The organism is Psychrosphaera algicola (assembly GCF_028401425.1).
Classification (GTDB): Bacteria; Pseudomonadota; Gammaproteobacteria; order Enterobacterales; family Alteromonadaceae; genus Psychrosphaera; species Psychrosphaera algicola.
Map to the genome: position 1 here is coordinate 634,387 of NZ_JAQOMS010000002.1, position 115,343 is coordinate 749,729.

Annotated in this window: 78 protein-coding genes and 38 pseudogenes (2 of these 116 only partly in view); 50 read left to right on the top strand and 66 right to left on the bottom strand. The window is 39.4% G+C overall.

Annotated features, from left to right (window positions below; genetic code table 11):
• From mfd to PN838_RS03455, 7 genes and pseudogenes are all read left to right on the top strand, one after another.
• Positions 1–2,334 (top strand): annotated as a pseudogene (gene mfd / locus PN838_RS03425) (transcription-repair coupling factor); it begins 1,191 nt to the left of the window's first position.
• Complete coding sequence (locus PN838_RS03430; RefSeq protein ID WP_272179777.1) at positions 2,331–3,272, top strand: hypothetical protein; 942 nt, start codon at positions 2,331–2,333, stop codon at positions 3,270–3,272. Before mfd ends, PN838_RS03430 begins: the two are co-directional and overlap by 4 nt.
• 32 nt (positions 3,273–3,304) lie before the next feature.
• Complete coding sequence (locus PN838_RS03435; RefSeq protein WP_334313269.1) at positions 3,305–4,000, top strand: CsiV family protein; 696 nt, start codon at positions 3,305–3,307, stop codon at positions 3,998–4,000.
• Between the two features lie 8 nt (positions 4,001–4,008).
• The gene (locus PN838_RS03440) at positions 4,009–4,422 is read left to right on the top strand and encodes a purine-nucleoside phosphorylase (RefSeq protein WP_272179778.1); all 414 of its coding nucleotides are present in this window, start codon (positions 4,009–4,011) and stop codon (positions 4,420–4,422) included.
• Between the two features lie 173 nt (positions 4,423–4,595).
• A complete protein-coding gene (locus tag PN838_RS03445) occupies positions 4,596–4,820 on the top strand; it encodes a phosphorylase family protein (RefSeq protein ID WP_272182505.1) in 225 nt (74 codons plus the stop codon).
• 10 nt (positions 4,821–4,830) lie between these two features.
• Positions 4,831–5,586, top strand: a complete 756-nt coding sequence (gene deoC / locus PN838_RS03450; protein ID WP_272179779.1) for a deoxyribose-phosphate aldolase — start codon at positions 4,831–4,833, stop codon at positions 5,584–5,586.
• Positions 5,586–6,017, top strand: coding sequence for a hypothetical protein (locus PN838_RS03455; RefSeq protein ID WP_272179780.1), 432 nt, complete (start codon positions 5,586–5,588; stop codon positions 6,015–6,017). The genes deoC and PN838_RS03455 overlap by 1 nt, the downstream gene beginning before the upstream one ends.
• A 164-nt stretch (positions 6,018–6,181) precedes the next feature.
• Here the strand turns inward: PN838_RS03455 and PN838_RS26955 are convergent.
• A pseudogene (locus PN838_RS26955) lies at positions 6,182–8,600 on the bottom strand (Lon protease family protein).
• 272 nt (positions 8,601–8,872) lie between these two features.
• Here PN838_RS26955 and leuS point away from each other — a divergent pair.
• The 4 genes and pseudogenes from leuS to nadD all read left to right on the top strand — a co-directional run.
• Positions 8,873–11,454 (top strand): annotated as a pseudogene (leuS, locus tag PN838_RS03475) (leucine--tRNA ligase).
• A 201-nt stretch (positions 11,455–11,655) separates the two neighbouring features.
• Entirely contained in the window at positions 11,656–12,036 is a 381-nt protein-coding gene (locus PN838_RS03480) for an LPS-assembly lipoprotein LptE (RefSeq protein WP_334313472.1), read from the top strand.
• Between the two features lie 4 nt (positions 12,037–12,040).
• A complete protein-coding gene (gene holA / locus PN838_RS03485) occupies positions 12,041–13,084 on the top strand; it encodes a DNA polymerase III subunit delta (RefSeq protein WP_272179783.1) in 1,044 nt (347 codons plus the stop codon).
• A gap of 91 nt (positions 13,085–13,175) precedes the next feature.
• A pseudogene (gene nadD / locus PN838_RS03490) lies at positions 13,176–13,799 on the top strand (nicotinate (nicotinamide) nucleotide adenylyltransferase); the annotation flags it as partial.
• Between the two features lie 116 nt (positions 13,800–13,915).
• Here nadD and PN838_RS03495 read toward each other — a convergent pair.
• The 8 genes and pseudogenes from PN838_RS03495 to lrp form a co-directional block, all read right to left on the bottom strand.
• Positions 13,916–14,209, bottom strand: coding sequence for a DUF3301 domain-containing protein (locus PN838_RS03495; RefSeq protein WP_215962391.1), 294 nt, complete (start codon positions 14,207–14,209; stop codon positions 13,916–13,918).
• Positions 14,210–14,220: 11 nt separating this feature from the next.
• A complete protein-coding gene (locus PN838_RS03500; RefSeq protein WP_215962390.1) occupies positions 14,221–14,454 on the bottom strand; it encodes a hypothetical protein in 234 nt (77 codons plus the stop codon).
• 81 nt (positions 14,455–14,535) lie between these two features.
• Positions 14,536–15,847 (bottom strand): annotated as a pseudogene (gene serS, locus PN838_RS03505) (serine--tRNA ligase).
• A gap of 26 nt (positions 15,848–15,873) precedes the next feature.
• Positions 15,874–16,260, bottom strand: coding sequence for a fluoride efflux transporter CrcB (crcB, locus tag PN838_RS03510; protein WP_272182507.1), 387 nt, complete (start codon positions 16,258–16,260; stop codon positions 15,874–15,876).
• A pseudogene (locus PN838_RS03515) lies at positions 16,261–17,596 on the bottom strand (replication-associated recombination protein A).
• 11 nt (positions 17,597–17,607) lie between these two features.
• Entirely contained in the window at positions 17,608–18,279 is a 672-nt protein-coding gene (gene lolA / locus PN838_RS03520; protein WP_215962388.1) for an outer membrane lipoprotein periplasmic chaperone LolA, read from the bottom strand.
• 3 nt (positions 18,280–18,282) lie between these two features.
• Positions 18,283–20,977, bottom strand: a pseudogene (locus PN838_RS03525) (DNA translocase FtsK).
• A 150-nt stretch (positions 20,978–21,127) separates the two neighbouring features.
• Positions 21,128–21,611 (bottom strand): annotated as a pseudogene (gene lrp / locus PN838_RS03530) (leucine-responsive transcriptional regulator Lrp).
• A 116-nt stretch (positions 21,612–21,727) separates the two neighbouring features.
• Between lrp and ald the strand changes: the two are divergent.
• The 9 genes and pseudogenes from ald to PN838_RS03575 all read left to right on the top strand — a co-directional run bounded on the left by ald (position 21,728) and on the right by PN838_RS03575 (position 30,397).
• Positions 21,728–22,859, top strand: a pseudogene (gene ald, locus PN838_RS03535) (alanine dehydrogenase).
• A 633-nt stretch (positions 22,860–23,492) separates the two neighbouring features.
• Positions 23,493–23,795, top strand: a complete 303-nt coding sequence (locus PN838_RS03540; RefSeq protein WP_272179784.1) for a hypothetical protein — start codon at positions 23,493–23,495, stop codon at positions 23,793–23,795.
• Between the two features lie 35 nt (positions 23,796–23,830).
• Positions 23,831–24,256: a hypothetical protein gene (locus PN838_RS03545; protein WP_272179785.1), complete on the top strand. Its 426-nt coding sequence runs from the start codon at positions 23,831–23,833 to the stop codon at positions 24,254–24,256.
• A gap of 79 nt (positions 24,257–24,335) precedes the next feature.
• Positions 24,336–25,643 (top strand): ABC transporter substrate-binding protein, encoded by a 1,308-nt coding sequence (locus PN838_RS03550; protein ID WP_272179786.1) that lies wholly within the window; start codon positions 24,336–24,338, stop codon positions 25,641–25,643.
• A gap of 74 nt (positions 25,644–25,717) precedes the next feature.
• A pseudogene (locus PN838_RS03555) lies at positions 25,718–26,588 on the top strand (carbohydrate ABC transporter permease).
• Between the two features lie 3 nt (positions 26,589–26,591).
• Positions 26,592–27,421, top strand: a pseudogene (locus PN838_RS03560) (carbohydrate ABC transporter permease).
• Positions 27,422–27,432: 11 nt separating this feature from the next.
• A pseudogene (locus PN838_RS03565) lies at positions 27,433–28,444 on the top strand (ABC transporter ATP-binding protein).
• Positions 28,445–28,724: 280 nt separating this feature from the next.
• Positions 28,725–29,435 carry an HAD family hydrolase gene (locus PN838_RS03570; protein ID WP_272179787.1) on the top strand — a complete coding sequence of 237 codons (711 nt, stop codon included), beginning with the start codon at positions 28,725–28,727 and terminating at the stop codon, positions 29,433–29,435.
• 3 nt (positions 29,436–29,438) lie between these two features.
• Positions 29,439–30,397, top strand: a pseudogene (locus PN838_RS03575) (sugar-binding transcriptional regulator).
• Between the two features lie 60 nt (positions 30,398–30,457).
• On the opposite strand, the gene PN838_RS03580 reads toward PN838_RS03575, so the two are convergent.
• The gene (locus PN838_RS03580; protein ID WP_272179788.1) at positions 30,458–31,198 is read right to left on the bottom strand and encodes a type 2 periplasmic-binding domain-containing protein; all 741 of its coding nucleotides are present in this window, start codon (positions 31,196–31,198) and stop codon (positions 30,458–30,460) included.
• Positions 31,199–31,398: 200 nt separating this feature from the next.
• On the opposite strand from PN838_RS03580, the gene trxB reads away from it, so the two are divergent.
• The 5 genes from trxB to infA all read left to right on the top strand — a co-directional run bounded on the left by trxB (position 31,399) and on the right by infA (position 34,251).
• Positions 31,399–32,349 carry a thioredoxin-disulfide reductase gene (gene trxB / locus PN838_RS03585; protein ID WP_272179789.1) on the top strand — a complete coding sequence of 317 codons (951 nt, stop codon included), beginning with the start codon at positions 31,399–31,401 and terminating at the stop codon, positions 32,347–32,349.
• Positions 32,350–32,385: 36 nt separating this feature from the next.
• Complete coding sequence (gene aat / locus PN838_RS03590) at positions 32,386–33,033, top strand: leucyl/phenylalanyl-tRNA--protein transferase (RefSeq protein ID WP_272179790.1); 648 nt, start codon at positions 32,386–32,388, stop codon at positions 33,031–33,033.
• A 108-nt stretch (positions 33,034–33,141) separates the two neighbouring features.
• Entirely contained in the window at positions 33,142–33,474 is a 333-nt protein-coding gene (locus PN838_RS03595) for a hypothetical protein (protein WP_272179791.1), read from the top strand.
• Entirely contained in the window at positions 33,474–33,827 is a 354-nt protein-coding gene (locus tag PN838_RS03600; RefSeq protein WP_272179792.1) for a GNAT family N-acetyltransferase, read from the top strand. Before PN838_RS03595 ends, PN838_RS03600 begins: the two co-directional genes overlap by 1 nt.
• A 205-nt stretch (positions 33,828–34,032) precedes the next feature.
• Positions 34,033–34,251, top strand: coding sequence for a translation initiation factor IF-1 (gene infA / locus PN838_RS03605; RefSeq protein ID WP_105053115.1), 219 nt, complete (start codon positions 34,033–34,035; stop codon positions 34,249–34,251).
• A gap of 102 nt (positions 34,252–34,353) precedes the next feature.
• Here the strand turns inward: infA and clpA are convergent.
• Positions 34,354–36,610: pseudogene (gene clpA / locus PN838_RS03610) on the bottom strand (ATP-dependent Clp protease ATP-binding subunit ClpA).
• 97 nt (positions 36,611–36,707) lie between these two features.
• Positions 36,708–36,968: an ATP-dependent Clp protease adaptor ClpS gene (locus PN838_RS03615; RefSeq protein ID WP_272179793.1), complete on the bottom strand. Its 261-nt coding sequence runs from the start codon at positions 36,966–36,968 to the stop codon at positions 36,708–36,710.
• Positions 36,969–37,152: 184 nt separating this feature from the next.
• Between PN838_RS03615 and cspD the strand changes: the two genes are divergently transcribed.
• On the top strand, positions 37,153–37,362 hold the full coding sequence (gene cspD / locus PN838_RS03620) for a cold shock domain-containing protein CspD (protein WP_215962372.1): 210 nt from the start codon (positions 37,153–37,155) through the stop codon (positions 37,360–37,362).
• A 50-nt stretch (positions 37,363–37,412) separates the two neighbouring features.
• On the opposite strand, the gene PN838_RS03625 is transcribed toward cspD, so the two are convergent.
• On the bottom strand, positions 37,413–37,676 hold the full coding sequence (locus tag PN838_RS03625) for a PilZ domain-containing protein (protein ID WP_252736614.1): 264 nt from the start codon (positions 37,674–37,676) through the stop codon (positions 37,413–37,415).
• 49 nt (positions 37,677–37,725) lie between these two features.
• A pseudogene (locus PN838_RS03630) lies at positions 37,726–38,100 on the bottom strand (response regulator).
• Between the two features lie 282 nt (positions 38,101–38,382).
• Here PN838_RS03630 and PN838_RS03635 point away from each other — a divergent pair.
• The 8 genes and pseudogenes from PN838_RS03635 to PN838_RS03670 all read left to right on the top strand — a co-directional run bounded on the left by PN838_RS03635 (position 38,383) and on the right by PN838_RS03670 (position 47,842).
• Positions 38,383–39,141, top strand: coding sequence for a TIGR04219 family outer membrane beta-barrel protein (locus PN838_RS03635; RefSeq protein ID WP_215962370.1), 759 nt, complete (start codon positions 38,383–38,385; stop codon positions 39,139–39,141).
• 518 nt (positions 39,142–39,659) lie between these two features.
• Positions 39,660–41,383, top strand: a pseudogene (locus PN838_RS03640) (purine-cytosine permease family protein).
• Positions 41,384–41,411: 28 nt separating this feature from the next.
• Positions 41,412–42,935 (top strand): annotated as a pseudogene (locus PN838_RS03645) (mannitol dehydrogenase family protein).
• 3 nt (positions 42,936–42,938) lie between these two features.
• Positions 42,939–43,856, top strand: a pseudogene (locus PN838_RS03650) (PfkB family carbohydrate kinase).
• Between the two features lie 301 nt (positions 43,857–44,157).
• Complete coding sequence (locus PN838_RS03655) at positions 44,158–45,429, top strand: tetratricopeptide repeat protein (RefSeq protein ID WP_272179794.1); 1,272 nt, start codon at positions 44,158–44,160, stop codon at positions 45,427–45,429.
• A complete protein-coding gene (locus PN838_RS03660) occupies positions 45,411–45,719 on the top strand; it encodes a hypothetical protein (protein ID WP_272179795.1) in 309 nt (102 codons plus the stop codon). Before PN838_RS03655 ends, PN838_RS03660 begins: the two co-directional genes overlap by 19 nt.
• A gap of 5 nt (positions 45,720–45,724) precedes the next feature.
• Positions 45,725–46,597 (top strand): tetratricopeptide repeat protein, encoded by an 873-nt coding sequence (locus PN838_RS03665; protein ID WP_272179796.1) that lies wholly within the window; start codon positions 45,725–45,727, stop codon positions 46,595–46,597.
• A 30-nt stretch (positions 46,598–46,627) separates the two neighbouring features.
• A complete protein-coding gene (locus PN838_RS03670; protein ID WP_272179797.1) occupies positions 46,628–47,842 on the top strand; it encodes a glycosyltransferase in 1,215 nt (404 codons plus the stop codon).
• Between the two features lie 53 nt (positions 47,843–47,895).
• Here the strand turns inward: PN838_RS03670 and PN838_RS03675 are convergent, their stop codons facing one another.
• From PN838_RS03675 to PN838_RS03705, 5 genes and pseudogenes are all read right to left on the bottom strand, one after another.
• Positions 47,896–48,093, bottom strand: a complete 198-nt coding sequence (locus PN838_RS03675; RefSeq protein WP_272179798.1) for a PEP-CTERM sorting domain-containing protein — start codon at positions 48,091–48,093, stop codon at positions 47,896–47,898.
• Positions 48,056–48,895, bottom strand: coding sequence for a hypothetical protein (locus PN838_RS03680; RefSeq protein WP_272179799.1), 840 nt, complete (start codon positions 48,893–48,895; stop codon positions 48,056–48,058). The genes PN838_RS03675 and PN838_RS03680 overlap by 38 nt, the downstream gene beginning before the upstream one ends.
• Before the next feature lie 287 nt (positions 48,896–49,182).
• A pseudogene (hrpA, locus tag PN838_RS26960) lies at positions 49,183–53,216 on the bottom strand (ATP-dependent RNA helicase HrpA).
• A 170-nt stretch (positions 53,217–53,386) separates the two neighbouring features.
• Positions 53,387–53,818: a CBS domain-containing protein gene (locus PN838_RS03700; RefSeq protein WP_215962363.1), complete on the bottom strand. Its 432-nt coding sequence runs from the start codon at positions 53,816–53,818 to the stop codon at positions 53,387–53,389.
• A 142-nt stretch (positions 53,819–53,960) separates the two neighbouring features.
• The gene (locus tag PN838_RS03705; RefSeq protein WP_272179802.1) at positions 53,961–54,956 is read right to left on the bottom strand and encodes an isoaspartyl peptidase/L-asparaginase family protein; all 996 of its coding nucleotides are present in this window, start codon (positions 54,954–54,956) and stop codon (positions 53,961–53,963) included.
• A 156-nt stretch (positions 54,957–55,112) separates the two neighbouring features.
• Here PN838_RS03705 and PN838_RS03710 point away from each other — a divergent pair, with 156 nt between their 5' ends.
• Positions 55,113–55,670, top strand: coding sequence for a LysE family translocator (locus PN838_RS03710; RefSeq protein WP_272179803.1), 558 nt, complete (start codon positions 55,113–55,115; stop codon positions 55,668–55,670).
• A gap of 73 nt (positions 55,671–55,743) precedes the next feature.
• Entirely contained in the window at positions 55,744–57,171 is a 1,428-nt protein-coding gene (sbcB, locus tag PN838_RS03715) for an exodeoxyribonuclease I (RefSeq protein WP_272179804.1), read from the top strand.
• Positions 57,172–57,388: 217 nt separating this feature from the next.
• Here sbcB and PN838_RS03720 read toward each other — a convergent pair whose 3' ends face one another.
• From PN838_RS03720 to PN838_RS03865, 30 genes and pseudogenes are all read right to left on the bottom strand, one after another.
• Positions 57,389–57,517 carry an N-acetyltransferase gene (locus tag PN838_RS03720; protein WP_272179805.1) on the bottom strand — a complete coding sequence of 43 codons (129 nt, stop codon included), beginning with the start codon at positions 57,515–57,517 and terminating at the stop codon, positions 57,389–57,391.
• A gap of 28 nt (positions 57,518–57,545) precedes the next feature.
• Complete coding sequence (locus PN838_RS03725; protein WP_272179806.1) at positions 57,546–57,947, bottom strand: hypothetical protein; 402 nt, start codon at positions 57,945–57,947, stop codon at positions 57,546–57,548.
• 59 nt (positions 57,948–58,006) lie between these two features.
• On the bottom strand, positions 58,007–58,291 hold the full coding sequence (locus tag PN838_RS03730) for a hypothetical protein (RefSeq protein WP_272179807.1): 285 nt from the start codon (positions 58,289–58,291) through the stop codon (positions 58,007–58,009).
• A 224-nt stretch (positions 58,292–58,515) separates the two neighbouring features.
• Entirely contained in the window at positions 58,516–58,821 is a 306-nt protein-coding gene (locus tag PN838_RS03735) for a hypothetical protein (RefSeq protein ID WP_272179808.1), read from the bottom strand.
• A 120-nt stretch (positions 58,822–58,941) separates the two neighbouring features.
• On the bottom strand, positions 58,942–59,178 hold the full coding sequence (locus tag PN838_RS03740) for a hypothetical protein (RefSeq protein ID WP_272179809.1): 237 nt from the start codon (positions 59,176–59,178) through the stop codon (positions 58,942–58,944).
• 22 nt (positions 59,179–59,200) lie between these two features.
• Positions 59,201–60,413: pseudogene (locus PN838_RS03745) on the bottom strand (phosphopentomutase).
• The gene (locus tag PN838_RS03750) at positions 60,410–60,946 is read right to left on the bottom strand and encodes a cell division protein ZapC domain-containing protein (protein ID WP_215962355.1); all 537 of its coding nucleotides are present in this window, start codon (positions 60,944–60,946) and stop codon (positions 60,410–60,412) included. The pseudogene PN838_RS03745 and the gene PN838_RS03750 overlap by 4 nt, the downstream one beginning before the upstream one ends.
• A gap of 73 nt (positions 60,947–61,019) precedes the next feature.
• Positions 61,020–62,027 (bottom strand): quinone-dependent dihydroorotate dehydrogenase, encoded by a 1,008-nt coding sequence (gene pyrD, locus PN838_RS03755; RefSeq protein WP_272179810.1) that lies wholly within the window; start codon positions 62,025–62,027, stop codon positions 61,020–61,022.
• A gap of 66 nt (positions 62,028–62,093) precedes the next feature.
• Positions 62,094–66,919 (bottom strand): annotated as a pseudogene (locus tag PN838_RS03760) (NAD-glutamate dehydrogenase).
• Between the two features lie 201 nt (positions 66,920–67,120).
• Positions 67,121–69,445: pseudogene (locus tag PN838_RS03765) on the bottom strand (efflux RND transporter permease subunit).
• A 10-nt stretch (positions 69,446–69,455) separates the two neighbouring features.
• Positions 69,456–69,674, bottom strand: a complete 219-nt coding sequence (locus tag PN838_RS03770) for a hypothetical protein (protein ID WP_272179811.1) — start codon at positions 69,672–69,674, stop codon at positions 69,456–69,458.
• 283 nt (positions 69,675–69,957) lie between these two features.
• Positions 69,958–70,449, bottom strand: a complete 492-nt coding sequence (locus tag PN838_RS03775) for a WD40/YVTN/BNR-like repeat-containing protein (protein ID WP_272179812.1) — start codon at positions 70,447–70,449, stop codon at positions 69,958–69,960.
• 125 nt (positions 70,450–70,574) lie between these two features.
• Positions 70,575–71,937 (bottom strand): annotated as a pseudogene (locus PN838_RS03780) (DUF1329 domain-containing protein).
• A gap of 13 nt (positions 71,938–71,950) precedes the next feature.
• Positions 71,951–74,035, bottom strand: a pseudogene (locus PN838_RS03785) (DUF1302 domain-containing protein).
• Positions 74,036–74,214: 179 nt separating this feature from the next.
• Positions 74,215–74,442: a DUF2835 family protein gene (locus tag PN838_RS03790; protein ID WP_215962348.1), complete on the bottom strand. Its 228-nt coding sequence runs from the start codon at positions 74,440–74,442 to the stop codon at positions 74,215–74,217.
• A 2-nt stretch (positions 74,443–74,444) separates the two neighbouring features.
• Positions 74,445–76,298, bottom strand: coding sequence for an aminopeptidase N (gene pepN, locus PN838_RS03795; protein ID WP_272179813.1), 1,854 nt, complete (start codon positions 76,296–76,298; stop codon positions 74,445–74,447).
• Positions 76,299–76,404: 106 nt separating this feature from the next.
• Complete coding sequence (locus PN838_RS27810; RefSeq protein WP_272179814.1) at positions 76,405–77,025, bottom strand: gluzincin family metallopeptidase; 621 nt, start codon at positions 77,023–77,025, stop codon at positions 76,405–76,407.
• Positions 77,026–77,090: 65 nt separating this feature from the next.
• Positions 77,091–78,534: pseudogene (gene nhaC / locus PN838_RS03805) on the bottom strand (Na+/H+ antiporter NhaC).
• 13 nt (positions 78,535–78,547) lie between these two features.
• Positions 78,548–79,936 carry a sodium-dependent transporter gene (locus PN838_RS03810; RefSeq protein WP_272179815.1) on the bottom strand — a complete coding sequence of 463 codons (1,389 nt, stop codon included), beginning with the start codon at positions 79,934–79,936 and terminating at the stop codon, positions 78,548–78,550.
• A gap of 87 nt (positions 79,937–80,023) precedes the next feature.
• Positions 80,024–82,064, bottom strand: a pseudogene (gene prc, locus PN838_RS26965) (carboxy terminal-processing peptidase).
• An 8-nt stretch (positions 82,065–82,072) separates the two neighbouring features.
• Positions 82,073–82,698 (bottom strand): annotated as a pseudogene (gene proQ, locus PN838_RS03820) (RNA chaperone ProQ).
• Positions 82,698–82,982: a hypothetical protein gene (locus tag PN838_RS03825; protein ID WP_215962342.1), complete on the bottom strand. Its 285-nt coding sequence runs from the start codon at positions 82,980–82,982 to the stop codon at positions 82,698–82,700. Before PN838_RS03825 ends, proQ begins: the two are co-directional and overlap by 1 nt.
• Before the next feature lie 5 nt (positions 82,983–82,987).
• Positions 82,988–83,464 (bottom strand): free L-methionine (R)-S-oxide reductase MsrC, encoded by a 477-nt coding sequence (msrC, locus tag PN838_RS03830; RefSeq protein WP_272179816.1) that lies wholly within the window; start codon positions 83,462–83,464, stop codon positions 82,988–82,990.
• Between the two features lie 169 nt (positions 83,465–83,633).
• On the bottom strand, positions 83,634–84,140 hold the full coding sequence (locus PN838_RS03835) for a hypothetical protein (protein ID WP_272179817.1): 507 nt from the start codon (positions 84,138–84,140) through the stop codon (positions 83,634–83,636).
• Between the two features lie 20 nt (positions 84,141–84,160).
• On the bottom strand, positions 84,161–84,499 hold the full coding sequence (locus tag PN838_RS03840) for a hypothetical protein (protein ID WP_272179818.1): 339 nt from the start codon (positions 84,497–84,499) through the stop codon (positions 84,161–84,163).
• 309 nt (positions 84,500–84,808) lie between these two features.
• Positions 84,809–85,171, bottom strand: coding sequence for a hypothetical protein (locus PN838_RS03845; RefSeq protein ID WP_215962339.1), 363 nt, complete (start codon positions 85,169–85,171; stop codon positions 84,809–84,811).
• A 253-nt stretch (positions 85,172–85,424) separates the two neighbouring features.
• Positions 85,425–86,249, bottom strand: a pseudogene (locus PN838_RS03850) (LytR/AlgR family response regulator transcription factor).
• Positions 86,250–86,252: 3 nt separating this feature from the next.
• The gene (locus PN838_RS03855) at positions 86,253–87,329 is read right to left on the bottom strand and encodes a sensor histidine kinase (protein WP_272179819.1); all 1,077 of its coding nucleotides are present in this window, start codon (positions 87,327–87,329) and stop codon (positions 86,253–86,255) included.
• A 125-nt stretch (positions 87,330–87,454) separates the two neighbouring features.
• Positions 87,455–87,919, bottom strand: a complete 465-nt coding sequence (locus PN838_RS03860; protein WP_215962336.1) for an Mpo1 family 2-hydroxy fatty acid dioxygenase — start codon at positions 87,917–87,919, stop codon at positions 87,455–87,457.
• A gap of 90 nt (positions 87,920–88,009) precedes the next feature.
• Positions 88,010–88,420, bottom strand: a complete 411-nt coding sequence (locus PN838_RS03865) for an acyl-CoA thioesterase (RefSeq protein WP_272179820.1) — start codon at positions 88,418–88,420, stop codon at positions 88,010–88,012.
• Between the two features lie 102 nt (positions 88,421–88,522).
• On the opposite strand from PN838_RS03865, the gene PN838_RS03870 reads away from it, so the two are divergent.
• Positions 88,523–90,313 carry a M61 family metallopeptidase gene (locus PN838_RS03870; RefSeq protein WP_272179821.1) on the top strand — a complete coding sequence of 597 codons (1,791 nt, stop codon included), beginning with the start codon at positions 88,523–88,525 and terminating at the stop codon, positions 90,311–90,313.
• Between the two features lie 81 nt (positions 90,314–90,394).
• On the opposite strand, the gene PN838_RS03875 is transcribed toward PN838_RS03870, so the two are convergent.
• Positions 90,395–91,180: a M23 family metallopeptidase gene (locus PN838_RS03875; protein ID WP_272182509.1), complete on the bottom strand. Its 786-nt coding sequence runs from the start codon at positions 91,178–91,180 to the stop codon at positions 90,395–90,397.
• A gap of 27 nt (positions 91,181–91,207) precedes the next feature.
• A pseudogene (locus PN838_RS03880) lies at positions 91,208–92,073 on the bottom strand (6-carboxytetrahydropterin synthase).
• Positions 92,074–92,202: 129 nt separating this feature from the next.
• On the opposite strand from PN838_RS03880, the gene PN838_RS03885 reads away from it, so the two are divergent.
• The gene (locus tag PN838_RS03885; RefSeq protein ID WP_272179822.1) at positions 92,203–92,481 is read left to right on the top strand and encodes a putative signal transducing protein; all 279 of its coding nucleotides are present in this window, start codon (positions 92,203–92,205) and stop codon (positions 92,479–92,481) included.
• Positions 92,482–92,582: 101 nt separating this feature from the next.
• Here PN838_RS03885 and PN838_RS03890 read toward each other — a convergent pair whose 3' ends face one another.
• Positions 92,583–93,023, bottom strand: a complete 441-nt coding sequence (locus tag PN838_RS03890) for a VOC family protein (protein ID WP_215962331.1) — start codon at positions 93,021–93,023, stop codon at positions 92,583–92,585.
• Positions 93,024–93,098: 75 nt separating this feature from the next.
• Here PN838_RS03890 and PN838_RS03895 point away from each other — a divergent pair.
• Positions 93,099–94,052: pseudogene (locus PN838_RS03895) on the top strand (tRNA-dihydrouridine synthase).
• 53 nt (positions 94,053–94,105) lie between these two features.
• Here PN838_RS03895 and PN838_RS03900 read toward each other — a convergent pair.
• The gene (locus tag PN838_RS03900; RefSeq protein ID WP_272179823.1) at positions 94,106–94,528 is read right to left on the bottom strand and encodes a rhodanese-like domain-containing protein; all 423 of its coding nucleotides are present in this window, start codon (positions 94,526–94,528) and stop codon (positions 94,106–94,108) included.
• Positions 94,525–95,154 (bottom strand): MBL fold metallo-hydrolase, encoded by a 630-nt coding sequence (locus tag PN838_RS03905; RefSeq protein WP_272179824.1) that lies wholly within the window; start codon positions 95,152–95,154, stop codon positions 94,525–94,527. Before PN838_RS03905 ends, PN838_RS03900 begins: the two co-directional genes overlap by 4 nt.
• A 209-nt stretch (positions 95,155–95,363) precedes the next feature.
• Between PN838_RS03905 and PN838_RS03910 the strand changes: the two are divergent.
• Positions 95,364–97,189 (top strand): annotated as a pseudogene (locus PN838_RS03910) (M2 family metallopeptidase).
• A 140-nt stretch (positions 97,190–97,329) separates the two neighbouring features.
• On the opposite strand, the pseudogene PN838_RS03915 reads toward PN838_RS03910, so the two are convergent.
• From PN838_RS03915 to dapA, 8 genes and pseudogenes are all read right to left on the bottom strand, one after another.
• Positions 97,330–98,165, bottom strand: a pseudogene (locus PN838_RS03915) (isopenicillin N synthase family dioxygenase).
• 22 nt (positions 98,166–98,187) lie between these two features.
• Entirely contained in the window at positions 98,188–99,102 is a 915-nt protein-coding gene (locus PN838_RS03920) for a DMT family transporter (protein WP_272179825.1), read from the bottom strand.
• Between the two features lie 159 nt (positions 99,103–99,261).
• Positions 99,262–100,479 (bottom strand): phosphoenolpyruvate carboxylase, encoded by a 1,218-nt coding sequence (locus PN838_RS03925; RefSeq protein WP_272179826.1) that lies wholly within the window; start codon positions 100,477–100,479, stop codon positions 99,262–99,264.
• A 9-nt stretch (positions 100,480–100,488) separates the two neighbouring features.
• Positions 100,489–101,123: pseudogene (locus PN838_RS03930) on the bottom strand (hypothetical protein).
• Positions 101,120–104,793, bottom strand: a pseudogene (locus tag PN838_RS03935) (ATP-binding protein). The pseudogenes PN838_RS03930 and PN838_RS03935 overlap by 4 nt, the downstream one beginning before the upstream one ends.
• Before the next feature lie 258 nt (positions 104,794–105,051).
• The gene (gene bamC / locus PN838_RS03945) at positions 105,052–105,834 is read right to left on the bottom strand and encodes an NlpB/DapX family lipoprotein (protein WP_441295796.1); all 783 of its coding nucleotides are present in this window, start codon (positions 105,832–105,834) and stop codon (positions 105,052–105,054) included.
• A 29-nt stretch (positions 105,835–105,863) separates the two neighbouring features.
• Positions 105,864–106,136, bottom strand: coding sequence for a hypothetical protein (locus PN838_RS03950; RefSeq protein WP_272179828.1), 273 nt, complete (start codon positions 106,134–106,136; stop codon positions 105,864–105,866).
• A gap of 16 nt (positions 106,137–106,152) precedes the next feature.
• Positions 106,153–106,907 (bottom strand): annotated as a pseudogene (gene dapA, locus PN838_RS03955) (4-hydroxy-tetrahydrodipicolinate synthase).
• Positions 106,908–107,179: 272 nt separating this feature from the next.
• Here dapA and PN838_RS03960 point away from each other — a divergent pair.
• Both PN838_RS03960 and bcp read left to right on the top strand, forming a co-directional pair.
• Positions 107,180–107,737 (top strand): glycine cleavage system transcriptional repressor, encoded by a 558-nt coding sequence (locus tag PN838_RS03960; RefSeq protein WP_215962321.1) that lies wholly within the window; start codon positions 107,180–107,182, stop codon positions 107,735–107,737.
• A gap of 9 nt (positions 107,738–107,746) precedes the next feature.
• Positions 107,747–108,224, top strand: a pseudogene (gene bcp, locus PN838_RS03965) (thioredoxin-dependent thiol peroxidase).
• 80 nt (positions 108,225–108,304) lie between these two features.
• Here the strand turns inward: bcp and PN838_RS03970 are convergent.
• Both PN838_RS03970 and PN838_RS03975 read right to left on the bottom strand, forming a co-directional pair.
• A complete protein-coding gene (locus PN838_RS03970; protein ID WP_215962319.1) occupies positions 108,305–109,381 on the bottom strand; it encodes an AI-2E family transporter in 1,077 nt (358 codons plus the stop codon).
• 27 nt (positions 109,382–109,408) lie between these two features.
• Positions 109,409–109,615: a sulfurtransferase TusA family protein gene (locus PN838_RS03975; protein WP_272179829.1), complete on the bottom strand. Its 207-nt coding sequence runs from the start codon at positions 109,613–109,615 to the stop codon at positions 109,409–109,411.
• 94 nt (positions 109,616–109,709) lie between these two features.
• Here PN838_RS03975 and PN838_RS03980 point away from each other — a divergent pair, with 94 nt between their 5' ends.
• From PN838_RS03980 to PN838_RS04015, 8 genes and pseudogenes are all read left to right on the top strand, one after another.
• Positions 109,710–110,384: a hypothetical protein gene (locus PN838_RS03980; RefSeq protein WP_215962318.1), complete on the top strand. Its 675-nt coding sequence runs from the start codon at positions 109,710–109,712 to the stop codon at positions 110,382–110,384.
• A 28-nt stretch (positions 110,385–110,412) separates the two neighbouring features.
• Positions 110,413–110,715, top strand: a complete 303-nt coding sequence (locus tag PN838_RS03985) for a hypothetical protein (RefSeq protein ID WP_272179830.1) — start codon at positions 110,413–110,415, stop codon at positions 110,713–110,715.
• A 32-nt stretch (positions 110,716–110,747) separates the two neighbouring features.
• The gene (locus PN838_RS03990; protein ID WP_272179831.1) at positions 110,748–111,536 is read left to right on the top strand and encodes a M48 family metalloprotease; all 789 of its coding nucleotides are present in this window, start codon (positions 110,748–110,750) and stop codon (positions 111,534–111,536) included.
• A 74-nt stretch (positions 111,537–111,610) separates the two neighbouring features.
• A complete protein-coding gene (locus tag PN838_RS03995) occupies positions 111,611–111,877 on the top strand; it encodes a hypothetical protein (RefSeq protein WP_272179832.1) in 267 nt (88 codons plus the stop codon).
• Positions 111,874–112,221, top strand: coding sequence for an arsenate reductase (glutaredoxin) (arsC, locus tag PN838_RS04000; RefSeq protein WP_215962316.1), 348 nt, complete (start codon positions 111,874–111,876; stop codon positions 112,219–112,221). The genes PN838_RS03995 and arsC overlap by 4 nt, the downstream gene beginning before the upstream one ends.
• Positions 112,222–112,279: 58 nt before the next feature.
• A pseudogene (locus tag PN838_RS04005) lies at positions 112,280–112,791 on the top strand (NADPH-dependent FMN reductase family protein).
• Between the two features lie 9 nt (positions 112,792–112,800).
• A complete protein-coding gene (locus tag PN838_RS04010) occupies positions 112,801–113,019 on the top strand; it encodes a hypothetical protein (RefSeq protein WP_272179833.1) in 219 nt (72 codons plus the stop codon).
• 9 nt (positions 113,020–113,028) lie between these two features.
• On the top strand, positions 113,029–113,268 hold the full coding sequence (locus PN838_RS04015) for a DUF2069 domain-containing protein (RefSeq protein ID WP_272182510.1): 240 nt from the start codon (positions 113,029–113,031) through the stop codon (positions 113,266–113,268).
• A gap of 84 nt (positions 113,269–113,352) precedes the next feature.
• Here the strand turns inward: PN838_RS04015 and PN838_RS04020 are convergent, their stop codons facing one another.
• The gene (locus tag PN838_RS04020) at positions 113,353–113,748 is read right to left on the bottom strand and encodes a hypothetical protein (protein ID WP_215962314.1); all 396 of its coding nucleotides are present in this window, start codon (positions 113,746–113,748) and stop codon (positions 113,353–113,355) included.
• A gap of 160 nt (positions 113,749–113,908) precedes the next feature.
• Positions 113,909–115,343: pseudogene (locus PN838_RS04025) on the bottom strand (NADP-dependent isocitrate dehydrogenase); it runs 789 nt beyond the window's last position.

The window sequence follows — 115,343 nt, forward strand, 5'->3', positions numbered from 1 at the left end:
AAAAGAACAAAATGGTCGAGTATTATTTAGCGTAGAGACCGCGGGTAGACGTGAAACGCTTTTAGAATTGTTAAAACAAGCCAATATTAAGCCTACGGTTTGTCAGTCAATATCTGATTTTGTCGATAATAAAAGCGACATCGGTATTGTTATATCGTCACTCGAACACAGTTTTACGTTATTGAGTGAGTCCTACAATGCCATTTCAATCGTCACTGAAACGGAATTGCTCGGCGGTCGCGTCACTCAACGTCGACGCCACCGCAAAGGTAAATCGATATCGACAGACGCCTTAGTTCGTAATTTAGCAGAACTAAACATAGGTCAACCTATTGTTCATATAGAGCATGGCGTTGGCCGCTATTTGGGACTTCAAACCATCGACGCTGGTGGCTTAAGCAGCGAGTTTGTAGCCATAGAATATTCAAATGCAGCAAAGTTGTATGTACCAGTGGGTAACTTGCATCTATTAAGTCGTTATTCAGGAGGCGACTCAGATACCGCACCATTAAACAAGCTTGGCAGCGACGCATGGGAAAAAGCTCGGAAAAAAGCGGCTGAAAAAATTAAAGACGTTGCCGCAGAACTGCTAGATATTTATGCCCAGCGCGCGGCAAAACCGGGTTATAAATACGATTTGGATAAAGATTCTTATCGCCAATTTAGCGCCAGTTTTCCATTTGAAGAAACAGACGATCAACAACAAGCAATTAGTGCCGTTATTAGTGATATGCGTTCACCAAACGCGATGGACCGACTTGTATGTGGTGACGTTGGGTTTGGTAAAACAGAAGTGGCCATGCGCGCAACCTTTGTCGCGGTCAATGATTCTAAACAGGTCGCAGTCTTAGTCCCTACCACGTTATTAGCGCAACAGCATTTTGAAAACTTTGTGGACCGATTTGCCGACTGGCCGATAAAAGTTGAAGTATTATCTCGTTTTAAAACAGGTAAACAACAAACAGAAATCCTCAAGCAACTGGAAAACGGCACAATAGATATTATTGTTGGTACCCATAAACTGATCCAAGAAAACATCAAGTTTAAAGACTTAGGCTTACTGGTCATCGATGAAGAACACCGTTTTGGTGTTAAGCAAAAAGACGCCATTAAAAAACTTAGAGCGAACGTCGACATATTAACGCTGACAGCAACGCCAATTCCGCGAACGCTCAATATGGCGATGAGTGGCATGCGCGATTTATCCATCATCGCAACCCCGCCTAAAAAACGTTTAGCCGTCAAAACGTTTGTACGACCATTTGATATGGAGCTAATTAAAGAATCCATATTACGTGAAACGAGCCGCGGTGGTCAGGTGTACTTTTACATAATAATGTTGAAACCATCGAACAACGTTGTCGAGAAATTGAAGCATTATTGCCAGATATTAGGATCACCTTTGCCCACGGACAAATGCGTGAACGCGAACTTGAACGGGTAATGAGTGATTTTTACCATCAACGCTACAATGTCATCGTCTGCACCACAATAATTGAAACTGGTATCGACGTACCTACTGCCAATACCATTATAATGGAACGTGCTGACCGACTTGGTTTAGCCCAACTACATCAGCTTAGAGGACGCGTTGGTCGTTCACATCACCAAGCGTATGCGTATTTGCTCACCCCACCGCCGAAGTCAATTTCAAAAGATGCGGTTAAACGTTTGGAAGCCATAGAGCAACTTGAAGATCTCGGCGCGGGCTTTGCCTTAGCAACACACGACTTAGAAATTCGTGGCGCTGGTGAGTTACTTGGCGACGACCAACACGGGCAAATTCAAACCATTGGATTCACCCTATATATGGACATGCTTGAACACGCGGTAGAAGCTTTAAAACAAGGGAAAGAGCTCAGCTTAGATGCACTAACATCTAAACAAACAGAAGTCGAACTGCGCCTTCCGTCACTGTTACCAGACAGCTATATCCCAGAAGTTAATCTACGGTTAAGTTTATATAAGCGAATTGCAACCTGTTCTGACGTACCTGAATTAGACGATATTAAAATTGAGCTCATCGACCGATTTGGTTTATTGCCCGATGCGACTAAAAACCTATTTAGGATAAGTGAGTTTAGACAGCGTGCACAAGCCATTGGCATAACGAAAATTGAAGCCGGCCCGAAAGGCGGTTCGATAGAGTTTGCGGAAAGTACGTCAGTTGATCCGATCTTTTTGATCTCACTCATTCAACAGCATCCAGACACGTATAAATTGGATGGTGGCAATAAATTAAAATTTGCTATTGAAAACAAAGATGCGGAAGATAGACTCAAATTTGTAAATTCACTTCTCAACGACTTTGAACACAAGGTAAAACCAACATGATGTTTAAGTTTCGCCGGCCGAATCTTTTACCCAAGCCCCTATTTTCAGTCGTCTGTTTAACATTCGCCTTTCAGTCTTTAGCAGTTAATGCTTTTGACATTAATAATGACGACGATGCTAAGACCGTAAATCAACGAGTGCCTACCGAAGAATTAGTCGAGGGCATAAAATCCAGTGATGGTCGTTGGTTTGAAGTTGAAATGATTGTATTTGCGCGCAAAGACGCGTCGTCGACGCGTGAACTTTTTGACAATACGATTAAAAATTTAAAACCCCGCAGAAAGTGGGATTTGTTATCGCCGATGTTTACCCCGGATTTAACTCGTTATTTGGCTAACTTAGATAATTGTTGGTCTGAACGCGACCCGTTTACTGATCCAAGCTATGTTAATCTATCTGAGTCACTGGATTTACCTGCCTATGCTGAACAAAATGAAACAGGTTTAAACGATGAAGCTATTTATGACGACATCGATGGCGAGCGCTTCGATAATGAGCCTGTAAATACCGCTGATGGCTCTTTATATAAAACAGCTGAAGGCTCTCAATATAACACCGCTGAAGGCTCTGATTTTGCTATGGTAAATGGCAACGATATTACCGAAGGTGAAGCCGGCAAAGTTGAAATTATCACTTTATCGGATGATTTGGCTGAAATTCAACAAGCTAATCGGTTTTATCAGCAGTTTACGCAATATCAACAACTAATGGACTCCAATTGGCAATTTAGCGCCAATTTATGTTTGTTGCCTAATGAATCAAAGCCGCTTGTTTGGCAGTTAATATCTGGCAACCTAACTAGCACCAACACATACAATCAAGCCCTGCCAATCACGGACATGAAAAAGCGACCTACCGGCCCAGATTTTGATGACTTACATAATGTCTATCTGTTGTCCCCTGACAACCTGCAGTTAATGGCCCATTATAAAAAATAGAAGCCCAACCAGACCTTACACCAATCATCCACATGGGGTGGCGTCAGCCTGGACTTTCAAAGCAACGCGCTGTACCTGTTTATATTGTAGCTGGTAAAAATTACACCGATGATTTCCGATACGACGGTACACCCAAATTTTCAATACAAGAAGCGCAATCAACCGATCCGGTTTTAGACCGATTAACGTCGTTGCCTGACGACAAAAACAGTCAAAACACGCTTTACAATGAACCTGTTTTTGATTTACAAAAAGCAGAAAAAACTAATGTTCAATTGTTTATGGAAAAACTTCAAAACGGCGCTGTAGTTGATTTTAAAAACAATACGTTAAAAGCACCTAAATCAAAGCATCTGCCTGATACTACATGGCAATTAGATGGCACGATTACCGTGCATTTAAATCATTACCTCTACCTCGACGCAAAATTTAATTATCGCGAACCGGTTACCCAACAGATAAATACTGATTTGTTTTTAAACGATATCGACCCACTTTTGGAGAAAAATGAAACGGATGAGGCGTCACTGTCAACTTCTGTTGTCATTTCGGCTATGAAAGAAGATCAGAACTTAATGACAAATAACATAGATGGCAGTAAATTGGATTTAACCGTGTTAAAACACTATCCATTTGAACAAACCAGACGAAGTTATTCAGGTGATCTACACTATTTAGACCACCCTAAATTTGGAGTAATTTTCCAAATTCGAAAATATCGTCATTAAGGAATTTTGTGAATAAACCATATTTAGCAAGCGCAGAGTATATTAAGCAACACATTGGCGACTTTAAACCTAAATACGCCATTATTTTAGGCAGTGGTCTCGCCGACATTGCTAATGATATTACCAATCCAATCGTGATCAAATATCAAGATATCCCAATGTTTCCGGTCAGTTCAGTCAGCGGCCACCCTGGAGAGCTAATCGCGGGATACCTCAATAATGTGCCTGTATTGTGTATGAAGGGCCGCTTTCATTATTACGAAGGGTTAAGCTTCGACCAAATTGCGATCCCAATTAGAACCCTTAAAGCTTTGGGCGCAGACGATCTCATTTTAACCAATGCCTCAGGTTCACTTAATTCGGAAATGACCCCAGAGCAGTTTGATGATCATCGAAGATCACTTAAACTTCTCTGGTGTTAACCCCTTGTTGGTATTAATGATCCTGATATAGGCCCTCGATTTGTAGACTTAACTGAAACCTATAAAAATGAACACATCAAAAATTTACGTTATGCCGGTGATAGCTTAGATATCGACTTGTTTAATGGCAATTATATTTGGGTATCAGGTCCAACATTTGAAACCCCGCAGAAATTAACGCCTATCGTATTTTAGGGGCAGATGCCGTTGGGATGTCTACTGTGCCAGAGTCAATCTTAGCGCGTCATTGCGGCATGAACGTTTGTGGAGTTGCTGCAATTACTAATTTAGCCGCAGGTTTAAGTGAACACCATTTGAGCCACGACGAAACGTTAAGCCAAGGCAAGATCGCAGGCCAGAATTTACGTCGTTTATTAACCACATTTGTCGCACTATAAACTCAATAAAATGCCAAATATGCTTCCCCATGAACTTATCGCGTTTATTGATTTAACCAGTCTAAATGACAATGACCAATGGCACGACATTGAATCTTTGGCTCATCGGGCAACCACTGACTTTGGTCCGGTTGCCGCGTTGTGCATTTGGCCAAAATTTGTTGAACAATTAGCGCAACTTAATACACACCAAGAATTAGCCATCGCCACTGTCATTAATTTTCCATTGGGCTTAGATTCACCAGACGTCTGCTTAAAACAGGCCGAACGTGCAATTATCCAAGGTGCCAATGAAATTGATTTGGTGATCCCATATTCAGATTTAATTAAGGGTGATTCAAAACGAGTGGCTGATGTGGTGCGGGCGGGTAAAGAAGCCTGTAAAAATACCGCAAAGTTAAAAGTGATCATCGAATCTGGTGAATTAGTTACTGAGCGTAATATCAAAATCGCATCCGAGATCAGCATTGAAAACGGCTGTGACTTTATCAAAACCTCCACCGGTAAAGTGCCAATTAATGCCACTCTAGATGCGGCAAGATACATGTTGGAAACCATAAAAACTTCAAATCTCGATATTGGATTTAAAGCCTCCGGCGGCATAGGCAATTACGCTCAGGCCATTGAATACGTTAATTTAGCAAAAAATATGTTTGGTCATGACTGGCTAACAAACAAGCATTTTCGATTTGGTGCCAGTAGCCTTTTAAACAGTTTATTATCGCCAAATCAAGCGGGTCAAAATGCAAAAGAAGGAGATTATTAATGCAGGAACAATTACCGATTACGATAAACTCTGTTGGCGTTTTCGAACGTGATGAGCGACAACAAGCACCGCTATTTGTTAAGTTAGAAGCATGGTTTAACTTTCAAGCATTAACGTTAAATTGGTATTCGGACGAATCAAAAATTCACAGCTTTGGTTTTGTATTTATCGCCGATAATCAAATAGACAAGTTGCAAGTTGATAGCCCAGAAGACTGGACTGTTAGCCAACTTGATCACACCCAAGTGTTAATAAAGCCATCTGGCTATCATACCGATGTGAAATTTATTCTGGCCAATGCCGATCTTAAACAAATGATGGATGGTGCGATGCCGGTAGAACGATTTTTTAGAGCTATTGCGCTTACCATCATCAATCAACAAGCGGTCATTAAACAACTAAAGTGCATTCCAAATCCCGACCTAAATTAACTCGACAAAACTCAACCTCATTAAAGTCTGCTTTTTCAGTCTCATTTGGCAACCCATTTAATCGCGGATCCCACCCAGAGGTATTCACTGCTGGGGCTTACTTATTGATGTTTATTATTCCCAATACAAAACCGATGTACTGCTATGGCATTTTGTCATGCCTGTTATTCAGAAAAGTCACTATTTACAATATCGGCTATATGACGCAATCGTTGTGACGCAATACCGTTAACGGAGTCTCGCGGGTAACGTCCGCGTGAAGACAACACTCCAGCTTGTTTGCCGGTTAATATCGTCAAGGCATCATCAACATGGTCAACCGCATATATTTGAAAACGGCCTTTTTAACCGCATCGATGACTGTTTTATTCAAAATTAAGTTTATGCAATTAGTGCGAGGAATAATAACGCCCTGCTCACCCGTTAGCCCGCGAGCGGTACATAAGTTGAAAAAGCCTTCTATCTTTTCATTCACGCCACCGATTGACTGAACTTGCCCATGTTGGTTAATACTGCCTGTGATTGCAATAGACTGGTTAAGTGGGATTTGAGTAATTGCTGATATCAGCGCGCATACTTCCCTAAACTGGCACTATCTCCGTCAATTTGCCCATAACTCTGTTCTAAGGCAATATTTGCGGAAAACGATAAGCTAAAGTCTTGAGCATATTTATTACCAAGATAACCGGTGAGTAACATGACGCCTTTAGAATGTATTGATTTGCCTAAATCGACTTCGCGTTCAATATCAACAATGCCATTTGAGCCAGCATATACAGTAGCGGATATGCGAGCCGGAGTGCCAAATGTTGTATCACCGATATGCAATACTGTTAGTCCATTAAGCTTACCGACAGAAAAGCCCGAGGTATCGATTAAAATTTGGCCCTCTTGAATATCTTCTAAAAGGATTCACTAATTTGACCAGTCCGATACTGCTTGCCTTCCAATGCCTGCATGACATTTTCCCGCTGAATTACAACTGGGCCCGCTTCGGTACTAAAGGGTTCTGCTTTGTGCGATTTTTTGCATAAAATTGTGATTCGCAGATCAATTCCAAAACGTCGGCAAATCGTGCCGATAACTTATGTTGATGCTCTGCCTGACGAAAGCTGAAATTCATCAACTGTGACACCGCATCGCTGGATAATTCAAAATTATGTGACTTCGCAAATTGTTTGGATTTTTGCACAAAACCATACATGGCTTTGTCGTTTAGCGAGATGTAATGCTCAAAATCGGCCAATACTCGAAACAATTCACTAAATTCGTTGTCATGTTCCTGCATCAAGTAATATAAGTCCCGACTTCCCATCATGATGATTTTTACATCAAGCGGGATGGGTTGCGGGGTTAAACTTGAGACGTTAACTATATTAGGTTCAAAAACCGGTGATTCCATTCTGATCTTTTGGCTTTTCAGGGCCAGTTTTAACGATTCCCAAACAGCCGCTTGTTCTATTAATTTATCCGCTTCGATTAACAGATAACCGCCGTTTGATTGATGCAAGGCTCCCGGTCGTATCATCCGATAGCTGGTATAAACCGACCCTTGTACAGAACTGTATTCAATCTTGCCAAACATATTCTGAAACGTTGGATTAGGCTCGTATATGATAGGCGCGCCATCTGTGGCGTTTTTTGAAAATAAAATATTGGGTAACAACTGTTCTTCAAGGGCCTTTCTGACGTCTATTTCTTCGCCACTTTTTTCTTCGTCCGCTTCACCAGCCATTAACTCTTGAACTAGCTCAACTAGGGTAGATTTCATATCACGAATAAATTTTATGACGCCTAAGTCTGCTGCATAGCTGTGCTCTAAGTCTTTAATTAATGGCCGTAGTGCTGTTTCTATGGTTTCAATTGTGAGATTACGTTGTTGTTCCGATGTTTCTCTTTTCCACTGAGGTAATTCTAATAACGATTCATTTAGAAAAACTTCAAGTTCTGAAATGCGCTCGTAAAAATTCTGTCGGGTTCCTTCATCTAGTTGCGTAAAATCAGCATCATTTACAGGCTTACCGTCAACGACTGGGGCAAAACTTACAGATCCCTTTTCTTCATATAGAATAATTTGGTTTTCGAGTGCTTTAGACTCAACAACTTCTAAAGCCGATTCGTACTTAAGATTAAACTCACGTTCAATAGCGCGTTTTTTCTTTGGTACGCAGGGTTGTCAAATGCCGCAGGAAACGTATCCATAAGTTCGTCAATAAACGAATCAATATCATCAACCAGCTTTTTACTTTCCACTGGCGCTAAGCGGATATAATTAGGGCACCTATTGTCGTCAAAATTGTTGACGTAGCACCATTCAAATGGCGTTTCTTTGGTTTTAGCGACTTCCTGCAATAGATTATCTATAAGGGTATGGCGACCCGTTGCAGGTTCCCCCATTACAAACAAGTTATAACCATTCATTTCCATATCTAAGCCAAATTCTAACGCACTTTGAGCACGTTCTTGGCCGATAAAATTAACAGGTGCGTCGATATTTGAATCCAATATATTGGCGATTTTTTCTTCGTCAATAATGGGTTCTAGAGTGTCAGGGGACAAAATAAACGGTTTAATTAATTCCATGATTTACAACAAAAACAATCCGGTAGAAACGCAATAGTCATAAGTCTATACGCAAAATTCCCCTAGTGCATGATTTGTTTTGAACAAGCGCTGAAAAAACCACCGGTTTAGGCTTTAAAACATGGCCTTTTTACTTGTTGCAAAGTGCCTAATTAGTTATGCTTACGCCCTATAATAACTGCCAAAAACGGTAGACACTTTCGCGACGAATACCAGCAAAATTAAATACCTTGTTCCGCGACAAAACCATATCAAAACATTGAGATCATTACATGCAAGCTGAATATAATCACTATGAAATTGAACAACGTGTTCAACAACATTGGGCAAACAATAAATCGTTCAAAGTGACGGAAGATGCGTCTAAAGAAAAATTTTACTGCTTGTCGATGCTGCCTTACCCAAGTGGCCGTTTACATATGGGTCACGTAAGAAATTATACCATTGGTGACGTGGTCTCTCGTTTTCAGCGTTTAAATGGCAAAAACGTAATGCAACCTATGGGTTGGGATGCGTTTGGTCTGCCAGCCGAAAACGCGGCAATAAATAATAATACGGCCCCTGCAAAGTGGACCTATGAAAATATCGACTACATGAAAAACCAACTTAATAGCTTAGGGTTTGGTTACGATTGGGACCGCGAAGTCGCAACGTGTACACCAGAGTATTATCGCTGGGAACAATGGTTCTTCACTAAGCTTTATGAAAAAGGGTTAGTTTATAAAAAACGGCCACGGTAAATTGGGATCCAGTTGACCAAACCGTACTTGCAAACGAGCAAGTTATTGATGGCCGCGGATGGCGTTCAGGTGCCCTTGTTGAACAAAAGAAATTCCACAATGGTTTATTAAAATTACAGATTATGCAGAAGAATTGTTAACGGATTTGGATCAATTGGAAGATTGGCCTGAGCAAGTTAAAACAATGCAAAAAACTGGATTGGTCGCTCAGAAGGTGCAGACATTCAGTTTAAGCTTGAAGGTTCTGACGAGACATTAACGGTTTACACAACTCGCCCAGATACATTAATGGGTGTTACTTATGTGGCCGTTGCAGCGCAACATCCACTCGCTTTAGAGGCTGCCAAAACCAACCCAGAGCTAGTGCAATTTATCGAAGAATGCAAAAACCAATCAGTGGCAGAAGCTGATATGGCGACGATGGCTAAAAAGGGTTTGACACAGGCTACCGTGTTTTACACCCTGTGACAGGTGAAAGCATTCCAGTTTGGTCTGCAAATTTTGTCCTTATGGGGTACGGTACAGGTGCGGTAATGTCAGTTCCTAGGCACGACCAACGTGACTGGGAATTTGCAACCCAATACCAATTACCAATTAAACAAGTTATTACCAGTTCTGACGATTCGACTGTTGATTTAAGCGTTGAAGCTTATACGGAAAAAGGCCCATTAATTAATTCTGGTCAATTTGATGGCCTTGAGTTTCAAGCTGCATTTGATGCAATCGTTACCGAATTAGAATCAAAACAATTAGGTCAACGTAAAGTAAATTACCGTTTACGTGACTGGGGCGTATCTCGTCAACGTTACTGGGGCGCACCAATTCCGATGGCGACATTAGAAGACGGCACTTCTGTTCCTATTCCAGAGCAAGACTTACCGGTTGTATTGCCAGAAGACGTAGTTATGGATGGTGCCGCGTCACCAATAAAAGCAGATCCTGAATGGGCGAAAACCACCATAAATGGTCAAGCGGCATTCAAAGAAACTGATACATTCGATACCTTTATGGAATCTTCATGGTACTACGCACGTTATTGTTCACCAGATAGCGATGACATGATGCTTGACCCGAGCAAAGCTAACTACTGGTTGCCGGTTGACCAATATATTGGTGGAATCGAACACGCGATTTTACATTTGTTGTATGCCCGCTTCTTCCACAAACTTATGCGTGATGTTGGTCTTGTAGACTCAGACGAACCGTTTAAACGGTTATTGTGCCAAGGCATGGTATTAGCGGAAACATTTTATCGTGAAGAAGACAATGGCGCCAAAACTTGGTTTGCTCCGCTTGATGTGGAAGTTGAACGTGATGAAAAAGGCCGAGTCTCTAAGTCTTGGTTAATTTCAGACGGCCAACCCGTGTTATCTGCTGGTATGTCAAAAATGTCAAAGTCGAAAAATAATGGCATCGACCCACAAAAAGTTATCGACCGATTAGGTGCCGATACCGTTCGCTTATTTATGATGTTTACCGCGCCTCCTGAACAAACGTTAGAATGGTCTGACTCGGCTGTTGAAGGTTCGCACCGCTTTATTAAACGTGTTTGGAAATTAGCTCAAGATACCATCGCAGCAGGTTTAATATCTGAGTTGGATGTAAGTGCATTAAACAGCGACCAGAAAGCTCTTCGCCGTGACTTACATAAAACCATCGACAAAGTGACAGACGATTTAGACCGTCGTAATACATTTAATACCGCTATTGCAGCGATTATGGAATTGATGAACAAACTGGTTAAATCGCCTCTGGAAACAGACGTAGATAAAGCTGTGATGTTCGAAGCTATAAAAGCTGTTGTAGTCATGCTCGCCCCTATTACTCCACATGTATGTCATGAGTTATGGGCACAGCTAGGTCAAACTGACGATATTTTGTCGACGCCTTGGCCAACTGTAGACCGCGATGCATTAGTTGAAGATGAAAAACTGATCGTAATTCAAGTTAACGGTAAAGTCCGTGGCAAGATAACCGTAGCGGCCGATGCAACTGAAGAGTTTATTAAAGAAGCCGGCGCCAATGAAAACAACGTAGCACGTTTCTTGTCTGATAAAACCGTTCGTAAAGTTATCTTTATCAAAGGTAAGTTGCTTAATATTGTTGCTAACTAATCCCTTAGATTAGCCGCAGTAGCTAAGTTTATGTGGTCAGCCTTTTCTAAGGCTGACCAAGTTTTAATGGTCAATAAAATCAACAAAGGCAGATAAAATGAAAGCGATATGGTTGTTAATAATTGTTGTCATTTGCAGCTCTCTTAATGGCTGTGGCTTTCGATTAAAGGGCCATTACTATCTACCCGACTCATTAAAAAGATCCATTTATCATCTGACAATAAATTTAGCCCTTTAGCTAAGCAGGTTGAACGACGATTAACGCAAAACCAAGTGGACTTAGTTAAGAAGAAAACAGCCAACATTGCTGAGTTACGAATATTGCCCGAGCAGTTTCAGCGTAAAACATTGTCGTTGTTCCCTAATGGTCAAGTCGCCGAGTATGAGCTAATTTATTTAGTTCGATACCAAGTGCAAAAACCAAATAAAGAACCGCTTAGTTTTAACTTTGAATTAAGTCGCGAGTTTCAGGACGATCCGAATAACGCATTAGCAAAAGAACGTGAACGTCAGCTTATATTGTCTGAGCTTCGTGTTTTAGCCAGTGACCGTATTTTGTCTCAGCTGATGATGATCCAATAACACGATGAAAATTTACGCCAATCAAATTCAGCAAAACCTATCTAAAGGCCTTTCAAATTGCTATCTATTGTTTGGTGATGAACCATTTCAAATTGATGATTGTCGTAAAAAGATCAAAGCCGCCGCCAAACAGCAAGGGTTTGACGAGTTTATTCGATTAGCTGACGACGACCAATTTGACTGGCTCGACGTAGCCCAACATTGTCAGGCGATGTCCCTATTTTCTGATAAAAAAATAGTCGAAGTTGAGCTTAACAGCAATAAAATTGGCAAAGCAGGTTCAGAGGTTTTAAAGCAAATCGCACCTGAGTTGGATGAAAATACCATTTTAGTGTTGTTCGGCCCTAAACTTGATGCCAACCAAACTAAAAGTGCTTGGTTTAAAGCCTTAGATAAAGTTGGTTTATACATTCCCGTTTATGAAATTGACGGGAATCACCTCACTCGTTGGTTACAACAGCAATTAGTCGAACATGGCTTGAGTATGGATACAAATGCCCAACAATATTTGCTTAATTTTACTTCGGGCAACTTATTGGCAACGGCGCAAGAATTACAAAAACTCAATATGGCTCTAGGGCAACAACAACACATTGATATTAGTATCATTGAACGGTTTGTGGCTGATCAGGCTAAATACAGCGTATTTCAGTTTATAGACAGCATATGGGCTGGCAATAGCCAACGCTGTATGACCATTTTGCAACGACTCAAGTTGGAAGATTTTGAACCGAATATAATTATGTGGTCATTGCAAAAAGATTTAATGTTATTAAATCAGTTACAATCTGCCATTGTGAAAGGCCAACCACCGACCCCCGTATTTGATAAACACCGAGTTTGGAAAAACAAACAAAACGTATTTCTTAATGCCGCAAACAAGCTGCCAGCGACCGCGGTTAACGAAGCTTTAAAGTTGTTGTCAGAAGTCGATTTTGCGATTAAAACATTTTCGCCCCAATGTCCTTATTCAATGTTTGCTCATATTGCCTTGTTGTTAACGGGCAATGCCAACATTAGCGGATTAAAACTTCCGCTCATCCGTTAACTTGTTTAGCCAGTGAACTTCTGAAAATGACTCAACAACCTACGATGTCAATAGATAGTAAAACCAAAGAAAAGGCGGAACCAAAAAAGTCGCCATTTTTGGTGGCAGTTTCGACCCCATTCATTTTGGGCATTTAACGCCTGTTTTTGATGCTGTCACGCAATTTGATATTGGAAAGTTAATCTATTTACCTTGCTATAAACAACCCTTGAAAAATAGCTGTGCAACTAAGAGTCATCATCGACTTAATATGTGTAAATTGGCATTAGCGTCTGTGCATAGCCCCATACCTACAGAAATAAGCGAATTCGAACTTGAACAAATGGGCAACAGCTACACAATAAATACGCTAAAGTATTTTAAACAGCTAGAACCCAATACGGAGTACTACTTTATTGTTGGTATGGATTCGTTATTAAGTTTCACCCAATGGGTTGAGTGGCAAAATATACTAGAAGTGTGTCATCTTATTGTCATGGCAAGGCCGCAATACAAGTTGCAACTAGACATGCAAGAAAATACTTCTACGCAACCGACGCTCGCACCGGTACTTATTCCGTTTTTAGGTAAACGGATCCATATTGTGGAAAATGCGTTAATTGATATTTCGTCCACCGAGATAAGACAAGCCTTTCAAAATGATGATGCCGATAGATTACAAGATTGGTTACCGCAACAAGTAGCCGCATATATACAAAACAATCAGCTTTATTGACACATGTTTGGTTAGATTACGGTACTTGCTGGAAGATTTAACACAGGGATAACTAATAACGCTTGTATTGAAGATAAGGTACGAATGGTACCGTTGACTTTTCACTGCTAGGTTGACTAGCTCCAGTGTGAGATTTGATTGACTTTGCCGTTGATGATTTCAATTTCACCTTGCTTCGCGGTAATCCCCTCTGGACTATAATTTAAATCAAAAGTCACAACAATGTTAACCCCTTTTTTAATTCTTACTCGAATTGTTCCCATAGCGACCGACAGCAGTTGTAAACCATGCTTATTGCAATAGTCCTCGGCTGAAACTCTGGCTAATTCGGCGAAACTCCGGATTTTCCAAAACACACCTATGATGATAAAAAACAGCATTAATATCCAGACAGAGGTTAAATCAAACATAGTAAACGCTTCTAATTTCCAGTAAATAGATTATAAGCAGCAAAACCTTGCCACACTAATGCAGACACTCCAGCAATCATCACAAACCAATAAAACATGGTCATCAAACGTCTTGCTAAGCTAAACGGTTTTTCCTTTTTAACTGGTTTGTCACCTGATTTACCACCCGCTTTTTCGGCTTTTTTATCAGCTTTAGCTTGCGCTTTTGCCGCCTTTTTATCTTCTTTAGCGTCGTTATCAGCCATAATTTTTCTTATTTTTATGCTCAAAGTATAATCGGGGCAAACTTTGCCCCGATTCTAAACTGCAATTCGACCAATTTTAAATTAATCGATTAAAGTAATGCCGTTCATATAAGGGACTAAAACTTCTGGTACGTTTATCGTGCCGTTTTCATTTTGATAATTTTCCAATACTGCAACTAACGTACGACCTACTGCTAAACCTGAGCCATTCAGGGTGTGGACTAAGTCAGGTTTCTTCGCACCTTTCGCACGATAGCGTGCTTGCATCCTACGCGCCTTAAGTCGCCCATATTTGAACATGACGAAATTTCACGATATGTATCTTGAGCTGGTAACCATACTTCGAGGTCATAGGTTTTAGTCGCAGAGAATCCCATGTCACCCGTACATAAAATGACTTTACGATATGGTAAACCAAGCAATTGTAAGATTGATTCGGCATGACCAGTTAATTGCTCTAATGCTTCATCTGAGTTTTCTGGTTTAACTATTTGCACTAACTCAACTTTGTCGAATTGATGTTGACGAATTAACCCTCGAGTATCACGGCCATAAGAACCGGCTTCAGAACGAAAACACGGCGTGTGAGCCGTTAATTTAAGTGGTAATTCAGCTTCTTCAAAAATAACGTCGCGTGCGAAATTTGTTAATGGAACTTCCGCAGTCGGAATTAAGCTCAATTTGCGTGAGTCTTGTTCATCGGTATTGTCACTTTGACCTGTGATTGGCTGAGTATGAAACAAATCTTCCGCAAATTTAGGTAATTGACCTGTCCCCTGCAAACTTTCAGGGTTGACAAGATAAGGCACATACGCTTCTGTATAACCGTTGTTCTCTGTGTGTTGGTCTAACATAAATTGCGCTAACGCACGATTTAGACGAGCAATTTTGCCTTTCATAACAGTAAAACGAGCACCGCTTAATTTGGTGCCCATTTCAAAATCTAGGCCTTTGTTTAACGCTTCACCTAGGTCAACATGATCTTTAGGTTCAAAATCAAATTGCTTTGGCTCGCCCCATTTCAAAATTTCAACATTGTCTTCTTCTTTGCACCAACCGGTACGTCGTCATGCGGTAAGTTAGGCAACCCCATAGATAAGGTGTCTATGGTTTTTAGTAACTCTGACAATTCAACTTTGGCGGCATCTAACTTATCGCCGAGATCAGCAACACTTGCCAGCAAGGGTTGGATATCTTCGCCACGCGCTTTTGCTTGGCCAATCGATTTAGACTTAGTATTACGTTCGTTTTGTAGGTCTTGCGTCGAAGATTGTAGTGCTTTTCTGCGCTCTTCTAAATTGACTAACGTTTCTACATCTAATTGAAATCCACGAGTTGCCAGTTTTTCCTGTGCAGTATTAATCTCGCTTCGTAGAAATTTTGAATCTAACATGTTTCGTAACTACCCATTCTTTAAATTTACGTTCGATTCGGTACCAATTGCATCCCTAGCCAAGTGGCTAAAATACAGACCAAAACATTTAATAATATATTGATTATGGCTTTTTGCCATTCACCGTTTTGCAACATCAACAACGTGTCGAGCGAAAATGTTGAAAAAGTCGTCAATGCGCCTAATATTCCTACACCTATCAAAGGTCGCCAAGGCAATTCAGCAACTATACCATGTTCAATTAAGCTAAATAAGAGGCCCATAATAAATGAACCCAAGATATTAACTAACAAGGTTGTATAGGGAAATCCTTTGCCTAACCATGCAGTTACGCCAATGGTTGCACTGTAACGTAAACTTGCACCTATAGCGCCGCCAATCGCGACAAAAACAATACTGCTCAAACTCAAAATTTAGTCCTTTCTACGAGTGATAGGGCTGTTGTCGTCTAGTGATTGTAGATATTCCAATTTCTCTTTAATTTTTCGTTCGAGACCACGATCACTAGGTTCATATAATTTGGTATTGGCTAATTCCGCTGGAAAGTACTCTTCGCCCGCCGCATAAGCACCAGGTTCGTCGTGAGCATACCGGTAACCCTCACCATTACCTGTTTGTTTCATTAGTTCCGTAGGTGCATTTGTTAAATGCTTAGGCACATCAAAACTCGGTAAGTCGGATGCCATCCGTTTGGCCTGTTTAAAGGCGACATAAACGGCGTTACTTTTGGGTGCGGCAGCTAAATATAATGTGGCCTGAGCTATTGCGCGTTCACCTTCTGCAGGCCCGACACGGTGAAAAATATCCCATGCATTAAGGGCAACCTCCATGGCTCTAGGATCCGCATTGCCTATATCTTCAGTAGCGATGGCTAATAATCGCCGCGCGACATACAAAGGGTCACCACCACCCGCTAAAATACGGCAGAACCAATATAAAGCGGCATCAGGGGCTGAACCTCGCACCGACTTATGAAAGGCTGAAATCAAGTTATAAAAATGATCACCGCCTTTATCAAAGGTAGCCATCTGATTACCAGTGGCCTGCTCTATGATCTCTTTTGTGATCTGATTATCTTGTTCAACTAAGTCACAACATAGTTCTAGAAAATTCAGTAATTTTCTACCATCACCGTTCGATAGTTTTATTAGCAAATCTCGATTGTCGGCATTAATCTTTAAATTGTGCGCGCCTAGACCATCCACTTTATCGCAAAGTGCTCGGTCCAATAACAGAGCCAAATCTGAGTCTTCGATGGCTTTGAGGATATACACACGGGCGCGTGACAATATTGCATTATTGAGTTCAAACGACGGATTTTCGGTCGTTGCTCCAATAAAGCTCACCGTACCGTCCTCGATAAAAGGTAAAAACGCATCTTGTTGGCTTTTATTAAATCGGTGAACCTCATCAACAAACAATACAGTTTTTTACCTTGGTTTACTAGCCGTTCTTTGGCCCGTTCAATGGTTGCACGAATGTCTTTAACACCAGCGCTAATCGCAGAAAGCTTTTCAACATCCGCGTCTGCATAATGGGCAATCAAATCTGCAAGTGTTGTTTTACCGGTTCCCGGAGGTCCCCACAATATCATCGAATGGCATTTTTCGCCTCGATCATACGTCGAATCGCCTTACCCTCGCCAACCAAATGCGTCTGCCCAACATAGTCATCTATGACACGGGGACGCATTCTAGACGCTAATGGGGCACTTTCAGTAGGGGTAAAGTCAAAACCTTGAGTAGCCAACAGTCAAAACCTTAATATTCAACATTGCCGTCAACAACTTTTGGCAATTGCCTTTGGTCGTCGATATCTGTTCCCAATGGTATTTCAAACTGAAACAAGCCATTGTCTACGTCGGCAAAAACTTGATTTGAAATTGCATACTGGCTCACTTGCATGGTACGACCGACCACCGCTATATTGGTCAACAAAGTGTCTTTAAACGTTACTTTAAGTTCTATAACTTGAGCTTGGTCAAGCAATTTAGGACTTACAACAAAGTGGTTTTGTTGTTTTTCGATCGTAAACTGTGACCACGTTTCATCGTCTTGGGAAACGAGCAAGGCAAATGGCGTTTGAGCGACAGCTTGGCTTGCATCAAACAACGAGACCTGTTCGATAAATGGATTAAACCACCATAATGTCTCGCCATTAGATACTAGTAACTCAGGTTCAGGTTCAGTGATTTCCCACAAAAACAATCCCGGTTGTTTAAACTTCAAACGCCCCTGTGCTTCGTGCAATACATTAAGCTCACTATCGACAACTCGTTGAGAAAAATCGGCTGAAAACCCATTGTATTGTTTTAAAATTGTACGTAATTCGACTTCGGCTGTTTTAGTTACATCAGCCGAGTTGGCGGCCATACTAACTAATACGACGCTTGCAACCATACATTGTTTTATTACTGCTAAATACTTAACCATAAACTAATCTAATTCCTCATCAATCGCCGCTTTAACCGGTGGCGGAGCCAACACTTCACGTGTGCCATTATTTGCCGCAGTGCTTACTATTCCCATTATTTCCATCTGTTCGACAATACGGGCAGAACGGTTGTAACCAATTCTTAATTTTCGTTGAATACTTGATATCGAAACTTTTCGCGTTTCAGTGACAAATGCCACTGCTTCGTCAAATACTGGGTCGACTTCTTCACCTTCTGCCATTTCTGCGGCTTCACCTTGAAGCATATTTTCGTCGGTCATTTCACCTTGCAAAATTTCACTAACGTAGTTAGGTTTTGCTTTTGATTTCCAATCATTTACGACAGCATGGACTTCATGATCGTCAACAAATGCCCCATGGACACGGGTTGGAACGCCTGAGCTATAGGTGGTAAATACAACATGTCCCCCATGCCCAGAAGGTTTTCTGCGCCTTGTTGGTCTAAAATAGTTCGCGAATCAATTTTTGATGAAACCTGAAACGCCATACGCGTTGGAATATTCGCTTTAATTAATCCAGTAATTACATCCACCGAAGGACGCTGAGTGGCTAAGACTAAATGAATACCCGCTGCCCTAGCCTTCTGCGCAATTCGAGCTATCAGTTCTTCAACCTTTTTACCGACGATCATCATCATGTCGGCAAATTCATCAATAACCACAACAATCGCTGGCAGCTTTTCTAATTGCGGTGGAAATTCCAACATGTTGTCAGAGTCTTTCCATAACGGGTCAAATAGTGGTGAACCGCTATCAATCGCTTCTTGTACTTTGGTATTAAAGCCTTTTAGGTTTCTAACGCCCATAGCAGACATCAATTTATATCGACGTTCCATTTCCCCACACACCAACGAAGTGCATTGGCCGCTTCCTTCATGTCGGTCACAACTTCAGACAACAAGTGTGGGATACCTTCATAGACAGAAAGTTCCAACATTTTTGGATCGATCATGATCAATCGCACATCTTCTGGTGTTGATTTATACAACAAACTCAAAATCATGGTGTTAACACCAACTGATTTACCCGAGCCCGTCGTACCCGCAACCAATAAATGTGGCATTTTTGCTAAATCAACTACAACCGCCTTACCGGCAATATCTTTACCTAAAACCATAGTTAATGGTGAAGCGGCGTTTTGGAATACTGTACTATCCATGACTTCTGACAGTCGCACAATTTGACGATGTTTGTTTGGTATTTCCAAACCAATAAACGACTTCCTGGAATAACTTCAACGACACGAACACTCATAGCTGATAAAGAACGCGCCAAATCCTTTGATAAACTGGATATTTTACTGACTTTAATGCCCGGTGCTAAATCGAGTTCAAAACGCGTAATTACTGGACCTGGTAAACGCCAACGACAGTCGCCTGTATATTAAAGTCCATTAATTTCACTTCAACCAAACGAGAAACAACGTCCAACTCTTCTTGAGAAATTGGATTTTCTATTTTGTCAGCACGGTCAAGTAACTCAAGTGAAGGCAGTGTCAGTGGCATAGGTTCAGGTTTTTTAATCGATGCCGTTGCCACAGTATCGCGTTCGTGCACATTTTTGTCACCGGTTTGTAAACTCTCTAACGCGCCTGAAATATCATCATCTTTGATTTGTTCATCTAAGGTAGAATAAGAAGCAGGGCCGTCCATATCGTCTATTGAAAAAGGCATATCTTCGTCAAAAGAAACATCAACAGCCTTTGCTGGAGTCTCTTTAGTGTCTGGCATAAGCCGTCTACTTGAGGTCGGCGTTACTTCAACGGCCTTTGAGGTCTCCGCAGGAGGTAGTTCACGTTGAGTATCAACATCTATGTCTGAAATAGACGGCGTGAGCTTTTGTTCGGTAATCGATGCTTCGGCGCTTCCGAAAAACTGGCTTAACAAACTTTTAGACGCTGCACTTTCGGTTTCAGTATGATCAGGTGCGGTAACTTTGTTTTGAGTTTGCTTAGTTTTAGCTGACTTCTCTTCATTTAGAGAATGTTCATCTACTTCGCTAGAGATATTTGCTTCACTATTTACATTATTATCTTGCGGTAAGAGTTTACTTTTTGGTGAAGGTTCTCGATGAAAAAGGTTTGAAACTTGTTTTATTAACCAATAAACCGAATTCAGTGTCACTCGCCCTAACCCATCGACGACCTGCATCCATGAGATACCTGTCATCAAAGTAATGCCAATCATAATCGCGACTAAAAATAATAAGGTTGAGCCAGTAAAACCAAATAAAGGCATGAGCAGATAGGCAAAAACGTCACCTACAATACCGCCCGAAGAAAAATAATAGATGTCGTCAAAATTGACACTGCATATAGCTGAGCAACCTATGACAAACATTAAGAAACCAATGAGTCTAAGGCCTAGCGCTAGGTAATCAACTTCAATAAGATCATGGAACTTGCGAAACATTAGCCAACCACAAAGGGCGATAAGCACAGGTACAAAAACGCTAACCAACCAAATGTAAATAAAAGGACGTCGGCTATCCACGCACCAAATGCTCCACCAGCGTTTTTAATTAGTTCGTAATTTCCTGTTTTACTCCAACTTGGGTCAGCAGGGTCGAAGGTAAACAAAGTGATTAGGATATAGATTGCCACAGCGCCGGCTACAAGCAATCCAACTTCTAGTAAGCGTTGAAATCCATTTAATACAGTTGGCTGATTGTCAGTCAAAACCTAATACTCCAAGATTTATTATTATTTTAAGTTCAAAAGTGACCAAAATCGCTTTTTATATTGTTCGCAACTCTACCAAAATTAACGATTGGGATCACTTATTTGTTACAGAGTTTTGGTCAGTCATTAACATCTTCGACAACGTGCCTATATATGGATTGGGATTGGTTGATTTGTCTTCACTTCTTCCATCACAACATAGGTCCGAGATGCGCTAACCGAGGGTAATTTTAGTAATGTATTGCCTAACAGTTTTCGATATGACGCCATATTTTTTACCCTTGTTTTTAACAAATAATCAAAACTACCTGACACCAAATGACATTCTAAGATTTCATCGAAGAAAGTAACCGCTTTTGAGAACTCACTAAAAACATCCTAGGCTGTTTTCTCAAGTGTGATTTCGACAAAAACTAATAACGATGCACCAACCGCCTCAGCATTTACGATTGCCTGATAACCTTCGATCACACCTTGTTTCTCCAATCGTTTAACTCGCTCTAAGCAAGGCGTGGCGCTAAGCCCTACCAATTTAGCGAGTTCAACATTTGAAACCCGTCCATTTTTTGTAATTCCATCAGAATTTTTTATCAATTCTGTCTAACGATTTATTCATCGTGTTTGAATGCATAACGCCACCTATAGTTTATTACTCTAAAATAAGCCAAATAAAAGTGAATAAAACTGCCATTCACACAATATAATCGCCGAAAATATCACACAACAAGAAATAACAGGTAGAAAAATATGATCGTCGGTGTCCCTAAAGAAATTAAAAACCATGAATACCGTGTTGGTTTAACACCAGCAGCAGCAAAAGAGTTTGTTGCTCACGGCCATCAGGTCATCATTGAAACCAATGCAGGTGAGTCTATTGGTTTTACGAATGAGCAATATGTTGACGCAGGCGCTTCAATTATTGCGACAGCTGAGGAAATTTTCGCTTCAGCAGATATGATTGTTAAAGTAAAAGAGCCGCAACCAAACGAATGTAAAATGTTGCGTGAAGGCCAAACCCTTTATACCTATCTGCACTTAGCCCCTGATCCAACCCAAACAAAACTATTGGTTGCATCCGGCGCCACATGTATTGCCTATGAAACTGTTACCGATCATACAGGTGGATTACCACTTTTAGCCCCAATGAGTGAAGTGGCAGGTCGTATGTCTATTCAAGCCGGTGCGCATCATTTAGAAAAAGCGCAGGGAGGCAGTGGCACATTACTAGGTGGTGTACCGGGCGTAGCACCCGCAAAAGTACTTGTTGTTGGCGGCGGAGTCGTTGGCACAAATGCCGCTAAAATGGCAGTCGGCATGGGGGCAGATGTCACTATTGTCGACCGTTCACTACCGCGTTTACGCCAATTAGACGATATTTTCCGTGGCACGGTGAAAACGGTATATTCAACCGTAGATGCGCTTGATTATTATACATCTAAGGCAGACTTAGTTATCGGTGCTGTGTTAATTACTGGTGCAGCTGCACCTAAATTAATTACGAAAGCACATATTGCTCGTATGAAACCTGGTTCAGTTTTAGTTGATGTCGCCATAGATCAAGGTGGTTGTTTTGAAACTTCTAAAGCAACTACTCATCAAGACCCGACATATGTCATAAGTGATGTTGTTCACTACTGTGTTGCAAACATGCTAAGGCGGTGTTGCCAGAACTTCAACTATGGCCCTAAACAATGCAACATTACCGTTTGGCTTAGCCCTAGCAAATAAAGGTCCGAAACGTGCAATGTTAGAAGACCAACATTTACTAAATGGCTTGAATGTTCATAAAGGTAAAGTCACTTATAAAGCCGTTGTAGATGCTTTAGGTGAAACACTTGAATTAGAATATATGGATGCAAAACAAGCGTTAGAACTATAAGTTATCGGTATCTTACTGATAGAGTGCTGATTTCGATTTCAAGTAGATTTAGCCTCACTTTATTACCAAGTCCGACATTAGAAATAATGTCGGATTTTTTACATCCAGATATTCAAATCAAATTTTGAAAAACCAACTCGATATTTTTCGCCCAAGCCTCACTACTTAATCTAGCGCTTTTTATTTAAGACCCCCAATTGATTAACTCTCAAACATATAAATTCAAGTCCAATAAAATTTAACTGAGGCTTTTAGAAAGTGTAGTTGGAACATTTTTAAATCAAGCAACAACCAATACAAGTTTTTTTCAGTGCCAATCCAAATTTTAGAAAAAAATAGTAAAAACCTCAACCGTAACAATCTGAAATATATAAATTATTTATTAACCTCTAAATAATTGTGCATTTAACAAACAAAAAACTATTGACGTTCCTCCCTCTCGGTGGGAGTATGACCACGAGGTGAGCTTTTGCCCATTAGTTATAAAATGCCAACACAATGAATATAAATCGGCATGTAACTAAATGTTCAATTAGCAATATAAAATTTTTCAAGAATTGCGTTTTACCAAACCGAAAGGGGAAGTAAGGCAAACAATTCAACAATAAAAACGTAAATAAAACAGGGTTTACTATGTTAAATAGCACACACAAAATAACTGCAATTACAGCAATCCTAGCAAGTACATTAAGCACTCAACTGCACGCTCAGAGTAGTGGTGAATGGAAGTTAGCCTTTGATCTTAAAACAAACCATTTATGGCACGGTTTTATTGTCACCGACGGCGTTATGACAGCTGGCTCTTTAGAGTACAAATCTGAAGACAAAAAACGACTTACGGCCTTTGGGGCGGTGGTTCTTTTAATGGCGAGTTTAAAGAGTTTACATACTACGCCTCTCACAAGTTTACAGACGACTTTTTTGTTGAAATCGTAAATCACGGTAACCACTCCTCTATTTCAGACAGTGATGTGGATATTTTCAACTACTCAACTGATCCATCTAAAACCGGCAACTTTGTTGATATTGGTGCGGGATATACATTCCAAGGCGAAACGCCAATTTCTGTTTATTATTCTGTCATCGTGCAAGGTATTGATACGTACATAGATGAAGATTCAGGTGAAAAAGAACAATCTTTTACAAACTACATTGAAGTATCAGCACCTGTTTGGCATGGCAAAGATGGCGAACAAGTAAAAGCGTTTATTGGTGGCGCTTTCTCACCAGTTAACGACAAAAACTTCTATTCAGACAAAGCTAATATTAACAATGTTGGCTTTACCTATTCAAAAAACCTATATGCAATGGGCAAAACATTTCCAGTATCTGCTACCGCGATGTGGAACCCGGCCCTTGAACTTGGCGCACTGCAAGTAGCAGTAAACTTGTTCTAATAACAATACTCATCGTTTTAAAAACAGGTAGGTCGTAATCAATGCCCTACCTTTAAACTGATTATTACGGGAAATTATTATGTCGATTAAAAAATCAATTATTGCATGTTGTTCTTTATTTTTGAGCACCGCCGTCCTTGCTGAAACCATTACGATTGCAACAGTAAACAATGGTGACATGATCACTATGAAAGAACTCAGTAAGAGTTTCACCTCTGAAAACCCAGATATTAATTTAAAATGGGTGACCTTAGAAGAAAATATACTACGTCAACGAGTCACGACCGATGTTGCAACAAAAGGTGGACAGTATGATGTTATGACAATAGGTACATATGAAGTCCCTATTTGGGGAAAACAAGGCTGGCTCAGAGAGCTTGACAAGTTAGGTGACAATTATGACGTAGACGATATTCTGCCTGCGATCAGAAACGGCCTAACTGTTAAAGATAAATTATACGCTGCGCCATTTTATGCAGAAAGTTCAATGGTTATGTACCGGACAGACTTAATGGCCAAAGCGGGTTTAACTATGCCTAAAGCACCCTCGTGGGAGTTTATTCAAAAAGCCGCAAAAGCAATGACAGACAAACAATCTGGAGTCTATGGTTTATGTTTGCGAGGTAAAGCGGGTTGGGGTGAAAATATTGCCTTAATTACAGCAATGTCTAACTCATTTGGCGCAAGATGGTTTGATCAAAATTGGAAACCGCAATTTGACAGTCAAGAATGGCATGACACTTTACAATATTATGTTGATTCGATGACAAAGTATGGTCCGCCGGGATCTTCAGCTAATGGTTTTAATGAAAACCTAGCGCTCTTTCAAACCGGAAAGTGTGGTATTTGGATTGATGCAACAGTGGCTGGCGCATTTGTTACAAATAAAGAAAACTCTGAAGTTGCTGAACATGTTGGATTTGCTCTTGCGCCTGACAATGGCCTAGGCAAACGAGGCAATTGGTTATGGTCTTGGACGCTGGCAATTCCTGCAAGCAGTAAGAAATCAAATGCAGCACAACGTTTTATTAGTTGGGCAACATCTAAAGAGTACACTGAGTTAGTCGCGGCCAAAAAAGGCTGGGTTAACGTACCTCCAGGGACTCGAGCGTCACTTTATAATAATCCAGACTACATGGCAGCTGCGCCTTTTGCACAGATCACTTTGGATTCTATCCAATCTGCAGATCCTATAAACCCAACGGTTAAACCGGTTCCTTATGTTGGTGTTCAGTTTGTTGCTATACCAGAATTCCAAGGTATTGGTACAGCTGTTGGTCAACAATTTGCCGCCGCGTTAACTGGCCAAATGACTGTAAAACAAGCATTACAAAGTGCTCAACGTTTAGTCGAACGTGCCATGAGAAAAGCGCGTTACCCTAAGTAATTCATTCGTCTATTAATGGTTTGGGTAAGTTCAACTAGAGCTTGCCCAGCTATCACGATTAAAAGGTCTTAGTTATGGCTACCACAAATTCACGTGCGCTCGCTCGACTCATGCTGGTCCCTTCAGTTGTTTTACTGTTGGCTTGGATGTTAGTTCCGCTGTGCATGACGCTATATTTTTCATTTTTAGATTACAACCTGCTTAGTCCTGGAACCGAAGAGTTTATTGGTTTCATGAACTATGAGTTTTTCCTTACTGATCCGGCATTTTTTGAATCTTTTTTAATACCCTGCTACTTGTTGGTGGTGTTTTACTAATCACACTTGGTGGTGGTATTGGTTTAGCTATCTTGCTTGATCAAGCAATTTGGGGCCGAAACTATGTTCGAATAATGGTTCTAGCCCCCTTTTTGTTATGCCAACGGTTTCAGCGCTGGTTTGGAAAAATATGCTAATGAACCCCGTTAATGGCTTATTTGCCCATTTTGCCAATTGGCTGGGTATGACCCCTATCGATTTTTTTGCCCAAATCCCGCTGCTTTCAATCATTGTTATTGTGTCGTGGCAATGGCTACCGTTTGCCGCATTAATCCTACTTACAGCGATTCAATCGCTTGACCGAGAACAACTTGAGGCTGCTGACTTAGACGGGGCAGGACCATTTAGTAAATTTTACTACATCGTCCTACCGCATCTGTCACGCGCAATAACGGCAGTTATTTTAATAGAAACAATCTTTTTATTGTCAATTTTTGCCGAGATATTAGTAACAACAAGCGGTGGTCCGGGATACGCATCAACCAATATAACGTACTTAATTTATACCCAGTCGTTGTTGCAGTTTGATGTTGGTGGAGGTTCTGCCGGTGGCATAGTCGCCGTTATTATTGCCAATATTGTAGCAATATTTTTAATGCGCCTCATTGGCAAGAACTTGGAGGATTAAGACATGGCGAACAACAATAGTATCAAAACCAAGCTTATTTATACCTTTATTGCTTGGACCATTAGCGGTCTTATATTTTTTCCTATTTTATGGACATTAATAACGAGTTTTAAAACTGAGGCTGAGGCAATTTCGGCTTCACCTAGTTTATTCATGTTTGATTGGACTTTAGAAAACTACGAAGACGTTTTAGCGCGATCGCCCTATTTTAATCACTTTTGGAATTCAATAGTCATTTCAATTGGTTCGAGCATATTGGGCTTATTAATAGCAATTCCTGCAGCTTGGTCTATGGCATTTGTGCAAACTAAGCGCACAAAAAATCTTTTAATGTGGATGTTATCAACCAAAATGTTACCGCCTGTCGGTGTATTAATACCAATTTATCTTTTGTTTAGAGATTTTGGGTTGTTAGATACTAAAGTCGGTTTAGTCATTGTTATGACATTAATCAACTTACCCATTATGGTTTGGATGCTTTATACCTACTTTAGAGAGATCCCAAACGAAGTTTTAGAAGCCGCTCGAATGGACGGCGCGAGTATTGGTGAAGAAATACTTTACGTCCTGTTGCCTATAGCGCTACCTGGGATCGCTTCAACGTTATTACTCAATGTCATTTTAGCCTGGAATGAAGCATTCTGGACTCTCATCCTAACGGCCGCTAATGCAGCCCCCTAACGGCTTTTATCGCCAGTTATTCTAGCCCTGAAGGACTATTTTACGCCAAGTTATCAGCAGCTTCTGCAATGGCCATAGTGCCAATTTTAATTCTTGGTTGGTTTAGTCAAAAACAATTAGTGCGCGGATTAAGTTTCGGCGCAGTTAAATAGGAGAATTTATGATGGGTAGTATTCATTTAAAACAAGTAACAAAAGATTTTGGCGATGTAAGCGTAATTAAACCAATTGATTTGGAAATTAAAGACGGCGAGTTCATTGTATTTGTTGGTCCATCAGGTTGTGGAAAATCAACATTATTACGAATGATTGCAGGATTAGAAGATACCACAAGCGGCACCATTGAAATTGATGGACAAGATGCGACGACAACCCCACCTGCGAAACGCGGTTTAGCTATGGTATTCCAATCATATGCTTTATATCCTCATATGTCGGTTAGAAACAATATCGCATTCCCGTTAAAGCGAGCCAAAATTAACGATGACATCATCGAAGAAAAAATCGCGAGTGTTGCAAAAACATTAAACCTAACGGATTACCTTGATCGGAAGCCCGGCCAATTATCCGGTGGTCAACGACAAAGAGTTGCGATTGGTCGAGCAATCGTCCGCCAACCTTCTGCTTTTTTGTTTGATGAACCGTTATCAAACTTAGATGCGTCGCTGCGCGTAAATATGCGGTTAGAAATATCGGAGCTTCATAAAAGTCTAAATACAACCATGGTTTATGTTACCCATGATCAGGTGGAAGCTATGACAATGGCAGATAGAATTGCCGTTTTTAATGGCGGTATCATTGAACAAGTTGGCAGCCCACTTGAGCTTTTATAACAACCCAGCAAACCGCTTTGTTGCTGGGTTTATTGGCTCACCTAAAATTAACTTCATCGATATTGAGCCTTCTACTATAGATGGAACTTGTAGCTTAGGTATTCGCCCAGAGCATATTGAAATTTCGACAACCGACGGACAATGGGCAGGTAAAATTGGTGTGATTGAACATTTGGGCTCAGAGACATTTTTGCATGTGCATGTAGACGGTCATGATACTTTTACGGTTAAAACGTCAGGTGATTGTCCATTTAAATATGGTGATGAAATTTATTTAAGCCCACAAAAGAACAAGCTACTTCATTTTGACGCGACGGGCAAAACACTGCCTAATATAGCCTAATTTTAGTGCGATATTAACCTGCCAATGCCCTTTAATTTATTGCCATTAGACTCTATTTTAAAGGGCTAGGACAAATAAGCAGTAGCCCATAGCTAATGTTTGATATGCTATTAGAATAAACAATAGTTTAATGCCATGGAATTTAGTTAAAGGTAACTTTTGATTAAATTGACAAATCATACATTAGCTAAGTTAACAGCTATGTGGTTGAATATATTTTAAAAATATAACAACTACGCTAAGTGTTAGCTCACTTTGCGCGATCTATAGGAATTCAGTAATGCTAAACACCTTAATTAACACCGACCTTAATTCGATTGAATTAATTATTTTTGATTGTGACGGTGTGTTAATCGATAGTGAAATACTGAGCCAACGAGTCCTACTTGGGTTACTAAAAGAATTAGGCGTCGATGTGTCTGAGGATTATTTCCACAAACATTTTTTGGGGTTTAATTTTGAGCACGTAACAGCAAAGGTGTTGACTGACTTTGATGTAATTCTGACAACGGAATTCAGACACAAATATCGTAAAGCGTTAATAGACGTTTTTGAAACTGAATTAAATCAAACAGAACAATTGGAATGGATGTTATCTCAGCTCAATATTAAGACCTGTGTAGCGACCAGCAGCAGTCCAGAAAAAGTATCAAATGCCCTTCGTATAACTGACTTAGCGTCTTACTTTGTTGAACGGGTATTCACCGCTTCAGAGGTTGAAAATGGTAAACCAGCCCCAGATCTGTTTTTGCACGCAGCAAACAAAATGGGTGTTTTACCGGAAAATTGTTTGGTAATTGAAGACTCAGTAGCTGGGTTACGGGGCGCATTAGCAGCAAAAATGCATGTTCTACGTTATGTTGGCGCAGGACACCTTAAAAATAGAGATAACGCTACTCAAACCTACAAAGGTATTAGTACAATATCCCATTGGAAGCAGTTATTTGAAAAAGTACCTTCGCTCAGTACATCATTAAAAGTTGAGAGGTAAATCGTGGTTAAGCGATCTAATTCAGAAATAAGAAAACTAGACGATGCCGCACGTGCAGGATGGTTATATTACGTTGCGGGAAAAACGCAGGAAGAAATAGCGAAAAACTCAACATCTCTCGTCAGTCTGCACAACGTATGGTTGCTTTAGCCGTCAGTGAAGGGTTAATAAAAGTTAGACTAGAACATCCAATTGCTAAATGCATGGATCTTAAAGTTAAATTACAAAATAGATTTGGTTTGAAATCCTGTACCGTTGTGCCTAGTGATGAAGGTGATACCACCTCTACATTGGGATTAGCGCAAGCAGGTGCAAGCGAAATTGAAATGCACTTAAAATCGCCCGAACCAAAAGTGATCGCCATGGGAACCGGCAGAGTTTTACGGGCGTGTGTCGAAGAATTAGCGTTGTTAAATTGCGAACAACATCAAATTGTAGCCCTTTTAGGTAACATGGCCTCCGACGGCTCAGCATCTTCTTATGACGTCGTTATGCGAATGGCGGAACACATAAATGCAAAACATTACCCAATGCCCCTGCCTGTTTTACCGAACAGCAAGGAAGAAAAAGCACAATTACACGCCCAAAGTTATATCGCCAATAATCTAAAATTAGCCGCTCAAGCAGATGTAACTTTTGTTGGTGTTGGGAACTTAGGTATAAATTCACCACTTCATCTAGATGGATTTGTTGCCGAGGAAGAATTAGCCGAGTTACAAGATAAAGGTGCCGTTGGCGAAATCATCAGTTGGGTGTTCGATGTAAAAGGAAACTTAATTGACTGCGCGGTTAATGACCGAGTCGCAAGTACACCACTTACGGTCAATTCCGACAAATATGTATGTGCTATTGCTTCAGGCGAAGATAAAGTGTATTCCATTTTAGGCGCATTACGCTCTAAGTTAGTAAATGCCCTAATTACTAATGAGTATACGGCAGAGCGATTGCTGAGTATCGACTAAACAAGCTGAATATTGTCAACCAGCCTTATGGCTAATTAGGGCTATTGCTTTTATATCGCTTTATTTCAAATAAGGTCGGTGATCAACGATTTCGAATTTACGCCGTAACTCAGCTAACAAGGGTTGGTTGTCTTTTAAAAATTGGTTAAATTCAACTATGATATCTTGATGTTTTATCGTTGAAAGATAAAAGTCATATACTTCATACGTTAAGTTTTTATTGACCACTAACGCACCAGGTTTTCCGAGTTTTTTAAGGTGGTATTGGACAACACTTGGCTCTAAATCAATGCCATCGACCTGCCCTCTCAAAACTTGCTGTAATAGCATCAGTGTCGAGCTATTTTCGTAAAGCTGTACTTGCTTAGATTTGATTTGTTCAATCCACTGTGTAGGATAAAACCCTAATAACGTCCCTAACACTTTAACGTCTTTTTCTGTTAAATTGCGGTCAACTGCAGTTAACGTACCTGCAACGAGCCTGATCGTCGAATCACTATAAATAAATGAATCAACTTGCTGTCCACTTGGATTCCATCGCTCATTATCTGGGTACTTAAAGTCAATATTATCTTCGATTAACCATTTGTTAAACCGTTTAATCGGCAATGGTAAATAAGTAAATGTATGGCCAGACTGTTTGCCAAACTCAGTGAATAACGCCTTAGTATAAGAATCTCCGTCCTTCTGGAAGTCAAACAAAGGGTAATAAGCAATATCTTCAACGCCAATTACAAAATTTCTGCTGTCACATTGAAATGGTAGCGTCAATGCGAGAAACGCCAATAGTATTTTCAACATATAACTTCAGCTGCTCATTTATTAACCACTAAAATTACGTCAGCTAGCAATAAAACGCAAATTTAATAAAATTTATCTTTCGACACCTTAACAATAGTGGAAATTTGACAAAAATTTAGAACATTAGATTCTAATGCCCCTTGTTAAGCGTTAATATTCGCCCCATAAAATGCCTAATAAAGATTTTCGGAGTAAATTTAATGAGTGAAGTACAGCACCACAAACTAATCATCTTGGGTTCAGGCCCAGCTGGGTATACTGCAGCCGTATATGCTGCAAGAGCTAACTTAAACCCAGTGTTGATAACGGGTCTACAACAAGGCGGACAACTTACGACAACAACCGAAGTTGAAAATTGGCCTTATGATGCAAATGATCTAACCGGACCAGCCCTAATGGACCGTATGAAAGAACATGCCGAAAAGTTTGAGACTGAAATTATTTTTGATCACATTAACGAAGTTAATTTTGACCAAAAACCTTATACTTTAAAAGGCGACAGCCAACAATACACCTGTGATGCTTTGATCATCTGTACTGGTGCCTCTGCCCAATATTTAGGTTTGGAGTCGGAAACAGCGTTTATGGGTAAAGGCGTTTCAGCTTGTGCGACGTGTGACGGTTTCTTTTATCGTAATCAAAAAGTCGCAGTGATTGGTGGCGGAAACACCGCAGTAGAAGAAGCGTTATACTTATCAAATATTGCCTCTGAAGTGCACTTAGTACACCGTAGAGATACTTTCCGAGCGGAAAAGATCTTAATTAATCGTTTGATGGATAAAGTCGCTAACGGCAATATTATTCTGCATACAGACCGTACTTTGGATGAAGTACTCGGCGACAACATGGGTGTAACTGGTGTTCGATTAAAAGACACTAATAGTGACTCAACAGAAGATGTTGATGTTATGGGCTGTTTTGTGGCAATCGGCCATAAACCAAATACCGCAATGTTTGAAGATAAATTAGCAATGAAAAATGGTTACATTGTTATTAATAGCGGCCTTAATGGCAATGCGACAGGGACATCTGTTGAGGGTGTTTTTGCAGCTGGCGACGTATGTGACCACATTTACCGTCAAGCAATTACATCTGCCGGTACGGGTTGTATGGCTGCGCTAGACGCAGAACGCTACCTAGATGCACTTTAATCAATTAAGGGGCTTGTAGCCCCTTCTGGCCTTGTTGTGACGCAAACTATTCATTATCTTACGGATGAAACAAGTTGGTTTCCTGATCCCAACCAAGCGATGACTGATCCTCCGGGGTTATTGGCGATTGGCGGTGATTTACAACCTGACCGTATCTATAGCGGTTATCAACAAGGCATCTTTCCTTGGTTTAATGACGGTGAACCAGTGATGTGGTGGAGTCCAGATCCACGCAACATCATTAATGTTGACGCGATTAACATCAATAAATCATTAAAAAAGTTTCTACGTAAATGCGATTACCACGTAACGATAAATAACCAATTTGAGTCCGTGATCACGGCCTGTGCGAAACCTAGATCCAATGGCGATGGAACTTGGATATTGCCTAAAATGATTAAGGCATATAATGTTTTACATCAGCAAGGTAGAGCCCATTCAATTGAAATTTGGCAATGGCAAAATGACAAAAAGGTTTTGGTCGGTGGTTTATATGGGATCAACGTTGGCTCCTGTTTTTGCGGTGAATCGATGTTTTCCGCACAACCAAACGCATCAAAGCTTGCCCTAATTGTGTTGGGTAAACTGCTTAAAAACGAAAAACATGCCTTTATCGATTGTCAATTACCCAATCCGTATCTGTCTCAAATGGGGGCCTTTTTAGTATCAAGGTCACTTTTTTAGACAAGTTGGCACTTTGCAAAAATGAAACAATATGCCAATCTGTTTTTAAGCCAAGAGCGATAGATTGGAGAACAGAGTTAATCTAAAATGCCAACAGTGAAGTTTGGTTTGTCTGCGCCATTTCAATGCGGATATTTGAGTGATAGAGAAGAGCAACTCCTTGTCTATCTAGACCAAGAGCCGCTGAGTGAAGCGCTTTACTCAAAGTTGCAAGCTCAAGGTTTTCGGCGTTCTGAAGATTATGTCTACCGCCCCCATTGTGAAGATTGTCAGGCGTGTCAATCTATACGCCTGCCCGTTTCACAATTTCAAATTAGCCGTTCGCAAAAACGAGTTTTAAAAAGGCTCAGGGATTTTCGGTTAAAATACAAAAATCTGAACAACCTGAGTATTACCCTCTTTTTGAACGTTATGTTAATGAAAAGCATTTGGGAGGTGTAATGTATCCAGCGAATTATTCTCAACTCACCAGCTTCTCTCAATGTGATTGGTTAGAGCAGTTGTTTATTGAGCTATATGATAAAGACAAGCTTATTGCCGTCGCGATATGTGATGTGACCTCAGATAGTTTGTCCGCCGTTTATACCTTCTACGATCCTGACTATGCAAATTTCTCTATTGGCACTTTGATGATCTTGCAACAAATTAATTTGACCGAAAAACTAGAGAAACCTTGGTTATACCTTGGATACTACATACGCTCATGTCAAAAAATGAATTACAAAGTTAATTACCGACCATACCAAATTAATCAAAATGGTCGATGGCTACAAATTCCCCATATTATCAAATAAGCCAGTGTGATTAATTGCCGAACCGCTATAATAAACACCAATAAACGAGAATATCCGCACCAAAGTGGCTCATCAGTTAAATTTATTGCCTAATTTAGCTTTATATGTAAAGTTTTTTGAGTATAACCTTTACATATCGCTAGTTTTTGGGCAAAATCTGCGCTTATTTTTTACGCACTAATTAGTCCTAGAGGTTATACGCTTAATGGCGAAAGAAGACGTTATCGAAATGCAAGGGACAATCTTAGATACCTTGCCAAACACTATGTTCCGAGTTGAATTGGAAAATGGTCACGTAGTGACAGCACATATTTCGGGTAAAATGCGCAAGCATTACATCCGTATATTAACGGGTGACAAAGTGACTGTCGAAATGACGCCATACGATTTGTCAAAAGGTCGTATTACCTTCCGCGCGCGTTAATAATATATCAGGCAACAAGTTTGCATAAAAAACCGAGATTTTTATCTCGGTTTTTTATGCTCAGCTGTTTAGCTCAACAGCTGAGCATTCCTAACTAACACATTAAGCATTAACGGCTTCAGTCGACGAATAAGTAAATTTTAATTCATCTTTCTTCGTTTCGATCACCACTTTGCCGCCGTCAGCTAGCTTTCCAAACAAAACTTCATTTGCTAACGGTTTTCGCAGTTTATCTTGAATTAGTCGCGCCATTGGTCGCGCGCCCATTGATTTGTCGTAACCATGCTTTGCCAACCATTTAACAGCGCTAGATGAAATCTCAAGCTCAACTCGTTTTTATCTAACTGTGTTTGCAGCTCAACAATAAACTTATCAACAACTTGTAAAATAATCTTCTCATCTAAATGGTTAAACCAAACGATGTTGTCCAACCGGTTTCTAAATTCAGGCGTGAACGTCCGATTTATTTCTACCATCGCGTCAGTGCTGTTGTCTTGATGAGCAAAACCAATGGATTTTCGTGTCGTTTGGCCAACACCTGCATTTGTTGTCATCACAACAATGACGTTTCTGAAATCGGCTTTACGGCCATTATTATCCGTTAATGTACCGTGATCCATAACTTGTAATAACAAGTTAAAGACATCAGGGTGGGCTTTCTCAATTTCATCTAATAAAACAACACAATGTGGATGTTTTAAAACAGAGTCTGTTAGTAACCCACCTTGGTCATAACCTACGTAACCTGGAGGTGCACCAATTAAACGGCTCACCGCATGGGGTTCCATATACTCAGACATATCAAAGCGAACTAATTCAATTCCAAGTACTTTAGCGAGTTGCTTAGTGACTTCTGTTTTACCAACCCCGTCGGACCTGCAAATAAGAAACTACCGACAGGCTTACTTTCATTACCAAGACCAGAACGTGATAAACGTATGGCTGAGGTTAACGCATCGATCGCTTCCTCTTGACCAAATACCGATAGTTTTAGGTTACGGTCAACATTTTTTAAAACGTCTTTGTCGGTTTGCGATACTGATTTTTCTGGAATACGTGCAATTTTTGCAATGATCTGCTCAATCGTCGCGACATTGATTTGTTTTTTACGTTTTGATTTAGGCAATACTTTTTGATTAGCACCGGCTTCATCAATAACATCGATAGCTTTATCAGGTAAGTGACGTTCGTTAATGTATTTATCAGAAAGCTCTGCGGCTGCGCGTAATGCCGCATGGGTATATTTCACACCGTGATGCTGTTCGTATTTATCTTTTAAGCCGATCAATATTTTGGTGGTGTCTTCAACACTAGGTTCTACCACATCAATTTTCTGAAAACGACGAACCAAGGCTTTGTCTTTTTCAAAAATATTGCGGAATTCAGTATAAGTTGTAGATCCAATACATCTTAGCTTGCCTGCAGACAACAAAGGTTTTAACAGGTTAGAAGCATCCATTACGCCGCCTGAGGCTGCCCCTGCACCAATAATAGTATGGATCTCATCTATGAACAGGATAGTATCTTCTTTCTCCTGTAGCTGTTTTAAGAGCGACTTTAAGCGTTTTTCGAAATCACCTCGATATTTAGTGCCAGCTAACAAACTGCCCATATCAAGTGAGTAAACCGTCGCGTTAGCTATTACTTCTGGTACATCATTGTTAACGATACGATAGGCAAGCCCTTCTGCGATTGCCGTTTTCCCGACTCCCGCTTCACCAATGAGTAGTGGATTGTTCTTTTTACGTCGACATAATATTTGAACACAACGCTCAAGTTCCGCGTCGCGGCCAATAATGGGGTCAATTCCGCCATTTTTTGCCACTTCGTTTAAGTTGGAACACAAGTTCCCTAATTGACTTTCAGTTTCAGTTTCGCTTTGTTCTGGTTCTTCATTGTTCAATGAAGAGGCATCTTCATCCTTATCTGCGCCATGGGAGATGAAGTTCACCACGTCGAGTCTGTGGATATCAAAGCTTTTTAATACATAAACTGCGTGTGACTCTTGTTCGCTAAATATTGCGACCAATACATTCGCCCCAGTAACTTCTTGTTGGCCTGAGGACTGAACATGGAAAACGGCACGTTGCAAAACACGTTGAAAACCTAATGTAGGTTGGGTGTCTTGTTCGGATTCATCAACGTCAACGGGTAAATATGGCGTTGTCTGAGCAATAAATTCGCTAAGCTCGAGCTTAATTTTATCAAAGTTTGCTGAACACGCCTCCAAAGCTTGTTTGGCGTCTTTGTTGTCTAGCAACGCCATTAGTAAGTGTTCAACAGTCATAAATTCATGACGATGAGATTTTGCATAACGAAATGCTTCGTTAAGTGTGACTTCTAATGCTTTATTTAACATATACACCTTCTCTCACTATTTTTATCATGCAATGTCCCTATTCTTGTTCCATTGTGCAAAGTAATGGATGTTCATTAACTCTTGCATATTGATTAACCTAGGCCACTTTTGTCTCTGCTATTTCTGCAGAATAAGTGCCAACTATGGCTTTACCTTCGCGATGAATCCTAAACATAATATGATTTGCTTTTTCTAAATCCATACCGAAAAATTTAAGTAACACCTCTACTACAAAGTCCATGGGGGTGTAATCATCGTTATTCAATACCACTTTATACATTGGTGGTCTTTTTAGTTTAGCCTTAGATGTCTCGTTTACTAAACTTGTTCCGTGATCATTTTCAGTTATTTTTGGCATAGCCTAACCATTCTTGCTGTTTCATTGGTATTTCCCATTACTATTTATAAAAAGAATTTTGTTATTTAACAATTCGTAGTTGTAAAAACTTGACTAATTGACCAATTTATCTACATTATTTTATTGTTCGGTGTATATTTAAGCACATTACATCAGTTTTCAAGTGACTAAAGGAAGTAGCGGTATGGCTCAAGGTAAAGTTAAGTGGTTTAACAATGCTAAAGGTTTTGGTTTTATTCGTGAGGAAGGCAAAGAAGAAGATATATTTGCGCATTTCTCTACAATAACTATGGATGGATATAAAACACTTAAGGCAGGACAAGATGTCGAATTCGACTTAAGTCAAGGCCCTAAGGGTCTACACGCCATCAATATTAAAATCGGCGAAAAATAAAAAGTAGCACTTTATTTATATTATCGATTTGAGTTGAGCTACTGAACTTTTTACATCTGTTCTAGTATTTCAACTCCGATAGTATAGTTACCACTGTCTTCTTTTGTGCAGCGTACAACTGTGGCTGATGCATGAAGCGCTGGTAATTCTGGGCTAGTGCCCTCCACTCTGCATGTCAATGCGGTGCCGACTTCAATGTATTCATCAGTTTCAACCGCAAGCCCCGTTGCACTTAAATCCCGACAAACGGCATTTAATTTTCTGCCTGCATCAGCATCTGCAATTTCAAGCTCGATATTGGTATTAACTAACATTCTAAAAAATTACGGTGGTCGTTATATTTAATCACGCCAATTACCTTTTTTACTTTTTCTTAACTGTATATCGTTCTATTTTTTCAATTAATTCTGTCATATCAAAAGGTTTAGTCACGTAGTCATCACAACCTGCTGCAAACCCTTCTTTTTTATCTGTTTCTGCCTCTAATCCCGATAACATTATAACGGGGATCTGAGATGTTTCAGGTGTATTTTTCAACAACCGACATGTATCATAGCCATCAATTCATAGCATACATACGTCCAATAATAAAATGTCAGGTTTATTTACTATCGTTTTTTGAAGTGCTTTTTGACCCGAACTGACATAGCACAATTCAAATCGCTCTCCCAAAGACAGTGCCAACATTTCAAAATTAAATTCTTCATCGTCAACCAAAAGAATTTTGATCTTTTTCATTCCATAACCCTAAAATTGACGGCTCAACTATTAAGCTCCCTCGTATTAAGTAACATAGCTAATTGAAGAAATAAATGCCATTTCTTTATACCGCATGATTAATAAAATTAGGGAGAATTGTAAATAAATGACTAACAACAACCAAATTCTGGCAAAATGACTATAGTTACAAAAGAAAAATGCACATTAATTGCTGATTTACCTTCAAATGGTTTGACATTAGATCAATTAAGCTTTGAAATTAGCGATAACAACAACTTAGTAGTTATTTAGGAAGAAAACATGAAAAAGACTATAGCGACATTGGGATTAGTTTTAGCATCGGCGAATGTGTCAGCGTTACCACTTATTGATTTTTGGGCCGGCGCATACAGCTGGAATACAGCTTATGAAGGAACAATATCTGCTGGTGATTACAACATCGACTTACAAGATGACTTAAAATTAGAAGATTCAAATAATAATGTTATTTGGGCCGCATTCGAGCACCCAATTCCTCTTATTCCAAATCTTCAAGTTAAACAAACACAACTAGAAACAACGGGTAATGGCCGCAGTACTCAGTCATTCACTTACGGCGGTGAAACATACCAAGGTGACGTTGAACTAGACTCAGTTGTCGACTTAACTCATACCGATATTACGGCATATTGGGGTTTACCATTGCCACTTGTTACTATCAACTACGGTCTAAATATTCGTATGTTTGATGGTGCAATCGATATTAACGATGGCCGTGCAACAATCGATTACCCTGTTCCTATGTTATTTGCTCGTGTAGGCGCTTCGTTACCATTTACTGGTTTAGAAGTAATGGCTGAAGGTAATTACATTGGTATCGGCGAAACAAACCACATGGACTACCAAGTAGTACTACGTTACACCATTCCAATGATCCCAGTGTTAGATGTTAACATTGAAGCGGGTTACCGTGCGTTTCAGTTAAACATCGATCCAAGCGATTTTGACGGCGACGAAGACGACTTAACAGCAGATATCGATATGTCTGGTGTATTTTTAGGTGTGTCTTTCCACCTGTAAGTTCAAGCCAAGAAAGTTTTGAACCCAATAAAAAAGGAGCGAAAGCTCCTTTTTTAATTTCTAGCACTGTCCCATGATTAAAAGATCATCAAACGAATATTTAACGGCCTACATATAATAAAAATCACGTTAAATTTGTTGGCCTAACCCAAACGCCTTAAACCAATTTTTACAGAAAACAGACAAGAATACCGCTCATTTTACGACCAAAACTCTCTCAATTGACTTCTGCTCCCTTCGTTTACAACAAGTCTACCTTCGCTAAAAATCGATTTTTAGTCGATTCACCCCCTCTCCTCGATTTTTACTACATTGAAAATATTGATGTTTTTAAATTTAATCTATTTAAAATCAAAAAACAGCGTGTTTTTTAAACACTTTATATTGACATCCAACCCCAATAAAGGGATTATGCCCACAAAAGGGGCATTTGCCCACAAAAGGGTCGTTACAAAAAAATATATAATGCATCTAATGAAAATTCATACGGTGTAATACTAATAAAACAGGAAACTACCATGACTGAAAATCAACAAGGTCAAACATTTGAGGATGTAAATGAGGAGCAACTCCCTGTTGCTGATAATAAACTTCACGGTTGGAAACATTTTGCTGGTATTTATGCCGGAGAGCATGTTGCCGCAACAGAATTTGTTATCGGTGCGACATTTGTTGCTCTTGGCGCTGCAACAAGCGATATATTACTCGGTTTATTAATCGGTAATTTACTTGCTATGTGTTCATGGTGGTTACTAACTGCACCAATTGCAGTAGAAACACGCCTAAGTCTTTATAATTACCTAAATAAAATTGCAGGTAATTCAATGACAAAGCTCTACAATTGGGCAAATGTCATTATATTCAGTGTAATTTCCGCTGCCATGATCACGGTTTCCTCAACTGCAGTACGGTTTTTATTTGATATCCCTGCTCAACTAAATTGGTACCCCAATAGTTTTGCATTTGTCCTCATCGTCCTTGCGGTTGGCTCAATTGTCGTCGCTGTTGCCATGTATGGGTTTTCAACCGTGGCGGACTTTTCTAAAATATGTGCACCTTGGTTATTCGCCATATTTATCGCAGGCTCATTTGCTTTATTTCCAGAACTATCAAACCACGTATTAGGTGTCACGTCACTTAGCGGTTGGCAGGACTTCATGACCATTGGAGATTCCTCAATTTGGACAGGGACCAATGCGGAAGGTGAAAAAGGCATTGGCCTATTAGAAGTCATCGGTTTTGCCTATGGGCCGCTAATTCCATCACCCATTTTGGTCTAATTGATATGGCGATATTTCGATTTGCTAAACGTAAAAGTTACGGCTTATTCTCAGGTGTAGGGATGTTTTTTGGCCACTATTTAGCATGGATTTCGGCAGGTATTATGGGCGCTGGCGCTGCGGTACTGCTTAAAACCACTATCTCATCTCTTGATCCAGGCGATGTTGCCTATCATGCACTTGGTTGGACTGGTTTTGTTATTATAATAATCGCCGGTTGGACGACTGCAAATGCCAATTTATATCGTGCTGGTTTGGCCGCACAATCTATATTTGTGAACCATACTCGCGAGCGCACAACAGCAATCGTAGGCATAGTGACCGTTATTATAGCGTGTTTCCCGTTTGTTTTTTCTCAGATGTTGCCACTGTTAACGTACGCAGGGCTTATTGTTGTACCAGTTGGCGGTATCGTTTTTGCCGAACACGTATTATTTCCAAAAATTGGATTAACACGCTACTGGGCAAAATATAAAAATATTTCACGAAGTATTCCGGCCATAGCGTCATGGGCTTCTGCACTAATATTTGGTTTTGGTTTAAATGCCCTAGACGTTATGTCCTTCTACTACCTATTTATCCCAACGTGGATATTCACTATCATCCTTTACACTGTATTAGCCAAAAAATATGGCGCAGATGAAGACTATACTCAACAAATTATTGACGAAAAATCAAACCAAGTTGCTATCAAGAAGTTCCAGGCGGATCAATGTAAAAACCTGCCTGAATTTATCGTCGACAACTCCAAGTTAAGTAAAATACTTAATGCGGTTTCATTAACCTCGTTAGTAATAATACTTGTCTTTGCAACTCAAGTTATGTTTTTCAGTGACACTATGAGTGTCTATAAACTTAATAAATCACAATTTGAGATAGCCTGCTTTTTATGTACGTTGACTTATTTTGCCAGTGCCTACTGGTCATTAAAACGCCAAAAAGCATTGAATTCAGCAGCATAATTAAATTTTGATTTAGTAAGGTTTCACCATGACACAATTACAGAAAGTACAAGCACAGGTTAATGATTTAAACCAATTTAACATAGCAACTCTGCCCGCTACTATTGACGTGCCAACCTACGACCGAAGTAAAGTAAAAGCAGGTATTGTTCATATCGGCGTTGGCGGGTTTCACCGCGCTCATCAAGCGGCATATATTAACGAATTATTAAAGCAGCCAGGTAATGAACAATGGGGAATATGTGGCGTTGGTTTGCTCGAAGCAAATCGAGGGTTACGTGACGTCCTGCAAAAACAAGACAACCTATACACAGTTACCATACGTCATCCAAATGGACAAATCGATAATACAGTTATTGGTTCGATGGTGGAGTTTTTATTTGCTCCCGATGACAAACAAGCCGTCGTTGAAAAAATGGCGCATAGTGATACCAAAATAGTGTCGCTTACCATTACGGAAGGCGGATATAACTTTCACCCATCAACGGGTGAATTTGATTACACGAACCCAGATATTCTGCACGATATTGCTAACCCAAATGATCCAATTACGGCTTTTGGTTATTTAACAGCTGCTCTCAAACAACGTAAAGAAGCAGGATTACCGGCGTTTACCGTACAATCATGCGATAACATTCAACATAATGGCCATGTGACACGAAAAATGTTGCTGGCATTTGCTGATAAACAAGATGTGGAATTAGCTAATTGGATCAAACAAAACGTGGCATTTCCAAATGCCATGGTTGACCGTATTACGCCAATATCTAAACAATCTGACATTGATTATGTAGTACAAGCCTATGGTGTCGCTGACGGCTGGCCAATCACGTGTGAGTCTTTTGCTCAATGGGTAATTGAGGATAACTTTAGTAACGGACGTCCCAATTTAGAAAACGTAGGCGCCCAGTTAGTAAAAGATGTTACCCCATACGAAAAAATGAAAATAAGACTTCTAAATGCCGGCCATTCTGTACTTGGCTTATTGGGATCCATTCATGGCTATTCGACAATTGACGAAACCGTTTCTGATCCTTTATTTGCAAAATACCTACGCTCTTTTATGGATTTAGAAGTAAGTCACCTTTTAGAGCAATTAGACGGTATCGATTTAGAACAGTACAAAGATACACTACTTGACCGTTTTTCAAATCCAAACATTAAAGATAGTTTGACCCGGATCTGTTCAGAAAGCTCGGCAAAATTACCAAAATTTTTAATCGCGAGTATCAACGAAAACCTCGCATTAAACCGCGACGTCTCATTGGCAACGTTAGTTGTAGCCGCCTAGTGTCTTTATAGTGACAAGGGGGTAGACGAACAAGGTCAAGCCCTAGAAATACAAGATGTTATGGCAAAAGAGTTAAAGCAATTTGCGCAAAAAACAGCAAATAATACATTGTCATTCATCGAACTAAATAGCATATTTGGCTATCTACCTCAAAGCCAACAATTTGTCGATGGTTATACAAAAGCAATCAAAGCACTATATGAACCAAACAGTAAGATTTCGCATTTAATGGCTGCAACTCTCGAAACAAAAGAGCATTAAATTATGAGTATATTAATAAACCATAAACCAACAAATGATATTCGTGTGAGTTGTTTTGGCGAGGTACTTTGGGACTGCTTCGACACCGGAAAACGGCTCGGTGGTGCACCGTTAAATATGTGTGTCAGGATCAATTCGTTAGGAATAAAAGCGGATATGATTAGTGCTGTCGGAAACGACGTTCTAGGTAATGAACTGCTTGGTGAAATAAAAGACAAAAATGTGAGTTGTGACTATATTGCCGTAAATGACAATAAAAAACCAGCACTGTCGAAGTCACGCTCGATAGCAGTGGTTCAGCAAGTTATAACATTGTTGCTGATGTTGCTCTAGGACAATATTGAACTAACAACAAGTCTTCTGGACAAAGTCGCAGCGTCTGATGTATTTGTTTTTGGGAGTTTAATTGGGCGTAGTACAACATCATTATCAACTTTAAAATCACTAATAGATGTTGCTAATTTTAAAGTATTTGATGTTAATTTACGTGCACCTCATTACCAACTCGACACATTAATCGAGTTAATGACACAGGCGGATTTTATTAAGTTAAATGATGATGAGTTATATGAGATAGCCAAAGCAATGGGGTGTAAATATCATTCTCTGGAACAAAACCTCGCGTTTATTGCTCAACAAACAAATACCGACTACCTATGTGTTACAAAGGGCAGCCATGGTGCACTTCTAACCGTAAAAGGTGCTAATTATTACAATTCTGGGTATTTAATTAGCGTAGTTGACACGGTCGGCGCCGGAGACTCCTTTTTAGGTTCGCTTATTTACCAACTATGTAACACAGACAATGCGCAATATGCGGTTGACTTTGCCTGTGCAGTTGGCGCAATGGTTGCGCAAAACCATGGGGCAACACCAACACTTACCCATCAGCAGATTAGCGAATTTATGAACCCACTATAAGTTTGATTTTCTACGCATCTAAGTTGTGTTAACTCAGCAGCTTAGATGCATTTAACAAGTCTAACGCCTCAAGTTTGGTCAATAAACATAAACATCCTAATTCATATAATTCATATAATTCATATAATTCATCTACCACTTCATCGGGTAACGGTTTACTTATTTAAAACAAATAAATCAATAATTCTGCAAGAGAAATTGACAGCCCTAGATGATAATTTTTATTCAAAAATGAAGACGACAAAATTGACAATAGAAAGTCTAACGCCCATATTAAACTAAAAACATATGGGTTTATAAAATGAACTATAACAAGGTTGTTAGCTCCATTTTAGTTAGTTGTTTTCTGCTATTAACGGTTTCCTGCGAACAGCAGTTAAGTGAAGATGAATACGTCCAGAAAATTCATGAAAACACCCAATCCAATGATTACCATACCGCATTAATTAATACTAAAAATGCCTTACAAAAATACCCTCATAGTGAAGAAGTAAGACTAGAAGCAGGACGATTCTATTACCAAATCGGCTACTTTATTCAGGCCGAAAGATTCTTAAAACCGGCTGTTTCAGCTACACCGAGAAATATCGATGACCTTGATAAATATTTTGAGTCTTTGTTACATCTAAATAAATTGAAACAGCTTAAGCTCGATTTAGCTAAAACTGAATTAACCGATATTATTAAAAGTTATAAAGCACGACTAATGTTGCGGCAAGAACAACATGATACAGCAACTGAATTGCTGTCTGAAGTGAAGGACACGTCATTAATTAGTTTTCAATTGGCCTTATATGAATCTAAATTTAACTTTCTTAAGCCGCCAAGTCCGTCACAAAAACATCATCGACAATCACCATTTAAATTAAGGCAAAATGCCCTAATCTATTTACAAAACTTGGATACTAAAATTACACAGGAGCCACGTTTTCAGCTGATCACCGCCCTAATTTTATCGGACGTGGGGAAACATCAACAAGCATTAGACATTTTGACAAAACTAAATAAAAACCGCCCCGACCTGCCAAACATACATGTGTATATTGTTCAAACAAGCTTACAACTTGAAAACGTTGATCTGGCTAAACAGCATATTTCACTCGCAAGAAACGCAGGTGACAAGCGACCAATAATCGATCAATTCGAAGCGGTATTGGCTTATCAAAACAATGATTTCGAAAAATCTCAATTGCTCGCACTTAGGGCATTACAAAATGGTTTAACGTCAAAAGCAAATCGAATTGTCGCGGGTGTCAGTGCATTTAGAAATAAACGTTATGAAATTGCCTTCAACACACTATCACCTATTTCAGAACAGTTATCCCCTAAAGATCCCGTGCTAAGAATTCTCACGTTATTGGAGTTACGCGAGAGTAAGCTAGACAATGCACTTCAGTATTTTGAAAAAATGAGCTTGGACGATATTTCAGATATAAAAATAGCGAGTTATCTTATTAACAATATCGATCCCGAACGTGACCCTGATGTTATTCAAGAATTACAAAACCAACTTAAAGAAAAGATTGAATCCTCGATTACTCAAAAAAAGCGACGTTGCTTTATACTCAGCTAGCTAAATCCTACCCTGATGAAAACAAAAGTACATATGCCAAAGCATTTCGTATTTTGGAAAAGCTGAACGACAACCAGTTACGGGCTGAAGCGATAAAAGAAGCGAAAGAATGGGATCAAACTACATCTAATAGTGGCATATCAGCTACCGTGTATGCGCTCTCTATTTGGATCAATAATCAGAATGAAAAAGCAAACCTGTTATTTGATGCACTACTAAGAACTAATAAAAAAACCTCATCGCACTTAGTTTCAAATTACAATATGAGTTTGCAGCCAACAACTGGCTGAATGTAGTGACACTCGGCAAGGCTTTGTTAACATTAGATAAAAGCCAGTCGTCGCCGTTACTCTTGATGTTACGTTCTGCTAACCAATTAGCTATTGAAGAAAAAAATGACCTCCTAATTTTTGTTAAAAATCTAGTTGAGAATTCACAAAACACTAATTTTGAACTGGTCTATATTGCGTATTTGCGATCCAATAACCAATGGCAAAACTTAGATACATTTTTAAGTGAAAAATCAAACCGTGCTAATTGGCAAATTTTTCATTGGCAGATATATATTGAAACAGCGACACGCTCACAAGATTGGTTGTTGGCAGAACAACGAATAGAAAATGCACTGGAGTTATTTAACAACACTACAGAACTGAAACTACTTCAAGTGCAAAATTTAATTCGTCAACAAAAACTCAAGCATGCAAAAGAAAAATTAGCGTTAATTGACGCGAAAAGCGCATTGCTACCACTATACTATGAGCTAAGTGGCAATATTGACGTTTTTGAAAAGCACTACGACTCGGCTAAACAACACTATTTACAGTCTTTCGAGCTTTCACCGCATCCAGAAATTTTATTTAAACTATTTAAATTGGCTACTATCACACAAGATTACGACGATGCCATTGATGCAACAACACGTTATTTTGCACAAGCACCTAATGAAGTCACCCTTCGAATCGATGCTTTTAATTGGTATGCATCAACCCACCCAAAGCAGGCTTTAACTTTTGTTGACCTCCCTTTATTGCAAAAATTGATCGAAGATAATTGGCAACTCAGTAACAATATCGCCTATAGTATTACCACAAAATTGGTAACCAAACGAAAGCTAAATACTTTATTGAACTCGCCATCAAATCACAACCAAACAATAAAGGTGTGATAGATACGTATCAGAAAATCCATTCTAATAATGAAACTGGAAAACCATAATATGAAACATCTTGTATTTTGTTGGGAATATGGGGCGGGATACGGCCATATCGCAGGTTTTATACCCATCGCAAAATATCTTAAAAGTGCAGGCGTTAAGGTATCTTGGATTTTAAAACATTTAGATCATGCACATTTAATTAGGGAAAATGGTTTTGAAGACGAATGGATCCTACAAGCTCCTATCGCTAAAAATACCAACGCCACCAAACAACAAACAGTCAATTATTCACAAATAATGACATTTTTGGGCTTTTCTAACGAACAAGCCTGTTTAAATTTGGTGTCATCCTGGCGCGATTCACTGCAATTATTGAATGCTGATATGATTGTTGCAGACCACGCACCTGCAGCAATCATTGCTTCACAGACGCTAAATATAAAACGGTGTATGATAGGAACCGGATTTTTCTCACCGCCGCGTGTAGACAAAACCCCGGCTTTCAGTCTTTTTAATAATGTTCCCGAGAATAAAATAGCCGAACTTGATAATTATTTAGTCAAAGTCGCAAACTACACCCTAACCCATTTTAAACAACAACCGATTACAAAAGTTGCAGAGTTATTTAGCGTAGAAGAAGACTTTTTATGTACGTTTCCAGAACTCGATCATTATACCAACCGAAAGAACCAAGAGTATTGGGGAGCGCGTTTTTCTTCGAGCATGGGTAAAAAAATAGACTTCACTTCGGACAAGTTTAAGATATTTGTTTATATACACTCGAATATGAGAGATTTTGAACAACTGTTAACGGCATTAAATAATATAGAAGCCGAAACCATACTACATGTCCCGAAATTAAATGTAGAACGAGCATCACTTCAATTCACAAACCTTACGTTTAGTCCTGAACCAATTGAAATGGATCATGTTTTAAATCAAGTAGACCTTGCTATATGTAATGCAGGCCATGGTACTGTTGCTGCCGTTTTATTGGCTGGTAAACGGCTTCTTTTGGTGCCGAATCAGTTAGAGCAGCGGATCCTCACGCAAAGACTTATTCAGCAAGGATTAGCTGCTACTTTTTACTCAAGTAATAGGCAAGTTGATTTTGAGACGACTCTTAAACAAATGATGCTAGATTCAAAAATTCAAGCTAATGTTCAAAATTTTCAAAATTTGTACTGGGGTTATGACAGCAAAGATCAGGCTAAAGCAATCGCAGATTGTTGCTTAGACATTTTGGCTGAATAAAAAATGGAGCCTCATAGCTCCATTTTTTGTTTTACTTGTTTGATAACATTAATTTACTTTGTTTTTTTGTCTTTTCTACGGCGTATAAACGCTAGTCCTGCTAACCCTAAACCGAGTAAATACGGCGTATTAGGCTCTGATACAGCGTTACTGCCAATGTTGAACGAGTCTGGTGTCATAGTTGGTACGTTATTACCATTAAAATCAAACGGGTCACCAAACTGAGCGTAAGCAGAATAGGTTTTGGGCAAAACAATCAATACCTCCACCGTAATCACCATATTCACCATACTCACTAACATCAATATCAACACCATTTTCGCCATAATCACCATAGCCATCACCGTAACCATATCCGTCATAGCAATCGTCAAGTAACGGTAAATTACTTACAGTATGCGTTTCAATCATATATTCGATGGTGAAAGAAGTGCCTGCGCCAATAACGCCCAGGCCTAACGTGTCTGTATGAGCACCCCAATAATAGTTGCTGTCACCTCCATAGGAGCCAAGTACTGTTCCGCCAGTCGTAAAATCAAGATCTACGTTATTTTTTGTTAAAGTAGCGGTACTTGACCAAATATCATCTCCGTTAAATTTAATTCCAGCATTATATTCTGCTGTTATAAACTCGCCTAGGCCAATTGTAACTTCCGAGAAGAAGTCTTCGTAAATAGATAAACTGCCTTGATTCACAGTAAAAGTAAAATCGATAAATTGATCAAAGGCAGTGTCATTAGTGACCGTAACGGTTTGAGTAACATTTGAGGTATTATCGAATGTTCCCCCAGTTCCGTAACTCGTAGAGTAGATCCAACCAGTATCATCCCCCTTAGCATTAGCGGAGCTTTGCGCATAATAACCACCTAAATTATTGCTTGCAGAAGCGTAATTAGGATCGGAATCCGTATCGACGTCTGTTGTTCCATTAAGTTCTACGTTGGTATTTGCGTCAATTTGAAATGAAACGGGAAAAGCATAACTTGGAGCGATATTGGAACCTAGAGCAGCCGCCACTGCTATAGCCAGAATTTTTTTGTTGATTGTTTTCATAACTAAGTTTCCATCTTTTTACAAGAAAGTTGTGTTTAGTTTTTAACCAAGCATTAAATGTTCCGTTTTTTAATTCGACAAATAAACAACAACTTACAAAATTAAAATTATGGCGCTATTGAAAAGTGTAAAAAATACTGACAACTCATGAGGGAATATTGTTAAAATTTTGAAAAATTACTGTTCGCAGGAACTTGATATGAAATCGATTGGGCTTTAATAAAAAAATGGCCGACACTATTTAGCATAAACTAAATGTTGTCAGCCATTCACAAGGCGATTGTTTGTTATAGTTCGGAAATGTACTCCGAAACGGCTTGTTTTATGCGCTTAGTCGATATCGGGAATTTTGTGCCAAGTTGTTGGGCAAACATTGATACTCGCAATTCTTCTATCATCCAATAAATTTCACGCAATTTCTCGGGCATCGGCATGCCCTTCTGAACCTTTTCGATTTGTTTATCATAAAGATCATAAACCTTGTCCAATTCAATTTGGTTGAACCTGTCTTTTGTCGCATCTACTTTCAACTTTTCCATCCGTTTTTCTAATGCTGCGACATAACGTTTAATATCGGGAAGCCGTTCAACCCCACATTCACTGACAAAACCTTTAAAAATCAGTGAATCTAAATGTGCTTTGATATACGACGTGGATTGGATCATATCAAACGACACTTTGCCTTTTAGTTGTTTAGACACTCGGTGCCCAATCAGCAAAATTTGTTCAACTTGCTGAGCTACGCTTAAAACTTTTTCGTTTAAATCACCGCGTAACATCTCCCTAAAATCATCAAACTGCGACTTAGTGCGCGGAACATTATCTTTTAGTTCAATATCTATTGTGGCCCGAATACAATCCTCAATTAACTGTTCAATTTTGCCAAATGGATTAAAATACAACACCAACTTAGATTTATTAGGCAGTTTCTGCTGTAGATGTTTAATTGGGGAAGGCAACGTTTTAATTAATAATTCTACAACACCTCGTCGATGTTCGGTTTGCGCAACCATTTCATTTTCTAATAATTCAATATTGATTCTTTTTCCCGCCTTAACCAGCGCTGGATAGGCTTTAACCTGATAGTTACCGGCTTTTTTGACAAAACTTTGAGGCAAATTATCAAATGTCCAATCTTCTACATTTTGTTGTTCTATACCCGTATCAACAGCTTGCTTGATTGTGTGTTTAATTTGCCCCTGTAAAGTGGATTTTAATTCGCCTAAATCAAACCCCTGTTCAATAACTTTGTCATTTTCATCAACCACTCGAAAATTAATTTTTAGATGACTCGGCAATCTGACATTTTGCCAATCATCCAAATTAATTCGAGTACCAGTCATTCTAAACAACGCCTCGGCAACAACGTCTAAAAATCGATTATCAGGCGTTATGTTTTTATCCGAAATACGCTGTAAAACTGCATCGGCAAAGTTTGGCGCGGGGACAAAATTACGTCTAGTTTGTTTAGGCAACGCTTTAATTAGCGCGATGATCAATTCGTGTCTATGTGGAGCAATATGCCAATCGAAGGCCAGATCGTCGATTTGATTTAACAATGGCAAAGGGATCCGGACTGAAATGCCATCCGCATAATCTTGACCCGGTTCAAAATCATAATCAATTGGCAATTGTAAATTGCCCTATGCCAAAAATCTGGATACGCAGCAAGACTCGGAGCAGTCTCTTCACTCAATAAAAAGTCTTTAACGGTCGCCTTAATCTTAGCCACGTCAGCCTTTTTCAACCATTTTAGTAAGGTTGCGCGACTAATGACCTCTGCTCCTAAACTCTTATCATAAAAATGATGAATTTCACTCTCTTCAACTAACAAATCTCGTCGACGCGATTTGTTCTCTAATCGTTGGATTTCATCAATTATGTTTTGATTATGCTCAATAAAGTCAATTTTAGGACCGACCTTACCGTAAACTAACGCCTCACGAATAAAAATTTGACGAGTTTCTACTGGGTCGATTTTGCTGTATTGCACTTTACGTTTTGGCACAATTACGAGGCCATAAAGTGTCACTTTTTCATAGGCAAGAACTGCGCCTTGCTTTTCATCCCAATGAGGCTCTGAATAGCTACGATTAACCACGTGCATCGCAAGGGGTTCAATCCATTGAGGTTCAATTTTTGCTACGTAACGTGCAAACAATCGACTTGTCTCTACCAACTCCGCTGCAATAATCCATCGTGCTGATGTCTTAAATAAATGACTCCTGAAAAACATGGAACTCGCTGTTTCTCGCGCCAATAAACCCAACTGGTCCTTGTTTTTTGCTGTCTTTATCTTTATGTTTATTTTGCTGATCTTTTGGTGGCTTATAGCCAATATGACTTAATAATCCCGATAGTAATGCCGTGTGGATCCCTGATAATCGCGTTCAACCGCTGGAATATCATCCAACTCACTGTCGTGGCTAACCGCCTCTTCTACTTCTGGTTTCGTTTTTACTTTAAAACCAATTTCAGCCACGCTTTGTTCAATTTGATAAACCAAATCTTGCCATTCTCGAATACGCATATAATTGAGAAACTCATCTTTACACATTTTTCTAAATTGGCTTCTTGAAAGACTTTGCTGACTCGTTATCAAATAATCCCAAAGATTCAAAAACGCGACGTAGTCAGAGTCTTTATCCTTAAATCGAGCATGGAATTCATCTGATTTTTGCTGTTTATCCGACGGACGTTCTCGCGGATCTTGGATACTTAATACCGCTACAATGACTATGATCTCGTGCAAAATATTGGATTTCCCTGCTGCCAAGACCATTTTTGCTAAACGTGGGTCAACCGGTATTCGACTTAACATTCTCCCCGATTCGGTGAGTTTCAATTTGCCTTTAGGTTGATTTCGTTTACGTTTAGCCTGTGTTGGCGCATTATTGGCGATTGCACCAAGCTCTTCGAGTAATCTCACCCCATCATTAATAAAACGTCCATCTGGTCGTTCAATTAATGGAAATTGCTCTAGGTCACCTAAATTTAATGACAACATCTGTAAAATAACGGAAGCCAAATTTGTCCGCAAAATTTCAGGAGTGGTAAATTCTGGACGACTAAGAAAGTCTTCCTCGCTATATAAACGGATACAGATACCGGCTTCTGTTCGACCACAACGACCTTTTCTTTGATTTGCACTGGCCTGCGAAATGGCTTCAATTGGCAATCGTTGTACTTTTGTTTTGTAGCTGTACCTCGATATACGAGCCGTTCCAGTATCAACAACATACTTGATGCCAGGAACCGTTAATGACGTTTCAGCGACGTTTGTCGCGAGGACAATACGGCGATTGCTATGGGAGGCAAAGATCCTATTCTGCTCAGCGGCTGACAATCGAGCATAAAGCGGTAATACTTCAGTATTCCGATAATTTTGGCGGGTCAACGCCTCAGCCGTGTCTCGAATTTCACGCTCACCATTCATAAATAGCAATATATCGCCGCGACTTTCGCGTTCAAGTTCTTCTACGGCAGCAAATATTGCCATTATTTGTTCGTTATCTTGATACGCTGAGTCACTGTCAGACTCTATTTCATCAATTGGTCGATAACGCACTTCTACCGGATAAGTGCGCCCTGACACTTCTATAATAGGGGCATCAAAAAAGTGTTTGGAAAAGCTCTCCGGGTCTATTGTCGCTGACGTAATAATGACCTTTAGATCAGGTCTTTTTGGCAACAACTCGCGTAAATAACCTAAAATAAAATCAATATTAAGTGAACGCTCATGGGCTTCATCAATAATTATTGTATCGTATTGATTTAAAAATCGGTCACTTTGCATCTCCGCAAGCATGACACCGTCAGTCATCAATTTTATAAAAGACTCATTACTGACTTGATCATTAAATCTAACTTTATAACCGACAGCTGAGCCAAGCTCGCAGGACAATTCATCACATAAACGATTTGCAACGCTCCTTGCCGCAAGGCGCCTCGGCTGGGTATGGCCTATTTTACCGTCAATACCGCGACCTAACTCTAAACACATTTTAGGTATTTGTGTTGTTTTACCAGAGCCTGTTTCACCGGCGATGATGATCACCTGTATTGTTACAGATGGCCTTTTTAATTTCTTCTTTCTTTTGACTTACCGGGAGTTGCTCTGGGTAGTCGATTTTTAATCGTGCTAAATTTTCTTGCTTTCGCTTCTTTAAATCCGCTGAACGATTAATGTCATTTTCTAACGTCATCAGTTGTTTTGACTGCACGTCAAGGTTGGCGTTCGCTTTGATCTTTTTAAGCGCGCTTTAAAGCGAAAATAATCTTGTTTAAGTACATGGGATAAAGAGACGGGTTCAGACACGATTTACTGCATTTCCAAAGAAAGTGGTATTGGAAGGAATTCTATCATTTTTAAACTCAAACAAAAAAGCCTCGAAGTACCTCGAGGCTAAATATATTAGGTAATTAGCGAACATAAATGGAATATTCGCGTTGATTAATTAAAACTTTTCTCTTTAAATTAACAGTTTAGCGTTAAACAAACCGAACGCCGCGGGCGTAAATTGAATGTAAGTGCAAATCTAAAGCCTTGATAATATTTGTTCGATCTATCGAACCGACCAAATGATTGTCATCGTCAACGACAGGATAAACCCGTGGCTTACTACCCGACATATTATCTGCTACTTCTAAGATACTGTCATAGGGTTTAACGGTTAATACGTTTAATTTCATCAATTCTGATACGTTAACCGATGCCTCACCGCTGTGATAGGTACTAGACAACATGGCCTTTAAACAATCTTGTTCCGATAAAAAACCAATAACTTCTTTTAAATCATTAAGTACCGGTCCACCAGAGCTTTTAGATTGCAATAATTTTTCCACCGCTTCAACAATCGTTTCTGTGCCTTTAAAGTAAACAGGTCGATGGTTCATATGGTCTTTAACTTTTACAGATTCCATCCAGTATCCTCTTTATAATTATTTTTCTACTCCTTTAAATTTAGCCAAAATAAAAATATTTGCGTTGTTTTAATTAAACTTTATTTAATTATTTATTAAATTATAACTTTGTCGTTACGACAAAAAATTGAAATCGGTAGATTTATTCCTCTCGATAAATCAAAACCTTGTCGACTCCGTTATTTGAACGGGCCGCTCGATACATGCCTGCGGTATTAAATGGCATATGAATGTTACCTTTCGTATCAATGATAATAACGCCGCCTGTGCCACCTACAGGTTCTAAAACGTCAAAAATAACCTCATCTCCAGCCTGTTTTATTGACTTACCTTGATAGGCCACCCGAGCACAAATATCTGAGGCAACATTAAATCGAATAAAAAATTCACCATGGCCTGTCGCTGAGACCGCACAGGACTTGTTGTCGGCAAATGTGCCAGCACCGATAATAGGAGAATCGCCAATTCTTCCCCATCTTTTAGCAGTCATGCCGCCAGTTGAGGTACCTGCAAACAAATTACCAAATTTATCCAATGCAACGGCCCCAACCGTTCCGTACCTAAAATCTTCATTTTTGAGCCAATTGGCCGACGCTTTCATTTTTGCCTTGGCACGCTGAAGAGACTCAAAGCGGCGCTTAGTATTAAAAATGGAATTGTCTATTTGTTCTAAGCCAACTGTTGTAGCGAAGTTTTCCGCCCCACTACCACTTAACATCACATGCACCGACTTATGCATAACAGCTGAGGCAAGTTCAATTGGGTGGCGTACCGTTTTAACTCCGGTTATCGCCCCCGCCATTCGTGATTTACCATCCATAACAGAGGCATCAAGTTCATGTTGACCTTCGTAGGTATAAACCGCGCCTATTCCCGCATTAAATAATGGTGAATCTTCTAATATCTTAATTACGCTTAAAACGGCTTGTTCACTGGTCCCACCGCTACTTAATATGGAATATCCAAGTTGTTTCGCATCGTCTAATTTTTTTCGATATTGAGCTTCAAGTTCAGGGGTCATCGAACTTTTTAAGATTGTCCCCGCCCCACCGTGTATAGCGATAGCAAATGGCTGCGCCGCTGAAACTATATGACTGACAAGTGCCAGAAAAATGATAATGAACGTTTTGATTAACATATTTTAACTTCCATTTTTATATTGCGCTGAGAATTTGGTTGATTTTAACTCACCCTAATTTTTTTATACCACTTAATGACGATGATCATAATTTTATTTTTAATGTCATCCACTTCCGTGCGACAATTACCAACTGATTATCATGCGAGTATAGCAATGACATTTATTGAATGGTTGCCATTAGCCTTTGTTTGTTTGCTTGGCGCCGCGACACCCGGACCGAGTTTAGCCATTATTTTAAATCAAACCTTTAGCCAAGGGGCTAATGCAGGCCGATTAGCCAGTATTAGCCATGCAATTGCCGTTGGAATTTATGCAGTTGGCGCCATATTGGGTTTGTCTTCTTTGTTCCAAGCTGTACCTATGCTGGCTAATATTTTAATTACACTAGGGGCGTTGTACCTTATTTATCTGGGTGTAATGTTGATACGCTCAACGAATAAGCCAGAGCCGGTTATTAATAATCATTCAGTAAAGGCAAACGACGGCGTCAAACAAGCTTTTATTATTGCCTTCCTTAATCCGAAACTTGCCGTTTTCTTTTTTGCATTATTTAGTCAATTTATTCCAACTAGTGGAACGTCGATTACCACTGCGACTATTTTAGTGGGTACAGTATTATTCATCGATATGTTGTGGTATTTAGCCATAGTACAAATTGCCACAACGATTAAAAACGAACGCAAATTAGCAATAAAAATGTACGTCTACTGAAGTTACTTCAAGGCGGCCTCTTTATTTTAATTGCGGTAAACGCACTTATTTTTACGAACTAAAAACTGAATTTATGATGCAAGAAACATTTTATTGGTACGATTTCGAGTCATGGGGAACCAGCCCTAAAAAAGACAAACCTTCACAATTTGCAGGGATCCGCACAGACATGGATCTGAACATTATTGGCGAGCCACTTGTCGAATACTGCCAGATACCAAACGATTATCTTCCGCACCCTGAAGCCGCATTAATTACCGGTATTACCCCGCAAACTACTTTGCAAAAAGGGTTAATTGAACCTGAATTTATAAAACGTATCCATCAAGAAATAAGCAGACCCAATACAATTAACATTGGTTATAACAATATTCGTTTTGACGACGAAATGATCCGCTACACACTCTATCGAAATTTTTATGACCCGTATGCCTATAGCTGGCAAAATGGCAATTCAAGATGGGACATTTTGGATATGGTACGAGCGTGTTACGCGCTTCGCCCAGAAGGCATAAATTGGCCAACAGATGATGAAGGTAAACCAAGTTTTCGATTAGAAAAGCTAACTGCGGCAAATGGTATCGACCACGGCAATGCCCATGATGCTTTAGCCGATGTCATCGCGACGATTGAACTAGCAAAGTTGATTAAGACCAAACAACCAAAGTTATTTCAGTTTTTGCTCACGCATAGAAATAAACAACAATTGTCTGACATGATAGACGTTTACCGTTCAACACCTCTTGTTCATACCACAGGCATGTTCTCGGCATGGCAAGGTTGCACCTCCTGGGTGGCACCAATTGCGTTCCATCATAAAAACAAAAATGCCGTTGTGGTATATAACCTTCAACAAAACCCAGAACCTTTAACTCATCTTAGTGTTGAACAAATTGCGGAAAAGCTATATACAAAAACCGAAGATTTAGGTGGCGAAGCGCGTATTGGGTTAAAACAAGTGATGCTTAATAAATGCCCTATTTTAGCGCCTGCCAAAACATTACTACCAGAAAACGCAGAGCGGCTGGGCATCGACCGGTCTGCATGTTTAAAGCATCTAGCATTTTTGCAGAAAAACCCAGAACTTAAACAAAAACTAGCTGCGGTATTTGAAATAGAGCGAGAGTTTGAAAAAGAAACAAATCCAGAATATCGATTGTATGACGGTTTTCTAAGTGAACCTGATAAGCAACAAATGGCGATGATCCACCAACATCCAGTTATAGATCACTGGAAACTTACCCCCAATTTCACTGATGACCGGTTAACTGGATTATGGCGCTTATACAAAGCGCGGTACTTTACCAATATGTTAACGCCGGAAGAACTTAACTGGTGGCAAAACTATCGAACGGACAAATTAATGAATGGTTATGACTCGCCAAATTTAACGGCCTCTGAATTCCAGCTGAGTTTGGAAAATAATTTAGAAAGTAATCAAGATAGTGACGCGGCTAAAGCGTTATTAAAAGAACTTTATTTATATGTGCAATCTATTTAAAAGTGGGTGACAAAATTGCGGTAATTTTGTTTATGTCAAAAGCACAAATATAGATACAGGTACAAAAATAGCGTTTAATTAAATGAGGTTCGTCACATCGAGCTGCGAACCTCCCCATTAAAATAAACAATTAATTTGGCGCTGACTCTCATTTTCTAACGCCTTTATCTTTAAACACTTTTAGTTGTCACATAACTAATATTTTAGACAGTGGTGATTAGCGCACAAGTCGCATATCGACATTATTTAAACGATTATAATCAGTATAAAATTCACCGATTTCGACAAAACCAAACTTCTTATATAAGTTGCGGGCCAATAAATTTGGCTCTTGAGTTCCGCCCATTAGCACTAAACTCCTAATTTTTGACTTGTCAAAATAGCGCAACAATGCGTCCAACCCCAGACTTGCTAAGGCCCTGTCCTTGATAGTTATCGTGGATACAAGGGGCAAATACTGGATCTAATGCAAAATCGAGCTCAATACCATAACTTGAATAACGACTGCGCTCGTTGGGGTATTCATTAAAATCAACAATAAAATAACCAACAACTTGGGTTTCAGTAACGATGATAAAACGTGAAACATTGTCCACATCGATGTTTTTACAGATCACGTATTTTGCATATTCTCTGTCTAGAGGATGTGGACCAAACTTTGATCGCGTTTGCGGAGAAAGCGATTCAAAAAATTCACCTAAAATTCCGGAATCATTTTTAACCAGTGAACGAAGTGTAACTGGGTAGCCATTTGGTGAATGAATTAATACGTGCATTTATCTTCCTAAACTCTCAATTAATGTCAAAAACCCTTGAACATCTGGTTTAAAGCAAATTATGCCTTCGTCACCGAAAAGCGTAATTTACAATCAATGTACTTGAGCATACGATTCACAATTTCTGGGGCCTCATGTTCCAAATTTTCAACGTTGGTCTGCGCCGACACTAAAATATCGCATTGCACTAATTCGATCCTTTGTCTGACATAAAAGTCATTAATGTCATCTAAGCTCATACCTGTCAAAAGGACCAAACCTACAAATCGATTTTCAACGCCCTGTGTTTCATAACTTGCCCCAATTACCTCACGCGCCAAAGTAAATGCCTGTAGTTTATTCAAACTTAAAAACCTAAAATAGGCATTTGTTTTTGTACTTGTTTTGTCCACTTAAGCCAATCCTCTCTGCACTGAAATAATGTGCTTGCCAGTTAAAACTGTTATCAAAGGTTGTTATTTTTTATCTCTTACAAAAAACACAGTAAACGCATTTATTTACTGTGTTTTTATATTCTTATATTGATATTCGGTAATATGACTGACGGCCTATATTATCGACTAGAATTTTACTTACTCAGTTTGAATGGACCAAAATAACCGTTATCTTTGTCTTCTTTTACTTGCTCGACAATAATTTTATTGCGTGAAGTGTCCGAAGTGTAAATTTTATACGTTTGTTGCGACACTTGAGTTTCACACCAATTCGGGTAATGGGATTTGAATTCTACAAACGCTTTTTTCGAAATGGTATTGGATACTAACTTTTGGCCCATTACCAATTGATTCAAGGTTTTCATTTGGGCGGGACTGCAACGGCCTGAAATGTTTAGATTGTTGGTTTCAATACCAACTATTGCTAAAAACTTGGTCACTTCTAACTGGCTTGCATCTTGTACCCATGGACTGCCGTAATCACGACCAAAAAATCATCACCAACGTAAAAATTTCCAACAAATCTTTCATCTCGGTACAAGGTTAAATATACATCGCCTTCAATTGTGTTCTGAAAACGGCTGTTTCCAGCCTTTACTATGACTATTAATAAAACTAATAATCTGTTCAATTTGAGCCGGTGTAGAAATTAGCATTGGTTCATTTTGACTATTCCCTTCACCTGTTAACATCACTTTGATTAAATTAACGTCCTTTTGTTGTGGAGGCAGTTGTTCTTTACCTGCACAAGCGATAACCATTACGCTAATAAGTATGCATAGTAATATTCTCATCACGATATTTATCCTTTATTAAAAATTATTTTGATATATCCGTCCAAAATGACGTTCCGTAATCCAGCTGCGCTAAACCAAATTGTTTACTCAGTGTTTGTCCCAAATCAGCAAACGTACTTCGCTCACCTAAATTAACCGCCTTTATTGAAGGCCCATAGGCAATCACAGGGACATATTCGCGGGTATGGTCCGTACCTTAGCCAAGTCGGATCGCAACCATGGTCAGCTGTTATGTACAAAACATCTTGTTTGGTTAAACAGGCCAATAACTCAGGGATCCGTGAGTCAAAATACTCCAGTGCTTTGGCATATCCTACAATATCTCGACGGTGACCATAATCTTGGTCAAAGTTAACTAAATTGGTGAATATGATTGTTTGTTCTGTTGCAGTCGACTTTATTTGTTCAATTGTTTTATCAATCAAAGCTTCCAAACCTGTCGCTTTGTATTTTGCAGTGATACCTTGGTCTGCATAAATATCTGCTATTTTTCCAATACTGATCACGTCTCCGCCAGCGTCAAACAACTTATCTAACACAGTCGGTGCCGGTGGTAACACTGAAAAATCTTTACGATTTCCGGTACGTTTAAACGTGTTAACGTCTTCACCTACAAATGGTCGAGCAATTACCCGCCCGATATTGTGTTCATCTAAAACCCGTCTAGCCACCAAACAAAAGTCATATAATCGCTCTAATCCAAAATGCTCTTCATGAGCAGCAACTTGGAAAACACTGTCGACAGAGGTATAACAGATGGGCTTTAGCGTGTTGATATGTTCTTCACCAAACCAAGTTAACACATCTGTCCCCGGCGCATGGCGATTAGCCAAAATGCCATCCACGCCCGCTTCATGGCAAATTTGGTCAATAATGTGCTGCGGAAAGCTATTTTGTTTTTCTTTGAAATACCCCCATTCAAACAACACAGGTACGCCTGCCATCTCCCAATGACCACTTGGCGTATCTTTGCCTGAAGAAATTTCAGCCATATAACCATAAGAAGCAATCAGGTCGACTTCAGGTAGATTTGGGTAGGTAACATTATTGGCTTCAGCGCAAATGTTAAACATGCCCATTTTTTGTAAATTTGGAAGCTTTATCGGATCGCCGATTTTATCCATATGCTGGACGATATGGTGGAACGTATTAGCCCCTGCGTCACCAAACGCTTCTGCATCCGGCGCTTGGCCTACGCCTAAACTATCAGCGACTAAAATAATTGCTCTTGTCATAATTGGTCACCCTGTAATTTGAAATCAACGGGAGTCAATCTATCGTTATGGACTTTAATAACATGACCACGCTTAATATCTTTTGTCTCATTTAAATTATGACGTTCACTAATCAACATCACATACGAAGCATTGTCTTCAATCGTTAACACAATATAAACAGCACTGTCATAGGCACTTAGCTTGACCAACTGACGAGGTTTAATTGTTCTAGTTGGACTTTTGGCAAATCTAAAATACCAACTCTTAGCCGCCATTGGTTTGATATATAAGGTGCCGACAGTGGCAAAGATGGCAAGTTTAAAGCGCTGTTCCGCATTAAAGTCCATTTGAGAAAATAACTCACAAAAGCCACTGTAAACTTCTGCATCCGATGTCGAAAATGGCATGCCATCAGTGATTTTCTCTACCAAGCTGTCTAATTTGAAACCTGTCGGGAAGCCAATCTCTGACGACAAATGTAATATCAACTGACGATCGTTGGGAGACAAATGCCACCACCAATTAACACCGTTGTTCGCTACATTTTGCAAATGAATTTACCCTTATTAAACTCTCAATCACCAATTTAACTGACACAATTAATAAGGGCAAGTTTCTCGACAATTACAGACCCGTTACTATGTCCTTTATGAGTTTCGGACCTTGGTAAATAAAGTTGCTATAGACCTGAACCAAACTTGCGCCGGCATCCAGTTTTTCTTTAGCCGCTTCTAGTCCGTTAATGCCACCAACCCCTATAATAGGAATATCTCGATTAATTGCTCTGATCATTTTTATAACGTCGGTACTCACATCACGAACAGGGTCACCACTTAAACCACCGGCTTCGTCTGCATGTTCTAATCCAGCAACCGCTTCGCGCGACAATGTCGTATTGGTGGCAATTATGCCATCCATACCCTGTGTAACAATACAATCCACAACTTGTTCAACTGCTATCTTGTCCATATCTGGCGCAATCTTTACTAAGATAGGAACATATTTATGGTGCTCTGCTTGTAGCTCGAGTTGTCTATTTTTAACTGCCGCTAATAATACTTCGAGAGAATCACCAAACTGCAGATCTCTTAAACCTGAGGTATTCGGCGATGAAATATTTACCGTAATATAATCCGCGTATGGGTAGACTTTTTCGAGGCAAGCAACATAATCTTCATGCCCTTTCTCGTTCGGCGTATCTTTATTTTTACCGATATTAATGCCCAAAATACCTTTGTATTTTTTATTTCGAACATTTTTAATTAGATTATCGACACCATGATTATTAAAACCCATTCGATTAATAATGGCATTTTTTTCAGTGATCCTGAACATCCGTGGTTTAGGATTACCGGGTTGGCCGACAGGTGTTACTGTACCGATTTCAATAAATCCAAATCCCATTTGTCCTAACGCATCGATACACTCACCGTTTTTATCTAACCCTGCTGCTAATCCAACAGGATTAGGGAAGGTTAAGCCTAACAACTTTACTGGTTTTTCTGGGAGATTTTGTTTCCAAACCAAAGATGCAGGTGTATTTGCAAATCGTTTCAAGTTTTTTAATGCAAATTCATGCGCCCATTCCGCGTCACGGCTGAACATAAATCTCTTGGCTAATTGGTAAAACATCAGATCCCCTTAAATATAAAAACGCCCCGAATTTCGGGGCGTAGTGTATGTTACTTAACGATAAATTTAAACCGCCGTTTCACAATGATGGCTGAGCAACATCAGTTCTCTTAATGCTACAGAGAACTTAGCAAACTCATGACTGTCCGAGGTTTTAAACTCAGCTATCATTTGCTGCCAACGGGCTAGAATCGAACTGTATTCGTCTTTCCATTTGTCATAAACTTCAAGTGTATTTTTATTTGACTCTTCGAAGTGTATAACAGCGCCAGTTAATGCACGTTGTTGCCAATCCAACTCTTCGCGGTAACTCGCTCTAGCTAAGGCTTGCCAGTGGTTGCCAACAGCTTGATTGGTGATTTGGTCTAAGAACCAATGTAATCCCATATCAGCACCTAAGGTGTAATACAAGGCTGCGACTTCTTCTACTTCTCGATCTGCTGTTCGTGCTACATCAGCAATATCCATAATAGAGAAGATTGAACTCAATTGTGCGACATAAGCCGCAATATGAGTTGGAACGCCTTCGCGTTCAAAGTCATTTTGTAAAGAGACCAACATGCCTTTCTCTTTTTCAACAAGGTAATCGCCCAACTTACCGTTCATTTTCTCAAATGTAGGTTTATAAAGGAAATTGACTCTGCTATATTTTGCGACTTATTACGATGTCTCAAGAACCAGCGAGCTGCACGACGAATCGTACGGCGCATTTGATGCAACATTTCAGTTTGAACAATCGCAGGGATCTTATTATCTAATTTCTCAATTTCTGCCCAAACGTCTTGTAAACCAAATACTTCACGAGCGATAACATAACAGGTTAAGACTTCATCTACAGGCGCGCCCGTTTCTTCTTGCATGCGAATAACAAAGTTTAAACCCATGTCATTTACGACTTCGTTTGCTAATTTTGTCGCGATAATTTCTTTACGAAGCGGATGAGATTGGATCTGCATCTCGTACTTAGTTTGCAATTGTTGCGGGAACGCATTAATTAAAAGATCTTTATAATATGGGTTGCTATCTATTTCATCGATTGCAAATTGTTCTTTTAATATCATTTTTCCGTAAGCAACTAAAACAGCAAGCTCAGGTCGCGTGAAACCGGCGCCTTTTGCTTGACGCTCTGCAATCTCTTCGTCATTTGGTAAAAATTCCAACTCGCGATCCAGTTTGCCAGCTTTCTCTAACGCATGGATAAAGCGAAGTTGTTCTTTAACTAAACTTTGCCCTTTTAGCTCAGTAATCGAAATTGTATGTGTTTGACGATAACAATCTTGAATTACAATTTTTGAAACATCATCAGTCATTTCATATAACGTTTGATCTCGATGTTTCTTTGTTAACTCGCCTTCGTTAACAAGCTGATTGAGTAAAATTTTGATATTTACTTCGTTATCAGAACAATCCACGCCACCAACATTATCTACAAAGTCTGTATTGATCCTACCGCCACTCGCTGCAAATTCGATTCGACCCAGCTGAGTCAAACCTAAGTTACCGCCTTCGCCAAATATCTTAGCGCGCAACTCAGAACCATTTACACGTAACGCGTCATTAGCTCGGTCGCCAACTTGAGCGTCATTTTCAGATTTTGCTTTGACGTATGTACCGATACCACCATTCCAAATTAAGTCCACTGGCATTAGTAAGGCCGCTTTCATTAATTCGGTTGGGGTCATTGATGCTTTTTGGTGCCCAACATTTTTTTCATTTCAGGGCTAAGTGGAATTGACTTAGCGCTTCTTGAGAAAATCCCGCCACCTTGAGAAATTAGCGATTTATCATAGTCTTCCCATGATGAACGAGGTAATTTAAATAAACGGTCACGTTCGACATACGTGCTAGCCGAATCTGGATTCGGGTCGACAAAGATGTGCATATGGTTAAACGCAACTTGTAACCTGATATGTTTAGACAACAGCATACCATTACCAAATACGTCTCCAGCCATATCTCCAATTGCAACACAGGTAAAATCAGTTGTTTGACAATCGGTACCCATTTCGCGGAAATGGCGCTTAACGGATTCCCACGCACCACGTGCGGTGATCCCCATTTTCTTGTGGTCATAACCAACACTGCCGCCAGAAGCAAAAGCGTCGCCTAACCAGAAGTTATATTCATCAGAAATTGCATTGGCGATATCTGAGAATGTTGCGGTACCTTTATCGGCTGCAACAACTAAATAGGTATCATCTTCATCATGACGAACCACACTTTTAGGTGGGATAACTTCACCTTTAATTATGTTGTCTGTGACATCTAACAAACCTCTTATAAAGGTTTTATAACATTCTTGTCCTTCAGTGAAAAAGGCATCACGGCCTCCCGATGTCGGCAGTTGTTTACAAACAAACCCACCTTTGGAGCCATTCGGCACGATAACTGTATTTTTAACTTGTTGTGCTTTTACCAAGCCAAGCACTTCCGTTCGGAAATCTTCCATACGGTCCGACCAACGTAAACCGCCACGAGCGACTTTACCACCTCGTAGATGCACACCTTCAACGCGGGGACTGTATACAAATATCTCAAATTTCGGGCGTGGCAATGGCACTTCAGGAATTTGCTCAGGTAACAATTTAAACGAAATATAAGGTTTAATGTTGCCCTGCTCATCATTTTGATAAAAGTTAGTACGCAAAGTTGCGTCCATCAAAGTGATGTAAAGACGTATAATTCGATCGTCATCTAAGTTAGCGACATTGTCGAGGTCGACCAATATTTGATCTTTGGCCTTTTCATATTTTTTAACACTATGTTTAGTTGGATTAAATTTATGTTCAAATAGTTTAACCAATTTACCTGCAATTTTAGGGTAGCGGTCAAAGGTCGATTCAATATAGCTTTGTGAGAAGGTAACACCAATTTGACGCATATATTTTGCGTAGGCACGAATTACTGACGCTTCACGGCCACTTAATTTAGCCCCTAAAATGAGTCGATTGAAACCGTCATTTTCTAATCTATTTTCCCAAACCGCGGCAAATGCTTGTTGGAATAAATCACGAGTTAAATCAAAATCACTATTATCGGCATTAGTGAGTGTCATGGTGAAGTCCATGATCCAATTTACACCTGTTTCCATAGCAACAGCATATGGCGTCTCACCAATGACTCGCAGACCAAAGTTTTCTAAAATAGGCAGTACATCAGACAAATGAATTGGTTCGTCTTTATGGAAAAGACTTAATCGAACCGCATTTTTATCAACTGATTCCTGAGCACGATAAAATAACATTGCCAACTTATTGTTGTCGGTTAGCTTTTCTAAGAACGAAATATCGACGGTGGCGGTAGAAGGTAAAATTTCTTCTTTGTAGCCTTTTGGAAACGCTTTAGCGTAACGGGCTGCTAATTCACGACCTTTCGCACTACCGTGAGTTTTTGTTAGCGCAGTGGCGAGTTTGTCTTCCCACGTTTTTGCGGCTTCGATTAGGTTGTTTTCAATATCTTTCACGTTTAATTCAATGTCCTTTTCAGTGGCGTGAACAATGTAATGTGTTCGCGCTAAAGGTGACTCAGAGAAATATGTGGTAAATTCAACAGAGCCATCGCTACCTAGTGCATTATTTAAAATCTCTTGCGTATCTCGACGTAACGCGGTGTTGTAACGTTCCCGACGCACGAACACCATACAAGAATAAAAGCGACCATAGGTATCTTTTCGGATAAACAACTTGGTCATATCACGTTCTTGCATTTGTAAAACACCTAATGCAACTTCTCTTAAGTGCTCATCACTTGCTTGGATTAATTCGTCACGAGGATACGTTTCCAGAACATTAAGCAATGCTTTTGCGCGTGGCTGCCCTCGGCAAAGCTGCTACCTTCCGTAATGCGTTGTAACTTAATATTTAACAACGGTATATCCTGCACTGAGGAATTATAAAAACTCGCAGCATATAAGCCGATAAATCGATGTTCACCGACAACATTACCCTCGTCGTCAAACTTTTTAATGCCGATATAATCCATATAGGCCGGACGATGTACGCGGGACTTGGAATCGGTTTTGGTTAATACTAAGACATTATCTGAAAATGCTTCTGCACGGGCAACATCTGAAAGCTCACTAAGCAGACGAACACTACTGGCTCGGTTTTTCATTAAGCCAAGAGATGTTTCGTCCACACCTTTAATCGAAAAGTCCCCTTTAACCGCTTTCACAGTGTATTCACGATACCCCATCAAGGTAAAATTGTGATCGGCTATCCAATCTAAAAACTCTAGGCTAGTTTGTTTGCCTGCTTCATTTTTGATTTTTGCATTCTTAGCTTCATCAATACATTGCGCCAATTTTTGTTCAATTGGTTTCCAATCTTCAACTGCAATACTGACATCAGATAATACAGAACTGAGTTCTTCAGCTAATGCATCTAGTTGTTTTTGTTCAGATTGACGATCGACCTCGATAAAGAAAACCGTTTGAGTATTCGTAGATTTAGTCGCATCTTTCAAATCGACTATTTCTACAACCGCACCCTTTTATCTCGATTAACTTTAATCGGTGAGTGCAATAATAAATGAGAAGTGATATTTAATCGATTTAAGGTCATTCGAACTGAGTCGACTAAAAATGGTAAATCGTCTACGACAATTTGCACGATTGTATTTTCAGAACTCCAACCGGTATTGCCAAGTTCTGGATTAAATACTTTTATTGTTGATTCTGCTGACTTTGTATCGCTAAAATCGTTATAAAGGCTTAAAGCTGCGCCATACAGATCTTCGTCGATGCGTTTGTCTAAATCCTCATTGGACAGATTTTCGAATAAAATGGATGCAAATTTCTCGACTAACGTTTGACGTTCAGCAGCTACTTTTTCACTGATTAGCTTTGATACGTTTTTTAAAATTACAGACGAGGAATTACGTAACAAGGTCATTGCCGTATCCTTATTGAGTTGTAGGGATTATTTATATTATTATTTTTATCGTTTTCGACAATTAGTGTAGACCTATTTTGTCACTAAATGAAGTGTATTTTTAGTGGTCTAACCCGCGAAAATTCAAGTAGTTAAATTAAAATCGAAAGATATGCAGAGGCTTTAAATAAAAAAGCGGCTTTACGCCGCTTTTATAACTAATTATTCACATTTAGGTGCTAAATTATTTTTGATTTTTTTGCGCCAAAGCATAGATGCAAGCGCAGGAAGTATGATTATCGCACCTAGCATGTTCACTAAGAACATAAAGGTTAGCAAAATCCCCATATCTACTTGGAATTTTAATGCCGAGAATGCCCAGAGTACTCACACCAATAGCAAGCGTCAAACCAGTGAACAAAACAGCGCTTCCACGTTCTTTTAACGCTAAGAAGTAAGATTCTGTTAAATTCCGCCCCGCACGTAATGACTCAACCATAGTCGATAAAATGTATATCCCATAGTCAACGCCAATACCAACCCCTAGCGCAATAACCGGCATGGTCGATACAGTTAGCCCTATTTGTAAATAGGTCATCAATGCTTGTGCTAAAGTTGACACGACAAATAACGGTAAGACCACAGAAATAGTTGCTTTAACCGACCTAAAGCTGATTAGACATAAAATGATTACAGCGCCGTATACATACCACATCATTGGAGTTTGGGCTGCTGCTACCGCTTCGTTTGTCGCCGCCATTACACCTGCTGACCCGGATGCCAATTGGAATTTGATATCGTCTGTTTCTAGTTCTAACTTAGCTTCTTTAACGGCCTTAACTAAACCTTCAATTGTTTCCGCTTTATGATCTTCCAAAAACAGAATTATAGGCATAATACTGCAGTTGCGATTTAATAAGCCCGAACTCGTTTCTATTCTTGCACTTGACTGCGCTAATGACTGAGGATTTCTTGGCAAAGAACGCCATTTCAAATTACCTTCGTTTACACCTGTACTAACTATCTTTGCAACGGTAGAAAGACTAATGGCTGATTGTACGCCATCGACGTTGGCTAAACGCCATTGGAAACGGTCAACACGTTCCATCACATCATGATAAGTACAACCACTGTCACGGGTTTCTACGATAACTTTTAATACATCCGTCGAAATAGCATAGCGGTCAGTTATTAACATTGTGTCTTGGTTATAACGGCTTTCACTATGCAACGCTGGTGCGCCAGCCTGCATGTCGCCAATTTTCATTTCTAAACTTTTAAAATAACCAAACGCAAATAAACCTGCCGTTATCACGAGAATAATTGCCGCATTTTTAGGTTCCGTAAACTTAGCTAGCGCGCGCCACAAGTTATCGTGCGTCCCTTCTGGCTGGGCCTTAAACTGCTTATCGAAATCGATAAACGACGATAAGACAGGCAATAAAAATAAGTTAGTAAAGATGATAACTGCTACACCTAAACTCGCCGTTATTGCTAACTCTCGAATAATACCGATATCAATGGTTAATAACGTTAAGAAGCCGACAGTATCGGACAGCAATGCGATACCACCTGGAATGAGTAATTTACAGAAGCTTGTACAACATGCTTGATATGCCGTATTTCCCTCGTGAACTCGTTTTCCGATGGAGTTAATCATTTGAACACCATGGCTGACACCAATCGCAAACACCAAAAATGGCACTAAAATAGACATTGGGTCAAGACCAAATCCAAGTGTATTTAACATGCCGAGTTGCCAAACAACGGCCATAAAGGAACACAAAATCGGTAAAATAGTTAGCTGTATAGAGCGAATAAAGATCCAAACCATTATTGCCGTGATTGCAATGGCGATACCAAAAACATGACAACGTCTTTTGCACCGTTCGCGACATCACCAATCATCTTGGCAAAACCGATTATATGGACACTAACTTTGTCAGTTTCAAACTTGCCACGGATCTCACGTTCCAAGCTTTCAGCCATTTCTATACTATCGAGCTTTTTACCTGTCTCTGGGTTTATTTCTAATAACTGACTTGAAACCATAGCACAGCTGTAATCATCAGAAACAACACGTCCCACGATCCCTGCTTTTTCTATGTTTTCTTTTACAACAGCTAAGTCCGCAGCATTTGCTTTAAAGTCTGCAGGGATAACTGGACCGCCAGAAAAACCATCTTCAACGACTTCAATATATCGCGTAGACGGTGAATACAATGACTTAACTAACGTACGATTTATGCCATGAATAAAAAAGAGTTGGTCGTGAACACCTTTAAGGGCGTTCAAAAATTCTTTATTGAAAATATTACCGTCACGGTCACAAACTGAAATATATATGCCATTTGCGCCACCAAAATCGGCACTATGTTTCATATACGTTTTCATATATTCATGATTTAGCGGAATATTTTTAGTGAAAGATGCGTCTAGCTGAATTTTAGTTGCTTGATAACCTAAAACTAATGTAACAATTGAAAACAAAATGACGACTAAGCTACGTCGTTTAAATAAAAATTTCTCTAGTGTTTTGATTAACATCAATTATCCCCTACTGCTTAGGTAATTTGTTAATTGAAATAGACTTTATGCCTGCTTCGGTCGCCATGACCAATGTATCGCGCCATTGAGTGCCAGATAAAATCGCCTTGCCATCTGCAAACGCTTTATGAGTAACTACGCCGTTTTTATAAATAAATAGATTTCCAGAGTTTGCGAACATGTAAATTGTTTCGTCCTTAATCAGCAAACTGTTTATGGTTGCAGACACAGGTGTATCTATATTGTCAAAATCACCGGTCTCGATATTTAGCGAAAAACGTTACCCCGTAATCCAGCTAATATTATATTTGATTTTGCTAACTCCTGAACTGAAAAATACGAGCCATAATACTCTGTTTCAAGTCGTTCCCAGTTTTTTCCTTGATTGTAACTGACAGCAGCGAACCCACCTTCACCACTTAAATACCAACCATGCTGCGCTAACGTAACACCGTTAAAGTGAGGTAATAAAAATTGTTTTTCAGTTTCGTAAGCTTCTGGTTCGAATTCTTTTATTTCTTGTAAATATTGACGATCTTCTTCCAGTAATAGCGCTTCTTTATAAGTGCTATCCTAGGTTTTCCCACCGTCATTTGAACTCCAAAAAGGCCATATGCACCAACAATAACAATGTTTTCTCCTTGAATGTCCAAATTTAAAAATGGCTTGTCTGAACTAGGCTGATAGTTGACTATTTGCCATGCTTTGCCGCCATTTTCGGTTTTTAATAAAGTTTGATCATGACCAATAGCAAAACCGACTTGGCTATCGACAAATTTAATTGCAGTTAACAATACATTAACAGGCACATCCGCCTGTAACCAAGTATCACCGTCTGATGAATATATGATATGACCACGTTCGCCGACGGCAAACATGGTATCGCCGACCAATTCGATGTCAGTTAATAAACTTTTAGCACTCAATTTGCTTTTAAAAGCGGGTATTGCATCGTTAATTTCATTGCTAATTGTTGACGCTGCTGCAAATGATGAAGCGCTCAATAGGCAACACTGGAGTAGAAAAAGTGGTATTAATAGGGAATTTTTCATGGCGTTCTAATTATGTTAATTACTTAAGTATAGGCAGAAATAAAAACGGTTGGAGAATCCAACCGTTTTTTGGGTAACTATCGGTTACGTTTCATTGAGGATGTTGAGAAGTCTCTAGAACTCATTTCTTTCTGGAAGTTATACATTGTCTCTTGGTTGTCTAAACCAATTGCAATATAACGACGAGAGTTTAAGTCGTAATAGACATCTAACGTGCTCCAATGAGTAGGAACTTCGTAATAGTTTAAACCATAGGCAACCGCTACACGGTATAGCTCATCACGGTTGTCATACAAGTCCGCAATGTGTATTTGCCAGCTATCTTCATCGATATAAAACGTACGTTTTTTATAGACGTGGCTAATACCATCTTTTAGTGTCGCTTCGACAACCCAAACACGGTGTTTTTCCCAACGAACAATATCCGTTGCAATATGACTATAGGCTTGATAATGTCTTCATATTGCAATTTATCACTATGAAGCTTATAGCTGTTATATGGAATTAAAAGTTCTTTTTTACCTTTTAGTTCCCAGTTGTAACGGTCAGGTGCGCCATTATACATATCGAAATCATCGGTAGTACGAAGGCCATCTGACGCTGAACTATAGGTGCATCATATGCAACATTTGGTGCGCGACTCAAACGTTTACGAGCATTATCCCAAAGCCAAGCTTGACGTGGCTTTTTGATTTGGTCCATTGTTTCATGTACTAGTAATTTAGATCCTGCTAAACGTGCAGGTTCAGTAATTTTTTGTTTGAATTTGAACAAAATATTACTTTCTTCTAATGACTCTGGTGTTGCATCTGGAGATGAATAATCAAGTAATATTGCTTCATCAAAACCAATATACGTGAAATCACCTGAAGCTGTTGGGGCCGCTTGGCCACCAAATCGAGTCGCACTCGTGCCACGGAAACGTAAAATATGATTCCAAATGGCTTCTAAACCATTTTTTGGTATTGGGAAAGGAACACCGATTGCTGCACCTTTAATACCATTGCCACCTTCAACAAGTTCAGCATTAGCAGCATTTTTCAACGTCGCGTCATATACGTACTGTGGGTAAGACGAGCTACGACGCGTTTGATAAACTTCTAATTTATAAGTATCAGGGTAAGTTTCTAACATCTTAGAAATACCCGGCGTTAAGAAGTCTGCGTATTGAGCTTTGTTGGCATTTGTGACTGTGTATAAAACCTTGTCGTCAGCGAATGGGTCAATATGATGCATACCAACTTCGTATCCAGGAGGAGGTGTTGTAATACCACCCGCCCAACCTAGGATTGAACCGTCTGCATTTGGTCCACGAACCGCTCCCATTGGAGTGAGTTCATTTGTTAGTTTCGCTACATCAGAGCTAGAAACTTTGGCAGACGCCGCTACTGACACCAAAGACAGTGTAATAGCAGACGTTAATAAAGTGATTTTATTCATTTTATTTTATCCCTTACAGCGAATATTTAACGTTAAATGACACATAGTCTCGGTCAGACATTTGGTTGATATTACCTACACCACCAAAGAACGAATTATAACCAAAACCAAATGACAATGAACTTTGATAAATTACGTCAACCGTTAGGCCAACCGATTTTTTATCTTCGTGGAATAAAAACAGTGGATCTGGTGTTATCCCATCAACGTCATGTGAATATACTAATTTAGGTTTGACATTAAATGAGCCAAACACACCATTAATTTCACCAACTAAAATAGCTCGGTAACCCCAAGCCGTATCTGTTGGGAAATTTTGAGTAAGATCTGCGCCATCTTGTACTGCTTGCAATAAACCACCGGCAACTGTTGAAGAACCGCTGCGAGGAGTACCTAGGGCATTAAAACGCATTTCGTCAGGAGAAGGCATATCTTTAATTGTGATATGACCAATTTCACCAACTAAGGCAACATTGTTAAAGCCTAACATAGGACCGAACATATGAACTGCTGTCATTTGCGCTTGAATTGTATCAACTAAACAATAACCTGACGCTGTTTCACCAAGCTGGACGCCACCTAACGGTACGTTACAACCCGCAACATCATAATCGCCTAATTGAGAGATCCCTGTTATCTCTGGACGCAATCCAGCGTTAGCAAGTTGCTCAGGCATAGCTGCAAATAACAATTCGGTATCATCAATTTGGATTGGTTCGTCCTGACGGTATGAAATTTCTCCCGAGACGGCCGTTGCACCAATTGTTGTATTAAAACTGAAACCATAAAGTTTAATGTCTTCTGGGAATTCAATTACACCTTTGGTAAATGCATTTAAATTATTAAATTGTGTCGTTGTTAAACCGCCAGCACCTTGTGCTGAAGCAATAATACCAAGATCCTGACCAACCGCACCGGCGGAGAAGTCTGATGATTTACCTGATATTAAAGGTCTGCGGCTATGATAATTGATGTAATAAAAACCAAAATCTGTGTAGTTTAAGTCTTCAGAAAACCAACCTAGTTTCAAACCAAACTGACCTTCATCTTTAGCTTTGATGTCTTGGTCACTCGCTCGAATAGCGTATTTACTGGCATAACCAGAAATATACATCCCAGCAGCAGTTTCCGCATCTATTTGACCTGTTGCTAACAACTTACCAATTTCATTAACACCAGCCATTACGCCGGCACTGTTCATATCTGGATTTGATGCAAAGTTAAGTTGAATACCATTGTATTGACCGCCATTTCCGACAAAGTCATTTGTCGAAAAATAAGACCTATAAGACAGGTAAATATGTTTGTTGCCACTCATATTGATAAAACGCTTCTAACGATACGTTTTCAGTAATGCCTAAATTGGCCCAAACCATACCCACTGGAATGAATGCTTCTTTTAAATCAGAACCTTGAGCGCTTTTAAACGAGCGATATCCACAGGTGTTACATTGATACCATGCGGTATTACTGTACTTTCACCCCAAGATAAAACTTGTTCACCAATTTTAATTGAAAGTGGATTTAGTCCATCGTTAAAATCAAAGTCAGCATAAACGTAAGCGTCTAAAAACCTAAAGTCCTGACATACTAATTCTTTTGCTTTATCGTCTTTACATGGATCAAATACTTCTCCGGTGACAGGATCTTTATAGCCAATCCCTTCCGCGGCAAAGTCTTTATAATACATAAAGCTTACCACGGCACCGTATGTATCCGCATTTACTCTTAGCTCATGAAAGCCTTTAATAACTTGTGAAAACGCTTCGCCTTGATCGTAATTAAGGTTGCCTAAGTCACCATTGGTGCTGTATGAACCAAAAGAGTCCCATACATCTGTATTTACATATTTTGGTTGATAGCCAACATAACCACTCCAATCAAAGGTTTGGTTATTTGATTTACCGACCAAGCTTTCCATATTACGGTCTTCTATACGGTACGATGTACCGGCAGAAAATGTAGAGTCGAAGGATATATCGAAGTCGCCTAACTCATACTTAGCAGCGTGTAGACTAGCACTTTGCATTGCAAGTAATGCTACGGCTACACCAGCTACTACTGGTTTAAGCTTGGACTTGTGTTCCCCATTATTCATATTTTTCTCCCCTGCCCTCTAAGGATTATATTTGTAATTATTTTTGAGGTATTTCAGCTCATCGGATGAGCAGAAGTGTCATCAATCATTACACCATTTCAAACCCTGCGCAAGGGCAAAATGTCATAAATAAACGCTATAGTTGAAATATTTAAATTACATAGATGAAATAATGCTAGTTAATTTGAGATTTTGTGCAAAGAAATAAACTTATTATTCTCATCTATTTGCAATTCAAAAATACCAGAAACGCCACCTACCGTCATAAAATGGCGTACATGTTGAGCTGAAAGTCTAAGGCTGAGGCCGCCTTCAGTTCGAACTTGGATTGTAGTAAACAATCCTTGGTAGAACTCTCTGCACTCGCGCGCAGAGAGTTCTATTCGGAATCGATGTATTTTATTCATATCTAAGAAAGTGCGGCTGTAACCTTTTCAAATAAATCTGCAGAAATAGAATTATCCGACAGTTTTTGCAAACTTTTCGTCATTAATTCACTACGTTTTGTGTCATAACGAGCAAAACTCATTAATGGAACAATCATTCTTGAGGCAACTTGAGGATTAAATTGGTCGATTTTTAGCAGTAAATCAACGAGGAACTGATAACCACTACCGGACACATCATGATAATGTTTTTGATTACCCATAATAAACGCGCCATATAAAGCACGAATTCTATTTGGATTTTTTTCATCAAAACTAGGATGTTGAGACCATTGTGTCATCAATTCAAATACCTGTTCAGAATCAACACGACCAATTAATGACAACATTTTGTCCAAAACTAAGGTATTACCTTGGTATGTATCATCCATTTTAGCCAATAACCGTTGCAATAACGCTATATCAGAAACTCGAGCAGCGTCTAACGCATTCATCTTTTCAGTCATATTTTGTGCTGATTTAAACGCTTGTTCGATAAATTCCACCGCTTTAGCGGTTTTTAAGCGAGCAAGATAGCCTAATAATATTTGTTTCAACCTGCGTTGCGCTACATTTGAAGGTTCATATTCTGTTGCAATATTTTGCAATGAACCTAAATTTGTAAACAAGTCTGTTTCGATAAACTGCGCTATCGACATTGAGATATTTTCTAAACCAGCAACGATTTGTTCTACATCGATGACGTCATAATGCTGCGAAATACTATCAAAATTAGGAATATTTAATAACTCAGCTTTGATAGCAGTATCTAGTGTCTCATCTTGAATAACAGTGGCTGCAAAGCTGTTTAGTGCATCTGAACTACTTCGGCCTGATTGCACTTCATTTGCCCAAACCCGTTGAATCGCATCCCATCGACAAAATGGATCAGCGGCGTGTTTTGCGATAAATAAGAGTTGCTCATTTGTTTGAAGATAATCAATAGCAACTGGCGCTGAAAAGTTCTCAAACAATACTAACTCAACCGGCTCGTTCACTAATTCGTTAAAGTCATTCTGGGTTTGAGTCAGTGTCCATGTACCACGTTTAAGTGACGCACCGGTACGTTTACTTAACAATTCATACTGAATTGGGATCATTAACGGTAACGTTGTTTCAGTTGTAGGTCGACTTGGAATAGATTGAGAAATACGAATTTGTAAACTAGAGCCTTCCATCGCGGTGTCGATTTTAACTTTAGGTGTGCCTGCTTGGCTGTACCAATTCTTAAACAAAGTGAGATCGGTAGTATTAGCATCGGCCATTGCCGCGATAAAATCGTCACAGGTAACGGCTTGGCCATCATGGCGTTTAAAATATAAATCCATCCCTTTACGGAAACCGCTCGCAGTCAACAAACTATGTAACATACGAATAACTTCTGCCCCTTTGTCATACACAGTAACCGTATAAAAATTATTCATTTCAATAACTTTATTTGGTCGAATCGAATGCGCCATTGGGCCTGCATCTTCGGCAAATTGATGGGTTCTCATAATACTTGCATGTTTAATTCGTTCTAACACTTCACTGCCCATATCAGCACTGAATTGTTGATCACGAAAAACAGTCAAACCTTCTTTAAGGCTGAGTTGAAACCAGTCGCGACAAGTAACACGGTTCCCGGTCCAGTTATGGAAATACTCATGTGCAATGACCGCTTCAACACCGTGGTAGTCTGTGTCGGTTGCTGTTAACTGATTCGCCAAAACATACTTACTATTAAATATATTGAGTCCTTTGTTTTCCATCGCTCCCATATTAAAAAAGTCAACTGCAACAATCATATAGGTATCTAGATCATACTCTAGACCATAGGTTGTTTCGTCCCAAGCCATCGACTTTTTAAGGACGCCATAGCATGACCAGCTTGGTCTAAATTGCCTTTATCAACAAAAATTTCTAATTTTACATTTTTGCCCGAGCGGGTCTTAAATTGGTCGGTCAGTAAATCAAAGTCACCGGCAACAAGCGCAAATAAATAACACGGCTTTGGATGTGGGTCGTGCCATAGGTGATCCAGTGAACCAATTCTCCGTCTTCTTCAAGTTCGCCACTTGCTATGTTATTGCCATTCGACAATAAGAAAGGATAAGATTTTTTGTCCGCAAAAATTGTCACAGTGTAGACAGACAACACATCAGGACGGTCTAAGAACGGTGATATTTTACGGAACCCCTCAGCTTCACACTGCGTACAATAAACCCCTGATGACTTATACAAGCCTTCTAACGCTTTATTATTAGCCGGATCCGCCATAGATACGATAGTGAGTTCGAATTTGTCTTTATCGACGTCTATGATCAGTTTGTGGTGCTCAATAGTCCAATGTTCTTGCTCTAACACTTCGTCGTCTATCGATATCTCAATAACGTCTTTAACTTGGCTATCTAACACTAATTGCGTCGCCATCCTGTTTTGGCGAGTCATCTGATAAGTCGCTTTAACTAATGTCGCATTATCGTCTAAGTTAAACGATAAGTTTACTGTTGGGATGAGAAAGTCGGAAGTTTTATAATCTGATAAGTATTTTGCTTGCGGTTTCGATGAGTTTAATTCAGTCATTGGCGCGATGTTCTATGTTGAAAGAGTCACATTGCATTAAACCTAATCCAATGTGACTCTTTTAATTATTGTGGTGCTACTTTTGCCTTCAATACTTTTATGCCTAACAATGCAAATGCTATTGCAAAAATAGGGTTTAATAAATTGAAAAACGCGAAGTACCAATACTCTAGTGGGCTAATCAATAAAACCCCCGCCATGTAGGCGCCACAAGTATTCCAAGGGATAAGTGGGCTGGTTATAGTGCCACCATCTTCTAAAGCACGAGAAAGATTTACGTTTGCTAAACCTCGTCGTTCATATTCTTCACGATACATGCGTCCTAAGCATCACTATCGACATATATTGATCTGCAGTTACTAAATTTACGCCAAAAGCAGTAAAGATAGTTGATGTGATTAATGAACCGCTCGTTTTAGCTGTTTTTAAAATGCCTTTTACAAACACCGCTAATAGACCAAGTTTTTCCATAACAGCACCAAACATTAAGGCTGTCATAATTAGCCAAGTGGTATTTAGCATGGACGACATGCCGCCCCCACTTAGCAAGCTGTCCATCGAATCACTGCCAGTTTTAATGCTAAAACCATCATACATAGCGACCCAAACGACTGAAAATTTGGCGATGAAACCTTCACCGCCAGACAAGTCGGTTAACAAATCAGCTTGGAAAACCATCGCCCATACAGCGCCAATTAACGCTCCGATAAATATTGCAGGGAACGCTGGAACTTTTTTCGCCGCCATCGCAATTAGAACAACAAGTGGCAATAAATGAATAATAGAAATGTCATAGATGGACAAAATCGTGTTTTGAACTTCATCAATTGCAATATTTTCAGCATCAACTACTGACGTAAAACCAATTATGGTAAAAATGATCATGGTCACAACAAATGCAGGCACTGTTGTCCATAACATATGTCTGATATGTTCAAATAATTCACTCCCTGCAACCGCTGGGGCTAAATTGGTTGTTTCAGACAATGGGCTAATTTTATCGCCAAAGTAAGCGCCAGAAACAACGGCACCAGCTGCAATGGCTGGAGACATGCCAATCCCAGTCGCAATTCCCATTAGTGCTACACCAACGGTCGCCGCTGTCGTCCACGAACTACCAATACTCATCGCCACAATGGCACTGACTAAACAGGCGGCTGCATAGAACCAATCAGGGCTTAATACTTGTAATCCAAAATAAATTAAAGTTGGCACCGTGCCGGCTGCCAACCAAGTACCAATTAAAGACCCAACAGCCAATAAGATAAAAATAGCGCCCATAGATAATGAAATACCATTAATCATGGCTTTTTCTATTTCTTTCCAGCTATAGCCATTTTTCAACCCAACTAGCCCAGCGACAAATGTAGCGATAATTAGGACAATTTGATTCGGACCATAAGAGCTATCACCACCAAATAAAACCACCGCTGACGCCAGCATCAATACCAACAAGGTAAGCGGTATCATTGCATCTAATAAACTTGCTTGTTTATGATTATGACTCATTTCTTAATACCTACTATTGGCCAATTTTGACGATGCCGATTAAATTCAAAAATACAAATAACACGGCAATTGGGGTAAACCATTTTAACGTAATAAACCAAACACTAAACAATTTGGCACTCATGTTCATTTCTTCAAAAACCGCCTCTTTTTTCATAATCCAAGCCACAAATATCGCGGTGGCTAATCCACCTAGAGGTAGCAATACGTCTGCGGTTAGATGATCAATTAGATCAAAATAGTTAGTGACATGTTTGCCAACAAAATTAAAGTCAAGTTTTGCCCACTCCGCGCCAGTAAACGAAAATACCGTTAACATACTGAAAAGCCATAGCGTTATTACAGCAAAAGCTGCAGCTTTTGCACGGGAGTACTCCATTTTTTCAACTAACCAAGCGACCGCAGATTCAACCATCGCAATTGCCGACGTAAATGCGGCAAACCCAAGCATAATGAAAAATAGTGTTCCAAAGACAGTACCGCCCCACATTTGACCAAAGGCGATTGGTAAACTTACAAATACTAAGTTAGGACCTTGGCTTGCTTCTAACCCATTACCAAACACTATTGGGTATATCGCAAGTCCGGCAATTAATGCAATAAGTGTATCTGCGATGGCGATAGCAACTACCGATTGTGCGATCGACGTTTTTTGAGGAAGATATGCGCCATAAATCATCATTGCACCAGACGCTAAACTTAACGTGAAGAATGCATGACCTAATGCGATCAAAACACCAGAATAAGTCAACTTTGAAAAATCAGGGGTAAACATAAAGTCGATAGTACGAGTAAAGTCGCCATTAAATGCTGCATATCCGGCGATAATGAGCAACAACACTAACATTGCAGGCATCGCGATAGAAACAGCCTTTTCAAGACCCATTTTTAAGCCTTTACCAACAATAATGCCAGTAAGCACTAGAACAAACGTCGTCCAGATAATTAACTTTATTGGATCCTGTAACAGGTTATTGAAAATTGACTCAATCTCCGCAGGAGACGCGTCAACAAACGCGCCAGAACCAGCTTCAAAGATATAAGAGACAGCCCATCCTGCAATGACAGAATAGAAAGATAAAATAAGGAAACCGGCAATAACGCCAAGCCAGCCAACAATACTCCAATTAATATTTGCACCGGCTTCAATTGCCAATGCTTTAACTGAATTACTCGGACTCTGACGCCCGCGTCGACCAATTAATACCTCAGCCATCATGACTGGAATACCAATGCCCAAAATACATAACAAGTAAACGAGAACAAAGGCCCCGCCCCCGTTTTCGCCCATAATATAAGGAAACTTCCAAATATTACCTAAACCTACTGCAGAACCAGTTGCCGCTAAAATAAATGCCAAGCGGCTAGACCATTGACCGTGATCAACATGTACAGATGACATGCATCCCCCTTACAGACGTAATGTTATTATTATTGTTTTATTAAAATAAAAAGCAGCACTAGGCTGCTTTCTTTTTAACTTTTATAGTTATTTTGTTACTTTAGCAAATTGGCCCGACGCTATTAGATCCGCCAATATACGTGCGGTTTCTTCTAAAAACGGGTCCAATTCATCTAATTTTTCTGGAGTGTCATCATCTAGTGATAAAACTTTATCGAACCCTAAGCGAGTTAGTCGTTCGTTAAGTCGAACTAAATCTTTAGTTTTACCTTTTTCTTTTTCCGCTAAACGAACTGCTTCATTAAGTGACACATATTTTTTAGTTTTCAGTTCTTGATATTCGGCAATATCTTTATCTAAGTAGACAAACTCAGGTTCATGAGCAATTCGATTTAAATGTCTTTGCGATAGAACTTTAACTTGATTGCTTATTTCTCTAGACGTTTTATACGTCACTGGACGAATATTATCCCATGGCAACGCATTTTCAGCTTGGCTCTCACCCCACTCCGCGGGTTCAACTGCTGATGGGAATAAAATGTCAGGAATAACACCTTTATGCTGTGTACTGCCGCCATTTATACGATAAAACTTAGCGACGGTAAATTGTACAGAGCCTAATTTTTTCTCCAATAAATCAAAACGGCGTGTCAAGCCGCGATGTTCTTGAACAGTCCCTTTACCAAAGGTTTGTTCACCAACAACTAATGCTCGTCCGTAGTCTTGTAAAGCTGCAGAGAATATCTCAGAAGCTGACGCACTGTATCTATCCACTAACACCGTAAGCGGACCGTCATAATACGTTATGCCATCATAATCACCGCGTACATCTACATTACCAACACCATTACGGATCTGAACAACAGGCCCTTTATCAATAAATAGGCCGGTTAACAATGACGCTTCCGTTAATGACCCGCCACCGTTTCCTCGAAGGTCAACAACGATGCCATCAACATTTTGGTCTTTGAGCTTTTTAATTTCGTTTTTAACGTCATTTGACAAGTTGTTATAAAAACTTGGAATGGTGATCACGCCAACTTTAGAGTCTAGTTCACCAATTTGAGATTCAAACACACTCGAATCAGCAGCTCGGTCTTCCAACCTCACTTTATCGCGAATGATTTTAACCTCTTTGTTATTTGAGGCCGTATTTTCGCCACGAACGATTTGAAGTCTAACCTCAGTACCCTTTTTACCCTTGATAAGTTCAACAACTTCATCTAGTCGCCAACCCACAATATCAACATAATCATCATCACCTTGAGCGACACCTACGATTTTGTCTTCCGGTTTCAGTTGCTCGGTTTTATCAGCCGGGCCGCTCTGAGACTAAACTCAGAATTACGGTAAATTCATCAACTGGTTTTAGAACGGCACCTATTCCCTCTAACTCAAGATTCATTTCCATTTGGAATCGATCTGCTCGTCGAGGTGATAAATAAGATGTATGAGCTTCAATGCTTCGAGCATAAGAGTTCATAATCAATTGAAATGCGTCTTCATTTTGCGTCTGTGAAAAACGACGCATGGTATTTACGTAACGCTTTGTCAAAGTTTCTTTGATTTGCTTTTCGTCTTTACCCGCTAACTTCAAATTTAACGCATCATATTTTACTTTCTGACGCCAAAATTCGTTAAGCTCTGCTTCTGTTTTTGCCCAAGGCGTATCTTCGCGGTCATAGTAAAAGTCGTCTTTAGATGTAAAATCCATTTTATTATCGAGTAATTTAATGGCTTTTTCTAAACGACTAATTCGTCGACGAATTGACTCTTCATAAAATTCAAATGCAAATGACAAATCTGCCATTTTCATTGCATCATCGAACTTAGTTACATGAGAGGCAAACGCATCTATATCTGACTGTAGAAAAACACTTTTGTTGTAATCGACAGTTTTAACAAACATTTCCCACATTTTTGCAGAAAGTTCATCATTTAGCTCAATCTTTTTATAGTGGTAACGAGAAAAACCGTTTACCACTCGTTGTATAGATTTTTTGTGCTGAGACTCTTGCTGCAAGTCTGGCGCTTCAAACTTAGTTACGTCAGACGATGCAAAAGTAAAACAAGAGGCAACTAAAGTTGCCGCTACAGAAATAGAAAATAGACGTTGGGCTAAATGCATAAAAACTCCTATGCTTGGAAAATATTTTCCTTGTTGACTTTCATCACAATTCCCGATGCCAATTGCACCGAAACTTCATCTTTAGAAGTTTCAACAATTGTCGCAGAAAGTGGTGAAGCCCCTAATTTGACCAATACGGTTTTACCATCACTAAAATCATCGTTTGCTACCAATGGTTTAGCTTCGGCCTTAGGTTTCGAGGTCGCTTGATTTGATTTTGGTTTTCTTTTTGGAGGATTACCAACAGATTTTGCAGGTTTTTTGTAAGTATTCTTGTCTTTGGGTGCCGCAGCCTTGCGTTTTTCTTTGAATTTCGCTTTGCTTTCAGCTAGTTGCGCTTTCGCGTGTTCAACATGTTCTTCAGTCAACGCTTCAAAGTCCGCACCGTCAACATCAACACGTTGGCCACCTTTAACAACCGCTTCTAGATAACGCCAGCTATTTGTGTAACGTCTTAGGGCATGTCTGATCTGTGTTTTAGAAACAGGATCGGCTTCTTCTAAGCGTTCAGCGATGTCACTAAAAATACCAATTTTAAGAGGTTTTGCTTCCCTTTTAAACTAAAACTATTTGGAAATTTATTCGCCAAAAATTCGATAACTTTATTTAAATCTGTTTTTTCTTGAGATTGCATCAATCGTACTCTATTTCATCTAATGTTTGGCCTACAAAATCAGCTAACCAACTTTCTAGTTCGTCAATTTCGTTTTCAATTACAAAATCTTGTCCTGCAACTGCGGCCCATAATTCGTCAAACAGCTCAGTCGCTGCTTCAAAGCTAATGTCTTCAGGCAAAAGATTATAAGCCTGAAATATTAAGGAATTTATACGTTCAGTAACTTCTTCCTCTTCACCATCCCAATCACCGACTATTTCAATACCGATTAAAAAGTCGCGAACATCTATGAGTTCTTTCATCTAGCTTACGCCCAGATTTCTTCAATAAATGTAACTAATGATTCGAGTCCAAGCTGATCATCTTTATCAAACCGAGACTCAATGGGACTGTCTATATCTAAAACAGCAACTACTACATCATTAACAACAATTGGCACCACAACTTCTGAACGGCTTGCTGCATCACATGCGATATGTCCGTCAAAATCATGCACATCTTCAACCAACATTGACTGTTGCGTTGAAACTGCCGTTCCACAAACGCCACGGCCAAACGGTATTCTTACACACGCTGCACGACCTTGAAATGGTCCTAAAACCAACTCTTGACGACTTTTGTCTACAGAATCGCCCACAACGTAGAATCCTGCCCAATTGATATCAGCTAATCGTTCAAATAGTACAGCACTTATGTTCGCTAAATTTGCAATTAAATTAGGCTCTGAGTCACACAAGGCTTTGATTTGACTATTTAACTCGCTGTAAAATTCCGCTTTGTTCAATTCACACCTATATTTTTATCGTTATCTTACTCTGTTTCAACCCGCTAAGTTACTCTGAAACGCGCAAAATTTAAAGAATAAGCTGAAAATAATGTCGCTTTAAAAGGCCAACTGAGTAAAAAAACCGCGGTTGTAACGTACAAATCAGTTCTAAGCTTGAAAAAACACGTTAGTCGTCATTTTTGGCCAATTTAATAAAATCAGTCCGATATTCATCTATCACTTCTAGTAGTGTATCTTTTTGCCTTTTAGTCATACTTTCGAGCAAATCTAAAGACCAATCTTGATATAAGTTTTTATTATGATCCTGAGCAGTAATTAAAGCCTCTGAACGATATGACGATAGCTCGGTAAAAAGTACGGTTAGTTGACTTTCACTTACGGACAAGTTTTGAGGTTGAACACCCAACCGGAATAACGACAACCAGCGTTTCTGTGATTCGATTCTCATCAACAACGTATCATTTAGTTCTTTTGTTAGTTGATCACGTCGTTGTTTCTGTGCGGGTGTTAATTTACCTAAAATGTCCTCGATTGCATCAAATCGATCACTATCATTTAGCTTTTCGGTTAATGTCTTTGCATTTTCTAAACGTTCACTATGTGTTTCTTGCTGATACGCTTCAATATTAGTTAAAAGTTGCTGTTTTTGATCAGTTGAAAGTTGGTTCAGCAATACTATTACTTTTTCAGCCGCTACGCTTTTATCCGTTCACCACTGGCCACTATTTTGTCGACAAGGCTTAACAAATCGTCGGTGTTATTTTGGGAAATAGCGATGGTTAAATCGTCTAGTATCACTACATATTTAGGTAATTCTTGTGTTCGGTGCCATTTAAAAAGGCTGGCTAATTCAGCTTTAAAGCTTTCTTCTTGGGGATCTGTTAGCTCAACAAAATCGTCAACCTTCCAAGCGATTAACCAATCCGCATAGTTATAAATGATTGTTGTACGACAACCCGATGTGAATAAAAGAACAAGAGTGACAACTAGAATTTGTCTGATCTGGTTTGGTTTAAATAAAGTTAGCCGCATTATTGTATGACCCAATGTTTAAAAGGCGAATCACCTAGTTGTAATCTCGTAATAGAGACGATGGTCAAAGCATCGTATGGAAAGCTTTAGATCCTCAATGATTACGTTATTGATGATGAAGATTGGGATTACAGACCAACTGAATTTAAATTTACGTGATTTAATTGATAATGCAATAATTATAAAATTGCAGAATAGGCCTTATTAATACGTGGCAAACACTTGCCTGTTTATGGGCAAAATATGTTTATATTCCAATATATTACGGTTACATATTGGAAGCTTACTCCTCAACATGTAATCCATAATCTAGAATATTAAGTGGTAAATAATATGTAGTGCTACGCCGACACCGTAACAAAATAGAGATAGTAAAAACATCGTGAAGTAAACCTCGATAAAATTACCAAATAATTTGACTGAGCGAGTCGGATTTATTCTGGATTTAATTTCTTCTCGGTTGTATTGGGTAAACACTGTCAGTAATTTTTTCATTATTCGAAGTGAAGTAAACACACTTGCAGCAATAAAAATACTCGTTATGGCGGGCCATTCAAGGGCATCAGCAACGAACAAACATAAAAATGTCGTCGCACTTACTGTCAAGAAAATTAACAGTTGCAGAGGTGATCCGTTTTCGTAACGCGCTTCATCAAGATTATCTAGAGACACAGCAGTAACCTATTTTAAAATTTGTTTAATTATTTAAACCCAACGAAAATAATACCCAATTGATATTATTACGTATTTCAAATTACAGCGACAACTAATTTTCATTTCGATTTAAATAAACTGCCATGTAATTATTAAATTCAGATTTAATTTATATCTTTGTTATTCTAATTAAACAAGTTTAATGCCACTATTTCTTTAACTTTAAAATAACAGCTTAATCGTCTAATTACCTTTGGTGCATTCTACTATTTTATAAGAACAAGGTTCTAACTTTTTCTCGATAACTTCGACTTACTCTAATTTCATGCCCATTCGAAATTTGGATTACGTATTCACCACTGCTCAACGTAAGTACTTTTTCACAGATGTGTTATTGACGAGTACCGAACGATGAACACGAACAAATAATTTCGGGTCAAGCTCTTCTTCCAGCTGTTTCATTGTTTTTCGGAGAATGTGTGTTTCCCCATCAGTACAATGAACGCACATATAGTCGCCTGCCGCATCTACCCATATGACTTCAGAGACAGGTAACCGAGTGGTTTCACCAACATCTTTTACCGAAATATAATTATTATATTCTTTAACTTCAATCTCTTCACCGTCCGCCAAATTTTTAATAATTGTTTCTGCGTCTGTACCTGTAAGTTGCGACATCATATCAATTAATTTATTTTGCTGGTGACTGAACATATCATTGTCTATTTGCGATCGGATCTTATTGATACATTCTAGAAGTCGAGCATCGTCCACAGGCTTTAACAAGTAGTCAATAGCGTGGACTTCAAATGCTTTGAGGGCAAATTGATCGTAAGCGGTAACGAACACAATCATTGGCATTACAATGTTGCGTTGTTGTAATTGATGGATAACATCAAAACCAGTTAGACTATAGGCATCTGAATATCTAAAAAACCAATTTAGGTTGTAATTCAACAATGACATCAATCGCTTCCGCACCATTGGAACATTGCGCTAAAAGCTCAATTTCTTCAAATTCTTTTAAGCGAATTGTTAACCCTTTTCTCGCCAAAGGCTCGTCATCTACAATGATTGTTTTAATTAGATTTTCCATTGATTATTTTGTCACGCTATTAAATTCTAACGGTAGCCTTATATTAACTTTTAGTCCATTTGGTTCATTATTAGAAATCGCAAATGAATAATCGTCATATAAAGTCTGAAGTCTTTCTTTAGTATTTGCCAATCCAACGCCCACACCTTTTGAACTTAATCCCGACTGTTCAGGGTTTAAACCTGATCCATCATCGCCAACTTCAAGGAGTAAATCGTGGCCAAACGTCTTAGCAACTATTTTGATTTTACCGCCATTTGTGTTGGCAGCAATAGCATATTTTATGGCATTTTCAATTAATGGCTGCAATAACAAGCTAGGCACTAATGCTTTTTCAGCTTCTTCCGATATGACCCATTCCACTTCTAGCCGTTCTTCAAAGCGGATCCGTTCGATTTCCAAATACAAGGAAAGCGCTTTAATCTCTTGTTTAAGCTCAACTTTCTTTATTGGATCTGTGTGTAGAGAATAACGTAAAAAATCACTTAGTTTTGTTACCATGCCGTTTGCTGTTTTATTTTCTTCACACAAAACGAGCGTTGATATGGCGTTTAATGTATTGAACAAAAAGTGTGGATTAAGCTGGTAACGTAACATTTTAAGCTGCGCTTCATTGGCCATGTTTGCCGCTTTTAAAGCTTTTTGTTTTTCTTTTTGTAACATTTGATAATACTTAATACCAAAATACAAACCACTCCAGCACAGTACGATATAGAAACTGCCTAGTGTGTTGGTAAAATAGTAAATCCAATCGTCAGGTTTCCAGCCAAATTTGTAAAATTGCCAGTATGAAAAGTTTTGGAAAACGCCCCATGCAGTACCAACTAGATAAGACGCTCCTATAATAGTCATTATCAACTTCCACGGTTGCATATCCCATACTTTTTGGTAAAGGTAACGTAGTGGTAAAGTTAACATCGCTCCAACATAGGCATTTGATAATATGATAAAGACATAACTATCACGCATATCATTCATAAATGAGCCAATGTAATGGACTAAGGCAAAACCAATCCAACCACCAATATGGAGTACCCAAAAGAATTGGCGTCTGTCTTCTACTAATCGATCAAAATTCAAAATACGGCTCGCTTCGAACAAAGGTTCGACTAAAACTACTTACTTTCATTATAAATGTATTATGTAATGGCACATCACCAATCGACTCGTAAGATATGCCATTTAACGCAGTTTTAAATGTATCGTTAGTATTTAATATGAAATTTTCTAAATATGTGGCATAAAATCCAGGCTGGTCCAATTAACAAAAATTGAAGGTCTTTGAAAAACGACGGTTTCTTTCCTTCAATCTCGTGTCCAACAAACTGTAAAATCCAAGCTATCACAAATATGCCAACGGAAAGCGTAAGTATCCCCATCTCAAAGCTTTGAGTCCACCAGCGTACAAACGCAAAACAAAAGATTATAAATAAACTCATGCCAATGCCGACAGAAATAGACAATCTAAAATAGAATGCAGCCACAAAAACTGAAATTAATGTTGCTACGTTGATCCAATCCGAACCAGTGTCAAACGGCAAAGGAACCGTCCATAACATACCAATTACCGACAAAAAGATTGCTGGCACACATAAGTAATGTATTAGCTTGTTGGTTTTATTCTGGTGGCTAACTCGGTATTCTTTTAGCCAATCTCTAATTGTCTTCATGGTTTGCCCTACCCTAAAATTTTTTAGTCACTTTATCTGGATCGTCTGACCAGTTCAACTAAGGAATTCCAACTTAGTCAATTAGCGCTACTACAACTCTACGCCACCTAACACCGGAGTCGGTTTACGGTCATCATCTAAAGCGACAAATTTAAACGAACCAGATATTGCACGATGCTTTTCATCTTCATACATTTTTTCAATTAGTACGTTAACTTCTACAACTAAACTTGTGCGACCAATATTAGCGATACTCGCAACCAGTTCAACAATACTCCCAGCTGGGATAGGTTCTTTGAAATCAACTCGATCCGAAGAAATAGTTACCAGAGGTTTACGGCAAAAACGTGTGGCACAAATAAACGCAACTTCATCCATCCAAGCCAATGCTTCACCACCAAATAGCGTATTGTGATGATTTGTTCGACTAGGAAAGACCGTTTTCGTTGTGAAGGTTGTGGCGTAGTTGATTCTTGCCTGTACTTTTTCTGATACTTCCATAAATAACTCACTTGTTTGCAATAATTATCTTATTATAAACTGATCTGATGCGGAAACCTGCCATTCTTTTCCCGCCTAGTTAACTAATTTGGACGTTATTTTATGACCGCAGTACATTATCACATCGCCATCGAAGACCCGAACCAACATCTATTTGCCATTAAAATTGATATCACACCACAGAACTCTGATGATATAAAAATTTCACTACCGAATTGGATCCCGGGAAGCTACATGATCCGTGACTTTGCAAAACATATTCTTGATTTCGACGTCTCCGATGCGCATGGTAAGTTAACGCACTTAGCTGATTCGAAAAGCGGTTATGTTATTAAGCATAACAACCAGCCTTTTTCGATTAGCTATCATGTCTATGCTTTTGACTTAAGTGTGAGAAAAGCTTATTTAGATCAGGAGTTTGGGTTTATAAATCCAGCGAGTTCTTTATTTCAAATTGACCAAATGGCTGACCAGCCTTGTTTGGTGACATTATTGCCACCACCAATTGAATTAACTCTTTGCAAAGACTGGTTACCAGCAACAGGTTTGACATCTACATCTAATAAATCCCCTTTTAGTTATGGTGATTTTTCGGCCGACAGTTACTTACTATTAACAGACTATCCAATCATGTATGGCGACTTGGATATCGCAGAGTTTGCCATAGACAATGTGCCTCATTATCTTGTAACCGTAGGACGTCATTTTGGCGAACTGAACCGTGTTGTTAAAGATTTAAAACCACTTTGTGAATACCACGCAGAAACCTTTGGCGGATTGCCAAAAGATTTGGATCAATATCTGTTTATGACTATGGTCACCGATACTGGTTTTGGCGGTTTAGAGCATCTTAATTCAACTGCTTTGGTTTGCAGTCGTTTCGATATTCCAAACGCAGAACAACCGATTAATGAAGATTACACAACCTTTCTGAGCCTTTGTAGCCATGAATATTTGCACACCTGGAATGTGAAAAGATTAAAGCCTAAGGAGTTTACGCCATATAAATTAAACCAAGAGGTTTATACTGAGCAACTCTGGTTTTACGAAGGCATGACAAGTTACTTTGACGATTTGAGTTTGGTGCAAACGGGAACAATTCCGCAACAACAATATCTCGATTTATTGGCAAAAACGTTTACCCGTATTGAAAAAGGCCTTGGCCAATTGCGTCAATCTGTTACAGAGAGCAGTTACCATACTTGGACAAAGTTTTACCAGCAGGATCACACGGCACCGGATCAAATTGTCAGTTATTACCAAAAAGGCGCTGCTATCGCTTGTTTAGTTGACCTTGTGCTTATCCAGCAATCTCAAGGTAAACAGTCATTACGAACGCTAATGTTAGAAGCGTGGCAGTTGTTTGGAAAAAATGGGATAGGTACAACGCAACATGATTTAGAACACCTATTTTTAACTTTCTTAGGTGAGCAACATAAAGATTGGTTAACAGAATTGTTGTATGGAAAATCCAAAGTTGAGTTAGCTCCCTTATTCCTTCGTGCAGGTATTGAAGTCAATAAATTTACGCAAACAGATACTACACAAACCCATGGCAATGCAATAACAGAACACAAGGTACAAAATTGGTTAGGCGCTGTAACTTCAGATAAATCAGGAAACCTAGTTGTTAAGCAGCTATTCGCTAATTCACCCGCAGAAAAAGCGGGGGTCGCTGTAGGTGATGAACTGTTGGCTATTGATAACATCAGGCTAACGGCAAAAAACTTGCAAGTCGTGATTAACTCAGTAGCGACGCCAACCTCTACAATTCATTATTTTAGAAAGGACCAACTATTGAGCAGAGAACTGCAACTTGAGTCGTCTCCAGCATTTTTAGTACAACTTAAAGTAAAAGACCAAGCTAAACTCGACCTTTGGTTAAAACCATAGTTCATTTTAATCAGCCATAAAAAACGTTACGGCATTAGATGCAGTAACGTTTTTTTGTGTATTCGATTGAGGCCGTTTACGCTATTTCAAAAGTAACTGTGGGTCGAGTCGCCGAGTAAACCAATTTAAACGCCAATCTAGGTGAGCACCGGTTACCCGACCCGTAGCGCCAATTTCTGCAATTTTTTCACCCTGTTCAACAACAGTTCCAACCGCAACATCAATTTTGCTTAAATGAATATACGTTGATGTAATCCCCATGCCGTGATCTATTATTAACGTCCCACCTGAATAATATAAATCAGGTTCAGCTAAAACCACTGTTCCACTCCACGGCGCGACAACAGGACTCCCTGTAGGTGCAGCAATATCAAGTCCAAAATGTGGTCGTTTTGGCACCCCATTAAAAACTCGCTGAGAACCATACACACCACTTATTCGGCCTTTAGCCGGTTGAATGACATCTTCTATAAAATCCAGTCGGTATGTCATTTTAGCGCGAGCAGCTTTAACTAATCCGGCTTCCTGACTAATACGAGATAACACTTCTTTTGGAGGGCTTACATATTTACTCGCGACGCCATTCACCTTATCTATATCGTACTCTCTGGATTCGATGGACAAATTTTGATTAAACAAAGTGCCATCAGCAAATTCCAGCGACAAAATATCAACAGGTTCAGCGTCTCGACCAAACCCAAAAACCACTAAGCGTTTATCATTGTATAAAGGCAAATCAACAGAACCAAGTTTGGCCTTCACTAATTCTTTGTCAGTGATAGCATAAACTAAGCCGCCTTGGATCAGGTTGCCAGTGAGTTTTACCTGTGGTTCAACTGCATTAACATTTAAGTTAACTATAAGCAGATAAGACTAAGTATCCATACAATTACACTACGCACTTGCAATCGCTCCTTTTGCGACACCTTCATAGGCGACGACGCGATATTCATTGTTTGGGTTTTCAGATTTTAACTTTTCCGCTAAATATTGGGCTATAAGCTCAACAGTACTGTCAATTGGCATCACATAAATACGATTGCTTTCCAGTGCAATTTCAAATTTGCCCTGAGAAGATTCATATTTAAAGGCTCGTTGCGATGCCGTTGCCGTGATCAATTCAAGCTCATTTGCGTTAACTTCATCTTCGGATGTGGCAACATAAATGTCTTCCCAGCGTGAAGAATATAATTTCTCTAATCGTGGACTTTTCATGCCATTTTCAAAAATTTGTATTTTTGAACGGTGACCATGAGCGATACGTTGGCAGTTCCCGTCATGCTTCTTTAATCCATGGGTATAGTGATAATAAAATCCACTGATATCTTCAGGGCGCAGTGACAGTTCTACTTTTTTAACATTATCCGGCAATTGCGGTTTTATCACCGAGGCTAAATGCGTGATCACATCATCCATTGTTATATCACTGGAGTCGATAAAACAGTAAGCATCTTGGGGGCTAGAAATTGCTATACGTTGGCCAACGTCGTCGATAAATTCAACACGAATGTAATCAGTGTTTTCTACGTGTTCAATTTTTGACCCAGAAAATTCTGAAGGTATAACCAATTTATGGTCAACAGTATCGTCAATAATGCGCTTTACTTGTTTTTTACCTTGCCAAAATCAAGCACCATATTTTGCTCGTCTAGTTCGCCATGTAGCGTAAGGTCTACTATCCAACTTTCACCCACCATGCCTCTTTTGGTACATAAGTAAGAAAAATCAATTACAGTTAGATCGTTTACAAACAGTTGCATTATTGTCTCTCGTCTTTCAAGTTGACGGTATTATACGGATTTCAGGCATTTCTCGCATTATTTGTTTTAAACCTTGGCAGATTTTTTTGTTTATTCCATAGTGTAGGTGCCATTTAAGGAAATTAATGAATGAAAAAAATATTCACTGCCAACAATAATATTGAACTCGAGCCATATAAAGCGATGCTTTCAGAGGCTAATATAAAGTTTTTAGTTAAAAACGAATTTGCTATGGCTACCGTCGGGGAAATCCCAGTAAATGAAAGTTGGCCACAAATTTGGGCCATCGAAAATCAATTTGCTGATAATGCGCGACAATTATGTGTCGAACTAGAAAAAATGATTTTAGCCGATAAAGATGATTGGCTATGCCTAGGAGTGTGGAGAAAACAATGGCGGCAATTTTGAATTTTGTTGGCAATGCGGTGACTAACATACGCCCAATCTAACGTCGATAAATTGTAAATTGGGATAAAGGGCACCGCTTCTTTTTGTTTGCTCAGTAAAGATTACCAGCTACCTGTATTTGCCATAGAAAGCCAAGGTTCCTTTGGAGGTAAAGACCCATCTTTTTGGATAAGTTCAATTGATATGCCATCGGGAGAACGAACAAATGCCATGTGTCCGCAACGTGGTGGACGGTTAATCGTGACGCCTAAATCCATTAAATGTTGACATAAAGCGTATATGTCATCGACACGAAATGCCAAATGCCCAAAGTTACGTCCACCAGTATACGCTTCTGGATCCCAATTATAGGTAAGCTCTATAGTTGGCTTTTTGGTGGCCATTGCCTCTTCGAGTTGATCCGGGGCGGCTAAAAATACAAGCGTGAAACGGCCTTTTTCATTGTCAGTTCTTGATACTTCTTTTAACCCCAGTCCGTCACAATAAAATTGCATTGATTGCTCTAAATTTTGGACTCTCACCATCGTATGTACGTATTCCATTCATTGAACCCTATTTTCAATTGTTAATTACTGCGTATAATGCGCGCCACTTTATCGAATGGCAAGTAAGGCGTTATGCGGATCATACTCGCACCTATGGAAGGTGTTATCGATCATATTATGCGGGACCTACTCACACAATTGGGTGGCATTGATTTGTGCATGACTGAATTTGTTCGCATCGTTGACCAAAAGTTGCCAGACCGCGTGTTTTACCGCCTCAGTCCAGAACTCTACGAGCAGGGTAAAACGCCAAGCGGCACGTCTGTACGTATCCAGTTATTAGGCTAGGATCCCGATTGGTTAGCTGAAAATGCCGCAGTAGCGACACGATTAGGAAGTCCGGGCATCGACCTTAATTTTGGTTGCCCCGCTAAACTTGTCAATAAAAATAAAGGCGGCGCTATTTTACTTCGTGAACCTGAAACACTTTACAAAATAATGAAGTCTGTACGCGAAGCGGTACCAGCCCATTTGCCTACTACTGCCAAAATGAGACTTGGATTTGAAGACAAAACGTTAGCCATCGAAAATGCTCAAGCATTAGCGGAAGGCGGGGCTACAGAAATTGCTGTACATGCCAGAACTAAAACAGAGGGCTATAAACCACCAGCCTATTGGCCTTGGATTGCAAAGATTAAACAATCTGTCGAATGCAATGTCATCGCTAATGGCGAGATTTGGGATCCAGTAAATGCGAAACAATGTTTAAAAGAGTCAACCTGTAACGACTTAATGTTAGGACGTGGTGCCCTTGCAACACCAAATTTGGCCAGTTGGATAAAAGGTACTCAAGAGAAAATGCCGTGGTCAGAATTAATGACCTTTCTCATTAGATACTCCAATTACCAGGTTGAAGGCGACAAAGGCTTATATTATTCAAATCGAATTAAACAATGGTTGGTTTATATTCGTCTACAATATCCTCAAGCGCAAAGCTTGTTTCAGTCGGTTCGAACCATTCGGAAAACTCCGGATATGATTAATGCGCTTAAAGCCGCGCAAATAGTCAGCCAAACGGCGAAATAACAACGGCTACACTCAATAACAACGCTTACAACCGGCCCTGATAAAACAACGCGTTAATGGGAAATAGGCAAGCCAGCAAACTCCCAATTAAGTAAGCCACCTTTTACATTTGCAACTTTCTCGAAACCATTTTGCTTTAACATATTTACCGCTAGCGCAGAACGCTTTCCAGACCGACATAACGCCACTACAGGGGTTGATTTATCCAATGTTTGATATTTATCCTTTAGCTCCGCCAATGGAATAACAATCGCCCCTTCAACCCTTTGCATAGTTACTTCGTCTAACTCTCTCACATCCACTAACTGTATATTCTCCATCGAGCAAACAACCCATTGCGGCGACACTTCATAAATTCCCGCATACGTTAATGTCAAAGGCGCCCAAGTGGGTAAATTTAGATCCGTATCTGTTTTTCCACTTTTTAAATTGGCAGGTAGAGCAATATCAATAAATTTAGGATGGGGCAGCGTCATATTTTGCATATAACCCAAAAAGTCTGATTCACTCGCCAAACCACCGATCCGAGGGTTGTGATTTTTTCTTCCAGAACAGAAGTCGATGTTCGACCGGAGTAATCATGTGCAGGGTATAACGTATAATCATCTGGCAAGGTAAAAATTTGTTTTTTGATCGATGCAAAGAGTCGGCTTGCACTGCCCTGTTGGAAATCACATCGACCACAACCACGAATTAACAAGGTATCGCCAGTAAAAGCTAATTTAGCACTATGGCACACATAAGTTAAGCAACCATCAGTATGCCCAGATGTTGCCCTTACCTCCAATGTAATGTCTCCAACGGTAATGACATCACCTTGCGTAAAATGAAGATCGGTATTTTCGGCTTGAATCACCGCTGCCGAGCCAATTTGACAACCAAAACGTTGCTTTAACAGCCAACTCGCTGTGACATGGTCAGCATGACAATGGGTATCTATTGAATATTGCAGTGTTAACCCTAATTCTTCTATTAAGGCACTATCTCGATTAGTTTGTTCAAATACTGGATCAATAATAATGGCTTTTTTACTACTTAAGTCGCCTAACAAATATGTATAAGTACTTGATTGAACATCAAACAACTGTCTAAAAATCATCATATTACTCCGTTGTCATTTAGAAATAACACCTAAAATTGGCGAATCTACTCAATATTATGTCGCTATAATATACCGTAGCGTTACATAGTCCATAATGAACTAAATTATATCTTAATTGAAGTTTGTTGAATGATTGGATAACCTCAGCAACAAGTCTGAGTTAAAAACGTAATTCAGGTATAGATTAATCTCCAAAGGACACTTCCAGTATGTTTAAGTTAAAACCTTCATCGTTATTAATTTGTGGTGCTATGGCACTTTCATTAAGTGCCTGCACAGGTGCTAAAAACGATACATCAAATTCAACAGAACAAACTGTTACCGCCTCTGATGCTAAGTTGTATGTCGCAAATGCGGAAAAACGAATTAAAGAAAACAGCGAATACGTGGGTAAGGCATTATGGATTTCACAAACCTTCATTACAGAAGACAGCCAATACATTGCTTCAAAAGCAAATGAAGAATACAAATTGATGCAAATTGATTTGGCGAATGGCGCCGCAAAATTTAAAGATTTAGACTTAGATATCGATACCAAGCGCAAACTTGATTTATTGAGACTCGGTTTAACGCTCCCTGCGCCAGCCTCTAAACCTGAATTAGCCTCAGAACTTGCCGGTATCGAAAGTGAGCTTGGTGCCATGTATGGTTCGGGTCAAACACCTGACGGAGAAAAATTCAACTTGGTCGAGCTTAGTCAAATGTTAGCGACCTCTGATGATCCGCAACAAATGTTAGAAGCCTGGATTAACTGGCGCAAAGTATCTCCACAGATGAAACCAAAATATGAACGCCTCGTTGAAATCGCAAACTTAGGGGCAAAAGATTTGGGATTTGACGATGTTGGTTCTATGTGGCGCAGCAACTATGATATGTCACCAGAAGAGTTTGAGCAGGAAATGGACCGTGTTTGGTTGCAAGTAAAACCATTATACGATTCGCTGCATTGTCATGTTAGGGCAAAATTAAACGAAAAATACGGTGATGACGTCGTCCCGGCGCAGGGACCAATTCCAGCGCATATGATGGGTAATATGTGGGCGCAAACTTGGGGTAACTTATACGACGCTATAGGTCCTAAGAGCAACGCCAGCGTTGACGTGACTAAACAATTAAAAGAACATAATTACGACGCGATTAAAATGGTCGAACAAGCTGAAGGTTTTTTCACTTCTTTAGGGTTTGAGCCACTACCAGAATCATTCTGGGAAAAATCCATGTTCAACCAACCAACTGACCATGATGCCGTTTGTCATGCGAGTGCTTGGGACATAACCCCTACAGATTACCGCATAAAGATGTGTATCCAAACTACGGGTGAAGAATTTAATGTTATTCATCATGAATTGGGTCATAACTTTTATCAACGTGCCTACAACTTAAAACAACCGGTTTTATATCGAAACAGCGCTAATGACGGATTCCATGAAGCAATTGGTGATACCGTTGCTTTATCAATTACGCCAAAATATCTAAAAGAAATTGATTTAATCGACGAAGAGCCTGACGCATCTGGTGATTTACCATTTTTGATCCGTATGGCCATGGACAAAGTCGCTTTCTTACCATTTGGGTTAATGGTCGACAAATGGCGCTGGCAAGTATTTTCAGGTGAGTTATCTCCTGAGCAGTACAATGATGGTTGGTGGAAACTGCGCGAACAATACCAAGGTATTGTCGCACCAGTAGCGCGCGGCGACCGATTTTGATCCGGGTTCTAAATACCATATTCCGGCCAATACGCCTTATTCACGCTATTTCCTAGCGCATATTTTACAATTCCAATTCCATCGTGAATTGTGTGAAATTGCAGGTGAAACAGGACCACTTCACCGTTGTTCAATTTACGGCAGCAAAGAAGCAGGTGCTAAGTTAAACGCAATGTTAGAAATGGGAACGAGTAAAACCTTAGCAAGAAGCGCTAGAAGCCATGACTGGTAGCGGAAAAATGGATGCCACTGCGGTTCTTGATTACTTCAAACCGGTTCAAGAATGGTTGGATAAGCAAAACATGCACCGCCAATGTGGTTGGTAATGACAAACTAAAAGTCAATCGTTAGAACCCAAAAACGCCCCTTATGTTATCCATATACGGGGCGTTTTTATTTGTCTCTTCTGTTGCTAATGTGTCGCGACGTTAGCGTTTACTGAGCATTAACGCTTAATAAAAAACGATTACTTGACGCCAAGTTCGCGTAAACGCTCTTGTAAATATTCTCTAGCGGTATAACGCTCTGACAAGACAACATCTGGTCTCGGGTGCAAAAATAACGGTAATGAAATCCGAGAACGAGAACGGTCTTCGCCCTCTGGATTAATCACTCGGTGGATTGTACTTGGAAAATAGCCACCAGAAGCTTCTTGTAACATATCTCCGATATTAACAATAATACAGCCAAAATCACCCGGAACGTCAAACCAACTGCCATCTTTGAGTTGTACTTGCAATCCACCTGCATTGGCCGCCGGCAAGATAGTTAATAAATTAATGTCACCGTGAGCCGCCGCACGAATCGCTCCAACCTCTTCATCACCTGTAATTGGTGGATAATGCAATACACGCAACAAGGTCTGTTCACTTTTTCAATCATTGACGACAAAGGAGCTGAATATTTGGCAGCAACATCAGCCGGAGAATGTTCCTGCACCCAATTTAATAGGGTTTCTGCAACGTCATTTGCTTGACTAAAGTAATCTTGAGCTTGTTGCTTTAACCCTTCAGGAGCTTGGCCCCATGGATAAAAATGAAAATATTCTTTAATGTCTTTAACTTTAAAGCCTTTTGCCGTTTCAGAAACAGACGTTGGGAAAAAGCCATCTTGGGTCTCAACATTAAACTGAAACTTTATTTTTTCGTCAGAATTAAAAAAGCCAGCCCAATTATCGTATAACGATTGCAATAACTCTTTTTGGATTGGATGGTTTTTAAGAACCCCAAATCCGGTCTCGTGCAGAGATTTTACAAACGTTTCTGCGGCATCTTCCGCGTGGAAATCAACAATGGGTAACATGAGCGTTCCTATTTTTTAATTATTATAAGTTTTTAGAAATGGGTAACGGTGCGAACGATTTATTTCTTCTAAACCATTTATCACCAAATTGAAAAAATCCGAGTCCAACAATAACAAACAGGCCACCAATGACGAGACCCATTGAGAAACGTTCATCGTTGAGCCAAACACCTAATCCGGTGCTCACAACTGGCGTTACCATAACGATTAAGGCGACTGAACTCGCAAGTAAATTTTTCAATACATAAAAGTAGGCTAAAAAACCAATCAATGAGGCAAATATACCTAGATAGATGACAGCCGCAATCGCCTTAGGTTGCCATTGCTCATAATTGATCTGACCGTCCATCACATACCAAAATAAGACAAACATCGGCATACTCAAAATTAACGACCCCATCGTGGTTGATAATGGATGTAAATCAATATCAACACTTTTAACCAGTACCCCACTTAAACTGAACATGATGACGCCGACACTAATGCAAGCAAAGCCAATAAGACTGCTCTCGCCCACAGATAAGTTATCCATGCAAACTAAGGTGAGGCCGCCTAATGCAATCGTCAGTGCGATCATTTTAATTGGGGTAAACCGGGCCTCATTTAAAATTTGCTGAGCAAATAGGCCCGACAAAATAGGTGCGATACCAAATGAGAGTGACATTAAGCCACTTGAAATGTGCCTTGCTGCGAGGTAACAAAACAACATACCAATAGCAAGACTTAGGCTAGAATACAGATAAACTCTGATGGCTTTTGGTCGCCAATCGAGTTTAATACCGAGTAATTTCATTAATGGTAAGCCTAATACCACTGCAATTGCCATACGCATAAACAGAGACAAGGTTGGTGGAATGCTTTCACTGCTCCAAACGATACCAAGGGGTGTCGTTGACCAAATGATGATCACCAAAACAAAAGCGGCTGAAACCGGCATAGGACTTAATTTTCCAAAAATATTAGAGTAGAAGCTTTAATTATATCACAACACACTAAATGTCCATTATTTACGCAACAATAAATAACTTAAATAATGGACTGCAGAGTGAACATTAATTTACATATTCAATAAGTGTTTTAACCGCCAAAAACCCTGTTAGCGTAACCCAATCTCAATATCGGTGATTAAAAAATTACCAATGAAAATATCATCTGGTCGGCCAATGGGGTCTATTTCAAGATATTGCCGGTCTTGATCAGGCAGCCCATGATACGCACCGATGACTTGGTAAATCCAAGCTTCGGGATCAAATTCCAAATCATTTTTTTGATAATACTCCAGCGCCGTCATATTTTGACCCGACTCGATAACATCACAAAAATAACCTTCCACGGCCATCTTAAGTTTGTCATCTGATAACGTAACTTCTGTTTCCTGCTCTATTCGCACTGCATCAGATTGTGTTTTTTCTTGGCTAAACCAATGGCGATTAATCGTCCTAATATGGCCAACAAGGCTTACCAATTCAAATTCGTGTTCGACATTATTAACATCAACTGCTGCTTGCTTGATAACCGGATTAGCCACATTAAACAACGCGGGAATATCACTTAGCGCACCGTAATTACTCGGTTGGAAGTCCGGTTGTTGCTCCATATGCAGCATAAAACCTTTTAACAATCGTGTTCGCCCTTGGAATTCTCTAAAGCGCCCAAGTAATTCGATTAACTTACTTTGCACTAAACTCAACTCCTGAGTGCTCGTTACAAAGCTCGACTGTAAAGTTATGACTAATAAGTGACGTAATTCACGCTGACTGCCCGCAAGCTGGCTCAATTCGTCAAAACGAAACATACTTAATTGGTTTAGCATGTCAGTTACTTGACCTTGCGCTAACTCATTTTCGCGAATTTTTGCGTCAACAGAACCAACATAACCAAACTCATTTGAAATTCGTGACCATAATAAGCGCACGTTTGTGGATAAGGTTTCCGTCAACGTATAAACATGCTCAGTAAGATCAGCCAAATACGCTTTTGCGTCGTGATACCTTTGATTCGCAATTGACTCTTTGTAATGCTCTGCTTGAGTCGTAAGTGTTGCTAATAAATTACCAATATTTGCGTCTATTTGTCTGTTATGTTCATCCTGTAGACTCTCTTCTAACAAAGTACGCAGTGATGGTCTCAGTCTTAATTGTACTTCTGCATCTGGACGCCATAACACTTTTAAATCAATTAAGTTTTGAATAACCTTAGGTGAATATTCAGCTTCATTTACATTGCCTGTAAAATACGCCTGCATGATCAACTCTGAATGGTTGCTTAACGCATTCAATAACGTAGTGCCGGTTTTTAATAAATTAATATTCATCTGACACCACTAAATTAACTTAGTCTGTGAAATTGCATCTTCTGCACGTTCAGATAAAGACAAATTCTCGGTCTCGTCAATAAATTTTAATACGTCAAACAAGTAATCTATTTTACCTGTTGCTGTATAGATTTGTTTATCTTGATTTGGGCGAATGAGGTAACCCACTTCTACCAAACGTTTAAAGATCAGCTTAAGTTGAGCGTCAAGTTCGGCAGCTTTTGAACCAAATAGCGCATAACGAGAAATTTTACCTAACTGCTCTGCATAAGCTGGGGTATCTTCGACAACTGACTGCAGTTCATTTAAACGAATAACCGTACCTTGAGTTAGTGGACGGTCTGTTCCCATTGCCTCTTGGACCATTAACAACCATTCAACAACCGGCATTAAATGACTGCTAATTTCTTGAAATTGAGACGATAAAAACTTGCGTTCATTTTCCTGCAACAGGATATATGACGCAAAAAGACTTCGCCGTCAGCAGCGGTCGACAAGTTACGATTCAAAATCTGTAACTGTGATTCAATCGATAATCTATTGGCACTTGATTGTAAAAAACGAAACGCATCTTCATCCTTCGTCTGACAAATAAATTCGCCACTGAGCAACAGTTCTAACACTCGACCTTGTTCAGTAATCATGCGTTTTCCTCCTGCTGTTTACGAGCTTTAAGTTTTTCACTAATGGTATTAATTTGCGGCAGGACAACTTGCAGTTGTTTTTTCTGCTTATCAATGAGGTATCTATTTTTAAATAGGGTCAATACCTCTGATTCTGGGTTTGGAAACGCACCAACCACGTAAATATTGTTATTTTTACAGGCATCAAATATCTTTTTAATATTTGACTGGTGCAAGGTACCAAGTTCATCTATTGGCCAATGTATGATGGTTTGGTTTTTCCCCCTTAGCAATCGTGTAAACGCCAGTAAGAACTTACAAAGTATAAGATAAGCCATGCCATGACTTGATGATTCGTTTAACTGACGGTCTGTACGGATGATTAGGTCACTATTCCCTTCGCGAATATGCAGTTCGATGTCGAGCAATTTACTGATGCCACCAGTGAGTGCGGAGCGTCCTAGAATTTCAATAACCCGTCGCATGCTAAAAGCATAGTCATCCCCTAGTAATTCGTGGGCACCTTGTTCAATCCATTCACGGTAATATTCGTTAAATTGTTGAAGCTCGGGCCAAAACTCCAATTCTGAAATTTTAGATCGAATTTTAACCGCTGAGTCGGACACGCCATCTAAAAACAGCTCTTCATCGACTTCTTTGCTAATTCGTTTACTTTGGTTACTGATCTGGCCTTCAACGTCTTTTAATATTTTGTAGTACTGAGATAAGGCTAAACCAAAAATACGCCCCTGTTCTCGTATCGCACTGACTTTTTGTGGAATTAGGACATTAATTAACTGATCTAAATGTTTAACCAGTCTGACGTGATCTAAACTACGAACACCTTGCTCATTGACAAACGAACATTCAGCACGGCTACGCTCCCAGGTATCGTAAAAACCGGTACCTGACTGCGCCGCAATTTTTTGGTCAAAATGTTCAACAAAAGCTTTAATGTCGGCTGATAGATCTTCGCGTTTAACCAATAACGTTTGCCCTTCGCTTATCCGTTGACCTATCGATCCCGTTTCTTGCACTATGGTGGCAACCGGTAAATTGAGTTTCGCCAATAATTTACTGAGTTGTTGTACGTCATACTCCTAGCGCTTGCCATCAGTTACACTTTGTTCAAAATGCAATTGTTTAGAGCGGCCAACATCCCCTTTAGATTTAAACTCTTGTAGCTGTTTATCTAATTGACGTTTTGTATCGCTAAATAAGGTTTTCGCTACGGTCAATTGTTGTTGCCAATTAACCTTGTGCCCCATGTAGTAAGTGTTATACCAATGTTTGTATTCAGCAACCAAATGACTGTTTTTTTCAGTCGCTGAAATGTCTTTTGACAATTTAGAAATATCGCGTTTTAACTGCCCTATTTCGTCAACGTCAACACCACGGTTTGCCAATTCATCTTTTAACCAAGCGTCTAAGCTTTTAATTTCAGCAGCAACAGACAATTTACACTTTGAAATATGACCGTCAATTTGCATTAACTTATGTTCGATATCGGCGATAAGCAATTGCCAATGGGATGTCAGTTCCATTTTTGCTTCACGCTGTTGGTCATTTAATTCTTCTACAACTTCGTCTTGCTGTGCTTTAATTTGTTGAAGGTTGTTTTTGAACTGCGCTAACTTGTCAATATTTGACTGTTTACGAACCTGTAGCGCCTGCTGAAATTCAGCAATCACATCTTCTTTGTCTTGTTGAGAACGTTTACGTGAATGTTCGGCATTGCTTAATTCGGTCTGAATTTTTGCAAGCGTTAACTCAGCATTACGCACTTGCTTTGACGCTTCGGTCAGTTTGTCTTCATTATCGCCTTGGACCTCAATCAATTCGCCCAATTGGTTTTGCAGTGTTTCTAATTTGGCTTTTAGTTCAATTTCTGTTCCTGCATAGGCCGGTTGTGCCACCGACTCTAATTGCAATAACACGCCAAATAAAGCTGACTGCTCGTCGGTTAATGCTGGGTGCAAATCCGTACGCTGTAACATATCAGGGTGGATGAGCTTACCAATTGTTTGTTCCCATCCGTCTTTTTCCCGGCGTAAAAACTCCAATAAGGTATTTTGGCCCGGATACAACAGGGTTTCGACCTCGGAAATTTCTCGTTGTTTACTGCTGACTTGTTTGCGACTGACTTCCAGTTTTGTATTTACTTGCTCTCGATTTTGTTTCGCTGCAAACAATTGTCCTTCTGCCTGCTTGGCCTTATCCCGAACTGCGTCTTCGATACTTGATGCTTCTTTGATCGTATGTTCTAAAATGTCAATTTGACTTTGTTCGTTTGCGGTAAAGCCAACATTGTTGATGAGTGTAGTCAATTCTGTAATTTGATTGTTCACATTATGGATGCGGACTTGAAAATCGGCATTCACATCAGCAATTTGCTGCTTAAATTTCTGTTCGTTTTGCGACAATTGCACCTGTTGCTCTGATTTTTTGGCAGACAAGTCTTCGCGTGCTTCTTCTTTTTGTTCATTATAACCGGTGAGTTCAAGACCATGTTGCTCATTTATTTCGCTTTTTCGACGATGATAAGTTGCTTCAATATCTTGGTGTTTTTCGGTTAATAACGTGTAACGAGCTTCGTGAGTGACTAATTGGCTTTTCCATCGAGGAAGGTGGTCTAAGTTTTCTTTTAACGTTTCAATATCTTGGTCTTGCCAACGTTCAAAGTCGGATTCAATATTATCTAAATCAGTTTCTAACTTGCCAATGTCCCCTTTAGCTTCAGAGATAACAGATTGCAATTGTTCACGTTGCTCGTTCCAGTCACGTTCTAATACTTTGAGGTCCGCAATCGCCTGTTCAAGGGAGCTTTCATCTTCAACTAGTTTTTGGCCAATTTTGCTTAAATCGTTGTTGAGTTGCTGTTTTAATTGAGACAACCTTTGTTGCACTTCAGTAAACTCAATATTGGCTTTTTCAAGTTTATTAAACTCTGGACGAATGTCTTCAAACCCTTTAACCAACTTAACTTCGCGGATCCACTCTTCGACTTTGTTATGACTTATTTTATTTTCTGCGGCCTGAACACCATCTTCTTCTAAAATAGCGGCAACCATCGCTTTGATGGTTTCCATTTTGCCTTCTTTTGAATGAACAGCTTTAGCCAATTTTTCAATATGTCTAAGATTGTCACTGCCCTTAAGCACAAGCTGAAGAGCCTAGCAAATCCTAGTAAATCTCGATTACTGCTCAACACGGCTCGGTCGTTTTGAATAATGGCTTTAAATTCTTTGGTATTAAGAATTCGAGAACAAATAACGCCGTCACGCTTCAAGTTTCTACTTAATTCTTTAGCGGTCAAGATATGACGTTCATCAGTTAAGCTTGGTGCCGCATAATCTTCGATATCAAACGCTTTTGATACCAATCGATAATCCACACCGGAACCCGAAGAAGACAACACCATTTGGCATGTTTCATCTTCACTACGGATGTATTCATAAATTATAAAACTTTGTTCAGTAGGCAGATACCAACGCTCAAAACTATCACGAGTGGCGGGCACAACTCGACTGGGGTACTCCCCATAAAATACTGGGATCAGGCGTTGTAAGGTGGTTTTTCCCGACGCATTTGTACCACAGATATTGGTGTGGCCATTTAGCTTAAGTTCAACAATTCCCGACATATGGGTATTGATAAGAATAATTCGGTTTAATGAGGGCAAAGTATTCATTGTCATCATGACTCGTTATTTTAGTTATTCGGTACAGTACCGTTTCATACAATTAATTGGGGCAGCAATGAAAAATTCAAACAGAGCAAATAGCCCATTTAAACTTATATAATCATCGACAAAATGCGCCTGTTAACTCATGCGTAGTTTAAAATTGGCAAATGATAGTAGTGCGACAACGGTCACAAGATCAACTGTTAATTTAAAACAAAAACGCCGCTAAAAAGCGGCGTTTGGCTTAGTTATATGGTCGCTATTTTATAACTCAAGTTCTTCATCGGTGATGACCATCATGAACAACTCATAAGCTTGTTTAACTTGTTCTTCACTAAACGGAAGGCCGTCAATTGAACTAAACTTAATATAAACACCGTTAATGCTCGTCGTCAGTTCAACTACATATTCGCCACTTGGAATATCAAGTTTATTAGCAACTTTAGAATTAAAGATAGAATCCCACGTTGATTGTTTACCTTTGTTATATTTCAATTTATAACTGTGCAACAATTTGTCTTCTTCTTCGATACTGAAACCAAGTTGTTCCAATATTTCTTCTGTCTGACTATAGACGTAGGCTATTTCTTGTTGTGAACTTAATACAGGTTGATTAGACGAGTTTTTAGCGACCGCGAGCGTAACATCAAGTTCAGATTTCTCTTTCTTAAGATAAACACGATATTGGTAATCAAGTTCCAACATAAAATCATTTAAGACATGAACCGCTGCGGCTTCTTTTCTAATAGATGCTTTTGGAATGGTGTCCGAAGGCTCTGATACTAATTCATACGAAACGGCATCAATATAAACCTGTCCACTTCGTCCATGTTTTTGCATCTCGACGTTCAATTGTAAATCAAACTTTTCGATGACTTTCTTTGATTTCCAAAACCAAAATCCCGTTTCTTCATAGGTTAGATATTCAATTTGATATTGGGTTTCAGAAATTGGCGTAATGGTAAGATTTAAATGGGTTTGAAATGCTTCAATACCGCTTTCGATAAATTGAGGGAAGTCATCAACCAAATCTGGTTTTTCAATCATAATTTTAGCTTTATGATTGTCGTCTTCATTTACCCAGCTTTTTCTAAGATAACTAAAACTGTAGTTGGTGAAGTAACCGTTCCAGAATCAGGCACAGTTACAATATTTTTAGGAATGACAAATTCAGTACTTTTATGAGGGCTTTTTAATCCGTCTGGTACTTTTATACCGTTGTTACGATTAACAATTTTACTTTCTTGTTCAGGCGTAAGCGGCGCTTCGTTAAACCAACCTTTGATGGTTGTACAACCGACATTGGCAACCATTGCTACAGCAACAATCGCTAATTTAAATAACTTCACGTATTTCTCCACTTTATTATTGTGCGTGTTCTAAAGCTTGTTTGATTACAATGTGATTAATAGGTTCCATTGGAAGCAAAGGTAATCTAACCATATCCGAAGAAATTAATCCTTTTTCTTTTAATGCCCACTTAGCTGGAACCGGATTTGGTTCAATAAATAGGTCACGGTGTAACAAACGAAGTTTTTCATCGAGTAACTCCGCAGTTGAATGTTCGCCTGCTAACGACATTTTTACCATTTCAGCCATTAAATGTGGTTCAACATTAGCCGTTACAGAAATAACACCATTGCCGCCCTCATTAATGTAATGATGCGTTGTTAAATCGTCGCCACTAAACAAGATAAAAGACGGATTAGCTTGTTTCATTTCTTTAACCCGCGCGATATCCGCCGTCGCATCTTTAATCCCAATGATATTTGATACAGCCATAAGCTCAATCACTGCAGATGTATCTAAATCAACGCCTGTGCGGTCTGGAACATTATAAAGGATGATCGGTTTTTAGTTACCGCAGCGACCGCTTTAAAGTGTGCAACCATCCCTTTTTGAGTTGGTTTATTATAATAAGGCGTCACAGTCAAATAACCATCGATGGCTAAATCGTCAAGTTGCTGGGTTTTTTCAACGGTAGCAGAAGTGCTATTGGAGCCATTACCCACGATGATCGGAAGACGACCATTATTTTGTGCTATAACCGTTGTTAATACATCATATTGTTCTTTTTCAGATAACGTCGCAGTCTCTGCTGTGGTACCTAAAATAACCAAGCCATCAGTGCCTGATTCAATATGCCAGTCTACTAATTTTTTAAACCATCAAAATCGACCTTAGTGTCGTTAAACATTGGTGTAATTAGGGCGACATAACTGCCGGAAAAATTAATACTACTAGACATTGACTATAGACTCTCCTGCTTATCTGGGCGGGCTATGTTACTTATCGTATCGACACAAAACAAGTGACTTTATGCTTCAAGATGCGTTTTTATTCGAATATGTTAAACTTCAACCCGAAATTTTAATTCATGTAGTTACACGGTATGTCATTAGCGTCAAAACAAATCGCAACACAACATTTAGTATTAACGGCAATAGGCAAGAATAAAACGGGGTTGGTTAGCGAACTCACCGGTTTAATTTCACAATGTAATTGTAATGTCCTAGATAGCAAGATGGCGATCTTTGGAAGTGAGTTTACAATGATAATGTTATTAGCGGGTGAAAACAGTGCCTTGCTTGAACTGGAAGTTAAACTGCCACAACTCGCTGTACAGTTAAATTTATTAACTATGATGAAACGCACGGCCAAACATGAAGAACTTGCAAGGCCACAATACTTAGTACAAATAGAAGGTCCTGACCAAACAGGAACGATAAAGAAACTCACATCGTATTTAGCGAAAAATCAAATTGATATTGCGAGTTTAAAATCAAATACCTTATTTAAAGATGGTCTGGAGTGGCAATCTGCGGACATCAATATTGATTTACCAGAATCGGTGTCGCCTGAAGACCTCAAATCTGGGCTCGAAACTGAATGTGCCCTTCTGAATATGAATTGCATAATAAGCCCGATTACCATAAACCAAAAGCAATAAGAGTTGATTATGAATACATTACAAGCCGGTGATAATGCACCGATGTTTACCCTTGAAGATCAAAATGGTGAAATATTTGATTTGGCTAAAGCGCTCAAAGAGCACCAAGTTTTAGTTTACTTTTATCCGAAAGCAATGACACTAAGGTTGTACCGTTCAAGCTCAGAACCTACGAGATGCAAAACAACAACTTGCAGACTTAAATACCATTGCCGTTGGGATAAGCCCAGATGCCGTTAAACGTCTAACTAAGTTTACTGAACGTGACGAACTAAACTTTCCTTTATTGTCAGACGAAGATCACAAAGTTGCTGACGAGTTTGGTGTTTGGGGACTCAAGAAATTTATGGGTCGTGAATATGACGGCATCCACAGACTAACATTTTTGATTGGTCAAGATGGCACGATTAAACACTTCTTTAATAAGTTTAAAACTAAAGATCATCATGAAGTGGTAATCGAGAAAATTAAAGAATTACAAAGTTAATTCTAAGGTAATAAAAAAGGAAGCTTAGCTTCCTTTTTTATATGTAACACATGGGTTTGTTTTTAACAGCAAATGATAGGTTACTGCTCCGCGCACTCTGTAGTCTCAGGCAATTTTTTAACACTCCATGCATTAATTAGGGCCTTGACCAAAGATGCCAATGGTATTGCGAAAAACACGCCCCAAAACCCCCATAATCCGCCAAAGAACAGCACGGCTATAATGATATAAACGGGATTCAAATCTACAGCTTCTGAAAATAATAATGGTACTAATAGATTCCCATCTAATGTTTGAATAATACCGTAGGCAATCATGACGTAATAAAAGTCAGGTGTTAAACCAAACTGAAATAGCGCAACGCCGACAACTGGTATGGTTACTACAGCTGCACCAATATATGGTATGAGTACCGAGAGTCCCACCAACAAACCGAGAACCGCTGCGTACCTTAATTCCATAATCGCAAAAGCAATAAAAGTACTTCCACCGACAATAAACAATTCAATCATCTTACCTCGGATGTAATTGATTATTTGTTGATTCATTTCACTGGTGACTTGGGTAATGAGTGTCCGTTCCGCTGGGATCAAGCTATCTATGCCTGCAATTAGCGATGTTTTGTCTTTAAGCATAAAAAACACCATTAATGGCACCAGAATTAAATAAATTAGTATCGCGACTATGTCATTTAAACTCGACATCGCTGTGGTCAGTGACGATTCGAGAAAACTAATAAACTTTCCGTCAACATTGGCCATGACATTATTTACTAAGTCTTTATCAAGGTTTGGGTATTGCGCTGGAAGTGAATGAATATAGCCTTTTACTTCAGACATCATCTCCGGCAATTCTTTTATTAACCCGATGCTTTGTTTCCAAATAACTGGGATTGCCATAAAAAACATCGTAGCCATAAATCCGACAAATCCGGCAATGACAATTGTCGTACTGATATTACGATTAACCCCTAACATACTGACTTTTTTAACCGGCCACTCAAGTAAAAACGCAAAAACGGCGGCGACAAGTACCGGTGTTAACAATTTGCCAAACCATGCAAATAGAAATCCGATTAAGGCGACGGCTATTGCTAATGTAACGGCATTTGGATCGGAAAAATTCTTTCTATACCACTGCTTGAAAACTTGAAACACGATATTTCCTTTTCTATTTAACATTGTTTATAAATTCACTTTAACTAAGGTGCTGTTATCTTCCGAATGCAAGACAAATGTAATGTTTTGTTTTTCAAGGTAACGAATAAAATTATACAGAGTAGTCTTGTCATCTAACAAATATTCTTTTGTTTTATCGCGTAATAAACTTTGTTTTGCTTTAACAAAACCCAAGGGGCAATTTAAACCTCGGCCGTCAAATCTTGAACACATCAAAAATCCATAAAAAATAATTTCAATTCAGACTTCAATAATTTATCACAATCATTGATACTTGAGTGAATAATCCATAAAAAAACGGAATGCAATGGGCCTTTATCCACATAAATACGGTTTAGCAGATGATTGCACTATCAAAGAAGTTAATGCGTTTAAAAAACAAAGTAATTGGGGAGAAATGCCCGCTTTTTTTAGCCTAGTCTCAAATTCCATCGCTGAAGTTGAAGGATATATGTCATACGGCTTCGATAATGCCTATAAAACAATAATTGACCGTAAAAACTGGAATTACGATAAACTCGGTCGATTACCTAACGTGAACCCACATTCGTTAGAATTGCATGCGCCATTAACTAAACCTAAATTATGTATATTGCATGTATTTTCTGAAATTGGTTATGAACTTTTAGCGTTTCCATACGTCAATGGTAAGGTCGTTGACGAATATATTAGTGGTGATCCAAATATGGACTTTCACGTATGGAATCCTACAACTATGAAATATTTAGTTCGGATAAATCAATTGCACAAATTCATCGCCTTTACGATTAAAAATGGTGACGATGCGGATATGGCGTTAATAATTCATGCGCATATTGTCGTTACCCGTATAATTGAAAAGTTACATCGCGATTTTGAAATTGTTGGCGAAAAAGGCACAGACATTAAAGCCGCATTTGCCAGCCAAAACATCAACCCTAACTTGCCTCCTGAAGAAGCAATTATTGCAGCACAAATGGAAAATGAATCATCATCAAAATAACCAGCAAACCAAAGAGCGCAATTAATTTATGAGTTCTCTAAAATCCTGTTTTTACGGTATTATTTTCACCTTCGGTTTGGTTTTTACCGCCCAGTCATTTGCCACAAGCAATGAACTTCCGGATCTTGGACAATCAGCGCTTACCGTACTTAGTATTGAAAAAGAAATACGTTTGGGAGAACTCATCTACAATGAGTTACGGGGCCAGTCTGGAGTCATTAGCGATCCACTAATTAGTGAGTATATAAATTCACTTGGGAATCGACTTGTTGCGCACTCACAGGACGTCAAATTTCCCTTTACTTTTTTACAATTAACAGTTCAGATATAAATGCATTTGCATTTTATGGTGGCCATATAGGCGTGCATTCGGGGCTTATTACTGCAGCCGATTCTGAAAGTGAGCTAGCCTCCGTTTTGGCGCACGAAATTGCTCACGTGACACAACGTCATTTAGCTCGTCGGCAACAAGCCGCTGCGGCTCAATCACCTCTAACATTAGCTGGTATACTCGGCTCGTTACTAATGGCAATGGTCAGCCCAGAAGCCATGATTGCTTCTATGATGGCGACAACAGCAGGTAGTCAACAATCCATGATTAATTACACGCGAGGTAATGAACAAGAAGCGGATAACATTGGAATGAATGTACTAGCCACTGCCGGTTACGACCCCTATGCTGCAAGTGATTTTTTTGCAAAACTTCAGGATAAAGTTCGCTTCAAAACCGCACTGCCTGCGTTTTTAGTGACCCATCCACTACCCGACTCTCGCGTTACCGATGCTCGCCTTCGAGCCCATCAATATGAGAAGAAGTTTTATCCCGATTCACTTGAATTTTTAATGGTAAAACATAGATTATTGGCACGTTTTAGTGGCAACAATCCCGATCTTATTGCCATACTCGAAGATAAAGTTAAAAAATCCCAAGGAAACCGCTTATTTGCAGCGAGTTATGGCTTGGCGTTAGCTTATTTAGACAACAAACAATACGCCGAAGCAGAAAAGTTACTAAATAAATTAGAGCAACAAGCTCCTGAAACCTATATTTATTGGATAGTTTCTCAGACTTACATAATGCCAAGGGGACCTCTGAAGAATATATACCGGCACTGGCTGAGGCTTTTAAATTTCGCCCTAACAATTCGGTAGTCACACTAAATTATGCAAGTGTCCTTATCGAAAGTAAAAAGTATGATGAGGCTATTCAATTACTCGAATATTATTTGTTAGCCAAGCCAAATGACTTTCTTGCAACACAAATATTAAGAACGGCATACAAAAAAATTAATAATATGGCAAAATACCACGCCACAAGCGCAGAATATTTTGCATTAATGTCAAATTATACGGCAGCGATACAAGCTACTGACCGAGCACTCACTTTTTTACCTGAGGTGAACCGCTCTGAAATTAGTCGGTTAGAGGCATTAAAACGAAGTTATCGTGAGCGCTCTAAATACATAATGGAAATTAAAGGAAAAAAACGATGAGTTTGGTCATTTATCATAACCCTCGATGTTCAAAGAGCCGACAAACACTTGAACTTGTTCAACAAAAGTCAAACGACATCGAAGTCATCGAATACCTAAAAACACCACCTAGTGCCGAAGAGTTAACGGCAATCATTGCTATGTTGGGTATTTCAGCTCGAACGCTAATCCGCACAAAAGAAACTGAATATAAGACGTCAGGGCTTGAAGACAAATCACTCACTGACCAACAAGTTATTGAACTTATGGTAAACAATCCAAAAGTCATCGAACGACCTATCGTTGTTGCCAACGGCAAAGCAGCAATAGGCAGACCTCCTGAAAACGTTTTGGATATTTTATAATAGTGACAACCCCTACCTGCTCGTCTTATATTATTCCAGACACGGTTCTGTATTGAATATGGCAAAAGCAATTGCCAAGGGTTCTGAATCTATGGGATTAGAAGCTCGAATACGTACTGTAAATGACAGTAATGAACAGCCATCTGTTTTTCCCGATGTGACATTAGATGACTTAAAACATTGCTCTGCGTTAGCCTTAGGCAGTCCCTGTCGATTTGGTCAGATGGCTGTGCCATTACAAGCATTTCTTCAGCAAACGTCAACACAATGGCTCTCTGGTGATTTAATCGATAAACCAGCAAGCGTGTTTACGAGTAGCTCTAGTATGCACGGCGGTAACGAGTCAACTCTATTATCAATGTCTTTACCTTTATTGCATCATGGTATGTTATTGCTCGGAGTTCCGTATTCTGAGCCCGCATTACATAACACTGACGCAGGGGCAGTCCATATGGTCCAAGTCATGTTTCAGGGCTAAAATCTGATACCACATTAACAGCAGACGAAAAGGCCATTTGTTTTACATTAGGAAAACGATTAGCCACCACAGCATTAAAACTCAACTCATAAGAATCTGATATGCAAAAATTTGACAATAGTGAACACGCGTTCAAAACAGCGCCTATGGCGAGTTTTGTGCGAAAACTAAAATTAATGGGAGTTACGGGATACCTAGGCTTAGTCGCCTATTACCCTATGTTATTTTTTGTGCTCGACCCGAACGCCAACAATTTGGCCTATATCACCCTCGTTTTATTTTGGTTACCTATGTTAACGGCTATTCCAGAGTTTACTTAAAGGCAACCCATATACCTATGCCTATGGAGCAACTTTGTCATCATGTGGTGTTATATCCATGGTTTGACGGCAATATGGACATTTGAAGGGCCAAAGATTTTTATAGCGATTGAATTATTGCTTTTGACTCTCGGATTTATAGGTAATACATATTTTGCACGTTACCGAGGTAGAGAACTTGGAATGGCATTGCCTAAAATCAAAGAGCTTAAAGAAGCTGAAAAACAGGCTTTTGAAAAGAAAATATAATGATTTGATATTTAAACATTTAAATATCATTAAAAAAATGCGCTATACCTTGAGGTTTAGCGCATTTTTTATAAAACAGTATTCTTAGTTTAATGCAGATAAAAGATTTGAATCTAATCCATTTTCAACGATACCAATAACCGCTTTACAATGTTCAACTGAAAACTCACCTTCCGCAATTTGTGCATTAAGCTTTGCACGACTGCGCTCAATTGTATTTGAAATAGCGTCTTTGTCGCTTTTATCAATCTTCAAGCTACTAATTTTTTTATCCAGTTTTTCATAATGAGGATATAATTTGCTTTCTGATTGGTACGCAGCTGCGCGAACTGACGGGTGGTAATCTTCACAACCATTTAAGTTAACTAAAAAGAAGTTTAAGTAACTTGAAACTGAAATCAATTTCAAACTTTGACTATCAGCAGCTTGTGCGCCAAACGCTAAACTCGCAGCCAAAAGACAAGCAGTCAATTTTTTCATAATTATTCTCTACGCTATTATTATTATATCTATGCACAGACTTTAATCACAAACGTATTGTAATTCAATGAACATTCGATATATTTTCGTAAATAATTGAAAAAAAGCCGGAACCTAAGTTCCAGCTTTTCTAAATCGAATATTTTGTTAATTCAAAGAACTAAGCAATTAAATCCATTGCAGAATTAAACGTCGCACTAGGACGCATTGCCGCAAAGCCTTTTTCATCAGACGGCTTATAATAACCACCGATGTCCATGCTTGAACCTTGTACTTTATTCAACTCATCAACAATTTTAGCTTCATTATCAGTCAAGAATTTTGCCACTGCACTAAACTTACTTTGCAACTCTGCATCAGCTGTTTGTGCTGCAAGTTCTTGAGCCCAGTATGTCGCTAGATAAAAATGTGAACCACGGTTATCAAGCTCATTCACTTTACGTGAAGGCGACTTGTTATTATCTAAAAACGTCGCAGTTGCTTTATCTAATGTATCCGCTAAAACTTGCGCTTTAGGATTATCATTAGTATTTGCTAAATGCTCATACGATGCAGCCAGTGCCAAAAACTCACCAAGAGAATCCCAACGTAAGTGGTTTTCTTTTTCGAACTGTTGAACGTGTTTTGGTGCAGAACCACCAGCGCCTGTTTCAAACAAACCACCGCCATTCATTAGTGGAACAATTGAAAGCATTTTAGCAGACGTACCTAATTCTAAGATTGGGAATAAATCGGTTAGGTAGTCACGCAAAACGTTACCAGTTACAGAAATAGTATCTTCACCTTTCTTCACACGGTCTAATGTAAAACGAGTCGCGTCTTCTGGAGATAAAATACGTAAATCTAAGCCGTCGGTATCGTGATCTTTTAAGTACAAATTAACTTTATTAATGATTTGCGCGTCATGTGCACGAGCTTCGTTTAACCAAAATACGGCTGGCATTCCAGATAAACGAGAGCGGTTAACCGCTAATTTTACCCAGTCTTGGATAGGTGCGTCTTTAACTTGACACATGCGGTAAATATCACCCGCTTCAACATTGTGTTCAAATACAAGATTACCGTCTTGGTCAGTTACTTTAACTGTACCCGTTGAACCAACTTCAAACGTTTTATCGTGTGAACCGTATTCTTCAGCTTTTTGAGCCATAAGACCAACGTTAGGAACAGTCCCCATAGTTGATGGATCAAAAGCACCATTTTCAATACAGAACGAAATCGTTTCTTGGTAAACACCCGCATAACAACGGTCAGGAATTACCGCTTTCATGTCTTGTAATTTACCTTCTGCATTCCACATTTGACCTGAAGAACGAATTGCAGCAGGCATAGAAGCGTCAATGATAACGTCTGAAGGTACGTGTAAGTTAGTGATACCTTTATCTGAATCAACCATTGCGATTGCTGGGTTATTTTCATAAACCGCAGCAATGTCCGCTTTGATTTGAGCTTGAGTTGCCTCGTCCAATGACGCAAGTTTTGCTTCAACATCACCAAAACCGTTATTTACGTCAACGCCTAATTTTGCAAATGTTTCACCGTGTTTCGCAAAAACGTCTTTATAAAATGCTTTAACGATATGACCAAAAATAATT

What these genes read in the sequence shown, in the direction of transcription:
- PN838_RS03975 (WP_272179829.1), bottom strand. Translation starts at nt 109,615, where the DNA reads ATGTGTTCAAGATTTGACGGCCGAGGTTTAAATTGCCCCTTGGGTTTT.
- PN838_RS03790 (WP_215962348.1), bottom strand. Translation starts at nt 74,442, where the DNA reads ATGAATAAAATACATCGATTCCGAATAGAACTCTCTGCGCGCGAGTGC.
- pepN (WP_272179813.1), bottom strand. Translation starts at nt 76,298, where the DNA reads ATGGCTTGGGACGAAACAACCTATGGTCTAGAGTATGATCTAGATACC.
- PN838_RS03905 (WP_272179824.1), bottom strand. Translation starts at nt 95,154, where the DNA reads ATGATGATTTTTAGACAGTTGTTTGATGTTCAATCAAGTACTTATACA.
- PN838_RS03870 (WP_272179821.1), top strand. Translation starts at nt 88,523, where the DNA reads ATGACCGCAGTACATTATCACATCGCCATCGAAGACCCGAACCAACAT.
- PN838_RS03615 (WP_272179793.1), bottom strand. Translation starts at nt 36,968, where the DNA reads ATGCCAAAAATAACTGAAAATGATCACGGAACAAGTTTAGTAAACGAG.
- PN838_RS03495 (WP_215962391.1), bottom strand. Translation starts at nt 14,209, where the DNA reads ATGTTTGATTTAACCTCTGTCTGGATATTAATGCTGTTTTTTATCATC.
- deoC (WP_272179779.1), top strand. Translation starts at nt 4,831, where the DNA reads ATGCCAAATATGCTTCCCCATGAACTTATCGCGTTTATTGATTTAACC.
- PN838_RS03500 (WP_215962390.1), bottom strand. Translation starts at nt 14,454, where the DNA reads ATGGCTGATAACGACGCTAAAGAAGATAAAAAGGCGGCAAAAGCGCAA.
- holA (WP_272179783.1), top strand. Translation starts at nt 12,041, where the DNA reads ATGAAAATTTACGCCAATCAAATTCAGCAAAACCTATCTAAAGGCCTT.
- PN838_RS03700 (WP_215962363.1), bottom strand. Translation starts at nt 53,818, where the DNA reads ATGGAATCTGTAAAAGTTAAAGACCATATGAACCATCGACCTGTTTAC.
- PN838_RS03810 (WP_272179815.1), bottom strand. Translation starts at nt 79,936, where the DNA reads ATGTCATCTGTACATGTTGATCACGGTCAATGGTCTAGCCGCTTGGCA.
- pyrD (WP_272179810.1), bottom strand. Translation starts at nt 62,027, where the DNA reads ATGTTTTACCAATTAGCCAAGAGATTTATGTTCAGCCGTGACGCGGAA.
- PN838_RS03655 (WP_272179794.1), top strand. Translation starts at nt 44,158, where the DNA reads ATGAACTATAACAAGGTTGTTAGCTCCATTTTAGTTAGTTGTTTTCTG.
- PN838_RS03860 (WP_215962336.1), bottom strand. Translation starts at nt 87,919, where the DNA reads ATGAAGACAATTAGAGATTGGCTAAAAGAATACCGAGTTAGCCACCAG.
- PN838_RS03920 (WP_272179825.1), bottom strand. Translation starts at nt 99,102, where the DNA reads ATGCCGGTTTCAGCCGCTTTTGTTTTGGTGATCATCATTTGGTCAACG.
- PN838_RS03725 (WP_272179806.1), bottom strand. Translation starts at nt 57,947, where the DNA reads ATGCACGTATTAATTCATTCACCAAATGGCTACCCAGTTACACTTCGT.
- PN838_RS03825 (WP_215962342.1), bottom strand. Translation starts at nt 82,982, where the DNA reads ATGAAAGAACTCATAGATGTTCGCGACTTTTTAATCGGTATTGAAATA.
- PN838_RS03885 (WP_272179822.1), top strand. Translation starts at nt 92,203, where the DNA reads ATGAAAAAAATATTCACTGCCAACAATAATATTGAACTCGAGCCATAT.
- PN838_RS03600 (WP_272179792.1), top strand. Translation starts at nt 33,474, where the DNA reads ATGTATCCAGCGAATTATTCTCAACTCACCAGCTTCTCTCAATGTGAT.
- cspD (WP_215962372.1), top strand. Translation starts at nt 37,153, where the DNA reads ATGGCTCAAGGTAAAGTTAAGTGGTTTAACAATGCTAAAGGTTTTGGT.
- PN838_RS03680 (WP_272179799.1), bottom strand. Translation starts at nt 48,895, where the DNA reads ATGAAAACAATCAACAAAAAAATTCTGGCTATAGCAGTGGCGGCTGCT.
- PN838_RS04020 (WP_215962314.1), bottom strand. Translation starts at nt 113,748, where the DNA reads ATGAAAAAATTGACTGCTTGTCTTTTGGCTGCGAGTTTAGCGTTTGGC.
- PN838_RS03455 (WP_272179780.1), top strand. Translation starts at nt 5,586, where the DNA reads ATGCAGGAACAATTACCGATTACGATAAACTCTGTTGGCGTTTTCGAA.
- PN838_RS03705 (WP_272179802.1), bottom strand. Translation starts at nt 54,956, where the DNA reads ATGTTAATCAAAACGTTCATTATCATTTTTCTGGCACTTGTCAGTCAT.
- PN838_RS03670 (WP_272179797.1), top strand. Translation starts at nt 46,628, where the DNA reads ATGAAACTGGAAAACCATAATATGAAACATCTTGTATTTTGTTGGGAA.
- sbcB (WP_272179804.1), top strand. Translation starts at nt 55,744, where the DNA reads ATGATGCAAGAAACATTTTATTGGTACGATTTCGAGTCATGGGGAACC.
- PN838_RS03980 (WP_215962318.1), top strand. Translation starts at nt 109,710, where the DNA reads ATGGGCCTTTATCCACATAAATACGGTTTAGCAGATGATTGCACTATC.
- PN838_RS03550 (WP_272179786.1), top strand. Translation starts at nt 24,336, where the DNA reads ATGTCGATTAAAAAATCAATTATTGCATGTTGTTCTTTATTTTTGAGC.
- PN838_RS03625 (WP_252736614.1), bottom strand. Translation starts at nt 37,676, where the DNA reads ATGTTAGTTAATACCAATATCGAGCTTGAAATTGCAGATGCTGATGCA.
- PN838_RS03580 (WP_272179788.1), bottom strand. Translation starts at nt 31,198, where the DNA reads ATGTTGAAAATACTATTGGCGTTTCTCGCATTGACGCTACCATTTCAA.
- PN838_RS03540 (WP_272179784.1), top strand. Translation starts at nt 23,493, where the DNA reads ATGTTAAATAGCACACACAAAATAACTGCAATTACAGCAATCCTAGCA.
- PN838_RS03720 (WP_272179805.1), bottom strand. Translation starts at nt 57,517, where the DNA reads ATGGGCGGAACTCAAGAGCCAAATTTATTGGCCCGCAACTTATATAAG.
- lolA (WP_215962388.1), bottom strand. Translation starts at nt 18,279, where the DNA reads ATGGTTAAGTATTTAGCAGTAATAAAACAATGTATGGTTGCAAGCGTC.
- trxB (WP_272179789.1), top strand. Translation starts at nt 31,399, where the DNA reads ATGAGTGAAGTACAGCACCACAAACTAATCATCTTGGGTTCAGGCCCA.
- PN838_RS03865 (WP_272179820.1), bottom strand. Translation starts at nt 88,420, where the DNA reads ATGGAAGTATCAGAAAAAGTACAGGCAAGAATCAACTACGCCACAACC.
- PN838_RS03900 (WP_272179823.1), bottom strand. Translation starts at nt 94,528, where the DNA reads ATGACGCTGCCCCATCCTAAATTTATTGATATTGCTCTACCTGCCAAT.
- PN838_RS03985 (WP_272179830.1), top strand. Translation starts at nt 110,413, where the DNA reads ATGAGTTCTCTAAAATCCTGTTTTTACGGTATTATTTTCACCTTCGGT.
- PN838_RS27810 (WP_272179814.1), bottom strand. Translation starts at nt 77,025, where the DNA reads ATGACTGAATTAAACTCATCGAAACCGCAAGCAAAATACTTATCAGAT.
- PN838_RS03430 (WP_272179777.1), top strand. Translation starts at nt 2,331, where the DNA reads ATGATGTTTAAGTTTCGCCGGCCGAATCTTTTACCCAAGCCCCTATTT.
- infA (WP_105053115.1), top strand. Translation starts at nt 34,033, where the DNA reads ATGGCGAAAGAAGACGTTATCGAAATGCAAGGGACAATCTTAGATACC.
- PN838_RS03960 (WP_215962321.1), top strand. Translation starts at nt 107,180, where the DNA reads ATGTCATTAGCGTCAAAACAAATCGCAACACAACATTTAGTATTAACG.
- PN838_RS03925 (WP_272179826.1), bottom strand. Translation starts at nt 100,479, where the DNA reads ATGAATATTAATTTATTAAAAACCGGCACTACGTTATTGAATGCGTTA.
- PN838_RS04010 (WP_272179833.1), top strand. Translation starts at nt 112,801, where the DNA reads ATGCAAAAATTTGACAATAGTGAACACGCGTTCAAAACAGCGCCTATG.
- PN838_RS03840 (WP_272179818.1), bottom strand. Translation starts at nt 84,499, where the DNA reads ATGCGGCTAACTTTATTTAAACCAAACCAGATCAGACAAATTCTAGTT.
- arsC (WP_215962316.1), top strand. Translation starts at nt 111,874, where the DNA reads ATGAGTTTGGTCATTTATCATAACCCTCGATGTTCAAAGAGCCGACAA.
- PN838_RS03435 (WP_334313269.1), top strand. Translation starts at nt 3,305, where the DNA reads ATGGGGTGGCGTCAGCCTGGACTTTCAAAGCAACGCGCTGTACCTGTT.
- PN838_RS03635 (WP_215962370.1), top strand. Translation starts at nt 38,383, where the DNA reads ATGAAAAAGACTATAGCGACATTGGGATTAGTTTTAGCATCGGCGAAT.
- PN838_RS03570 (WP_272179787.1), top strand. Translation starts at nt 28,725, where the DNA reads ATGCTAAACACCTTAATTAACACCGACCTTAATTCGATTGAATTAATT.
- PN838_RS03710 (WP_272179803.1), top strand. Translation starts at nt 55,113, where the DNA reads ATGACATTTATTGAATGGTTGCCATTAGCCTTTGTTTGTTTGCTTGGC.
- PN838_RS03890 (WP_215962331.1), bottom strand. Translation starts at nt 93,023, where the DNA reads ATGGAATACGTACATACGATGGTGAGAGTCCAAAATTTAGAGCAATCA.
- bamC (WP_441295796.1), bottom strand. Translation starts at nt 105,834, where the DNA reads ATGATTGAAAAACCAGATTTGGTTGATGACTTCCCTCAATTTATCGAA.